This window comes from Lelliottia sp. WB101, assembly GCF_003051885.1.
Lineage (GTDB): Bacteria > Pseudomonadota > Gammaproteobacteria > Enterobacterales > Enterobacteriaceae > Enterobacter > Enterobacter nimipressuralis.
This window is the reverse complement of sequence record NZ_CP028520.1, coordinates 3554323-3665774: the sequence shown is the minus strand read 5'-3', so window position 1 is coordinate 3665774 and position 111452 is coordinate 3554323. Positions and strand designations below refer to the sequence as shown.

Sequence of the window (111452 nt, the reverse complement as noted above, 5' to 3'; positions counted from 1 at the left end):
GCGCATCGAGCGCGCCATCCATACCTGGCAAGGGACGGTGCCGAAAAGCGAACAGGGATACGTCTTTGTTCTGGAAGAGACGGATACAGGAACCGTGGCCGGGATCTGCGCCATTGAAGTGGCGGTCGGCCTGAATGAACCCTGGTACAACTACCGGGTGGGGACGCTGGTTCACGCGTCGAAAGAGTTGAACATTTATAACGCGCTGCCGACGCTTTCACTGAGCAACGATCACACCGGCAGCAGCGAACTCTGTACCCTGTTTCTCGACCCGGCCTGGCGCAAAGAGGGCAATGGTTATCTGCTCTCTAAATCACGCTTTATGTTTATGGCTGCCTTCCGCGACCGCTTTAATGAAAAAGTGGTGGCGGAGATGCGCGGCGTGATCGACGAAACCGGCTACTCCCCGTTCTGGGAAAGCCTCGGCGAGCGCTTCTTCTCGATGGAGTTCAGCCGCGCGGACTATCTGTGCGGCACCGGGCAGAAAGCGTTTATCGCCGAGCTGATGCCGAAACATCCGATCTACACCCATTTCCTCACCCCCGAAGCGCAGGCCGTGATTGGCGAAGTCCATCCGCAGACGGCACCCGCGCGCGCGGTGCTGGAGAAAGAGGGTTTCCGCTATCGGAACTATGTCGATATTTTTGACGGTGGCCCGACGCTGGAGTGCGATATCGATCGCGTTCGCGCCATCCGTAAAAGCCGTCTGGTGACGGTCGCCGAAGGGCAGCCTGCGCCAGGTGAATTACCAGCCTGCCTGGTGGCGAATGAACAGTACGACCATTTTCGCGCCATGCTGGTGCACGCGAATCCAAAATGTGAACGACTGGTGCTGACCGCAGCCCAGCTGGATGCCCTGAAATGTAGCGCAGGCGACACAGTGCGCCTGGTGCGACTCTGCCCCGAGGAGAAAACAGCATGAGTTTATGGATTAATGGCGACTGGGTGACGGGTGAAGGCGAACGCCGCGTGAAAACCAACCCGGTGGGTAAAGAGGCGCTGTGGACGGGTGCAGATGCCAGCGCCGCGCAGGTGGAACAGGCCTGCAAAGCCGCACGCGCTGCGTTCCCAGCGTGGGCCAAACAGCCGTTTAGCCTGCGTCAGGCGGTCGTTGAGAAATTCGCGTCACTGCTGGAGACCAATAAAGTCGAACTGACCAGCATTATCGCCCGTGAAACCGGCAAACCGCGCTGGGAAGCGGCGACGGAAATCACGGCGATGATCAACAAAATCGCGATCTCGGTGAAGGCGTATCACACTCGTACTGGTGAGCAGCATACGGAGATGGCCGACGGTGCGGCCACTCTGCGCCATCGCCCGCACGGCGTGCTGGCAGTCTTCGGCCCCTATAATTTCCCCGGCCATCTGCCGAATGGCCACATTGTGCCTGCGCTGCTGGCGGGAAACGCCGTGATCTTCAAACCGAGTGAGCTGACGCCCTGGAGTGGCGAAGCGGTGGTGAAACTGTGGGAACAGGCGGGTCTGCCGCCGGGCGTGCTGAACCTGGTGCAGGGCGGGCGTGAAACCGGTCAGGCGCTGAGCGCGCTGAGTGATATCGACGGGCTGCTGTTTACCGGCAGCGCGGGGACCGGCTATCAGCTGCATCGCCAACTGGCGGGCCAGCCGGAAAAAATTCTGGCACTGGAAATGGGCGGCAATAATCCGCTGATCGTTGAAGATCCTGATGATATCGATGCCGCCGTGCATCTGGCTATCCAGTCGGCGTTTGTCACCGCCGGGCAGCGCTGTACCTGCGCGCGCCGTCTGCTGGTTAAACGCGGCGCGCAGGGCGATGCGTTTCTGGCGCGCTTAGTGGAAGTGAGCGCGCGGATAAAACCTGATGCGTGGGACGCCGAGCCGCAGCCGTTTATCGGCGGCCTGATCTCCGAACAGGCGGCGCAGAACGTGGTCAACGCCTGGCGCGATCACGTGGCGCGCGGCGGGAAAAGCCTGCTCGAGCCAAAGCTTATCCAGCCAGGCACGTCGCTACTGACGCCGGGGATTGTGGAAATGAGCGCGGCGAGCGATGTGCCGGATGAAGAGACCTTTGGGCCGCTGCTGTGCGTCTGGCGCTATGACGATTTCGACAGCGCGATTTCGCTTGCGAACAATACGCGCTATGGCCTGTCGAGCGGCCTGATTTCACCGGATCGCGAGAAATTCGACACGCTGCTGATTGAAGCGCGCGCCGGAATTGTGAACTGGAATAAACCCCTGACCGGTGCGGCGAGCACTGCGCCGTTTGGCGGCGTGGGCGCCTCCGGCAACCATCGCGCCAGCGCCTGGTATGCGGCAGATTACTGCGCGTGGCCGATGGCGAGCCTCGAAACTCCCGCGCTGACTCTGCCAGAAACCCTCAATCCGGGGCTTGATTTTAGCAAAGGGGATGGCCATGAAAGCGCGTGAGGTCAACTTTGATGGGCTGGTGGGGCTGACCCACCACTATGCCGGGCTGTCATTTGGTAACGAAGCCTCGACGAAACACCGCTTCCAGGTGTCGAACCCAAAGCTTGCGGCGAAGCAGGGGCTGCAAAAGATGAAAGCCCTGGCCGATGCCGGTTTCCCGCAGGCGGTGATCCCGCCGCAGGAGCGCCCGAACGTCGAGGTCCTGCGCCAGCTTGGGTTTAGCGGCAGCGATGAACAGGTGGTGGAAAAAGCCGGTACTCAGGTGCCGCATCTGCTGTCGGCGGCCAGCTCAGCGTCGTCGATGTGGGTCGCTAACGCGGCCACCGTCGCGCCCTCGGCGGATACCCTGGACGGCAAAGTGCATCTCACCGTCGCCAACCTCAATAACAAATTCCATCGCGCGACGGAGGCGGTGACCACTGAGCGCGTGCTGCGCGCCATTTTCAGCGATGCGGAACGTTTTAGCGTCCACGAGGCACTGCCGCAGGTCGCCATGTTTGGCGATGAAGGGGCGGCCAACCATAACCGTCTGGGCGGGGATTATGGCGATCCGGCAACGCAGCTGTTTATCTATGGCCGCGACGAAAGCAGTCACCATGCCCCCGTGCGCTACCCGGCGCGGCAGACGCTGGCGGCAAGCCAGGCGGTGGCGCGTCTCAATCAGGTGAATCCGGGACAGGTGGTGTATGCCCAGCAGAATCCTCAGGTGATCGATCAGGGTGTGTTCCACAATGACGTGATCGCCGTCTCGAACCGTCAGGTGCTGTTCTGTCATGAACAGGCGTTTGCTCAGCAGGATAAATTGCTGGCAAATCTTGCGGAGCGCGTTCCGGGCTTTACGCCGATTCAGGTTCCGACGCACGCTGTGAGCGTGCAGGATGCGGTGGAAACCTATCTCTTTAACAGCCAGCTGTTGAGCCGTGACGATGGCAGCATGATGCTGGTGCTGCCCCAAGAGTCGCACAACCATCAGGGTGTATGGCGCTATCTGAGCGAGCTGGTGAAGGCCGATAATCCCATCAGCGAGCTGAAGGTTTTCGATCTGCGTGAAAGTATGGCTAACGGCGGAGGACCAGCCTGTTTACGTCTGCGCGTCGTCCTGACACAGGCAGAAATGCAGGCAGTAAACCCCGCAGTAATAATGAATGACACACTGTTTAACACGCTGAACAACTGGGTGGACCGCTATTACCGCGACCAGCTGACGCAGGCGGATCTGGTCGATCCGCAGCTGTTGCGCGAAGGGCGCGAGGCGCTGGACGCCCTGACCACGATCCTGCAGCTCGGTTCGGTTTATCCGTTCCAGCGCTAAGGAGAGAGCATGGAGAATTTACTGGCGCTGACGCTGGCCGATGAAACGCCCGCTGAAAAAGAGGGTGACGGGGCGTCGTTTCACTGGAAATGGCATGGGCGCGGGCTGCTGGAACTGACCCCGTTTGACGAGAGCGGCCGCGCGCTGGTGCTCTCGGCAGGTGTTCACGGCAATGAAACCGCGCCGGTGGAGATTGTCGATCTGCTGATCCGCGCGCTGTATCACGGGGATATTTCCCTGCGCTGCCGTGTGCTGGTGGTGCTCGGGAACCCTGCGGCGCTGGCGCACAACAAACGCTATCTGGAGAGTGATATTAACCGGATGTTTGGCGGTCGCGCGGCGCAGTTTGCACCCTGTGAGGAGACGGCACGCGTGCCGGTGCTGGAAAACGCCGTCAGCGAGTTCTACGCGGCAGCCGGGCCGGACCGTTGGCATCTGGATCTACACACCGCCATTCGGGCGTCGTATCACGTTCGCTTTGGCGTGTTGCCCCAGCGCGAGCAGCCCTGGGATGAACGGTTCCTGGACTGGCTGGGCGATGCAGGACTCGAAGCGCTGGTGTTCCATCAGTCGCCGGGCGGAACCTTTACCCATTTCACCTGTGAGCATTTCGGCGCGCTGGCCTGCACGCTGGAGCTGGGCAAAGCGCTGCCGTTTGGCCATAACGATCTGACGCGATTTGCCCCAACGCATCTGGCGCTGCGGGCGCTGCTCGCGGGCGTTGAGCCTGAGCCGCATGCCGAAGTAGTTGAGCGCTATCGGGTGGTGCAGCAAATCACCCGTCGCAGCGACGCGTTCCGGCTGCACATGGCGGCGCATACCCTAAACTTCACGCCGTTCCGCCAGGGGATTTTACTGGCAGAAGATGGCGATGAGCGCTACGAGGTGCAGAAAACGACGGAGTACGTGCTGTTTCCCAATCCGGCTGTGGCCTTTGGTTTGCGGGCGGGACTGATGCTGGAAAAAATAGGCTGAGGCATAATTTCCCGCGTCTGACAGAGAGGCGGGAAATTATCTATTATGGCGATCGCGTAAAGTTTACAGATTATTCCTGGATACCTGCTTTATTATTAATCTCCAGTTCGCTATACTCTCTCACAATCTCTTTAAAATCAGCTAATTGAATATTTTTGTTTCAACTCTCCACGCTTTATCCTTAATTCCTCCACATTTGGTTATAAATTGTTTTTTACACTTTCATTGTTTTACCGTTGCTCTGACTAATTGACGATAAACCCCGTAAAGTTAATCTCGTCAACACGGCATAGCGCCGAAGAATAACTGAAAGTAAGGAAAACAATTATGCGTAAATTAACTGCACTGTTTGTTGCTTCTACCCTGGCTCTGGGCGCTACCAGCATGGCGTTCGCTGCGGATACCGCGACCACGACCGCAGCACCTGCTGAAGGCAAGATGATGCATCACAAAGGCAAGCCGGGTATGCATCACGACATGATGTTTAAAGACCTGAACCTGACGGATGCACAGAAACAACAGGTGCGTGACATCATGAAAAGCCAGCGCGACCAGATGAAACGTCCACCGCTGGAAGAACGCCGCGCAATGCATGACATCATTGCCAGCGACAGTTTCGATAAAGCGAAAGCCGAAGCGCAGATCGACAAAATGGCCGAGCAGCACAAAGCCGGTATGCTGGCCCGCATGAAAACTCAGAATAAGATCTACAACATTCTGACCCCGGAACAGAAAAAGCAATTTAATGCCAATTTTGAGAAGCGTCTGACAGAACGTCCGGCGCCAGAAGGTAAAATGGCTCCGCCTGCTGAATAACAGCACAACATATTAAGACCGCCGGAAACCTGTTCACAAAAGCGCATTCGCTGTGGACAGGTCCGGCGGTTTTTTCTTTCACACCCTCTTGTCTCGCGCTGCCATCACGGTATGCTCCTGTAGTCGGTTCAGAGAATGCTTAACAGAGTCAGGGCGTTAGAGTTTTTTTCACCATGAGCCTAAGGCCCCTTTGCATTGCTGCCGATAATACGTCTGTGATTACCTAACGATAACAATCAAGACAGCGACGCTTTTGATATTGTCGCTCTGGCGCGATTGCGCCTTTCAGGAGTGGTGATGGAGTTTTTTGATATCCGCAAAATGCCGGTGAATCTCTGGCGTAATGGCGCGGGTGAAACCCGTGAGATTTGTTGCTTTCCCAGTGCGACCCGTGATTTTCACTGGCGCGCCAGTATTGCTTCTATCGCCAGCAACGGCGAATTCTCTCTCTTTCCCGGCGTCGATCGGGTGATTACTCTGATTGAGGGCGGCGAAGTGACCCTCGATGCGGGCCAGACCTTTTGCCATACCCTGAAGCGTCACCAGCCATTCAGTTTTGCGGGCGACCATCCGGTGAAGGCGAAGCTCACGGAAGGGCAGATGTCGATGGATTTCAATATCATGACGAAGCGCGATCGCTGCAAGGCCAACGTGCGGGTGGCGGATCGCACCTTTACCACCTTCGCCTCGCGCGGCGGGGTGGTGTTCGTTCTGAGCGGTGCCTGGCAGTTGGGTGACAAATTCCTTACCGCCGATCAGGGCGCCAGCTGGCAGGATGGCATACACACCCTGCGCTTACTGGAATCAGAAGGAACGCTGCTGTTCAGTGAGATTACGTGGCTGCCGGGTCACTCAGTTCAATGATTTCATACTGCCCGGAGAGCAGCGGCTTACAGAGAATTTTGTAGCCGTCCTGATCAAACCCGGCAGGCGTGCGCAGCAGGGCCGCGGCGTCGTTTAACGTGTCGACGGCCCCCAGCCACAGCCAGTTGTGAATAATGTGGTAGTGGGTGATGGCGTTGCTGGTCTCTTTCAGCGCAATGGCGCCTTGCCACGGCCAGCAGGTCACGCTGATCGCCGCCAGCCCGGCCTTTAACCTCATCTGATGATCTTCCACACTCTCTTTGCCGCAGCACGCCCCGGCGCAGCGCTTCAGCGCGGAACGAAAACAGGCGCGCCCGCGCGTAAGCGACTCCAGACCTAATAACCCGTAGCAAAGTTTCTCTGCATCAGCGAGAGATTGCAGCGCCTGCAACGCCGCGCGGCGGTTGGCAAACAGGCCGTATAAATTCGGCGCGTGGGAGAAATCAATCTCACGGGCGTAAACCACCTGCGGTTTGCCGTCGGTGATTTGCAGCGAGCACAGCTGGCGGTTGCGGCGCAGACGTTTATTGAACAGCGGCTGCTGTTCTTTGATCAACCGGGCTTCGAGCAGCAGCGCGCCCAGCTCCCCGGCGGTTTGCGTCCAGGTGATGCGCCGCGACTGGCGCAGCATCGCGGCCTCGTCGGGCGTGCGTAAATGCGATAACACCCGGCTGCGGATATTGACGCTTTTACCGATATAGAGCGGCATCGCTTCGCTTTCGCCATGAAAGAAATAGACGCCAGGCTGTTTCGGCAGTGCCTCCAGCCAGGGGCGAAGATGTTCGGGATATTCGTAGATAGCCCCCGCTTCAAATTCAAGACGCGGGGCAGATTGACGCCTGCTCACAAAAGACTCCTGATACTGTTCAGGCATACAGTGTAGCAAAGAGTGAGTGGTTAAAAAAGAGGCGGCTTCGTCTGGCGGGCAGTGTACGTAGGGCTTACGGTCATCGCAGGGATAAAAATAGGCCGGGTAAGCGTAGCGCCACCCGGCAATGCGCTATGGGAATCAGCGTTTCCAGAAGTCGTCGAAGATGGTAATCGGCGTGCGTCGCTTGTGCTCGGTTTTCAGATACCAGCCTTCAATAGTGCGGGCGATACTCTCATCGAGCGTTTTGCCTTCCAGATAATCGTCGATATTGTCGTACGTCACTCCCAGCGCCGCTTCATCCGGCAGGGAAGGGCGATCGTCTTCCAGATCGGCGGTCGGCGCTTTCTTATAGAGGTGCTCCGGGCAGCCCAGCGCGGCAAGAAGTTGCTTACCCTGGCGTTTATTGAGGCGGAAAATCGGGTTGATATCGGTACCGCCATCGCCGTATTTTGTGAAGAAACCGGTGACCGCTTCCGCCGCATGATCGGTGCCGACCACAACGCCTTTGGTCATTCCGGCGATGCTGTACTGGGCTTTCATGCGCTCGCGGGCTTTTTCGTTGCCGCGAATGAAATCGCTCAGCTCAATGCCGGCCTCGCGCAGCGCCTTTTCACTGGCTAATACCGCGCCTTTGATGTTCACGGTGAGCACGCGATCGGGCTGGATAAAGGAGATTGCATCCTGGCAATCCTGCTCGTCGGCCTGGACGCCATAAGGCAGGCGCACGGCGATAAACTGCAGCGCGTCGTCACCCGTTTCCTGACGTAATTCTGAGATCGCCTGCTGGCACAGTTTACCGGTCAGGGTAGAGTCCTGACCGCCGCTGATGCCAAGTACCAGTGACTTCAGGAACGGATACGTTTTCAGATAGGATTTCAAAAAATCGACGCTGCGGCGGATTTCTTGATGAGCATCTATCGCAGGCGTTACGCCAAGCGCATGAATAATCTCTTGTTGCAGAGCCATTACGCCCTCCATTAGCAAAAACGAAGCAGAATGAGTATCCGTTAAAACTAACCCTTTGGGCGTAAAACGACAAGGATCACAGTTTCGAGTGCGGCAAATTGCGACGATTTAGCAGGTTATCGTTGTTTTATTAGAATTTTCCGAAAAACATCCCGCTTCGCAGACAAAGTTGAAGAATCGAATTTTTTATCCCATGCTTAGATAACACGCTGATAAACAAGAGGACGGAAAATGAACAAGAATGTAGCGGGAATTTTAAGTGCAGCGGCGGTATTGACTATGCTGGCGGGCTGTACAGCTTACGATCGCACAACCGATCAGTTCACACAGCCGGTAGTTAAAGATGTGAAGAAAGGGATGAGCCGTGCGCAGGTAGCGCAGGTGGCTGGCAAACCTTCTTCCGAAGTCACTATGATCCACGCACGTGGGACCTGCCAGACTTATATTCTGGGTCAACGTGATGGTAAAGCAGAGACCTACTTTGTGGCTCTGGACGATACAGGACACGTGATCAACTCAGGTTATCAGACCTGTGCTGAGTACGACACCGACCCACAGGCACCTAAGGCGCAATAACCTGCTTGCTTGAGCAATGTAACAAACCGGCCAATGTGCCGGTTTTTTTATGCCTGCAATAATCTTATTTCTTTGCGCGAATTATTTGCCTAAACTGTGAGGGCAGTCAAAACGACAGGTCAAGGAGAGACAATTGTGACTCGTGCTGAATTATCCGCTCCCTATGCCTTGCCGTATACTCCATTCAATGACAAACAAAAGTAACACTCATCAGCGGGCTGAAGGGCGATGGTGAGGGTCATACAAGAGGGAAGTTGCTATGGAAAAGAAACATATCTACCTGTTCTGCTCTGCGGGCATGTCAACGTCGCTACTGGTTTCCAAGATGCGTGCGCAGGCCGAAAAGTATGAAGTTCCTGTCGTTATCGAAGCGTTTCCCGAAACGCTGGCAGGCGAAAAAGGTCAGGCCGCGGACGTGATTTTACTGGGTCCACAGATTGCGTATATGTTGCCAGAAATCCAGCGTTTATTACCGAACAAACCTGTAGAAGTGATCGATTCTGTGCTGTACGGCAAAATTGATGGTTTAGGTGTACTTAAAGCTGCAGTCGCCTCAATTAAAAAAGCTGCCGCTAATTAAAATTTAAATTTTTCCCGTCAAAGAGTTATTTCACACACTTACGCCGCAATATTTGTTGCGGCATTTAAGGGTAATTTCTATGAGTCAAGTTATTAGCTCTCTTGAAAAGGTACTCCTTCCTTTTGCTGTTAAAATAGGAAAGCAGCCCCACATTAATGCGATTAAAAATGGCTTTATTAAATTAATGCCGTTGACCCTGGCCGGTGCCATGTTCGTATTAATTAATAACGTCTTTTTAAGTTTTGGCGAAGGCTCGTTTTTCTATTCTATGGGCATTCGGTTAGACGCTTCCACCATTGAAACCCTGAATGGCTTTAAAGCCATCGGCGGCAACGTGTACAACGGTACGTTGGGCATTATGTCGCTGATGGCGCCTTTTTTCATTGGTTCTGCGTTAGCGGAAGAGCGTAAAGTCGACCCAATGGCAGCCGGTCTGTTGGCTGTGGCGGCCTTTATGACTGTGACACCTTACAGCGTTGGTGAAGCCTATGCCGTCGGTGCAAACTGGCTGGGCGGTCAGAATATTATTTCCGGGATGGTGATTGGCCTGATCGTGGCGGAAATGTTCACCTTTGTGATTCGTCGCAACTGGGTCATTACCCTGCCAGATAGCGTGCCGTCTTCCGTGTCGCGCTCTTTCTCGGCGTTAATCCCAGGCTTCCTGATCCTGTCCATTTTCGGTGTGCTCTCCTGGCTGCTGGCCAACCACGGCAGCAACTTCCACCAGATCATTATGGATTCTATCTCCACGCCGCTGGCATCAATGGGCAGCGTAGTGGGCTGGGCTTACGTTATCTTTAACTCCCTGCTGTGGTTCTTCGGCGTGCACGGCTCACTGGCGCTCACCGCGCTGGATAACGGCATCATGACCCCATGGGCGCTGGAAAACATCGCACTGTATAACCAGTACGGTTCCGTAGAAGCGGCGATTGCCGCCGGTAAAGAGTTCCACTTCTGGGCGAAACCGATGCTGGATTCCTACATCCTGCTGGGTGGTTCAGGGGCGACGCTCGGTCTGATTATCGCTATCTTCATCGGCTCACGCCGCGCGGATCATCGTCAGGTAGCGAAACTGGCACTGCCATCAGGTATCTTCCAGATTAACGAACCGATTCTGTTTGGTTTGCCAATCATCATGAACCCGGTCATGTTTATCCCGTTCGTGCTGATTCAGCCGATTCTGGCCGCCATTACGCTGGCTGCTTACTCGATGGGTATTATCCCGCCGGTAACGAACCTGGCACCATGGACGATGCCAACCGGTCTTGGTGCCTTCTTCAACAGTAACGGCAGTATCGCCGCACTCTGCGTGGCACTGTTCAACCTGGGTGTATCGACGCTGGTTTACCTGCCATTCGTGGCAGTGTCGAACAAGGCTCAGGCGGTCATTGATGAGCAGGAAAGCGAAGAAGACATCGCTAACGCACTGAAATTCTAAGAGGTCCGGCGCGGGGAAACCCGCGCCTGTAAAAGGAGAGAAATGATGTTTGATTTGGATACTATCGTGGCAGACGAGGCCGTTGAGAACGATCTTGAAGAAGTAGTGATGGGGCTTATCATTAACTCCGGACAGGCACGCAGCCTGGCGTACGGCGCACTCAAACAAGCCAAGCAGGGCGATTTCGCCGCAGCGAAACGCATGATGGATCAGTCGCGCACGGCGCTGAACGAAGCACACCTGGTACAAACTAAGCTGATTGAAGGCGACCAGGGAGAAGGTAAAATGAAGGTGAGTCTGGTGCTGGTTCACGCCCAGGATCATTTGATGACCTCAATGCTGGCTCGCGAGCTGGTTGCTGAGCTCATTGAGCTTCACGAGAAGATGCAATAAGTCAGGCCGCCGGAGGTAAACACGATGGAAATTAAAACCGCACTTGAGCAGCAACTGTTTAACGGCAAGAATTTTCACGTGGTTATCTACAACAAAACGGAAAGCGTAAGCGGTCTGCATCAGCATGACTACTACGAGTTCACGATTGTTCTGACCGGGCGCTACTACCAGGAGATCAACGGCAAGCGCGTGCTGCTGGAGCGCGGCGACTTTGTCTTTCTGCCGATGGGGTCGTATCACCAGAGCTTTTATGAATTCGGGGCGACGCGCATTCTGAACGTCGGTGTGAGCAGACGTTTCTTCGAGAAACACTACTTACCCCTGGTGCCATTCTGCTTCGTGGCATCGCAGGTGTATCGCATTAAAAACGAGTTTATGACCTGGATCGAAACGGTTATCGCCTCGCTGAACTTCCGTGACAGCGAATTCGATGAGTTTATTGAAACGGTCACGTTTTATGTGATGAACCGCCTGCGCCACCATCGCGATGAGCAGCAGGTGATCGATGATATCCCGCAGTGGCTGCGGACTACCGTAGAGTTAATGCACGACAAACATCAGTTTGGCGATAATGCGCTGGAGAACATGATTGCCCTGTCGGGTAAATCGCAGGAATATCTCACCCGCGCCACTCAGCGTTATTACCAAAAAACACCGGTGCAAATCATTAACGGTATTCGTATTAATTTCGCCAAAAAGCAGCTGGAAATAACTAACTATTCGGTCACTGATATTGCTTATGAATCGGGTTACAGTAGCCCGAGCCTGTTTATTAAAACCTTTAAGAAATTCACTTCATTCACGCCTAACAGCTACCGTAAAAATTTAACGGTAATGAATAATTAATTGACTCACGGCGAAGTAACTCGCCAGGAATATTGACTTAAACGCTTGCCCAAAATAGCGGGAATGCCACGCTATACTTTGCAGGCGGTTAACCTGATACGCTAAGGGAGATATTATGCAAAAGAAATTGAAAGTCGTAACCATCGGCGGCGGCAGCAGTTATACCCCGGAATTGCTCGAAGGTTTTCTGAAACGTTATCATGAACTGCCGGTCAGCGAATTATGGCTGGTGGATGTGGAAGAAGGGCAGGAAAAACTCGATATTATTTTCGAGCTGTGCCAGCGCATGGTGCAGAAAGCCGGTGTCCCGTTAACCGTACACAAAACGTTAGATCGTCGTCAGGCACTGAAAGATGCCGACTTCGTGACCACCCAGCTGCGCGTTGGCCAGCTGAAAGCCCGTGAACTGGATGAGCGTATTCCGCTGAGCCACGGCTATCTGGGGCAGGAAACCAACGGTGCGGGCGGTCTGTTTAAAGGCCTGCGCACCATTCCGGTAATTTTTGACATCATTAAAGACGTGGAAGAGATCTGCCCGCAGGCGTGGGTGATCAACTTTACCAATCCGGCCGGGATGGTCACGGAAGCGGTCTATCGCCACACCGGATTCAAACGTTTCATCGGCGTGTGCAACATTCCGATTGGCATGAAAATGTTTATCCGCGATGTGCTGAAATTGACCGACAGCGACGATCTCTCTATCGATCTTTTCGGCCTGAACCACATGGTCTTTATCAAAGATGTGATCGTCAACGGAGAGTCACGCTTTGCCGAACTGCTTGACGGCGTGGCCTCGGGCCGACTGACCGCCGGCTCGGTGAAAAACATCTTCGATCTGCCGTTCAGCGAAGGGCTGATTCGCTCCCTGAATTTGCTGCCGTGCTCGTATCTGCTCTACTACTTCAAGCAGAAAGAGATGCTGGCCATCGAAATGGGCGAGTATTATAAAGGCGGGGCTCGCGCGCAGGTCGTGCAGAAAGTCGAAAAACAGCTCTTTGATTTGTATAAAGATCCTAATCTTAACGTCAAACCGAAAGAACTTGAGCAGCGCGGCGGGGCGTATTACTCCGATGCGGCCTGTGAAGTCATTAACGCCATCTACAATGACAAACAGGCTGAGCATTATGTGAATGTGCCGCACCACGGGCATATCGACAACATCCCGGCAGACTGGGCGGTTGAAATGACCTGTATTCTTGGTCGGGACGGGGCGAAACCGCACTCTCGCATCACCCATTTCGACGACAAAGTGATGGGCCTGATTCACACCATCAAAGGTTTTGAAATCGCAGCCAGCCATGCGGCGCTGAGCGGGGAATTTAACGACGTGTTGCTGGCCCTGAACCTGAGTCCGCTGGTCCACTCCGACCGCGACGCAGAATCCCTGGCCCGCGAAATGATTCTCGCCCATGAAAAATGGCTGCCAAACTTTGCGGCCACGGCTGAGAAGCTTAAACAACGCTGAGAGGAACAGAGATGGAAAATCTGTTGATCGTGAATGCCGATGATTTTGGACTCTCCAAAGGGCAAAACTACGGCATCATCGAAGCCTGTCGCCACGGGATGGTCACATCGACCACCGCGCTGGTCAACGGCGAGGCGATTGAACATGCCGCAGCGTTAAGCCGCGATCTGCCGAAGCTGGGCGTAGGGATGCATTTCGTGCTGACGCTCGGGATGCCGCTCTCACCCATGCCGGGGCTAACGCGCGACGGGGTGCTGGGGAAATGGATTTGGGAGATGGCGGAGCAGGGGGCGCTGCCGCTCGACGAAATCGCCCGCGAACTAGATTGTCAGTTCAATCGCTTCGTCGATCTCTTTGGCCGCGAACCGACGCACCTCGACAGCCATCATCATGTGCATATGATCCCGGCGATTTTCCCGCTGGTGGCCGAATTTGCGGCGCGTAAAGGTGTGGCGATGCGTGTGGACCGTCAGGTGCTGGCCCTGCACGATTTGCCGCTCGGCCGTGCGCCGACTACCGAGGGTTTCAGCAGCGAGTTCTATGGCGATGCGATCAGCGAAGCGCTGCTGTTGCAGGTACTGGATGGCTCGGCTTCGCGCGGTGAACGTTCGCTGGAGATCATGGCGCACCCGGCGTTTGTCGATAATACGGTGCGCAAAAGCGCCTATTGCTGGCCGCGTCTGGCTGAACTGGATGTGCTGACGTCGCCCTCGCTGAAGTATGCGATTGCGGAACGTGGGTATCGTTTAGGGACGTTTAGCGATTTGTAAGAATAGCCGGGTAGGCATCAGCCTACCCGGTGGTTTGTTATGCCGGAATCGCTGAAATTTTAGCGCTTCGTGACCACACCCGATGCGCCGCCATCAGATCGAACAGCTGATCCATAAACGGTGCGCCGACTTTATCTCCTTCGACAATCCCTTCTTCACCTTTTTCTGCCACTTTCAGCAGCGATTTAAACTGACGCGCATCGCCTGCCAGCGCGACAGGTTTCAGGTGTTTATAGGCCTCCAGCAGATAGTAAGCCGCATCGCCATTGGTGAGCAGGCTCTTAATATCGCCGCCCGGCACAATCACGGCATCCACGGTGAGGGACGGTGATCCGGCGAACGTCGCGGCGACGGGCAGGACAGAGCCATCGTCAGCCTTCACTTCGCCCATGCGGGAGTAGAGCAGTTTCGCGTGCACGCCTTTCGACTTCAGCGCTTTCAGGGTCGCCAGCACATCTTTGGCGATGGGTTTGTCGTTAAGCAGTACCGCCACCACGCGGCCCTTAATTGTTCCGCCCGGCACGGCATAAAGACTCAGGGAGGCATCTTTTTTCAGGCCGTTAACCTCTTTCGGCGGCGCCGTATTGCGCTGCTCATCGGTGAGGGTTAACCCTAAATTATCCGCCACGCCCTGGGCGAGCTTAATGTCGATATGCGCCAGGTGATCGACCACCCGTTCACGAATGTATTCACGCACCACTTTGCTTAACTCAAAGCTAAAGCTGCCGATGATATGTTCCTGCTCAACGGGCGTCTGACTGTTCCAGAACAGGCGAGGATGGGCGTAATACTCGGCAAACGACGGACTGCGCTCGCGGATTTTGGTCCCTTCCACCCGCTCCTGATAGGACTCGAAGCCACCGCGTTTTGGCCCTGGCGGGGTTTCGCGCGGCCAGTTGTCGTTGATCGAGTTCGGTTCATAGTTCGCCGGGTTGGTGTCGATATCCTGGCGGTGCATCCCGTCGCGCTGGAAGTTATGGTAAGGACAGGTCGGGCGGTTAATCGGAATTTCGTGGAAGTTAGGCCCACCGAGACGGCTGATTTGCGTGTCGGTATAGGAGAACAAACGCCCCTGCAGCAGAGGATCGTTGGTGAAATCCAGCCCTGGGACAATATGCCCTGGATGGAACGCCACCTGTTCGTTTTCCGCAAAGAAGTTATCCGGATTGCGGTTAAGCACCATTTTGCCCACCAGTTGCACGGGCACCAATTCTTCGGGGATCAGTTTGGTAGGGTCGAGCAGATCAAAATCAAACTTGAACTCATCTTCTTCCGGAATCAGCTGTAGCCCCAGTTCGTATTCCGGGAAATCGCCCGCTTCGATGGCTTCCCACAGTTCACGACGATGGAAATCGGGATCGCGCCCGGTCAGCTTTTGCGCTTCGTCCCACACCAGAGAGGCTTTACCCGCCACCGGCTTCCAGTGGAAACGCACGAACGTTGCTTTGCCTTCGGCGTTAATCAGACGGAAGGTGTGAATACCGAAGCCTTCCATGGTGCGGTAGCTGCGCGGAATACCGCGATCGGACATCGCCCAGATCACGTTGTGCAGCGTTTCCGGCTGGAGCGAAACATAGTCCCAGAAGGTGTCGTGGGCACTTTGCCCTTGCGGGACAGCCCAGTGCGGCTCAGGTTTGACCGCGTGGACGAAGTCCGGGAACTTATGGGCGTCCTGAATGAAGAACACCGGGGTATTGTTGCCGACAAGGTCAAAAATACCTTCTTCCGTATAGAATTTGGTGGCGAAACCACGGATATCGCGCACGGTGTCGGCTGAACCGGCGCCGCCCTGTACCGTGGAGAATCGCACGAAGACCGGGGTCACTTTATCCGGGTCGGAGAGGAAATCCGCTTTGGTAATATCGCTCAGATTTTTGTAGGGCTGGAAATAGCCATGGGCGGCAGAACCGCGGGCGTGAACGATACGTTCCGGGATTCGCTCGTGGTCAAAGTGGGTGATTTTCTCCCGCAGGATAAAATCTTCCAGTAGGGTCGGGCCGCGGCTTCCTGCACGCAAGGAGTTCTGGTCATCGGCGATGCGCACGCCCTGATTGGTGGTGAGCGGGAAACTCTCGCCGCCTTTGCGATGCGGCTCCAGTGAATGCAGTTTTTCGTTGCCCGTATCCGGGGATTTGAGGCTACCCGGCGCGGTAGGTTGCTCTCCTGGGGCTGACGGCGAAGGCGAAGGGCGATGGGAGCCATCTTCCGGGGCCAGCGAGTCCATACCGGGTTTTGATTCTTCGTCGCCGTGGATCGGTGACTGATGATGTTTATCGGTCTTGTCTTTTTGATGCGACATTGCACTCGTCTCCTGGGTTTCATTGCTGAAATACGGTCGTTGTGGCGAAAAGCCCCATTAACTATAGAACAATGTGACAAACAACCTGCCAGACTGAGACTTTTCGGGTAACTGGCATCGCGAGAGCAGTCATACCGCATCCAAAGCGCGACGCGTCAGGGGGGAATCGGCTATGATAGGAATTTCCTGCTTCCAGAATTTGCTTTAGTGAACCAGTCGCTTATGAAACCATTTCGTCAACAAAACCGTCGTGTCATCAGCTACGTACCCCGCGTCGAACCTGCGCCGCCAGACCATGCCCTGAAAGTGGATGGTTTTCGCGACGTCTGGCAGCTGCGGGGAAAATACGTGGCCTTTGTCCTGATGGGGGAGCATTTTCGCCGTTCCCCGACGTTTACGGTTCCGGAATCGGCCCAGCGCTGGGCCATGCAAATCCGCCAGGATGGGGATATTGAGTAAACGCAGAGATAAAAAAAAACCGCCAGAGGCGGTTTTTTTATTGGGTGCGGTAAACGATTAACGGTGCGCCAGTTCGGCGTTCTCATCGCTATCGAGGACAGCTTTGTCGGTCTGCTTCAGCCACTGGCTGGTGAGCGTCCCGGCAGTCATAGAACCATTGACGTTGAGCGCGGTACGGCCCATGTCGATCAGCGGTTCGACGGAGATCAGCAGCGCGACCAGCGTCACCGGCAGGCCCATCGCAGGCAGCACGATCAGCGCGGCGAAGGTAGCCCCACCGCCGACACCGGCCACACCGGCGGAGCTTACGGTGACGATACCGACCAGCGTTGCAATCCACATTGGGTCGAGCGGGTTAATCCCGACGGTAGGAGCAACCATGACGGCCAGCATTGCCGGGTACAGACCCGCACAGCCGTTCTGACCAATGGTTGCGCCAAATGAGGCGGAGAAGCTCGCGATTGATTCTGGTACACCCAGACGACGGGTCTGCGCTTCAACGTTCAGCGGAATAGACGCGGCGCTGGAGCGGCTGGTGAAGGCAAACGTCAGCACTGGCCACACTTTACGGAAGAATTTCAGCGGGCTAACACCGTTCACACCCAGCAGAATGCCGTGGACGACAAACATGATCATCAGGCCGAGGTAAGAGGCGACCACGAAGCTGCCCAGCTTGATGATGTCCTGCAGGTTAGAACCGGCAACCACTTTGGTCATCAGAGCCAGCACACCGTACGGCGTCAGCTGCATAACCAGACGCACCAGCTTCATCACCCAGCTCTGCAGGGTGTCGATGGCGGTCAGTACGCGCTGGCCTTTTGGCGCATCGTCTTTCAGGAGTTTCAGCGCGGCCACACCCAGGAAGGCAGCAAAAATCACGACGCTAATAATGGATGTCGGGTTTGCGCCTGTCAGGTCGGCAAACGGGTTTTTCGGCACGAAGGAGAGCAGCAGCTGAGGCACGCTCAGATCGGCCACTTTACCAGCGTAGTTGGTCTGAATAGCGGCCAGGCGCGCGGTTTCCGCGGTGCCCTGTACCAGACCTTCTGCGGTCAGGCCAAACAGATTGGTGACCAGCACACCGACCAGCGCGGAAATAAGCGTGGTGAACAGCAGGGTGCCGATAGTCAGGAAGCTGATTTTACCCAGCTGAGAGGCGTTATGCAGACGGGCAACCGCGCTCAGAATAGAGGCGAAGACCAGCGGCATGACGATCATTTGCAGCAGCTGTACATAGCCGTTACCGACTACGTTAAACCACTGAATAGAATCTTTCAGAACCGGGTTATCAGAGCCGTAGATCGCCTGCAGTGCCAGACCAAATACCACACCCATTCCCAGACCGACGAGTACTTTTTTTGCCAGGCTCCACTGCTTGTGACGCGTCTGCGCCAGCAGCAATAGCAAGACAACGAACACCACAATGTTCGCGATAAGTGGAAAATTCATCCCCGTTCTCCTGATTTATAATCCGACCGGTATATTCCGATCATGTTGGCGCAAGATTATCAGAAGTGTGATGTGGCGCTTATATCCAAATGGAATGGATTATGACAAATGCAACTATTTTGTCTGTTTATTGTTCAATCTGGTGATGAATAAAGCGATTGAACTGAAATTGCAGGGAATTGATCATGTGTGACGACCAGCGAACTGCACCATTTTCGGGCAGGGTCTGAGGCATCCAGACGGAATAGGCGAAGAGTGCCATGCACAAGACGCGCTCCAGCTGGTTACCTTTTTGCGGGGCCAGAATCGGAAAACGGAAACGCCAGCGGCATGGCCAGAGCAGCGGAACGCCGGCGGGGGTTAACATATCGGCCAGGATATGGCTTAGGTAGCCGAGCACCATCCCCTGAATCGCGTCGGCGGGAACAATCCAGCTTTCAGGGATCTTAAGATAGAAAAAGGTCAGCAGAATAAAGACTGCCAGCAGGCTGTGGGTGAACCCACGGTGACCGAAGGCTCTGGCGATGGGTTTGGCGATCCATTTCAGGCGCTGGCCGAGAAACGACTTAGGATGATCAATATCCGGCAGTAAACAGGTGAGGACCGCAGAAGGAACAATATGCCACCAGTCGCCCTGTGCCAGAACAGGGGTAAGCTCAGCGTTTTTGGCAAACACTGCGCAGGCAATAGAAAAAAGAAGGTGGCCTTCCGCCGTCATGATAAAACCCACGAAACTGTCAATTCATACAGTATAGGGTTTTTGTACAGTAGGCGGAAGAGGTTACGGTGTAACTCTTTGTCACAAACTGGCGCTAGCGCGCCAGCCAGCCCCCATCGACGGCGAGCGTAAAGCCATTGATATAGTCTGAGGCGTTTGAGGCAAGGAAAACCACCGGGCCTTGCAGGTCTTCAGGATTTCCCCAGCGCGCAGCAGGGATACGATCCAGAATCTCTTTACTGCGCTGGTCGTCGTCACGCAACGCTTGGGTATTGTTGGTCGCCATGTACCCCGGCGCAATCGCATTGACATTGATCCCGTGCGCAGCCCACTCGTTTGCCAGCAGGCGCGTAATCCCTAATATACCGCTTTTCGAAGCGGTATAAGACGGGACGCGGATCCCGCCCTGGAAGGAGAGCATCGAGGCGATATTCACAATTTTGCCGCCTTCGCCCTGAGCAATAAACTGACGCGCAACCGCCTGAGAGAGGAAAAACACTGATTTCAGGTTCAGGTTCATCACGTCATCCCAGTTTTTTTCGCTGAATGACAGGGCATCTTCCCGGCGGATGGTTCCGGCATTGTTGACCAGAATATCGACACGGCCCATTTCGGCGACTGCTTTTGTCACTATCGTTTCAATTGCGTCCTGCTGGCTAAGATCGGCCTGAATCGCCATAAAGCGGCGGCCCAGGGCTTTAACTTTTTCTGCGGTCTCTTCGGGGATTTTGCGGTTCACCCCCACGATGTCACATCCCGCCTGCGCCAGTCCCAGCGTCATTCCCTGGCCTAAACCGGTATCGCAGCCGGTGACGATGGCTACTTTTCCCGCCAGATTAAAGGCATCCAGTATCATATCAACCTCAGAGTGTAGGGTTATTGTCGTTCTGAAGATTAAGAATAGGAGCCGCTGGCAGGAATTACAAATAAAAATGAAATGATGTTTCAAAAATATTATGGTGGTCATGTTTTCGGGCAACAGGGCGTTGCCCGAACCTAAGGGATTACCCGCGCAAATGCTCTGCGGTCAAATCGGCAAGGCTGGCCAGTTTGGCGTCCGCCAGCGCAAAGCGCGGATCGTGCTGGCCTTCTTCCGCTGGGACCACGATGGAGCGCATACGGGCTGCTTTTGAGGCAATCATGCCGTTAACGGAATCTTCCAGCGCCACGCACGCGAGTGTGTCGACGCCCAGTTTTGCAGCGCAGTCCATATAAACCTGCGGATGGGGCTTGCTGTAGGGCAGTTTTTCCGCCGAGGCCAGCGCGTCGAAGCTGTCGCGCAGGTCGAACATCTCCAGCACTTTTTCCAGCATGTGCAGCGGTGATGCGGACGCCAGGCCCACTTTCAGCCCCTGTGCTTTACACAATGCGACAGCTTCGCGCGCGCCCGGCAGCAGGGGGCGGCACTCTTCAACGAGGGCGATGGCGCGGGTGATAATGCGGTCGGTGACGTCCTGACGGCTTGGGCCATTCCACGGCTGGTGGGCAAACCATAGCTCAACAACCATATCAATGCGCAGCCCCAGCGTATCCGGCAGCTCGTTACGGCGGCTAATATCCACGCCAATGCTGGCCATAACATCCAGTTCGGCACGATCCCAAAGCGGTTCGGAATCGATTAACAATCCATCCATATCGAAAATGGCAGCAACAATCTGGCGCGGGGTCGTCATAACGCTATCTCCATTCATACGTTTTCAGCATAAAGTCACTCTAAAGTTAAGCAGCAATTTAGCATAATTGGCCTTAAAGAACGGGCGAAATTCGTAAGCAGAGGGTAAACTTAGGCTCTAAGTGAGCGTCTTACTGAAGGGGAACTGATGACGTATCAACAAGCTGGACGCATCGCGGTGCTAAAACGTATTGCCGGATGGGTAATTTTTATTCCGGCGGTGATTTCCACGCTAATCTCCGTGCTGAAATTCATGTATGAGCATAGCGAAAAGCAGGCCGGTATCAATGCGGTTATGCTTGATTTTGCTCATGTTATGATTGAGATGATGCGCTTTAACACGCCATTTCTTAACTTCTTCTGGTACAACTCGCCGACGCCCAATTTTCACCAAAGCCTGAACATCGCGTTCTGGATAATCTTTGCGCTGATCTTTATTGCTCTCGCCCTGCAGGCATCTGGCGCACGAATGAGCCGTCAGACGCGTTTTCTGCGCGAAGGGGTTGAAGATCAGCTGATTCTGGAACAAGCGAAGGGCACTGAAGGGCTGACCCGCGAGCAGATTGAATCGCGAATTGTGGTTCCGCATCACACCATTTTGCTGCAGATTTTCCCGCTCTACGTACTGCCGGTGATTATCATCGTCTGCGGTTACTTCTTCTTCTCGTTACTCGGTTTTCTGTAACGCGCTGCGGGTGGCCCTGGCCACCCGTATACGCTGTTACGCCGCTAAAACACGCTCCAGCGCACGTTGCGCATTCACCAGATGTTCACCGCCAAACAATATCGCACGGTTCAACAGGGTATAGAGCTGGTAAAGAGGCTGTCTTTCGAGGAAGCCTGACGGCAGAGGCGAAACGGACTGATAGCCGTCGTAGATTTGCGGAGGCTGTTCCGGATGCAGCGGCAGCATAGCCAGATCGCATTCGCGGTCGCCCCAGTAGCAGGCAGGATCAAAGATATAAGGCCCGTTCGGCCCCAGCGCACAGTTTTCTGACCACAGATCGCCATGCAACAGCGACGGTTGCGGCTGGTGAGAAGCCAGGCGCTGCTGGACATGCTCCACAATCGCATCAATATTGCCAAACTCTAGCCCTTTCTCCGCCGCAAGCTCCAGCTGCCAGCCGATGCGCTGCTCGGCAAAGAAGGTGGACCAGCGACGCTGCCAGGCGTTGGGCTGAGGGGTCGTCGACAGGTCGTTGTCAAAATCGAGACCAAACTGTGGCTGATCGCTCCACTGATGCAGGCGGGCAATCTGTTGACCTAATAAAAAGGCGTTGTGCGCGTCCAGCGGACGGGCAGGGAGATAATCCATCACCAGAAAGCTGTAATCGCGATCGCTGCCCAGCGCCCAGACCTGCGGCACGGAGACGGTTTTGCTGCGCGACAGTAATTCCAGCTGATCGGCTTCGGCGGTGAAGATGGGAAGCAATTCCCGTTCATCACATTTCACGAAGAAATCGCGTCCCGCGAAGCGCAGATGCCATGCAGCGTGGATCTCACCGCCTGGCAGCTCGTTACGCTGCTCGATCTCCCCGTCGCCCAGTTGCTCGTTTAAAAGATGACTGATAGCCTGCCACATGATGATTCTCCCATGTTGTCCGCCAGATCATAAAGTTAGCGCATAAACGCTGTTCAATAATACGAGCTAACGCACACCTGAGCCGTCAGGATCACTTTAGGGCATTTATTGTTCTCTTTTTTGCCACTCTTCCCAGGTTTTCACGTCAATATCTGCTTGTTTACCGATCGCACTCTCAATCAGACCACTTGCCAGCGCTTTCACTTCATCAACGCTGAGGGGACTGATCAGCCCGAATGTATTCGTGCCCAGATCGTGGACGTTGCCTTCGTCATCCGTCAGCGTCAGCAGGAAGCCACCGCGCGTAAGGTGGTTATTGATCTCGTTGAGTTCGGTCAGCGAGTCTTCATGAAATTTGATGGTTACGACGTAGCGGGTGATGTCACCACTGCTCATATTTCACCTCTTTGTTATCTTGAAAGTTTTCTTAGCATAGCCGATCGCGCCAGTTTGGCGACTTAATGCGCTTCCCTCCGTTATGGAGGGAAGCCATTTTTAGCTCTGGGAAAGGTAATTCACGATTTTTTGCGTGTCTTCGAGGGAGCACAGGCGCGTGCCGTGATTAATGGTGGCCGCGCTACCCGCCGCGACGCCGTAGCGCGTCATCTCCAGCAGCGATGCGCCTTGCGCCAGTTTTAACGTCATCGCACCGACCATACTGTCACCGGCACCGACGGTGCTCTGGCTTTTCATCGGCGGTGGAACGACCTGCACTGAACCGGTTTCATCGACGGCGAGGGCACCCTGCGGCCCCAATGAGACCACCACGCGACGCGCTTTCCCGCTGCGCACCAGTTCCTGAGCGGCGGAGCGAACATCATCGGGCTGCGTTAACGGGCGCTTGACCAGCGCGCTCAACTCTTTTTGGTTCGGTTTGATCAGTTCCAGACCGCCGGATTCCAGAGCGGCTGTCAGCGCATCGCCCGAACTGTCGACGATGCAGCGCAGGCCTTTCTCTTTCGCCGCACGAATCAGCTGGGTCAGTTTTTTACATTGCACGCCAGGGGGCAGGCTGCCGCTGATCACCAGCAGGGCACCGCTTTCAATGGCGAGCACTTTCTGTTCCAGCTGGCGGAATTCATCGTCATCGAGCATGGCGCCGGGCATGACGAAACGGTACTGCTCGCCGCTGGATTCGACGTGGACATGAAGGTTCTGACGCGTCCAGTCTTTTGCGTCGACGGTATCGACGGCCACCTGTTCATCCGCCAGCAGCGCCACCAGATGTTCACCGGTGGCACCGCCCGCCGGGAAGATCGCTGTGGCCTGACCACCAAGATGGGTAATGGCGCGCGCCACATTAATACCCCCGCCGCCAGGCTCGAAGACGGGGGTGCTACAGCGGAGTTTACCTTCAGGATAAATCTGCGGCGTGAGGGTGGCGCTGTCGAGGGAAGGGGAGAGCGTCAGTGTATAAATCTTGACCATTGTGACCTCCTTTTAGCATTGGCTCAGGTAAGCATGGCACAAAAGGCGAGAAGGGAAAGTAAATAACAGTATGATTTTAAATATAAATGTTTAGACGTTCTGTACATTTTTAATATGAATTAATTAACGATTTGAGATCGTTCTTATTCAAAAAATGAAATAAGAAATCATTGCTATGTTATATGAGCCTTTTTATAATTTGTTACCTTTCTATGGATGCCTTGTCATTGATCCTCAAGAAAGTTTCCGAGACCGTGATGGTCTCTTTTTTTGTTGTACGGACTCCTTTATAAATGAAGCTCTTGAAGACAGTACCTGCCGCATTGATGCTGGCGGGTGGCGTGTTTGCCTCGATGTACGCAGCCGCTGACGATACCGTTTTTACTGTCATGGATGACCCATCCACTGCGCAGAAACCGTTTGAAGGTAACCTTAACGCGGGCTATCTGGCGCAATCAGGTAACACCAAAAGCTCCTCCCTGACCGCAGACACCACGATGACCTGGTACGGCAATACCACCGCCTGGTCCCTGTGGGGTAACGCCAGTAACACCTCATCTAATGACGAGCGCTCCTCTGAGAAATATGCAGTGGGTGGCCGTAGCCGTTACAACATGACGGATTATGACTATCTTTTCGGCCAGGCAAGCTGGTTAACTGACCGCTACAATGGCTATCGCCAGCGTGACGTCTTCACTGCGGGTTATGGTCGTCAGTTCCTGAATGGCCCGGTCCACAGCTTCCGTTTTGAATTCGGTCCGGGTGTACGTTACGACGAGTACACTGACGGCGATACCAAAACGCAGCCGCTGGGTTATGCATCCGGCACCTACGCCTGGCAGTTCACCGATAACGCTAAATTTACCCAGGGCGTCTCCGTGTTTGGTGCTGATGATACGACACTGAACTCTGAAACCGCGCTGAACGTGGCGATCAACGAACACTTTGGTTTAAAAGTGGCGTACAACGTGACCTGGAACTCGGAGCCACCGGCTTCCGCACCAGAACATACCGATCGCAGAACGACCGTTTCTTTAGGCTATAAAATGTAATATTCGCGGGCCGATATATTATCGGCCCGTATTTTTATTTTAACAAAGCGTGCTATTAAATATTGAACAGCGTTTTAAATTAATACCTCAGCGTTATTCTCCATAATTTCTTCATAATTCCCTTCGGCGATATACATTCAATTTATTTGACACGATTTGATAAATAAATTGACTAGGCAAAAGTGTGATCCAGATCTACACTGTGAATACAGGCATTAATTGCCTCACGTTGTACTGCATTAATTCAGATATAGAGAAGAATCATTATGAATAAAATCAAAAATGCTGCAGCAGCAATGGTGCTCTCCGCACTGTCATTTGGTGTATTTGCTGCTGATTCAGTAACCCAACCTGCCAGTGACACCACCAACCAAATCGGTATCACCCGCGCTTCTGATGTTGAAGCGGGTTCTAACATCGCGCCGGGCTCTCAGTCTACCGGTCAGTCAATGAATGACGCCTTTGATGTGCACAAACTGGTTGCGGGTGAGTGGTCTTAATATTATTGGCTCACACCAGCAGTGAAAAAACCGGATGATGATGTACCGGTTTTTCGCATTATGCGGACCTGAAAATGATTTTATGCCAGAAACAGCGCTTACAGGCGAATGGACAATATTGCTGTCATATTAATAAATGCCGCACCACTGCATGTTACTCACTACACGTCACTAATGTGAATTAATACCCCAGCACGCTATACGCCCCAGATCATTGCTGCCCAGCGTAATAAAAGCATCGCACCGCAGATGGCGATTAATACCACCACCATTTTCCAGTGTTTTTGTGCAAAGCGTTTTGTTGGCATAACCCGTTCCCTCGTCAGTTGATAACGTGAGTCTATCAAAAGCTGTTATGCAGTGTCAGCCTTGGGGTCAAAACCAGTGAAACTTATCAGCCAGGATCATGACCAGCGCCGCTGCTGAAACAATATTCAGTACCACTACAGTTCTACTGGAAACATTCATGTAACGCCCCTTACGTTGTCAGGACCAGTTCAAGATTAGCTCAGCAAAATGGGATTGCGAGCGCTACCCCCTAAAACTCATACAAATGTATGAGAGACATCAATCTGGTCGCAGAGGGTGCATTCACCCTTTTTTTAGTGTTACCATCAGGGTGCAGAACGTAAATCAGCCTTTGTCTGATTCGTCACTGTTCCAGACTGCGAGCCAATTTGACGATTGTTGGTCAGATGGTTTCGCAATCTATTGATAAAATACGATTATTTTCTTTGTATATGCTCTTATGTGTGGGGCATCACTGCAAATAAGGATATAAAATGCCTGTAATTACTCTTCCTGATGGCAGCCAACGCCATTACGACCACGCCGTTAGCCCGATGGATGTTGCCCTGGACATTGGTCCTGGACTCGCAAAAGCGACCATCGCTGGCCGTGTTAATGGTGAACTGGTTGATGCCTCCGATCTGATTGAAAACGACGCTCAGCTCTCCATCATTACCGCGAAGAACGATGAAGGTCTTGAGATCATTCGTCACTCTTGTGCGCACCTGTTAGGCCATGCCATCAAACAGCTCTGGCCAAACACCAAAATGGCGATCGGCCCGGTGATCGACAACGGCTTTTATTATGACGTTGACCTTGACCACACCCTGACCCAGGAAGATATCGACGCGCTCGAAAAACGTATGCACGAGCTCGCCGAGACCAACTACGATGTCATCAAGAAAAAAGTCAGCTGGCACGAAGCGCGTGAAACCTTCGTGAAGCGTGGCGAGAACTATAAAGTTTCTATTCTTGATGAGAACATCGCGCATGATGACAAGCCTGGCTTGTATCATCACGAAGAATACGTCGACATGTGCCGTGGACCGCACGTGCCGAACATGCGTTTCTGTCATCACTTCAAACTGATGAAAACCGCTGGCGCTTACTGGCGCGGCGACAGCAACAACAAGATGTTGCAGCGTATTTATGGTACCGCGTGGGCAGATAAGAAAGCCCTGAGCGCCTACCTGCAGCGTCTGGAAGAGGCCGCAAAACGCGACCACCGTAAAATCGGTAAGCAGCTCGACCTGTATCATATGCAGGAAGAGGCGCCGGGTATGGTGTTCTGGCATAACGACGGCTGGACTATCTTCCGTGAACTGGAAACTTTCGTGCGCTCCAAGCTGAAAGAGTACCAGTATCAGGAAGTGAAAGGCCCGTTCATGATGGACCGTGTACTGTGGGAAAAAACAGGCCACTGGGACAACTACAAAGATGCGATGTTCACCACCTCTTCTGAGAACCGTGAATACTGCATCAAGCCAATGAACTGCCCGGGCCACGTTCAGATCTTCAACCAGGGTCTGAAATCCTACCGCGATCTGCCGCTGCGTATGGCGGAGTTCGGTAGCTGCCATCGTAATGAGCCATCAGGCGCACTGCATGGTCTGATGCGTGTTCGTGGCTTTACTCAGGATGATGCGCACATTTTCTGTACCGAAGATCAGGTGCGTGATGAAGTCAACGCCTGTATTCGTATGGTCTACGATATGTATAGCACCTTTGGCTTCGAGAAAATCGTCGTCAAGCTCTCAACTCGTCCGGAAAAGCGTATCGGTAGCGACGAGACTTGGGATCGTGCAGAGGCGGATCTGGCAGTTGCGCTGGAAGAGAACAATATCCCGTTTGAGTATCAGGTGGGTGAAGGCGCATTCTACGGTCCGAAAATTGAATTTACACTGTATGACTGCCTCGATCGCGCATGGCAGTGCGGAACAGTCCAGCTGGACTTCTCCTTGCCGCAGCGTTTAAGCGCCTCCTATGTGGGCGAAGACAACGAGCGTCAGGTGCCGGTAATGATTCACCGTGCAATTCTTGGGTCTATCGAACGCTTTATCGGCATTCTGACTGAAGAGTTTGCAGGCTTCTTCCCAACCTGGCTCGCGCCGGTGCAGGTCGTGGTCATGAATATCACCGATTCTCAGGCCGATTACGTTAAAGAATTGACGCAGAAACTACAAAATGCGGGCATTCGCGTAAAAGCGGACTTGAGAAATGAGAAGATTGGCTTTAAAATCCGCGAGCACACTTTACGTCGGGTACCTTACATGTTGGTCTGTGGTGATAAAGAGGTGGAAGCAGGCAAAGTTGCCGTTCGCACCCGCCGTGGTAAAGACCTGGGTAGCCTGGACGTAAGTGAAGTGATTGAGAAGCTGCGACAAGAGATTCGCAGCCGCAGTCTTCAACAACTGGAGGAATAAGGTATTAAAGGCGGAAAACGAGTTCAAACGGCGCGCCCGAATCGTATCAACAGCGAAATTCGCGCGCAAGAAGTTCGCTTAACAGGTCTGGAAGGCGAGCAGCTTGGTATTGTGAGTCTGAGAGAAGCTCTGGAAAAAGCTGAAGAATCCGGAGTAGACTTGGTCGAAATCAGCCCTAACGCCGAGCCGCCAGTTTGTCGTATCATGGATTACGGCAAATTCCTCTATGAAAAGAGCAAGTCTTCTAAGGAACAGAAGAAAAAGCAAAAAGTTATTCAGGTTAAGGAAATTAAATTCCGACCTGGCACCGACGATGGCGATTACCAGGTAAAACTCCGCAGCCTGGTACGCTTTCTGGAAGAGGGTGATAAAGCTAAGATCACGCTGCGTTTCCGCGGTCGTGAGATGGCTCACCAGCAGATCGGTATGGAAGTGCTTAATCGCGTCCGTGACGATCTGAGTGAACTGGCAGTGGTCGAATCCTTCCCATCGAAGATCGAAGGCCGCCAGATGATCATGGTGCTCGCTCCTAAGAAGAAACAGTAAGGCCTTCAAGTAGCAATTCCTGTGGAGCCTACGGGCTTCGCAGGTTTTGTTCGCCTATGTTTCGTTTATTAACAATGCGAAGTGGAAGTTATTAAAATGCCAAAAATTAAGACCGTACGCGGTGCTGCTAAGCGCTTCAAAAAAACCGGTAAAGGTGGTTTTAAGCACAAGCACGCTAACCTGCGTCACATTCTGACTAAAAAAGCTACCAAGCGTAAACGTCACCTGCGTCCTAAAGCCATGGTTTCCAAAGGCGATCTGGGCCTGGTAATCGCGTGCCTGCCGTACGCATAAGTCGTAAACGTTTATTAACCTTTTTTAACTTAGAATAGATACAGGAGAGCACATATGGCTCGCGTAAAACGTGGTGTAGTTGCCCGTGCACGTCACAAGAAAATTTTGAAACAAGCTAAAGGCTACTACGGTGCGCGTTCTCGCGTATACCGCGTTGCCTTCCAGGCTGTTATCAAAGCTGGTCAGTATGCTTACCGTGACCGTCGTCAACGTAAGCGTCAGTTCCGTCAACTGTGGATTGCGCGTATCAACGCAGCAGCACGTCAGAACGGTATTTCTTACAGCAAATTCATCAACGGCCTGAAAAAAGCCTCTGTTGAAATCGACCGTAAGATCCTGGCTGACATCGCAGTATTCGACAAATTAGCGTTCACCGCTCTGGTCGAAAAAGCGAAAGCAGCACTGGCATAAGCCAGTTGAGAGAGGGGGCTTTGCTCCCTCTTTCATTTCCACCCCCTTCGGGATGAATGAACACATAAGGTAACGCAAGCATGAATGCTGCTATTTTCCGCTTCTTCTTTTACTTTAGCACCTGAATTCAGGGGGCTTGCGCGTGAAAGATGAAACGAAAAACAGCGCCAGAAAGCCTCCTGATGGAGGCTTTTTTTGTTTCTACCGCTTATGAATATCGCCACATAACGAGGAAAACCATGTCACATCTCGCAGAGCTGGTTGCCAGTGCAACGGCAGCCATTAATCAGGCCTCAGATGTTGCCGCATTAGACAATGTCCGCGTCGAATATCTGGGCAAGAAAGGGCATCTGACCCTGCAAATGACCACCCTGCGTGAATTGCCGCCAGAAGAGCGCCCGGCAGCGGGTGCGGTGATTAACGAAGCCAAAGAGCAGGTTCAGCAGGCACTGAATGCGCGCAAATACGATTTAGAAAGCGCCGCGCTGAATGCTCGTCTGGCCGAAGAGACCATTGACGTCTCCCTGCCGGGTCGTCGCATTGAGAATGGTGGTCTGCACCCGGTCACGCGCACCATCGACCGCATTGAAAGTTTCTTCGGTGAGCTCGGCTTTACCGTGGCGACTGGCCCGGAAATCGAAGATGACTACCATAACTTCGATGCCCTGAACATTCCTGGCCATCATCCGGCACGCGCTGACCACGACACTTTCTGGTTTGATGCCACCCGTCTGCTGCGCACCCAGACCTCTGGCGTGCAGATCCGCACGATGAAAGAGCAAGAGCCGCCGATCCGCATCATCGCGCCGGGCCGCGTCTATCGTAACGATTACGACCAGACGCACACCCCGATGTTCCATCAGATGGAAGGCTTGATCGTTGATAAGAACATCAGCTTTACCAACCTGAAAGGCACGCTGCACGACTTCCTGCGTAACTTCTTTGAAGAAGATCTGCAGATTCGTTTCCGTCCGTCCTACTTCCCGTTCACCGAACCTTCTGCGGAAGTGGACGTGATGGGTAAAAACGGCAAATGGCTCGAAGTGCTTGGCTGCGGCATGGTGCATCCAAACGTCCTGCGTAATGTCGGTATCGATCCGGAAGTCTATTCCGGCTTCGCCTTCGGTATGGGCATGGAGCGTCTGACCATGCTGCGTTACGGCGTGACCGATTTGCGCGCATTCTTCGAAAACGATCTGCGTTTCCTCAAACAGTTTAAATAAGGGCAGGACAGAACAATGAAATTCAGTGAACTGTGGTTACGCGAATGGGTGAACACCACGCTCGACAGCGAAGCGCTCTCTAACCAAATCACCATGGCTGGCCTTGAAGTGGACGGCGTTGAGCCAGTTTCCGGCGCATTCAACGGCGTGGTTGTCGGTGAAGTGGTCGAGTGCGGCCAGCACCCGAACGCCGACAAACTGCGCGTGACAAAAGTGAACGTTGGCGGCGAGCGTCTGCTGGATATCGTCTGCGGCGCACCTAACTGCCGACAAGGTCTGAAAGTGGCTGTCGCCACTGTCGGCGCGGTTCTGCCGGGCGATTTCAAAATTAAAGCCGCCAAACTGCGCGGCGAGCCGTCAGAAGGCATGCTGTGCTCGTTCTCCGAGCTGGGTATTTCCGACGATCACAACGGCATTATCGAACTGCCTGTTGATGCGCCGATTGGCACTGACATCCGCGAATACCTGAAGCTGGATGACAACACCATCGAAATCAGCGTGACGCCAAACCGTGCCGATTGCTTAGGGATTATCGGCGTGGCGCGCGACGTTGCGGTGCTTAACCAGACCGAACTGAGCGTGCCGGAGATCGCACCCGTTGCGGCAACCATCACCGACACGCTGCCGATTCAGGTCGAAGCCGCTGACGCCTGCCCGCGCTACCTTGGTCGTGTGGTTAAAGGCATCAACGTCAAAGCGCCAACGCCACTGTGGATGAAAGAAAAACTGCGTCGCTGCGGGATTCGTTCTATCGATGCGGTGGTTGACGTGACCAACTACGTTCTGCTTGAACTCGGCCAGCCGATGCATGCATTCGATAAAGATCGTATCGAAGGCGGGATCGTCGTGCGTATGGCGAAAGAGGGCGAAACGCTGGTTCTGCTGGACGGCAGCGAAGCCAAACTGAATGCCGATACGCTGGTCATTGCCGACCACACCAAAGCGCTGGCCATGGGCGGCATCTTCGGTGGCGAGCACTCTGGCGTTAACGACGATACGCAAAATGTTCTCCTGGAGTGTGCATTCTTCAGCCCGCTGTCCATTACCGGCCGCGCGCGTCGCCACGGTCTGCATACGGACGCCTCTCACCGCTACGAGCGCGGTGTTGATCCGGCACTGCAGTACAAAGCGATGGAACGTGCCACTCGCCTGCTGATCGATATCTGCGGCGGTGAAGCGGGTCCAGTGATTGATGTGACCAATGAGTCTGCGCTGCCTCAGCGTGCGACTATCACGCTGCGTCGTAGCAAGCTGGATCGTCTGATTGGCCATCACATTGCGGATGCGCAGGTGAGCGATATCCTGCGCCGTCTGGGCTGTGAGGTTACCGAAGGCCAGGACCAGTGGCAGGCCGTTGCACCAAGCTGGCGTTTCGATATGGAAATCGAAGAAGACCTGGTGGAAGAAGTGGCTCGTATTTACGGCTACAACAACATCCCTGACGAGCCTGTACAGGCCGGCCTGATGATGGGCACCCATCGCGAAGCCAACCTGTCTCTTAAGCGTGTGAAAACCATGCTGAACGACAAAGGCTATCAGGAAGTGATCACCTACAGCTTCGTGGATCCGAAACTGCAGCAGCTGATCCACCCAGGTCAGGAAGCCCTGATCCTGCCAAGCCCAATCTCCAGCGAAATGTCCGCAATGCGCCTCTCCCTGTGGACAGGTCTGCTTGGCACCATCGTGTATAACCAGAATCGTCAACAGAGCCGCGTGCGCATCTTCGAAACCGGTCTGCGCTTTGTGCCTGATACCCAGGCAAATCTTGGTATCCGTCAGGATCTGATGCTGGCTGGCGCTATCTGCGGCAACCGCTATGAAGAGCACTGGGATCTGACCAAAAACAGCGTTGATTACTACGATGTGAAAGGCGATCTGGAGTCAGTTCTCGAACTGACCGGTAAACTTTCTGAAATTGAGTTCCGCGCAGAAGCCATTCCAGCCCTCCATCCGGGCCAGAGCGCTGCCATTTATTTACACGGTGAACGCGTTGGTTTCGTTGGTGTTGTTCATCCTGAGCTGGAACGCAAACTGGACTTGAATGGCCGCACCATGGTGTTTGAGCTGGAGTGGAACAAGGTCGCAGACCGCGTGGTTCCTCAGGCTCAGGACGTTTCGCGCTTCCCGGCGAACCGCCGCGATATCGCCGTTGTGGTCGCTGAAAATGTGCCCGCAGCAGATATTTTGGCCGAATGTAAGAAAGTTGGCGTAAATCAGGTAGTTGGCGTAAACTTATTTGACGTGTACCGCGGCAAGGGCGTAGCAGAAGGTTCTAAGAGCCTCGCTATTAGCCTTATCCTTCAGGATACCAGCCGTACACTCGAAGAAGAGGAGATTGCCGCTACCGTTGCCAGATGTGTAGAGGCATTAAAAGAGCGATTCCAGGCATCATTGAGGGATTGAACCTATGGCGCTTACAAAAGCTGAAATGTCAGAATATCTGTTTGATAAGCTTGGGCTTAGCAAACGGGATGCCAAAGAGCTGGTAGAGCTATTTTTCGAAGAGATCCGTCGTGCTCTGGAAAATGGTGAGCAGGTTAAACTCTCCGGTTTTGGCAATTTTGATTTGCGAGACAAAAACCAACGTCCGGGTCGCAACCCGAAGACGGGGGAAGATATTCCCATTACAGCCCGCCGCGTGGTGACCTTCAGACCCGGCCAGAAGTTAAAAAGCCGTGTCGAAAACGCAACGCCCAAAGCAGAGTAATATGAACTAACCCAAAAAGGCCGCAATCGCGGCCTTTTTTCTTTGCGCGAAGGCATACCCACCGTAAAATCAACATCATCACTCACACGAAAACCGAACCCATGCTCGATTTTGCCCGTCAACAACACCGTTCCGATTTGCGCTGGCTGCTGGCACTGATGACAATTCTGCTCGCCATTTTTGCCGTGAGTCTGTGCGCCGGAGAACAGTGGATCGGGCCAGAACACTGGTTGAGCGATCAGGGCAAACTGTTTGTCTGGCAAATTCGCCTGCCGCGCACATTAGCCGTCGTGCTGGTCGGTGCGGCGCTGGCGCTGTGTGGCACCATCATGCAGGCCTTATTTGAAAACCCACTGGCGGAACCGGGGCTGCTCGGCGTCTCCAATGGCGCAGGCGTCGGCCTTATCGCCGCAACGATGCTGGGCAGTGGAAGTCTTTCTGGCTGGGGCGTGAGCCTTAGCGCCATCGCCGGTGCGCTGCTTATCACCGTGATTTTACTGCGTTTCGCCAGACGGCATTTATCCACCAGCCGTCTGCTGCTGGCCGGCGTCGCGCTGGGGATTATCTGCAGTGCTTTGATGACCTGGGCGGTCTATTTCTCCACCTCATTCGACCTGCGCCAGCTGATGTACTGGATGATGGGCGGTTTTGGCGGCGTGGACTGGCGGCAGGGCTGGCTGATGGCGCTACTGATGCCGGCGATCCTGTGGGCCGCTTTCCAGGCGAAATCGCTAAACATGCTGGCGCTGGGTGAGATCTCTGCCCGCCAGCTGGGCCTGTCGATCGGCCTGTGGCGCAATGTGCTGGTGATCGCTATCGGCTGGATGGTTGGCGTCAGCGTCGCGCTGGCCGGGGCCATTGGTTTCATCGGCCTGGTCATTCCCCATATGCTGCGCCTCGGTGGGATTACCGATCATCGTACTTTACTGCCTGCCGCCGCTATTGCAGGCGCGGCAACGCTGCTGATTGCCGATATTATTGCCCGTCTGGCCATGAGTGCCGCCGAGCTGCCGATCGGGGTCGTAACCGCAACACTGGGCGCGCCCGTATTTATCTGGCTACTATTAAAGGCGAGTCGCTGAACTCTTTGTAATAATTGAATATTATTCAATTTGGCATAACGCCGGGGGCACAGTGGGGGCAATCCGCTAAATTTTCCCGTTTAACATCTCTATCTGATCATCGTTCATACGCACGATCCATTTTGAATATACGGTGTAAACCATACGCGCATTTTTATGCCCCATCTGGCTGGCAATGAACGATGGATTTGCACCAGCTGATAGTAACCAGCAGGCATATGTATGCCGGGTGTGGTAGGGACTACGATACCTTACGCCTGATTTTCTCATGGCGCCCGGCCATGTCAGGTTTATCGTGCTCTGTGAATAATGTCTGCTCATTTCCCCTTCATCATGGTTGGGCACGAAGCAGAATCTCAGGCTTTGCTTTTCAATTTTCCCACGTTCGCGGTGGTAAAAGTCGATCTCTGCGGGCACCTTATTGCCAGTAAGTTCGAATTGCCTCGTTAACGCTTCCAGCGCCGGTTTTAACAGCTTTACGGTCCTCACCCCGGCGTTTGTCTTCGGTGGACCAAACTTCTTTGTGAGCGTCATTGTACGCTTAACATGGACCTCGCCATTTTTTAGATCGACATCCTCCCAAGCCAGACCGGTCAATTCACCATGACGTAGGCCGGTATAGACGGCAAACGACCAAAGGTTTAAATGCTGACCCTGCCAGTGCTTAGATAGCTCCTGAAATTCTTCTTTCAGCAATGGGTCTGGATCAAGTTCAGATGTCTTCAGACTCTTTATGTTCTCAAACGGCTTGTGCTGGATGTAATTACTCTGGTGAGCGAAGCTGAGCATTCTGCATAATTGCCCCATGAAGGCGTTAACAGTTCTGACGGTGCGTTGCCCATCGGATCTGGCCTTAAATTCCCCTTCAAGTAATTTCTTCCTGTACAACAACATATCGTTTAGCTGAATTTCTTCAAGAGAAGTGCTTTCTCCGATAATTTTCGTGAAGAGAGTACTGACCGAGCGAGTAATCATCATCGTTGCCGGGCTGATCTCCACCTCTTTCACTGCGTGATATGCATCGCACAGCTCTCCAAAGGTTAAGACGCTCTTTACGGGCGTCGAAAACTTCTTCAGTGCTTTGCTTTCCGGAAAGCGCTCTTCGTATTTGAATGTACCCAGCTGAATTTCAGCGCATATCAGCGCTCTAAGATTGCCGGCTTTCTTGATGTTGGAATTGTTCACCGCCCAACCCTGCAAAACTTCCCTGCAGCGAATATTCTTATACTTGAATGATATCCTCAGTTTACCGTTGTGGATTTCAACACCGGTAGGAAAGCCTGCCATTACGCGTCCTTAATGAAATGGTTTATTTTGGGGTAGTTGTACCAGGCAAGTCCTTTCTCGGACTCTGTTCTGCCATCGGCGGTAACGTATTTAAAATGGATGCCGTTGACCCATGATTTAAGACGGTAGCTCTTGATTTGCCCACTTGAGAGCCCAGTTCTTTCGGTGAGTTTTGCCTCAACAATCCACTCTTCGTTAAAAATTACCTGTGACATAGTTCACCTCAGGTAACCGGCATCAGTATAAAGATGCCGGTTAAAAATAATTGATATTCCGATATCAGGAGGCCTGACCGGGTAAGGAACGGAGCCGACGCATGCCCGTCATTGCTGTAGCCACATAGCTCGCCTTACGATTCACTACTTCAACCCAAACTTTCACACCCTCAACTCTTACGGTGTAGGTCTCTTTCATCTTGCTTCGCCCGTAGTCGCCGTAACGTTGCTGATGGGCGGTGAGCGCGATGTCACATGCCTGCCGAGCCAAAGGGGATTGCTTACTGCCTCGATTGATCAGTCGCATATAGTCTCCTTAAGGGGAGAGTTGTCCCTCCCAGTCTCGTTAAGCCACGTATTCCGGTTTCATATCCGCTAGGGTGATGCTGAACTGATCGTGCAGCTCATCTCCCAGGTGCCGCTTTGACGTTGCCAGCACGCGTTCGGCTTCCACGAACCGCTCGGCGGCATCCGGCTCATCGGGTTGGGGCAGGGAGTTGATCGCCGCCTCCACCTTGTTGCGAGCATCTACAAGGTAGTAACGCTTCACCGCTTTGTTTTTCAGTTCAGTGAACAGAGCTGAGCCTAGCGCCGCTTTAGCAGTTTCGATGTCTGCGCGTAGCGCTTTGGCGCTATCTACATCCTGAGCGGACTCAATGCGGTCGCGGAAATCGTCGGCCAGAGTGTCGATATTTGCGGATGACTCCTGGGCGTTCTGCGTGGTTGTAACATTGTCACCTTTGATATCAGACAGGCTCAGTTTCTGGGCAGGTGCCGGGTTGATTTCCCGTTCGGTATGTTGCTCGAGCTCATCTGGCGTATAAACACCGAGGATCACATGTGGGCAATACAACCGTGCCCAATATTTAACGCCGAGGTAGGCTATTTGTTGGTCTGGTTTTGAAACCCACAATGGCGAATTTCGGGTAACCACCTGAGACAGGTAAAGAGGTTTGTCCCACGTGATTTCACCTTCGCCACGAAGAATGGCTCCAACCTCAACGTACAGCCCTTCTTCGTCTTCATCAGACCAGTCGCGAACACGTTCGGTAACGGTGTACTTTCCATTCTTACCAGTTTTCTCACGCGACACTTCTTTGGTTCTGGTGCAACGTGTCCAGTCACCGCCGTAGCGATAATGGAAACGGCCATGAATGGCACTGGAACTGGTGATTACGGCATTAACAAGCTGCGCTTCGTAACCCAACTGGCCGTTAACCAGGTGAGTTTTTTGTGCCACCGCGTAAGGGTTCATACCCCACTGCATAGCTTGCATTACGATAGCCATACAATCAGCAGGCTTTCCTGCAAGGTGCGCCGGCACGGTGACGACAGATTGAGCCATCAAACCGGCGAAAGCCTGCAGCTGGCCCAAGGCCTGGACATTGAAAATTGAGTTACTGGCAGAGATAGTGTTCGGAGCCTGCTGCTCAGCAGTTACGATATTCATGTTTTCCATCATCATTCCCCTTATGCCTGAGAACGCAGCGCTTCAAGGCGACGCATGTCAAAGTCGTTCAGTTCGTCGGTGTAATCATTGGTAATCGGTGCTGGCCACTCGCCAGTATCGAAGCCAGTGGCGATGGCACGCATTGATTTACGGTACTCAAGCATGCCCAGCTCCAGCAGTTCTTCTGATGCCTCAATGATGGCGATCCAGTGGTAGTTCTCGTCTTTGTTGACGAATATCCAGAAGAATTGATCCAATGCCGCCGTTTCGCAGTACATGGCCGCGCTGAGGTGGTAATCACGTTCAATGATTTCTCGATGAAGTCGGGCGCGCAGGCTTTCCTGCTTAACATTCCACATGCTGATAGTTTTCAGGTCTGCGCCGATACGCACGCCGTCCAGGTCGATCTCGAGGTCAGGGCGCACACGTACTTCCAGACCGGTCTCCTCGTCAAAGCCGAAGTAGCTCACCTCAACGGCGCGGCTTGGGTGTTGGAGCAACATGCCAGCTGTTGGATGTGCCAGTAGTGCGGACTGAATGGCTTGGGCGGTTGCCAGCTGCTGGCGCGTCACCAGAATTTTGTCGCCAGGGTTGTCGCGCCACGCATCAAGCATTTCGTCAGCGAATACCGCATCCGGTTTCACAGATTTCACCGCCTGGATCATCTCCGCTTTGGTACCGGAAACTTTTAGTGGTGCCAGTTTCTGCGCTTCCTGTGCCACCAGGTCAGGGTTGATGATAGCCAGCTGCTCCAGCAGCGCGTCACGGCTGCCACTGGTTTTAACCGGCGCGGGCAGGGTGGCGTTGTACTCTTTGATGCATGCCTTCATTGCCGTAGCCGTCTGCTTCTGGTCTGCCTCGATACGTTGGAAGTCAGCTGGCAGCGCCATGTAGTTCTGTGCCGTTTCCTCCAGGCTTGCGCCCAGCGGCAGTTGTGCGGGTAGTGTGGCGTTATACTCTTCCAGTAGCGCTTTGATATCGTCTGTACCCAGCAGCGCTGGCAGACTGGCATTGTGTACGTCGATGAACTCGCGCAGTGTAGCGGTGGTGGTAAAAGCACCTTCAGGGATTTCCGGCTCCACACTGAACTCTTCAACGAGGTTTTCCGGTTGCAGGACCAGTGCATGGACCAGGTTACCCATATCCAGTACTTTGGACGGCGCGCGCTGGATAGTCTTGGCGACGTGGCGCGCATTGAAATACATCAGGCTCACACGGGCATCTTTAACCTGTGTGCTGCTGATCCCGTTCGCTGCGTGATAAACGTTGTTTGGTAAACCTTCATAACGACCCGGTTCGAAGTAGGCAGGGTATTCGACAGCTGGTTCGTCCCGCTGCACTTCCGGCTCATTTTGTGTCGCTTCTGGCACACTCTGGTGTGCAGAATCGATATTCTTGCTGGCAGAATCCGTTTTTTGGTTGCCATCCCCCGGTTCTTGGTTAGCGAGGCTAGGTGCGGCAGCGGCTAGTATCTCTGCCGGCGCTACGGTAACTGCTTGCGTATCATCTGCATCAACGCCTTCGCCTGGTTGTACCGGATCATTATTTTCGACTTTCTCTGGCTGAGCCGCTTCCATCTGCACATCGCTGGTGGTCTCCGTTGCGTTTTCCGTTTTTACGACTTCATTTGAGGAGGTATTGATGGCCGGGTCGTTATTTCCACCCATCAAGCCTTCGATGGAGAACATGCCGCTGCCGAGCTTCTCAACCTGTGGCTGTTGTGCTGCCGCTTCAGGTTCGGCTACTGGCGCAGGCAGCGTGAGTAACTCAACTGCGGAATTAAATTCAGTGGTCATCGTCTGGCAAACAAACTCGAGGTGCGCAGCTGGTGTCAGGTGGATATTTTCCGGCGCGATGCGCACCAGGTTGAAGATTGCAGTGCGGTTAACTCCCAGGACGCCCGGCTGATTACGCAGGATGTTGCTCCATGATTTCCACGGTTCTTCTTTCTTCGTAACGATCTCTTTGGCGCGGCGCAGGATGCTGCCCGGGATCTCAAAGTGGTTGAAGTCCATCGGCAGCAGGGCGCAGGCAATCTCAAGATCGAGGGTATCGAGTGTATGGTGTGCGCCTTCGCCGCGGTCGGTAACACAGCCGCCGTCAGCATTAGTTCCGGAATCAGTACGCTGCACGCTGCTGATACGATTACCGGCAGCCCATTCACGCGCCAGGATGCCGCGATCGATATACTCAGTTTTTATCCATATTTTCGTGAACTCAATAATCTGGTTAAGTTCATGACACTTGTCTTGTGGAAATACCATCTTGATCGCGGCAGTTAATTTCCAGAGGGTTGGCATGTCGAATGCCTTAATTTCTGGGCTATTCTCGGCAGCTAGCAGCATGTTCTGCACGTAGCTATTGTCCATGTCCAGTTCGAGAACCGAGAGCTCTTTGCGATGTGGGATACTGATGTGGTAGACGTGGCGATCTTCGGCACAAAACTGCGCGAGCAACTGAATACGAAAGGGCATTGTCGCCAATTGAAAATGCACGCTGTTGTCGTCTGCGTATTCGATCTTACGAGCACTATCTTCTTCGGACAAAAGTGCTGTTGTTAAATCACAATCAGAGTTGCTTTTAACAGTGTAATTCTGGTGAATGTTATCCTTCGACTCTGCTACGGGTTTTCGTTGCCACGTGCGCAGATCATCAGCCAATTCGTAGCGTTTGCACCAGGTGTAATCCACTGTGCTTTCTTCAGGCAGGTCGTTATAGACCGAAAAATAGGTGCGAACAGGTTTGGCGTAATCTCTACCGCGGCCGGTTTCAATACCGGCATCTTCCAGCTCAACATCGAGCTGCAGGTTAGCACGGGCTTCTGATTTAGCAGTGAACCAAATCACTGCATCTTCTTTGCCGGATTTCTGCGTAGCCTTAACTACATAGAAAAATTCCATGTGAGATCCTCTTTTTTGGATGTAAGATCCCGGGCCAGAGATAGCGCCCATTGGGTGAACTTTGGTTTTGTGTAGTTTTCCGGTGTAACTTTGGTCGGTGTCACCGGACGTGAATCCCGCCTTGCGCGGGTTTTCGTTATGCTTCGTGGGCCATCTGGTCGAACGAAGCGCAACGTTCAGAACAGTATTCTTTTTCCTTGCGCGCCAGCTGTGTGCCGTTGCGATAGAGAAGGGTACTTTTGACTACTTCCTCCGGTTCAACCGGCTTGCTGCAGTAGCCGCATTTCATTGAGTTACACATCTGGATTCCCCTTTTGCGCCAGCAGGTAGCAGATGCGGCGAAGAATCACCTCGATAATATTCAGTTTCACGGCTTGCTGCCGTCCCGGTTTGCGTGCGAAATCAATCATATTTCACTCCTTATGTATGCCTGTCTTTTCACCACTTCAGGCTCAGTGGTAAGCTGGTAGTTCTCACACAGCCAGCAAAGGAAAAATCATGGCTTTCAACGTTTTTCAGGATAAAAGAAATCAAGAATCTGTCGCTTACGATTTGGCTCTCGCACTTGCAGCGAAAGATCCTGCAATAACTTCACCTGAAGCTCTGATCAAACGTGTCTCAGAATTGCTTCCGGATTGCCGTAGTGCAGCAGAGGCTCAATACAATTCTGAACGACCTGAACCTTTTGATATCCCTATAAAATGGTAATTGACGCAAGGGCGGCTTCAAGAGCTGCCTTTTTCATTTTTTCCGCAAGCCAATAATCTTTCTCAATAACGTCATCAAACGACTTGTTTAAAGCTGTTAGTGCTGCGTCTGCAGCTTGTATCACTTTGCTATTACTAGTTAGCAATGGCGCTTCAACACTATTTAAATTCTTTTCAGCGGTCATCTCACCCTCGTTTGCCTTATCGCCGGCCAGCGGAACGTTTACACCTGATGCGCGTTGTTTTCCGCGATGAAAGGATAATAGCAATACGTATTATCCATATCAATACTCATTGATATCTATCAATTGCAATTAGTATTAGTAGATTGATAACTAAAGGAATTTATTTTTAGGTATGTGCGTATTGCGCTCAAAAAAACGACAAATGGCGTATTGCTATGGGGTCACGTATGGATCTGGAGCGGGAATATCACGCAGCGTTTATCGCTGGCGAGATAGGCGGAGCGGTTGCCGGCCTGAAAGCTGGCGGGGTAGTGTTAAGCCGTGAAGCTATTGCCAACCGACTGAAAGCAAAGCGAAAAACTTGGCAATATAATTAACAAGGAATTGCTGCGGGATGCGGAGGAATTATTGAGAAAGGGACAGTAAAAAACCGGCTCGGTGGCCGGTTGATACAGAGTGGAAGATAAATAATACTGGTAATTTAGTGAATTATGCTATTAATTTCATTGGTATTTTATTTTTGTAAAACTGCAACATAAATATTCTGATGACATTTTGTCTATGATTGATTAGCTATTTGTTTGAATTCACTGCATTTGTTTATTGTATTGTTATTTTTTTTTAGTTGTTGATCCATACAGCCTATCATCATATAGTAAACATACGTTTCCCTCCTCCATAAGGGAATCATTCCGCCTCCATACGGGATTTATTACATAGCCCTGAAAGAATATTTATCCTTCAGGGCTTTTGTTTATACTACTTTCTTTATATCGCCGTTAATTATCAAATCATACGCCAAGAATAATTTTCTATAGTCTGTTTTAAGATTGTCATTTTCGCAGTTTTTGAATTGTATAAAAGCCTCGCTTTTAACATATTTATCTATTTCTTCTCGGTTAAAGTTTTTAATGTTTTTAACTATAACTAGCAATTCTTTTTGTTTGCTAAAAGCTGAGGTTTTGACTTCTTTTATGCTGGTGAAATTTTTTGCGGTATTTACTTTGTCCAGTATCACTGAATTAATTATGTTGTCTAGCTTGCCATGTCTTTCAATTCTTTGGTTTAGTCTTGCTAAAAGTTTTTGCTTTAGATTTAGGTCTTTAAAATTGCAGGAAGCTATGATTTTGGAAAACGGAATTCTCAATGTATTTGTTGAATCGATAATGAATTCTACTGCAAGCCTGTTTGATATTTCATTTTTTTCGAACAAATAATCCTCTAAGTAATTAAGCTCTTTTATCTGAGTGAAAACATATTTTTTATCACCAAGAGCAACTACAAGGTTTTTACCTTGTTTAACACTTTCCTCTAACTTATCTAAGTCAGACGGGGTTACGAGCAAAGTATCGAGGTTTCCCTTTTCACCTTCATTAACTATCAGGGTCTTGATTGCTCTCTGATAGCGTAAAACGTCATAAGGGGACAGGCCTTCATTAACAGAACTTATTTCATCATAAATTTCTTTATAATTGTCCGTTTCTACAGATGTATAGGTAACCTGAAGTTGCTGATCAGTGACTTGTTTTGTTATAGCATTTTTTTCATTTTGCTTGTGTTGAAGTAGTATTATACGTTCAGCAGATTTTCTCCCATCTTCTTTTGGTAGTTGTGATGAGAAGTCCGATAATAGCTTCTTAACATTCCTGTCTGTTAATGAATACCCAATAAATAATATCGGGTTTTTTATCATGTTGGAAAGTATTTTTGCACTAATTAAAATAGCCTTGCTATCATACTTTTCGTAGTCTTCGGTACTAATTATTATTGATGACGGGTCTTTGATGTCACCATGGATTTTATAAAGCTCGCTCCAGCCAATAGTATCTTCGAAGAAACCATTATTCCCAATGTATAGTTTTGGTGATATACCTTGTTCTAACAATAATTGTTCTATAAAAGCATCATAATTAGTGGTGATAATCATTTTTGCTTTTTTTAGTAGAAGCTTAAATGAGTTTAATTCATCGATGTCAACATCATGCTTTAATGTTGGGTTTGAAAATCTTTGGCAAATTGAAAACTTAAATGGAGATATGTTTTCATTAAATACTCGTTTTGCATCTAAACCTTCAAGCTTGATGACATTTGAAGTGAATAGTCTATTAAAGTCAGCTTCTATTCTGCTTGCAGCTTCTGTGTATATCTTATGGTCTAGATCAGAAGCGTCATTAATGGATGCTTTATGTATTTCTTTTATGGACAATAAATAATTGTAAAAATCTATCTCTGGGTTAGTCTTTTGCCAGTACTCACAAAGTAATTCCTCCCACGTAGGATAGCTTTGCAAATATCTTTTTGATATACCGGAGCCTATGAACACTATAGGATAATTTTTGAACTCAAAGTTTCGATTTGGCATATCAAAATCCTTCTGTAATTTTATGCTGTGTGTGCTTTAATTTTAAATATTAGCTACAAACAATCGGCAACATTAATCGTTCCTATTATAATTTATCCATGCTTTCTGTACGTCTGCGGCATGCTGCCGATCACCTTTCCAAAGATGAAGATTTTGTTCATCTCTTCCTTCTCAATCGGCTCCCATGGTCGATAGGTAGGATTATCCGATATAACCAAGAGTTTATCTTTCATCTTCTGCAGGCGCTTAACATGCGACGTATCGTCGTAGATGAAGGCGTAAATGCCGTCCCCATCAAACTGCTGAATGCTGATATCGATGAAAAGCAGATCGCCAGGCTCAATCGTGCCGGACATACTGTCGCCGCGAATGTTGATGATGCGGACCTGTTCCTGCTTGCGACCGTTAAACATCTGGCGAGCATCTTCAACGGAGTATTCCACAGAGCGCAGTACCTTCACGAACTCACTATTAATGATTCCTGGACCAGCGCTGACTGTTAGGTCGAGTACGTCAACCCTGAAGATATTTGGATCTGTTTTAACAGGAGCAATAAAACTCGGTTGTTGGCCGTCAGCTCTCATAGGACCTATGCCCGTAGACAACCACTCTGTTCGAACCCCAAGTGCATTCGCTATTTCTACAATCTTGGTCGACCCTCGCGCATTGCCGCTAGTTAGTCTCCAGATAGTTGGCTGGGCGACACCCGACGCCTTCGCAAGAGCGCCTTGAGACATTCCCGAATGTTCCATTGCCTGATTCAGGCGTTCAGCAAGAGTTTCTTTTTTCATAGTTTTTAATTTATACGCTTGCGTATTGATGGTCAAAACACGTTTTGCTATTGCCTTGGGCAATACGCATTGCTATTATCGCCTTGCTCAATACTTTTAGGAATCGAAAATGACCAATAAAATCATCCAACACGCCATCGACATCGCTGGCAGCCAAAAGAAACTCGCAAATCTCTGTGGAGTTGCTCAGCCAACGGTCTGGCGATGGCTGCATGGCGGCGGCATTGATGCGCGATACGTTATGAAAATCGTGTCAGCAACCAACGGGAAGGTTAAACCCGCGGATATTCGTCCAGACCTTGCCATGTTGCTTAGTTCAAACAGCAGCCAATTCTAATCACGAATGGGAAAGCAGCATGCAATCACTTACGTTCCACCAGAATACAACCTTTGACGCTAAGCCACTGATAAAGCGCTATCAGCCAGCGCAAGGCGTATCGCCTGAAAAGGTTCGTGAGGCAGTGCGCGCTTGGGCAGCTGCAGCGGGCCAAGATGTCGTGTCAGCCTATATAGTTGAGGAGTGGAGACGGCAAGGGGGAGATAGTATCGAATTTCCAGAAGATCTTAGTCGCGCCCGTCAGAAGTTGTTCAGATTCTTAGACAACCGCTTCGACTCCGAACAGTACCGCGAAAATGTAATCCAGCTGACGCCAGCAATCATAGCCGTGCTGCCGATGGAATATCGAACGCATCTAATTGGTGCCGGTTGCAAGTTGTCTCGATTGGCAAAAGCCGAGAAAGAAATCGCTGAAGCAAAACAGGCAATTATCCTGGACGCTCCGGAGCATCAGAAGCTGAAAGAGGTTAGCGAAGGTATCGCGTCGCTATTCCGTCTTATGCCTGAGCAAATAGGGCCATTGATGGCAATGGTTACTTCAATGCTGGGGTTATGTGACGGCTTCTAAAATGGCGAAAGCCGGTCTGCGCGAACAGAACCGACTTTCAGGTGCAAAAACTAAGCGTGATTGCGGAGTCGAGTATGTCAAACACAGCTGAAATTATCAATTTCCCCCACAGAACCGAACAACCGGGAGGTCGTATGGCCGACCTGTCGAACGGGTATACCAAGATCGCCAATGAGATCCAGAAGCTTAAGCCTCGTCTGAGAATGTCAGGACGGGAGTGGCAGTGTTTTGAGGCGGTGATCTGGCTTACCTACGGCTGGAACAAGAAACAAGACCGCGTGACAAACACGGTGATAGCTGAGCTCACTGATCTGAGTGATTCGCACGTTTCAGATGCTCTGAAATCACTTGCGGCGCGCAAAATTATCTTCAGCCAAAAGCAGGGCGTGATGAAAATTGTCGGTATAAATACTGACCTTTCTGCCTGGATTTTGGACAAACCGAAAACGGGAAAAGTCTTCCCGAAAACGGGAAAAATGTTACCGGAATCGGGAAAAACCTTCCCTGAAACGGTAGACACCCAAGACTATAACAAGAACAGTATTAAAAGATCTTCGTCTCGGAATTCTGAAGAATCCCGAAACCAGAAAACTCAAGAGTTTCTCTCTCGCCACCCTGAAGCTGCCCATGGGATATACACGCCGGCAGGTAAATCATGGGGTTCTGGTGACGACCTCAAGGCTGCAAGATGGATTTACGATAGGCTGCTCACCGTCAATGCGTCGCTATCTGAGCCAAACTGGGCTGAATGGGCAAACACCATCAGGCTGATGCGTGTCCAGGATAATCGTACTCACTACGAAATCTGTGACCTGTTCCAGTGGGCAAACAGGGATGAATTCTGGAAGGACAACATCTTGAGTCCTTCGAGTCTGCGTAAGCAGTGGGATCAACTCACCACCAAACGGCTGCGCGCAATCGGAACGTCAAGCCCATCCAAGTGCGCTGTTGACCTGCATAACACCGACTGGATTTACGGGGTGCTGGAATGAAAAACCTTGCCGAGGGTATTCGCAATTTTGACCGGGAACAGGCCCGCCGCGTAGCGCATAACCTGCCTGAGCAATACACCGAACGCGATCAAACGCAGCAGGTGGCGCAGATTATCAACGGGCTTTTCGTACAGCTGACGGCCGCGTTCCCGGCAAGCCTGGTTAATCGCAGCCAGGAAGACGTGAACGAAATTCGCAGGCAGTGGGTGCTGGCTTTCAAAGAAAACGGGATCACGACAATGGAACAGGTTGAAGCCGGCATGCGTGTAGCTCGCAGCCAGGAGCGGCCATTTCTGCCGTCGCCAGGCCAGTTCATCAAGTGGTGCAGGGAAGGGCGTTGCGTACTGGGGATCACCAGCGCTGATGTGATGACTGAATACTGGAAGTGGCGCAAGTTGGTGTTCCGGTACCCGAGCAGCGAGCAGTATCCGTGGCCAAAGCCCGTTTTTTACCATATTTGCCTTGAGCTGCGTCGCCGGGGCACCGATGGCCAGTTGAGTCATAAAGAACTCGAGCGTGAGGCTGGAGATATTCTGGATAAGTGGGAAAATCGGGTACTGGCTGGGAAACCGATTCCGCCTGTACGCCGTGCACTAGCAGCACCAGTGGCTCCAAAGGGACCAACACCTGCACAGATATTGTTCGCATCGTACAAAAGAAATGAAGACGGTGGATTAAAGTGAGATGAAATACAAAATAATTTGGTCATTTAACATACAGATGTTTGATGGGAAAATGCTTATGCTAGTTCGTCTACTGAAGAGTTGAGTCTTGCTTTGGTCGGAAAGTATACATAAGTCATTATATCAACTGTAGCGCTTATATTGATAGATTCAAAAATGAATCCTTATAAAATATTTATAAATCAATTGGTTATTGTGTTTTCTGTGCGTCAGAATCAGACGGTATTTCAATATGAACAGGGTTACTGCTTTCAGCAAGTTGTTCTGGATAGGCATTTACCCCATAGCTTATGGAAAACGAGGTTAGCAACGTTTTATGAGGTTGATTATACCCTTACATAAGCTCAGGTGAATTCCAGGTGTGCGATAAAAATGCTTTTTTGCAGTGCTTTTGGGGCTTTCAGGGCCTTTCATCTGAATTCAAAATTGCACTGATTAGTGAAACCAATTCTGTTTTATTTGGTGTATTTTTTTTACGGTGTTATGATGTGGTTATAGAACTTAACGAGTGAGGTTATTATGTTACAAAAATTTGAAGTTTCAGGATTTAGAGGATTTGAAAATAATTTTGTACTTGATTTGATACAAAAAAGAAATTACGAGTTTAATGGGGAGGCCATTGATAATGGAGTTGTTAAAACAAGTATTATCTATGGTAAAAATGGAGCAGGGAAAAGCAATCTTACGCATGCTATATTTGATCTAATTTCACATTTAAGTGAAGAGTCAAAACTGCCTTCCTTTTTTGCAAGGAATTATATTAATGCGAAAAATAAAAAAGGTTATGCATCCTTTAAGTATCACTTTAAATTTGGTGATAATCAAGTAACTTATTTTTATGATAAAAGAACAGCTAGAAGCATCCTCAGGGAAGGACTTGATATAAACGGTGTAAATTATATTTTGTTAGATAGAGAGGCTGATAAGTTAGCAAAAATAAAACTTCCTGGCACTGAGAGTTTGAATAATGACTTTTCAACCGTGGACGATAACGTATCTGTTATTTCGTATGTAAATAACAACTCAATTCTTTTGGAAGATAGAGTCACAGATGCATTCAAGGATTTTATTTTTTACGTAAAAGGAATGTTATTCTTTAGATCTCTTTTGGAAGGAAATTCTTTCATCGGTCTTGAATCGGGAGGGAAAAGTATTTGCCAAGATATTCTTGAGCACAATAACATTCAAGAGTTTGAGAATTTTCTAAATGCTAATGGTGTTGAGTGTAAGTTAAAAGAGATAGATACAACAAACGGTAAAAACATTGGTTTTGATTTTGGTGACGTAACTATTCCGTTTGCAGAAATAGCTTCTACAGGAACTAAATCTCTCGGGCTTTTCTTTTTCTGGATGCAACGAATGGAACAAGTATCACTGATCTGCATAGATGAATTTGATGCGTTCTATCATCATGAATTATCCCAGAATTTAGTAACCATCTTAAGGGATATGAGTGCACAGGTTATTTTAACAACACATAATACAAACATTATGAGTAACGATATATTAAGGCCTGACTGCTACTTTGTTATGGACAACAAAAGTGTTTCTCCACTAAACGACTTAACAGATAAAGAAATTCGAGTAGCACATAATTTAGAAAAAATTTATAAAGCCGGCGGCTTCAATAAAAAAAATGGTGATTGATGATGCCAGAAAATATTCTTTTTGTTTTTGAAGGTGAGAAAACGGAGCATATAATCACCCGTGACTTCGCAACTCATTTTATTAACAATGAAAGTAAAACTGTTGTTAAAGTTTCCTTTTGTGGTGAAATTTATCAGTTATATAAGAAAATGGCAGAGGATGATTTTGGTATAGAATTTGTTGACGTTTTCCCGTTATTGCAAGAACGTGATGAGGATTTAAGAAGATATAGGAGAGATGACTTTTCGCAAATCTATTTGTTCTTTGATTACGATCCGCACGCTACAAATGCTAGTAATGAAAAAATAGGTGAACTGCTTGAAGTATTTTCTCAGGAAACAGATAAAGGAAAGTTGTTCGTTAGTTATCCAATGGTGGAGTCAATTCGATGTTTCAATGGGGTTGAAGAGGACTTTATGAAACTGTTTATAGACCTTAATGATGTTCCAAATTTTAAACGGATTGTTAATGATTATGCACATAAGAAATATAACAATGTACCCCAGTGGGGGATTGAAATTTGGAATGAAGTTATAAATCTTCATTGCAAAAGAGCCAATTTAATAGTGAATCAAAGCAATGTTTTTCCTGATTGTGAAATACCGCAAGATCTGATTTTAAACAAACAAGTTGAGTATGAAGCTTCTGCGAAAAATGTCATAGTCATTAGCGCGTTCCCATTAATGCTGTTATCTCACTACGGTCAAAACACTGCGGAAATTCTGGCGCAGGCGTAGCAATATGTGTTATTTTTAATTGTAATATTTATTTTTAAAACAATGACATGCCATATAAAAAGTTATTGATCTGTGCTGATTAGACACGTTTCAAAACCTCGGGCGGGCTTACCGCAGTAAAAAGCACTTAGAGACAAACAGGTGGTCCGCTACGGCAAAACGGGACCACCATTTTTGCTAAATCAGGGGCACAAGAGAATGATCCGTAGATGTGTTAAGAAAAATGATGCTACAAAGCAATACTTTGCTCAATAGTTCTCTTTTTTTTAAGCCCTATTCCCCCATATATGATGCTGACGGCGCTAACGCCCGCGAGGGTAAATCCCCTCCAAGTGCTAAAAGCGAAGTATGAACGGATGAACGCTAGCGGGAAAGCTTGAGACATGTCACCCAAAAAACGCATCGGGAACGTAATCAGATCATCGTCCGTATTATCTAACTGGTGAGTGAGCCGAGGCGCATTCCAACGAGTGAGGTCATTGGCATATTCGGCATGCTTCGCGGCCCTGGTGAGAAATGCATTCGGACTGTGATACAGCGCGGTCAGTTTATCTGCCAGGGACGTTACGACGTATTTCTCGATTAGCGCGCAATTATAGACTTCGACATGGAACGTTCCACATACCGGAGAGTATTAGAATGAGTGAAGCATGAAAACTTATCAAGATAAAGGTGGTGGCTCTCGGAATATTTACAGCAATGCTGAGGTTAATGTCTTTTATGATGTGGCAAAATCCTGTGTGATACATCAAACTGATATTTGCGTTATGAAACTAATTGCCATAGGGGTATATGCCTGTGCTCTTTATTTTATTCTTGGAGCAGCCCAATGACAATCGGTAAACAGGCGTTGTGTGGACGCGCACGCGAATAGATGCCGGGACGTTAATCCAACTGAATGTAGCAGTGCTGCAGATGAGTAGGGGATTGCCATTGTCAGCAAACCCAAACAGCGGCGTAGGCGCTGCTGCTCTTCACACTCCGAAAACTATTTACCGAATGGGGGATTTTCTTGGTGGCTTTTTAAGTCAAAATACAATTCTATGTATTTGTAAAGTTGATGTGGCCAGGCGGCGGCTATATCCATTGACTCCTTTGCAGGCATGTCAGTTGACAACGCAAGAAAGATCCTCACAACAATGAAACCAATGACATAAAGTATTGCAAGCGCTTTTAACATACATTCATCAAGTAATCTGGCTCCGATGTTGGGAAGAGGGTAATCACCAGGAGGGTATTAAGGATGCATAGAGCTAAAACTGATGCATTCGCAGTAAAATCCCCCGCTTGTGGTTCGTCCTGATGCATCCCGCTACTTCTTCTGCGATTTTTCTGGGTCGTTGTCAGGTATTGAAGCTGTATAACTTTCAAATGCAACATAATCACTATTTTTATCGTATATATTTCTTCTAAGCATTTTTATCTCATTTTCTAAATTGGAAATCACATTTTCATTGTCTTTTAATTTCTTTTCAAGAATATGAGAATCATTTTTGTATTTTTCTACATCTTGTTTAAGATAAGAGTTTTGGTCCTCAACTTCAGAAGAAAGCTGAAGCAGTCTTTTATAATCTGATTCAGATTTACTAGATTTTTCCTTTAGGACTGTATTGATTTCTTGAATTTCATGATTTTTACGCTGTAACTCTATTGATTCGGCAGAAGATCTGTCAGCATTTTCTTTGGTATTATTTAGTAATCGATGAACATCAGTCAATTCGGATTTAAGTGTTTCTCTTTCAGCATCAATTTCACCCATGCGTTTTTTCGAAGCGAGGTTTTCCTCCCGCATGGATTGAATTTCCTTCTCTGCACCAGCGACATGTCTATCGTAAGTTACGTCTCGTTTGGCACGATATTTTTCAACACTGATATCTGCCACAAGAGCCCGTTTCCTGCGCATTGCAAGAAGTACGGCTGTCCTTGAAATTGGTTTGGATTGCAAGAATGTGATTTTTTCATTAATGATAGGCAAAAGATAAGCCAAACCTGCTGAAACGAGTAGCGGCCATAGAAACTCAAACGGGTAGATAGCATTGATGAATCCAATACGATTTTCCATCTTCAGTTCGCTGAATATCAACACAGCTACTGGTTGCCAATTGAACGCAAGCCAGGAAAGCACAAATACGCCATAGAACGGGCTTTTGATTCTGTCTGAAGATGTTTTAATGACCGAAAAATAGACGTCTTTTATTGTGTCCCACATACCTAGCATCCATTGGAAAAATCTTAAAATGAATCATACTAAATTGTTGAGAGTTTCCAAAGAAAACCTGCTGAACATGAGCAGATCGTCTGTTTTTCACTAATTAATTCATGAGGGTATGTATGAAGGCACTATACAAGGTCATTTACACAACCAATCACAAGAAGCATGAATTTGAGACAGTTATTGAAAGGGGAGATCAAATTCCTGATGCTGAGTTAGTCAAAGCCCTGTACCCGAAGTTCGTCGAGTTTATCGAGTCACTGGGTGATGATGGTTCTTTTGGTACAAGAGGTGGCATATGCAGTCTTGATTTTGAGTATTTAGGTCCTCCCTGATTTGTCTCGAGTACAAGCCGTCATTTTTCCCCTGTTAGTGGGTTGCACCACAGAAGTAAGATGATAAAACAACTTATGGTCGTGCAATTCATTAGCAAGGACGAAAGAGAAAACCTGAAAGCAGAAAAATGGTTGGACGATCTATTTTTGTTGGGTTTGGTTTCATGCTGATCTTTGCCGGAAGACGAGGGCGTATTCAATCTCTCACCCGGAACTCAGTTCCTTCGCCACCTTGTCTACCGCATAACGCAACCCTCTGATATCATAATTTCAGCGGACTGAACACCCGCTAACCTGATGCGCCTCGGAGAATCACATGGCGCTCGAAATACAACTTATTAAGCACCACACAGGTATTCTGATCCCGGCCACACCCGAGACCAGCAATATTCTGCAATCAAAAATCCGTCTCGGCGATGTTCTTGTTGCTGAGTTCAAACGGGTCCGTAACCCGGCATTCCACCGGCGCTTCTTTGCGCTTCTCAATCTCGGTTTTGAATACTGGGAACCAACCGGCGGCGCCATATCAAGTAACGAGCGAAGGCTCATTACTGGTTATGCCAAATTCCTCGCATCCTATGCCGGGAATGAAAGCGTGCTGATCGATGCTGCTGAGCTGTACCTTGAGCAGGTCGCCAATCGCCGCGTTTTAAATGGCATCAGCCTCTGCAAATCGTTCGACGCTTATCGTTCTTGGGTGATCGTCGAGGCAGGGCACTTCGACGCTATACAGCTTCCGGACGGCACGCTCCGAAAACACCCCCGCAGTATCTCTTTCGCCAACATGGACGAACTCGAATTCCAGCAGCTTTACAAGGCTGCGCTGGACGTTCTCTGGCGCTGGATTCTGTCTCGTTCATTCCGCAACCGGGACGAGGCCGAGAATGTCGCCGCGCAGCTGCTTGGCTTCGCGGGGTGATGGGGATGAAACATACCTGGTTCCACCATACCGACTGCAGCACCGAACAGGCCGACGAATTGCTGCGGCGATATAAAGCGCGGGGCGTGCGTGTTGAGCGCAGCCTTAACCCGGATTTTGTCACCTGGACCGTCAGTGCGTACCTGCCAACATCAAACACCCCAGCGCGCCCTGATAGCCGCTGGCGCAACCGGATGTGGGGGTAAGAGTGAATACATACCGAATCACATTACCCTGGCCGCCGAGCAACAACCGCTATTACCGGCATAACCGCGGGCGCACTCATATCAGCGCTGACGGCGTAGCCTATCGGAACTCCGTGGCCATACTCATTCGCAAAAGTCAGCTGAATATCCGCACGGCCGCGCAGCTCAAACTCCGCATCGAATGCCATATGCCCGATCGCCGGCGCCGCGATTTGGATAACCTGCAGAAGGCGGCATTTGACGCGCTCACCAGAGCTGGCTTCTGGCTTGATGATTGCCAGGTTGTCGATTATCACGTTGTGAAAATGCCGATCGTCAAAGGCGGAAAGCTCGAACTGACTATTACAGAACTGGAGGCCCCATGAGTCCAGAGCTGGTCGAAATATTCCGCATACGTTGGCAGCGTCTCCGCGTTTATCAGCGCCCCGGTTCGGTGCTGGTGGACTACCGCATCCTTCGTAACTTTATTCGCATATACCAGATGGCAGGAGCTGCAGTATGAATCTCGAAAACACTGTGAAGTATCACTTCGCAAAATCTACGCTGATTGACGACTCTCCGCGCGCAACTGCCTCAGATTCTTTGACCGGCACGGATATCATGGCTGCCATGGGTATGACCCAAGAACGGGCCGCATTGGGCTACAGTGCCTTCCTGGGGAAGATGGGCATCAGCAACAACGATCGGGCGAGGGCGATCGAGCTGCTGGCCCAGTATGCACTGACCAAATGCGATAGCGTAGCGGCCCTGCGCAAACTGGACGCCGGAGTTAAACCGCGGGTGATGCGCCAGCTGGCCACCTTCGCTTTTGAGGACTATTCTCGCAGCGCCGCCAGCGTGAAGCAGTGCGAATGCTGCGCTGGGCAGGGGTTCATTGAGGCTGACGTGTTTACGATGAAATCGCACTACACCATGAAACTCCCTCAGTGGGCAAAAGACCTCAAGCAGTCTCCGAGTGATTTTGAAGTTAAACGCCAGGTGAAAGAGGTTGCGCGTTTTATCTGTTCAGCCTGCAATGGGAAAAAGGTGATCAGCTGCGCTTGCGGCGATTGCCGGGGCCGCGGTAAAGCGGTTAACAAGGTTCTCACTGATAAACAGGGCGTGCCGGTTCTGGCCGATTGCAAACGCTGCAGTGGGCGCGGCTATGAGCGAATCCCTTCGACTGAGGCGTATGCAGCTGTTTGCCAGATAACTGATGCCATCACGCTAGATACCTGGAAGAAGTCCGTTAAGCCATTCTACGATCAGCTAATCAACAAGTTCGATGTCGAAGAGACATGGGCAGAGGAGCAACTTAAGCAGATAACAAAATAGGGCGTTATTTTATCGTGAGCTATTTACTTTTCCCGAATCTGTGGTAATTTTGCTCTAAAGATGGGTTATTGCCTTCGTTTAAAGCCCTGCGGTTAACACCGTGGGGCTTTTTTATGTTTTTCCAGAGCACACTTCTGTATCTGTGTGATTCTTCCGTAATTATCTTTTAACCAAAATCGCTTTACCATCTACATGTGATTCGATTTTATATTGTCTTAATTTTTTAATGGCCGATATGGACCCTGCTCCAGTCGCAATCGCAATTGCTGCCGTGGTTGCTGGTAATCCAATGCTGGCTACTGCAGCCGGTGCAGCAATCATTGATAATGCGGAGCTAGTTCCTCCCGTCGCGGGTGTCATAGCAAATGCTGCATACGCGATGCTAATCGCGCCAATAGCAATAGCCCATGTAACTGCGCCGCTGGCGACGATTTTTACAGTACCCTTCGTTATATCACCAGTGACTTCTATTTTGTTTGAACCACAGGCTATTGCGTTTGCAAGGTCTTTGTAAGTAGAGACTGTCTGCATAAAAATTTCCCAGAGTAAATGTTCATATCATTATCGGTAGAACAATCCCTCAGCTTTAGCCATATCGACTAATCATCTTAAAACTTTCAACACCCGCTAACTACGCGAGGTGAGAGCATGTATCGCATGGACAAACTAACAACGGGTATTGCTTATGGGGCATCAGCCGGGAATGCCGGATTCTGGTTGTTCCAAGTGCTCGATAAGGTCAGTCCATCTCAATGGGCTGCTATAGGTGTGCTAGGGAGTCTCCTCTTCGGCCTACTTACGTATCTGACGAATCTGTATTTCAAAATCAAAGAAGATCGGCGTAAAGCCGCCAGGGGTGATTAATGGGAAACAGAGCAAAGCTAAGCGCTGCCGTTCTGGGACTAATTCTCGCTGGCGCACCGGCATCTGTCATCCTCGATCAGTTCTTGAATGAGAAAGAAGGTAACAGCACGACGGCCTATCAAGATGGTTCCGGGATTTGGACAATTTGCCGCGGCGCCACGCTGGTGGATGGCAAGCGTGTTGAGAAGGGCATGAAGCTGACGCAGATGAAATGCGATCAGGTGAATGCTATTGAACGCGATAAAGCTCTTGCCTGGGTTGAACGCAATATCAATGTACCGCTGACTGAACCAGAGAAAGCAGGGATCGCATCGTTTTGCCCTTACAACATTGGCCCCGGCAAGTGCTTTCCCTCGACGTTCTACAAGCGTCTCAACGCAGGCGACCAGAGAGGTGCATGCGAGGCTATTCGCTGGTGGACTAGAGACGGTGGTCGCGACTGCCGCCTGACTAAAGGCCAGAAGAATGGTTGCTATGGTCAGGTTGAACGGCGTGACCAGGAAAGCGCGCTGACGTGCTGGGGACTGGACCAATGAAAATTAATCCACTGTTCATCTCTGTTGTAATCATTGCCGGGCTGGCTATCTCACTCGTAAAAAGTTGCGCTCAAGTAAGTAATATCCAGAGCGATAACGCTGTACTGCGCAGTGACAACCATTTGCAGACTCATGTGATTGCCACCCAGGCTTTCAACTTCAATCGGTTTAATCAGGTTGCGGCACATGCCAACAGGCTTAACTCCCTGATCGATATCAGCAACGAAGAAACAATAATCGAATATCGGGAGATTCTCCGCCGTGAAAAAACCTGTGATCTGCCTGTTCCTGCTGACATTGCTGGTGGGTTGCTCGAATACGCGCACCGTTTACGTGCTAGCGCCCTGCACACCGATACCAACAGACCTGACGCAGCCGATGGTAGTGCCGTTACCGCCAGCTCAATGACGTACTGCCAGGCTGTGCTGTGGATCAAGCCACTGTTGGCCACCATTGAGAAGGCAAACAATCAACTGGCAGGGATAAGGAAAATTGAAACGGAAAGAAGGTAACCCACTGGCAAGCAGAGTACTGGTATATTTTATTTTAACCCTTTAATATATCGGAAATTTTTAGGGGGTGGGTATGATGATTCCAGCGTGGGTGGATATTGTTCTTTTTTTTGCGTTTCTTATTTTTACCATTACTTTTTCATTCTCAGTTATTACAGAAGCAAGGAGAGCATGGCGGAGAAAACAAGTCCGTAGAATGCTTTTCCAGGGACTATTGCACGATGATTTAAGCTATGAGGACTTAAAACATATGCAAATTACTATTGGGCTAAGTGATCATCAAATGCATTTGGTTTTATCCAAAATGAAGGTTGCTATAGATTACGGCTCTTTAGACAACCGTAACGTTTTGAAGGGAAAAGTTGATGATTTATTAGCTGGTTTCAAAACGCATGCTCCATTTAGTGAGTTACCTGAAATGCTGGTGGAGTCATTAAAAAAAGTCCGTGATGATTCGGCAACCCCAGCCTTGGTTGATGGATTGGGCGAAAAGATATCTGTTTATATTAGAAAGAAAAAAATTGGTGAGACTGTCATGAAAGTCATCACATATCTAGGGTTCATTGTTGGTCTAATTGGTACAGGCTATGGATTTTACAAATAAACACTACAAGCTTTTACCAACCGCCTCCGGGCGGTTTTTTGTTGCCATTACCTTGGGCAGACCCATCGTAATGGCGTAGGCATAGCGTAATCAACTTACCATCCAAGAGACTTGAGCTTTTCAGTCACATACAGGATTGATTTTCCAAGCCTTGGGTTGAGAGATGGAGCTATTGCTATGTCCAAGTTTTCCCTACTATCCCTATATGCAAATAAATCATGAAATGAATGGTCTGCAGTTATCATTACAGGGGGGTTGACAAATCCACGATCATTAAATTGATCTGCGGTTAAATCAACCACATTTCCGGATAATTCAAGCCAAGCGTGGCTATTCCCATCACGAAGCCTAGAGTCTGGGGTGATATGCTCCCAATAAACTCCAGAGCGTAGTAAAGCAAGCTCGCCAAACTGTTTATTAATCAGAAAGGCTAGTAGGTTTGTAGTTTCACCACAACAGCCAGCAGGGAAATTGGACATACCGAGACTCGTCATCTCATCGTGAATACCTTCTACATCAGCTGTTTCTAATGCATGTCTTATATCAGTACAGAATCTTGTTAATTCTTCAATTTTCATATGGACCACTTATGGCACTCACCGACAAACAAGAAATGTTCTGTCGTGAGCGCATCTTTTTCCCACAAAGTCGCAACGTACATCTGGAAAGGCATTCCAGTGAAACGCTATGCACTAACCCATTAAGAAACAGTAGTTGTTAAGGTGCCTTTACCCTGCGACTAAGCATAATGACATGGTCTGGGCATTCATTGTACGTCCTGGTTATTTGATAAAACTTCAATGTTTCACCCGGATAACGATTGTGGTTATGCGAGTATCTTGCTGCGCTGTTTCTAACCTGCTGGGACAAGGTGGTTAATTTATCCTCAATAATGTAATCCTTACAGTAACTACACTTTATGAATGAGCTTGTGGTTGTAGGGTTGCAGATTAAAGTGGCATCTCTACTGCATAGGTAGCATTTAGTCATATCGAAATCTCCTTTTTTATAATAACGGCACATTTCACATATTCTTTATACATAGGAAAATTTCATGGCAAAACCGGACTGGGGCGAGCTTCAGCAACGGTTCCTGTCCGATCATGCCGAAACCGGCGTATTACCAAAGGAATGGTGTGAAGCGCAGGGACTGAATTATGCGACTGCACGCCGATACATCAAAAAGCCAGCTGCGCAAAAAGCGCAAAAACCTGCGCAGAAAAAGCTGCGCACTGCGCAAACCGAAAAATACGCAGAGGAGTTGGTGAGCAGCAACCTGAGCCCGAAGATAACGCGCTTCATTGCTGAGTATCTCAAGGACCAAAATGCCACGGCAGCCGCAGAGCGAGCTGGGTACAGTGACCCAAACTATGGCCGCCAGCTCATAGCGAATCCTAACGTTGCGCAGGCCATTGCTCAGCAGCAGAAAGCCTCCATTGCGCGCACGCTTGCTAATGCCGATGAAGTCCTCACGCAGATGTGGCAACTCGCCACTTTCGATGCCAATCAGCTTTCACAATACCGCCGCGGCGCGTGCCGTTACTGCTGGGGCTTTGGTCACCACTATCAGTGGCGCGACGCTGTTGAGTTTGATGAAGAGACGGCAAAGGTTGAAGGAAGAGAAGGAGCGCGACAGCCCGAAGACACAGGCGGTTATGGCTACGACCACAACAAAGAGCCCAACCCTGAATGCCCACGCTGCAATGGCGACGGCATTGGCCAGCCTTATTTCCCCGATACGCGCAAACTCCCTGCGGTATCCCGGCTCGCTTATTCTGGTGTGAAAGTCGGCAAAAATGGCGTCGAAATCACAGCCATCAGCCGGGAAAGAATGTTCGAAGCGGTAATGAAGCGGCTTGGCCTGGCTGATAGTGAGTTTGCGCAGCGACTGCAGCAGATCGAAATCGAGCGCCGGCAGTTGGAGGTTGAGAAACTCCGCAAGGAGCTGGCGAGTGATGGTGACGACGACGAACCAACTCCAGTGCAGATCAATATTAACGTAGTGGATGCGAGGGCAGATGATGGGGATCAGCCCGACACTTAACATTCCTCAGGCGCGCTTCCTCGCGATGCAGCACAAATTCAAAGCCTATGTTGCCGGGTTCGGTTCCGGTAAGACGTGGGTGGGTTGTGGGGGCATCTGCAAAGGGATGTGGGAGTTCCCGAAGATTAACCAGGGCTACTTCGCGCCGACGTACCCTCAGATCCGCGACATCTTTTATCCCACCGTTGAGGAAGTGGCCCATGACTGGGGCCTGACCGTAAAAATCAATGAGGGAAACAAGGAGGTCCATTTCTACGAGGGGCGGCGTTATCGTGGAACAACGATCTGCCGCTCGATGGAGAAACCCGGCTCAATAGTCGGCTTCAAAATCGGAAACGCGATGGTGGATGAGCTGGACGTTATGCCGGCGGCAAAAGCGCAGCAGGCATGGCGAAAAATCATCGCGCGTATGCGTTACAACGTTCCGGGTCTGCGAAACGGTATTGATGTCACCACAACACCGGAAGGCTTCAAGTTCGTCTATCAGCAATTCGTGAAGGCGGTGCGGGATAAGCCTGAACTGGCTGCCCTGTACGGATTGATTCAGGCCAGTACGTTCGACAATGCAAAGAACCTCCCAGAAGATTATATTCCGTCATTGCTTAGCTCATACCCGGACGAGCTGATCCAGGCCTATCTGCGGGGCAAGTTCACGAACCTCAACAGCGGGACCATTTACCACACCTTCAACCGTAAACTGAATAACTGCACTGACGAGATTCAGGACAACGATCCACTGTTTATCGGTATGGACTTCAACGTGGGGAAAATGGCCGCGATTGTTCACGTGAAACGCAACAGTCTGCCGCGCGCCGTTCGTGAGCTGGTGAAGGTCTACGACACCCCGGCGATGATCAAACGTATCCAGGAAGAGTTCTGGCGCTACGAGGACGGTCGCTACGTTAAAAGCCGGGAGATTTACATCTATCCGGATGCCTCCGGCGACTCCCGCAAATCGCAGAACGCCAGCAAGACCGATATTGCTCAGCTTAACGACGCCGGATTCAGCGTTATCGTCGATGATGCCAACCCGCCGGTTAAAGACCGCATCAACTCGATGAACGCCATGTTCTGCAACGCTAACGGTGAACGCCGGTATCTGGTGAACGTCCAGAACTGCCCGGTCTATACCGAAAGCCTCGAGCAGCAGATATGGGCGGCAAACGGCGAACCGGATAAATCAGCAGATAACGATCACCCCAACGACGCTGGCGGGTACTTCATCGTGAAGGATTACCCGATCGTGAAGCCAGCCTACTCAATCACCATGGACACCACTTTCTGATATGGCAAACGACGACATCACCTGGGTTCGACCAGAACACCGGGCGGCTTCTGCTGCCTGGCGGAAATACCGCGACTTCTGCAAGGGGGCTGAGGCGGTTAAGGATGCTGGCAATAAATATCTGCCGTTCCTCGATCCGACTGATAAATCCTCGCGCAACCGTAAGCGCAACGAGGACTATCTGAGCCGCGCGGTTTTCTACGCCATTACGGGCAATACGAAAATAGGCTTGCTTGGGTTGGCGTACCGGAAAGATCCGACGTTCAGTGGTCCCGAAAAGCTCATGTATCTGCTGAATAATGCAGATGGGGCGGGGACGAGCATTTATCAGCAGTCCCAGTTGGTGACTGAAAACGTGCTGGAGGTTGCGCGCGACGGTATTTACGTCGATTACGCTGAGGCCACCAATGAGGCGATTATCCTTCGCTATCCGGCTGAAAACATCATCAACTGGCGAACGAAGCGCATCAACGGGCGCGATCAACTGGTGCTGGTGGTGCTGCGTGAATGTGTTGAACAACCGGATGGTTACGCCTACAAAGATGAAATCCAGTATCGCGAGCTGGCGCTGGAAGAGGGGAAGTTTATCTGCCGGGTATGGCGGCGAAGCGGCGGAACCGCCAGCGGGACTTATACCATCGACAGCGAGTACCACCCTAAGCCCAAAGGGCTGGATTACTGGGATGAAATTCCCTTCACCTTTGTCGGCGCGCAGAATAACGATCCGACAATCGATGATTCCCCGCTGGCCGCGCTGGTGGAGATTAACCACGGTCATTACCGCAACAGTGCGGACTATGAAGACAGCGTGTGGTTCTGCGGGCAGGTTCAGCCGTATATGACCGGGCTTGATACTAACTGGCGCGATCACCTCGAGAAGAAGGGCGTGAAAATTGGTTCCCGATCACCGCTTTTGCTTCCCAAAGAAGGCTCGTTTGGTTATGCCCAGGCGCAGCCGAACATGCTGGCTAAAGAGGCTATGGACAGTAAGCGCGATTACATGGTGCAACTGGGCGCCCGACTGATTGAGCAGAACGCCACTGCGAAGACGGCTACGCAGGCGAGCGGTGAGCAAACATCCTCAACATCCGTGCTTGGTATCTGCGTATCGAACGTTTCTGAGGCTTATACGCTGGCGCTGGGCTGGTGCGCTAAATACCTAGGACTCAAAGATGAATCTCCTGCTTACACCATCAACCAGGAATTCATCGCGAAGGTGGCTGAGTCCGGTATGGTCACTGCGATTGTAAACGCCTGGCAGTCTGGCGCGTTGCGCAATACCGATATGATTCGGGCATTGCAGAAGCTCGATCTGATTGACCCGGCAGATAATCCTGATGATGTGATCGATGCGCTTCGCAACCAGGCACCCACAATGACAGGAGGCTAGCATGCCAACCGTCAACGAAAGCCTGCGTGACGAAGCGATTGGGCATTCCGTATGGCTCAGCCGCTACGCCACGGGCGTGGCAAATCGGATGGTGAAGTTGTTGAATGAGACGGACGCAGACCTCTCGGCGCGCCTGCTCGATGCCTTGGACAGATTGCCGCAGGAGAGCTTCACCGTTAACCGGCTGGAAAGCTTGCTGGGCAGTGTGCGGCAACTGAATCATCAGGCCGTCTCTGCAATGCAGGCCGGGCTGGAAAGTGAGCTGGTGGCGCTTGCGAAGAACGAAGCCAGCTATCAGTTGAACCTGTTCGATTCCCTCCTGCCTGCGCAGGTACTCTCCCGATATCCGCTGCAGGGCATTACGGCTGACATGGTCTACGCCGCGGCGATGGCGCAACCCTTTCAGGGGCGGCTCCTGAGTGAGTGGGCGAGCAATCTGGAGTCGGACAGGCTAACGCGCATCGTGAACACCGTGCGCCGCGGCTACATGGCGGGCGAAACGGTTGAAACCATCGCGCGAAACGTTCGTGGTCATGCCAACAAGGACTACCGCGATGGCGCGCTACAAATGAGCAGGGCGAATGCTGCCAGCATAGCTAAAACTGCAGTAAATCATCTGGCCGCGACCGCGCGTAACAGCTTCACCAGCGCCAACAGCGATATCGTGAAAGGAAAACAGTGGTTGTCCACGCTGGATAACAAAACCAGCCACGACTGCATTGTTCGCGATCTGCTTCGTTACACCCTGGACAACAAGCCGATGGGGCATAAGGTGCCTTACCTGCAGGGACCGGGGAAAATTCACTTTTGCTGTCGCTCAACCGAAACGCTGATACTTAAGTCCTGGCGAGAACTCGGCATCGATATTGATGAAATGGACGAAGGCACCCGCGCGAGCATGGACGGGCAGGTTCCGGGTAAAACCACATATCTGGAGTGGCTCAAGCGTCAGTCGGCACAGCGGCAGGATCAGGTGCTTGGTGCGGAGCGCGGGCGTCTGCTACGTGCCGGCGAAATCGAGCTGAGCGACATGTTCACCGATAAAGGCGAGTGGATAACACTGGAGCGGCTCAAACAGCTATCAGCGACTGATAACTGACAGACATTATTTACATCATGCCCTGGCACCCGCCGGGGCTTTTTTATGGGCGAGGCCCGGCAAAATCCCGAGGGGACATTATGTTAATCCGAAATATGCTTCTGAAATTTTACGCTCCAGAAAATGGCGGTGAAGGAGGTGGCGGTGGTGGCGGTGTCGAAATCACGCCGGAAATCCAGAAGCTGATCGACGAACGTGTGACGACCGAAGTCACCGGTCTTAAAACCAAAAACTCTGAGCTGCTGGGGACCATCAAGCAGCAGAAAGAAAACCTGTCCCGCTTTGATGGTATCGATCCAGACGCCGTGCGCGGCATCCTGCAACGCTTCTCCGACGATGAAGAGGCAAAGCTGATTGCCGCCGGAAAAATTGATGAGGTGCTGGATAAGCGCACCGAGCGTCTGCGTGCTGATGTCGATAAGCAAATCAAGATGGCTAATGAACGCGCGGATAAAGCCGAAGCGTTTTCCAACAAATTCCGGGATCGCGTTCTAGGCGATGCTATCCGCTCAGCTGCCGCTAAAACCGGCGCGCTACCGGAAGCATCTGACGACCTGATCCTGCGTGCCAAAGGCACTTTCAAGCTCAACGACGAAGGCGAGGCCGTAGCGGTTGATGCGAATGGCGATGTTCTGTTCGGAAAAGACGGGAAAACCCCGCTTAGCCCGCTTGAGTGGGCGGAGTCTCTCAAGGAGACGGCTCCACATCTGTTTCCTCGCGCCGAAGGCACTGGCGCGGGCGGGCATAAACCGAACGGTGGCGGCAGCCTGAAACGCTCCGAAATGAGCGCCAGCAACAAGGCGGACTACATCCGCAAGCATGGCCAGCAGGCCTTCCTCAAACTTCCGAAATAAGGGATTTACCCGATGACGACTGTTAATACCGATCTGATTATTTATGACGACCTGGCGCAAACCGCGTTCCTGGAACGTCGCCAGGACAATCTGGAGATTTTTAACGCCTCTTCCAACGGGGCGATCCTGCTGGATAACGAACTGATTGAAGGTGATTTCCGGAAGCGTGCCTTCTACAAAGTTGGCGGCTCTATCGAATCGCGCGACGTGAACTCTACCGACAAAGTAACGGGCAAAAAAATCGGCGCCGGTGAAGCGATTTCCGTAAAAGCTCCGTGGAAATACGGCCCCTACGAAACCACCGAAGAAGCATTCAAACGCCGTGGCCGCTCCGTTGACGAGTTCTCTGAGGTGATTGGCACCGATGTGGCTGACGCAACGCTGGAAGGTTATGTGAAGTATGGCCTGAAGGCGCTGACAGCTGCAATCGGTGCCAACGCTGAAATGGTGGTGACCGCTGACATCGAAACGGATGGCAAAAAGACCCTGACGCGCGGTCTGCGTAAATACGGCGATAAGTTTAACCGTGTGGTTCTGTTCGTCATGCACTCCGCCACTTACTTCGACATCGTGGATGAGGCGATCGCCAATAAAATCTACGAAGAAGCGGGCGTGGTTGTGTACGGCGGCCAGCCGGGCACCCTCGGTAAACCTGTTCTGGTCACCGATACCATGGACGTTGACGCAATCCTGGGGCTGGTGACCGGGGCGGTGACCGTGACCGAATCTCAGGCGCCGGGTTTCCGCTCCTATGACATCAACGATCAGGAAAACCTCGCGATTGGCTACCGCGCCGAAGGCGTTGTGAACGTCGATCTGCTTGGTTACAGCTGGGACACGGCGAAAGGCGATAACCCTGACCTGACCAAAATCGGCACTGCCGGCAACTGGAAGAAGCACTTCACCAGCAACAAATCGACAGCTGGTGTGCTGATCAAGCTGGAATCCGCAGCGGGGGAGTAACGCTGTCAGCGGATAAATCATCCGCTACCGCTGACAGTACCGATGCGGTCACTTTTTCCCTGAAATACACCCACAACGGTTCCGGCGTCTCGGGCAAGACTGTTGCCTGGTCATCGACGGGGGGCACGCTCAGCACCGAGAGCTCGCAGACCGGCTCTGCTGGTGGCGCTACGGTGAAACTTACCGCTGACGCGGCAGGGACCTTTACGGTCACTGGTACGGTTGATGGTATGGCGAAAACCAGCAATGAAATCACTTTCACCGCACCTGCCGGCGAGTAACGCATGGGGCGAAAGCCCCACCTTCGGGATATTTCCATGATCAATACCGATATCACCAGTGGTGGCGTAAACAGCTACGCCAGCGAGGAAGACCTGGCGTCGTTCGCCGAATTGCGTGGCATTGAACTGCCCGAGAAGCTCTCTCCATTGCTGATTAAGGCGATGGATTACCTTGAAGGGCTTGATTGGGCTGGCGCCAAAGCTGAACCACGACAACCTCTGGCCTGGCCGCGTGTGAATGTCATTCTGGATGGACACGATCTGCCATCGGATGAAATCCCACGCCCGGTTATCACCGCACAATGCATGCTTGCGGTTGAGGCGATGGATGGCGACCTGCTCGCAAGCGCACGCGAGGCCGCGGTTAAGACTGAACGCGTGGAAGGCGCTGTCACCATGACCTATGCGGTCGCAGACGGTGAGGTGTTTACGCCGTCCTACCCGGCGGTAATGGCTATTCTCGGTGAATTAGCCGGCGGGCGCGGCTACGCCATCAATTCCTTTGCGGAGCGTGCCTAATGCCCATCAACTATCAGCGCATGCGCGCGACGGCAACGCGCATGATCAAGCAGAACGGCGTGGCCTACAGCGTCACGCGCAAGGGTAAGGTGACCGTTATCGCCGGGGTTGAGTATCGGTCCGAAGATATCCATTTCACGGCGACTGGCGTCAAAACGGAATATCAGCCGGGAGAAATCGACGGTACGGCGATCGAAAGCGGTGACGTCAGGATGGTATTCACCGCTGAGGAAGAAATCTTAACCGGCGATCTGATCGATATTGACGGCAAACAGCACCGCGTAGTTAAGCCTAACCCTGCTAAGCCCGGGTCGTTAGTGCTTTGCTACAAGTCGCAACTGAGGGCATAGCATGAGTGAGAATGCCGGATTTATTGCTGATATCAATGCATTCGTTGACAGAGCGAAAGCCAACCAAGATGCGGTGGTACGTGCGGTTGGAATAAGAATCCTCAATCAACTGGTAATGATGTCTCCCGTCGGCAACCCTGAGCTTTGGGAAATAAATCAGACGGCCACTGCCTATAACCGCGCTGTGTATGACCACAACGAAGCGCAAAGAGCAGACCCTTCCAATCTCACAAAAACCGGACGACTGAAGAAAAAGGCCCGGGTTGTGGACGGGATGGATATCAAAGCGCCGCCAGGCTACACCGGTGGGCGGTTTCGCGGCAACTGGCAGGTGTCGTTTGATGCGCCCACTACTGAGGAAACCGGTCGGATTGATAAGACCGGCGATCTCACCAAAGCCGCAGGGAATTACACACTTTCTCTATTCAAAGTAGGAATGAGTTCAATCTACTTCTGCAACAACGTTCCTTACGCCTACCCGCTTGAAATGGGGCATTCCACTCAGTCGCCGGGCGGTATGGTGCGAATAACGGCAGCAGAGTTCCAGCGGTTCTTTGATGAAGCGATCAGGGAGGTGGCGAAGTGATCCCAGATATTGCTGCGGCGCTGGCCGCAAGGCTTGGTGTTTGGGCCGATGCGGAGGGCATCGCGGTCGCCTGGGAAAATGTGCCGTTCACACCGCCTGCCGATGCGATTTACCTCGCGGTACACGACATGCCCGCCACGCCTCGCACGCTCGATCTCGGTCTGCGCTGTCGGGTTTATTCTGGTGTGTACCAGATCAACGTTGTGGCTCCCGTTGGCACTGGCCGCTCAGTTGCTGTGGCGCTGGCGTGCCGGGTGGCTGAGCTTTTCCCTGAAGGGCTGGAAGTTGAAGGTAATGGCTTCATCAGTTCGATCAGCGGCGCGCCGGGTATCTTCCGGGGCATTTCGACGGACGTCTCTTACACCGTTCCTGTCAGCCTGAACTACCGGGCAGATATCGTCAGCTAATTCTGCTTCTCACCTTTTCAAACCAAACCGGCCGCGCGCCGGTTTTCTTTTCTTCGAAGGAGTAACCACTATGGGCTTTGCACTGCCTAACGGCGCTCACGTCTATCTGGCGTCGGGCTATGGCCCGGCAATTGCTTTCACCGGCGCGACGAACGCCGAAAACGTGGTGATCACCGTCAGCTCTGCGGAGGAGCTTGATGTGGGTGATATCGTCCATGTGAACTGCAGCTGGTCCGGAATTGATAACGTCATTGCCAAAATCGACGCAATTGCTGAAAGCGCGGTCACGCTGCGAAATATCAATACCGTTAACAAAAACAAATATGCCGCTGGTGGCGGCACTGGTTCTATCCGCAAGGTTCTTGAGTGGACCGAGCTGCCACAGATTACAGAGGTTTCGAAATCCGGCGGCGATCAGAACACCACACAAATCCAGTTCCTGAGCGACGATCGCCAGCGCAACCTCAATACCTACAAATCTGCTGTTTCGCAAACCTACTCGATCGCCCACGACTCCACGCTTCCGGTTTACCCGCTGCTGCGCCAGCTGGATGAGGACGAAGATACGGTCGCGGCTTACATGTACGTTCCAAAGGCTAAAGAAAACCGTTACTGGGCGGCCACGGCATCCTTTGACGACACGCCAACCACAGCGGTCAATGAGGTGGAGACGGTGAGTGTGGTTCTCAACCTGCAGTCTCCGGCCATGACGTTCTACAAAGTGACCAATGCCACGGCGTAAGCCGGGATCAGGAACCAACCACATGCCTCCCACCCGGAGGCTTTTTTACGTTAAGAGGCATCGATGGCAACGAAGTTTACTCTCCAACCTAAACCTACTTTCAAAGCAAACGTCACGATCCCGCGCGCCGGTGATGAAGACGGTGTACTGACTTTCACCTTCAACCACAAGCCGCTTAAAGAACTGGCCGATCTGGAAAAGCTGGAAGGCAAAACAGCCACGGATTTCCTGATGGAAATCATTGCAGGCTGGGCGCTACCCGATGCGTTCAATGCCGACAACCTCAGTGTACTTCTGGAGAATTACCCGGCGGCCATGAAGACCATTCCGGAAACCTACTACCGCGAACTGATGGGCCAGCGCGAAAAAAACTGATAGCGGTTGCCTCGGCGTTCTATACGCCTGAACCCACGGCAGCCGACCTTGCTCCCTACGGGCTGAGTCCTGACGATTACGATGATGAGATCGTGGATGTATGGCCCGACGTTTGGCCTTCGTTTGTCGTGTTCCAGGCCGTTAGTACTCAATGGCGTACGGGAATGGGCGGCGCGTCCGGGCTGGATTACAACGTTCTGCCCTGGCTGATGCGTTTGCATAACGTGAGCGACGAGGTAACCGCGCTTTCAGATATCCGGATAATGGAGCGCGCAGCGCTGAAAATCATGCATAAAGAGAGGGTGGAATGAGTAACGATATCGCCACCATTTCGCTGCGCGTCAACACCAGCGAACTGGAGCGCGGCAATCGGGAGCTGGAGCGCTTTCAGGATACTGCGACCACCGCCGCCGATAAAGCGGATGACCTGAACAGTACATTCCGCACCGGTGTCGATAATCAGAAGAAAAACAGCGAAAGCCTGAAGCAGCAGCGCCAGGAGTTACAGAACCTGCTGAATAAAATCAGCCCGGTTAACAAAGCACTGGACGAGCTGGACTCTATTCAGGAAACCCTGGCGAAGTATCGCGGTAAAGGGCTGGTGGATGATGAAGATTTCACTCGCTATAACAGCGTACTGGAGACGACCCGGACGAAACTGGCCCAGGTCATGGAGGCTGAGACGGCAGAGGGGCGGGCTCGCATCGAGCAGGCTCAGGCGGCCCAGCGGGCAGCGGCATCAGGGAAAACCTTCATTGCCTCACTGGAGGAGCAAACTGCTACGATCGGCAAAACGCGCGCTGAAATCCTTGAGCTAAAAGCCGCGCAGTTGGGAGTAACACAACAGGCCGCTCCGATGATCGCCAAACTGAAGGAACAAGAGAACGTCTGGAGGAATGGCGCGATCAGCGCGGGGCAGTACCGTAATGCCATGCGTTACCTTCCGATGCAAATGACCGATATTGCTACCTCACTGGCATCTGGTATGCCGATATACATGGTTGCCATCCAGCAGGGTGGTCAGCTGCGCGATACGTTTGGGGGAGTGGGTAATGCGCTGAAAGCCATTCTCTCGCTAGTAACTCCGGCAAAGCTGGCTTTAGGGGGAATGATTGGTGTTGCTGGCCTGCTGGTCGCTGCCTGGTATAAAGGTTCACAAGAAGCATCCGAATATAACAAACAGCTGATACTGACCGGCAATTATGCGGGGAAAACTGCCACACAGCTGTCTGCACTGGCAAAGTCTCTATCCGGTGGCGGGATTAACCAATACGCCGCTTCTTCTGTTCTGGCTCAGGTAGTGGGTTCTGGAAAGTTTGATGCAAACAAGCTTGAGACAGTGAGCCGCGCGGCAGTTGCAATGGAGCAGGCAACTGGTCAGGCGGTAGATAAGACCATCGCTAATTTCCAGAAGCTTTATGCCGAGCCAACCCAGGCATCGCAAGAGCTCAACAATCAGCTGCATTACCTGACGGCGGCTCAGTTTGAATACATTGCTTCTTTGGAACGTCGGGGCGATAAAGAGGCTGCAGGGCAAGCAGCCGCTGATGCTTACAGCCAGGCAGAACAACGCAGAAGCCAGCAGATCCTCGCTAATCTCGGTCTGGTTGAGAAAGCCGCACTTGCAGCCCGCAATGCTTTCAAAGGGATGTGGGACGAGCTGCTTAATATTGGGCGCCCGGAAGCACCGCAAGACATGCTTGCGAGAATGCAGGCTGATCTGGCGGATCGCGAGAGTAAGCTATTGCCTGAACGCCAGAAGATGGGCTACGGCTATAGCTACGACACCAGCTCACAGGACCGAGATTACGATAATCGCCGTAGAGCGCAGCTTGCGGCCATAGCATCGTTGAAAGCCCAAATTAACCCTATGTTGGGTGCCATAACACTTCAGAACGATTTGAACGGTGCTGTATCAGCAGGTAAAGAAATTAACGAAGATGCGATAAGTGCCCAGCAGATCATGAATCGCTATCTTGATGCCGGGACTGAAGCCGCAGAAAAGCGCCGTCAGGCTCAGGACGAACTGAATAAAGCCATTGCTGAAAATGCCAACGCTGCCAGAAACGGGACCGCGACACTCTGGACGGCTGAGGACATTGCCAAAGCGCGAGCCGGGATCGAGAAGCTTTATAGAGACCCCAAAACGCCAACATCGAAAGGGGAAAACGTCTCGTCCGGTCTGCGAGCTGAGGATTCTGCTCAATCTGAGTTGCTGGCGCTTCAAGCGCAGCTGTATGCCCTGCAGAAGCATAAAGACCTGAACGACACGATCAGTCAGCAGCGTAAAAACTTATGGACCACTGAAGCCAAGTTCCAGGTGCTGGAAGAGGCTTCCCGGACTCGCTCGCTGACCAAACAGGAGCAGTCGCTGCTGGCGAGCAAAGACCAGGTGCTTCAGTTGGCGCGTCAGAAAGCACTACTTGGCGACCAGATCACTGCTCAGGAGCAACTGAACAAGCGGATGGATACTGCGCAGAAATACACCACGCAGATGTCCGAGAAGCAGGCAGCGTTGACAGGCGGCGCCGGGATGAGCGACCGGCAGGCGCAGCGGAAACTGACGAAAAGTCAGCTTGCCGCCGGCTGGCAGAATTCAGGTGGTTCTCTGGCGGATGATGGCTACCAGAAACAGCTTAAGGCTGCGGCCGACTATTACTATGCAGAAGACCAGTTGCGCGGAGACTGGCTGACCGGTGCGAAAAAGGGCTGGAGCGAGTTTGAAGACAGCGCAACCAATGTTTATGGGCAAATGCAGAATATTTCTCAATCTGCATTTACCGGTATGGCTTCAACGCTCACGGACTTTTTCACTACCGGCAAAGCCAGTTTTACCGACTTCCTGACAACGTTCCTTAAGGGCATTGCCCAGATGCTCGTGCAACTAGCAATGGTTAACAGCATGAAGTCAGCGTTTGGCGGAACGGCTGTTGGAGCATTTTTCGGATTCTCCCAAGGGGGCCTGGTCCCGGCATTCGACAGCGGTGGCTATACAGGTGACGGCGGGAAGTACCAGCCGAAAGGAGTGGTTCACGGGGGCGAGTTTGTCTTCACCAAAGAGGCGACAAGCGCGATTGGCATCGGCAATCTCTACGCGATGATGCACGGCGCTCAGGGTTACGCTGATGGTGGTTATGTCGGTACCGCACCGATGTTTGGACTGCAATCTGCTGGCTCGGGTGGCGTTACGGTACAAACCTCAGTCGTGGTTCAGAACCAGAGTTCGCAGCAGCAAACTTCGGGTAATGACGATGCGATATCCCGGGCTTACAAGCAGACCATTGAACAGTCTGTTCGGACAGGTATTGCGAAGGAGTTGCAACCTGGCAAGCTCATTTGGAATGCCATGAAATCACGCTAACCCGCTTCGGCGGGTTTTTTTATGCCCGGAGGAAACGTGGCGATCCAAACATTCACCTGGCGAACTCAGATACAGGCAGGTATGGAGGGCGAATTTAGTCACTCCACTCGCGCCGCATCATTCGGTGATGGTTATGAGCAGATTGCAGGCGAGGGCATCAATCCCGAAAAGCAGTCCTGGCCAATAACCCTCACGGGTAAAAAAGCAGAGATGCTTACCGCTCTGAATTTCTGCCGTTCGCACATCACAAAATCGTTTATCTGGACATCACCAATTGGCGAGGCGGGACTTTACCGCGTTGAGGCAGACTCAGTGAAAGCGCAGCCCCTCTCCAGCAGAGTAATGACCATAACCGCTACTTTCAAACAGACATACTCACCATGATCACACAAGATTACCAACGACTCGAACCGGGCAATAAAATTCGCCTCATTGAGGTTGATGGCTCCACTTTTGGTGTCGATGACGTACTGCGTTTTCATGCCTACAACTTGCCCCATGCAGCTGATGAAATTGCCGCTGCTGGTGGGGATGAAACGAAACTTGCAGCAAAGAGTATCTGGTGGCAGGGGAAAGAATATGCCGCCTGGCCATATCAGCTCGAAGGGCTTGAGGCATCAACCGACGGCAGCAGTGCACAACCGACTCTGACGGTGGCAAACATCGACAGCTCGATCACTGCGCTCTGTCTGGCCTACGACGACATGCTCCAGGCGAAGGTTACTATTCACGATACGTTTGCCCATTATCTGGATGCCAGAAACTTTCCTGAAGGAAATGCTACTGCTGATCCGCTGCAGGTCAGAAAACGGGTGTTCTACATCGATGGTAAGAACAACGAACTGGCGGGGGAAAGCGTCGAGTTTATTCTCACTAGCCCTATGGATCTTCAGGGGTTAATGATACCGACGCGTCAACTCCACTCGCTATGCACATGGTGTATCCGAAACCAGTATCGCTCGGGTGACGGGTGCGATTACGCCGGCACCAGTTACTTCGACCTGAACAATAATCCGGTAGACGATCCGTCGCTTGATGTCTGCAATGGCACGCTTACCGCATGCAGGTTGCGGTTTGGTGAGAATGAAGAATTGCCCTTCGGTGGTTTTCCGGGCACTTCCCTTATCAGGAGCTAATCATGCGTCAGAAAACGATAAACGCCATCATGGCTCATGCTGCTGCAGAGTACCCACGTGAAAGCTGCGGAGTGGTCGCGCAGAAAAGCAGAGTGGAGCGCTATTTCCCGTGCCGTAACTTCTCGGCTGAGCCGATGGAGCAATTCCATCTTTCACCTGAGGATTACGCTGAAGCTGAAGATTGGGGAACGGTGATTGCCATAGTTCATAGCCATCCTGACGCTACGACTCAACCAAGCGAGTTGGATAAAGCTCAGTGTGACGTGACGCTTTTGCCCTGGCATATCGTGAGTTGGCCTGAAGGGGATCTGTGTACCATTCAACCGCGTGGTGAGCTGCCGCTAGTGGGGCGTCCGTTTGTTCTGGGCGTGTACGACTGTTGGGGGCTTGTGATGAGCTATTTTCGCCAAACCCATGGCATTGAGTTGACCGACTATCGTGTGGATTATCCGTGGTGGGAGGACAGTTATTCGGACAATTTCTATCAGGAATGCTGGTATGAATGTGGTTTCCGCGAGTTTGACGGTCCCCCGCAGGCTGGCGATATGGTGATCATGCAGGTACAGGCCAATAAGTGGAATCATGCCGGCATCTTGCTTGAAGGGAATATGCTACTTCATCATCTGTACGGCCACCTCAGCCAGCGTGTGCCTTATGGCGGGTATTGGCGGGAGCGAACAATGAAGATAGTTCGTTTTAAGTCTGATGGGGACAGATACTCCAACTAACGCGACTCAATGTGTTAGTTATTGATTTTCAAGATACTTATTTACATGTTAGGATTAATCCGAACAATACTAATGGGAATAAGATTTTGAAAAAACTACTAATTATTTTAGCTGTTCTTACATTGGCAGGATGTGCACGTCCTTATGGGCAGGCAGAAAAGATACTAAATCAAGAAATCGTAACACCCAAAACTGATACACAGCAGACAAAGGTTACTGTTACACGAAATAAACAATTCATTGGTGGCGGAAGTGGAGGAATGTGTAAGTTCCTGGTTGCTATCGATGATAAAGATGTCGCCCTTCTAAGACAGAATCAATTCGTTACAGCTTATTTAACTGATGGTCCTCATAAATTACGAGTCAGTAACGAATGTAATGTTCTAAGCATGGGTATGCGAAAAACTCTTGAACTCGTTGCCGACGGCACGCCACAAGAATATGTGGCAGAAGTTGGTTTCTGGGGGCAATATAGAATGTGGAAAGTTAAGTAAATTCATAAATAAATTTAAGGTCGCTCAGGCGGCCTTTTTTTATGGAGTTAATATGACTGCGTTACTCAATAAAGAGCCTGCCCGAACAATTCGGCTTTATGGCATCCTCGGCGCTACCTTTGGCCGTGAATATAAGCTCTCAGTCGCATCACCAAAAGAGGCCATCCGTGCGCTCTGTGTGATTGTTCCGGGTTTCGAACGTTTCCTGAATACCAGTAAACAACGCGGTCTTACCTACGCCGTTTTTAGCGGCAAGCGCAACCTGATCTCTGATGAACTCGATATGGATAAAAGTTGTGAAGATATCCGTGTCGCGCCAGTAATCATTGGTAGCAAAAAAGCAGGCGCATTCCAGACGATACTCGGGGCGGTATTGGTCGTCGTCGGCGTTGCGATTGGTTACTTTTCTGCTGGCACGCTATCAGCGGCAGGTTATGGGGTAGCGAAGTTCGGTGCTGCGATGATGATCGGCGGCGTAGTTCAAATGATGTCGCCGCAGACGGCCGGCCTTGCCAGTAAGCAGTCTGCTGATAATCAGGCCAGTTACGCTTTTGGCGGTGTAACGAACACCACAGCTCAGGGAAATCCAGTCCCACTTCTTTACGGAAAGCGAAGGATTGGCGGTGCCATTATCTCCGCCGGCATCTACGTGGAAGATCAGCAGTAGCAACGTCGGCACAGCAAGTGTATCTTCTTGAAAGGTATGCTTAAGTAATTGGTGGGTGTTATGGATGGCTATGTCGTAGATTTTCATGATTTGCTTGGCATTCGAAAATTAAACAAGCCGGGACTGAACCGTAAAGTGTTTACTGATTGGCTGAAGAACAGATTTCATCTGGGAGCAGTTCTTCAAGCTTGTTAATACTGGCATCGTTAGGGTTAGATAAAGAAATATCCAAAGATGAGGTGTTTCAGTATTTCGATGCATATATCGACGAAGTAGGTTATCAACTACCAGATGATCACGAGGCGTTTGTTCTGTCTTTACGCCTAACATTTAAAAAGCTTGCTTACCCACTGAGCGAGCATGATCTCTGGAGTGAATTAAGTAAAACCTTTGTCCAATGGTATGACTTGCCTGCGGGCCTGTTAAACCGAGTTGTTTCTTACTGGAGCGCTTTACACGACGACTTTGTAAATAACTATGAAGAAGGTCTTGGTTATTATTATTTAAATCACCAGATACATGGGAATGTTAGGCCACATCAGCAAGCTGATTATATCAAAACTTGTGCTTTGAGATTTCTACGACTCTACGACGAAGCGTATTTTTACAAGTTGTTGCTTAAATCGTGACCTTCCATGTTCAAATCACTGCCAGCCACCCACGGGTGGCTTTTTTTATGGGCGAAACATGGCTACAGCAACTGCTATTAAGGGCCGTAAAGGTGGCGACTCCAGTTCAAGAACGCCTACGGAGCAGCCAGACGATCTCCAGTCCGTCGCAAAGGCGAAAATCCTGCTCGCGTTAGGAGAGGGGGAATTTGCTGGCCAACTGACCGGTAAGGCTATTTACCTGGATGGCACTGCACTTGAGAACGCAGATGGTACGCAGAATTTCAGCGGTGTAACGTGGGAGTTCCGTACGGGGACTCAGGCGCAGAAATACATACAGGGTATTCCCGGTACCGAAAACGAAATTAGCGGGGGGGCTGAGGTTTCGAGTGCGACCGCCTGGACGCGTACATTCACTAATACCCAGCTGTCGGCTGTGCGCCTGCGTCTGAAATGGCCCTCTCTTTTTAAGCAAGAGGACGACGGCGATCTCGTTGGCTATTCCATCAATTATGCTATCGATCTGCAGACCGACGGTGGCACTTGGCAGACCGTATTAAATACCAGTGTTACGGGAAAAACGACCTCCGGTTACGAACGCAGCCACCGAATCGATTTACCGCAGGCGGGCAGCACCTGGACGCTTCGTCTGCGCAAGATAACCGCTGACGCAAATAGCGCGAAAATCGGCGATGTAATGACGCTGCAAAGCTTTACTGAGGTGATTGACGCCAAACTGCGTTACCCGAATACTGCGGTGCTCTATATCGAGTTTGACTCAAGCCAGTTCAACGGCTCCATCCCTCAGATTTCCTGCGAACCTCGCGGACGCGTAATCCGTGTTCCCGATACCTACGATCCCGAGACTCGAACATACAGCGGGACCTGGACAGGCACGTTTAAGTGGGCGTGGACGGATAATCCTGCCTGGATTTTTTACGATCTGGTGGTCACTGACCGCTTCGGCTTAGGCAACCGTCTCACTGCGGCCAATATCGACAAGTGGACGCTTTACCTGGTTTCGCAGTACTGCGATCAACAGGTACCAGACGGCAAAGGCGGGAATGGTACCGAGCCGCGATATACCTGCAACGTCTACATTCAGGACAGAAACGACGCCTACACCGTGCTGCGAGACTTCGCGGCTATCTTCAGGGGCATGACCTATTGGGGCGATGACCAGATTGTCTGCCTCGCGGATATGCCGCGTGATGTCGATTTCAGTTACACCCACGCCAATGTTGTTGACGGTAAATTCACCTACTCCAGCAGCACGACCAAGAGCAGGTACACAAACGCGCTGGTCTCATGGTCCGATCCGGATAATGCCTACGCTGATGCTATGGAGCCGGTTTTTGAACAGGCATTGGTGGCGCGCTATGGCTTCAACCAGCTCGAACTTACGGCCATAGGTTGCACCAGACAATCGGAGGCGAACCGAAAAGGGCGCTGGGGCATTCTCACCAATAACAAAGACCGTGTAGTGACCTTTAATGTCGGGTTGGACGGCAATATTCCACAACCTGGATATGTCATCGCTGTGGCGGACAGGAACCTTTCCGGACGTGATCTGGGCGGAAGAGTCGACAGTGCAAATGGCCGGGTTATCAATCTTGATCGAGCTCCTGGCGCCGCGGCAGGAGACAGGCTAATCGTTAACATGCCTTCCGGTGTTGCTCAGTCACGCACTATCCAGGCGATTTCAGATAAAGCGGTCACTGTCACCACGCCGTATAGCGAAACACCAAATGCTGAAGCAGTCTGGTTGTTAGAGAGTAATGAACTTTACTCGCAGCAATACCGTGTAGTTAGCGTGACGGACAACGATGATGGGACATTCACCATCGCCGGAGCTAATCACGATCCGGATAAATATGCCCGTATCGATACAGGCGCAATCATCGACCAGCGCCCGATAAGTGTTATTCCTCCGGGCAATCAGGCGCCACCAGCAAACATCGTGATCAACTCCTTCTCGATGGTTCAGCAGAATATCAGCGTTGAAACAATGCGCGTCAGTTGGGACCAGGCGCAGAATGCTATCGCCTATGAAGCGCAGTGGCGCCGCAACGACGGGAACTGGGTGAACGTACCGCGCAGCCCCACCACGTCTTTTGACGTACCGGGTATTTACGCCGGGCGCTACCTGGTGCGCGTGCGCGCCATCAATGCTGCGGAAATTTCATCAGGCTGGGGATATTCACAAGAGAAAACGCTGACGGGCAAGGTCGGTAATCCGCCGAAGCCAGTGGGCTTTATCGCTTCTGAAAACGTGGTGTTTGGTGTTGAGCTGAACTGGGGATTCCCTGCAAATACCGATGACACACTGAAGACGGAGATCCAGTTCAGCCTGACCGGGACCGAAGATGATGCGATGCTGCTGGCCGATGTGCCTTACCCGCAGCGCAAATATCAGCAGATGGGCCTCAAGGCGGGACAGATTTTCTGGTACCGGGCGCAGCTGGTGGACCGAACCGGCAACGAATCGGGGTTCACAGACTGGGTTCGGGGCCAGGCCAGCATCGATGTTTCCGACATCACTGATGCCATCCTGGAGGATATCAAAGAATCGGACACGTTTAAGGACCTGATCGAGAACGCCGTCGACAGCAACGAAAAAATTGCTGGCATGGCCGAGGACATCAAACAGAATGCCGACGACATTGAGCAGCAGGCGCTGGCCATTCAGGAAAACGCTGATGGTCTGGCTCAGGCAGCTGTGAAAATCGACGAGATATCCGTATCGATGGATGGAATGACGGGAGGGGTAAAGAACTCTGCAATCGCCATTATCCAGAACGGGCTTGCTCAGGTTACTTCGCGTCGATCTCAAACCGTGACGAATGCCGGAAACAGCGCAAGCATCGACCGCATCGACACAACGATTGCTGATAGCAGCTCGGCAGTTGCCCGTGCTCTTGTTACGCTCGATGCATCTGCCGGTAGCAATATTTCCAACGCAACTGATCTCACCGAAACCCTGGCTGACTTCACTCAGGCATCTGCAACAAAAATCAATTCTTTGACCGTAACGGTGAATGGACAGACTGCTGCTATCACGCAAACCGCTAATGCGGTGGCTGACATCAACGGCAACATCAGCGCGATGTATAACATCAAAGTTGGCGTGGCCGCTAACGGGCAGTATTACGCCGCAGGGATGGGGATCGGAGTAGGGAACACTCCTTCTGGTATGCAGTCGCAGGTTATCTTCCTGGCAGACCGTTTCGCTGTAACCACGCAGGCTGGCAGCACTGTGTCATTGCCCTTTGTGATCCAGAACGGCCAGACTTTTATCCGAGATACATTCATCCAGGACGGGACAATATCTAACGCCAAGATCGGTAATTACATCCAGTCCAATAATTATGTTGCAGGGTCTGTAGGCTGGAAGTTGGATAAGACTGGTACCTTTGAAAACTATGGTTCGACGGCAGGAGAGGGGGCCATGAAGCAGACCAACCAGACAATCAGCGTCAAAGACGGCAGTAATGTACTGAGGGTGCAGGTTGGCAGGTTAACAGGAGTGTTCTGATATGGCCTACGGGATACAAGCCTGGGACGCAGCAGGGAAACCTAATAACTATGGTATCAAGCCAGTTTCAGTTGTTGGGCGTATACAACTGGCTGCCGGGCAAACATCCGGCAGTTGGTCCTTTACGATTCCCTCCGGAATGAAAGTCGGCTTTGTTCTTTCACTCGATGAAGGAGGAAGCAGCGTAGGTCGGCGCATTGTAGCGTCAGGGAACACTATTACCGTAACAGCTGCCTCTGCTATAGGTATGGGGAATTATCCGGCATCAAAGTGTGAGGTGGTCATTTTCATGGAGAGATCATAATGGCCGAATTTGGCGCAATGATATTAATGGATAACGGGAATCCCTTTGTAACGCCACAATCAACGCCTTTTTGTCTTTACGGAAAGTACACCTTTAATTCATCCGCTAACGGCAGCTCTCAGCAGGTCGCACAGAATATTGCATTGAACGCAAGTTATCCTGCGATGGTATTTATTAAAACCACCAATACAGCACAGCCCACGCCAGTTATGTCTTACAGGAATGGCGGCAATATCTATGTTGGCGGGGTTAACCCCTATAACCAGAGTTTCACCCTGACAGTATATGTATTTGCCGTATTCCCGCAGACATTACCGAAATGGGGTCTGGCTATCTGGGACGCAGCCGGAAAGCTTGTGCTGACAAATGAGTCTCGCGTTTTATCAGACCTGCAGACAGTTGGCACGCCGGGCGCAAACGGGGGGAGCAATATTGACCAGACGCTGAGCGGTTCGTGGGCCGTCGCGCCTGCACAGCTGGGTCAGACCATAATCGTAAATAACTCCACTCAACCTCCTACCATTTACACAATCAATGCGTATTCGTCATGCAGATTCGATGGAACAACTACGAGGGTAAACGCAGGCGGGACTTCAACGGGGACAGGGGCGCCGGGAGGCGGTACAAATACCGGGATTTCATTAACAGCGATAAATACAGCGGCCTATGACTGATTGATCGTTTTGAGCGATCAATAACAGATAATTGATCTATCTAATCAATTATACCCACCTCTTTCATGTTGGTATTGTCTAACTTCATGAATACCTTGGGATACCATTACATGAATAAGCTACTCATCTGCCTGGCTGGAGCTGTCATGCTGTCTGGCTGCGCTGGCGTACTTGAGAAACAGGAACCAGTTTGCAGTGGCACAGCCATCGTTGGCGGTCAGGAAAATACGGTTCAAATTTACGGCGTTCGCAAACAAAACAACCAGTCACAGTACCGAGCCGGATACCCTTTCAACTGGCGCTGGGTAAGTGCGAACACATTCACTGACACCACCTGCAAATAACCAACCATTTTGAATAACAACCTCGCTCTGGCGGGGTTTTTTATTGCCTGGAGAAAATATGCTTTATAACACTGGCACCATCGCTATTAACGGAAATACCGCCACCGGCACAGGCACGAACTGGACGGCTCCCGCCAGCCAGGTCCGCGCTGGCCAGACGATTATCGTCATGTCTAACCCGGTCCAAATGTTCCAGATTTCAGCAGTAAACAGCGCCACGTCAATGAAGGTTACGCCAGCTGCTTCACCGGCGCTGAGCGGCCAGAAGTACGGCATTCTGATATCAGACAATATCTCGGTCGATGGCCTGGCGCAGGCGATGTCTCAGCTCATCAAAGACTACGACGAGAATATCGGTGCGTGGGAGACTTTTGCCACAACCACGGCAAACCAGAGCATCACTGTCACCATCAACGGCAAGGCAGTAAGCATTCCAGCGATCGGCAAGTTACTGCAGAAAGGAAGCAATGGTGCACTTGCTGTCGCAGATGGCGGTACCGGCGCAACGACCAAAGAAGACGCTCGCACAAACCTCGGTTTGGGTACAGCGGCTACAAAGGACATTGGCACATCCTCCGGTCAGGTTTTATTGTCCGGTTCAAATGGATTATGCGGAGCTGGGTCAGCTATTTATACCACTGGGAATGTTGCTACATTCAACACTCTTAAAGCGCTCGGCTGTGGATTTTTTCGAAATAACAATGATGCAGGAGTGATTGCACGTTATGGAGCTGGCTTTTATTCGTATGTCGGCGACACACATACAATTATTACTGTAAGTGCAGCTAATGCAGTTCCTGTAGTTTCAGCCGCAAGTGATACTTCTCTCGGAAATAATCTAACCTACTCTAATACCTTATACGGTACAGCCAACACTACTCAGGCCAGTGATGGAACGCTTAAAGCCGCATCGCCGGTGGTCAAGATATTTTCGGATGGCTCATGTCAGACTAACAACGAATCAGAGGGATGTACTGTAACCCATCTGACCATAGGGGAATATTTAGTTGAAGGATGCGAAGGGCTTAACTCAGATGCTACATGGGGGGGAATTGATGGCGGATTTGATATCCCTACCGACCGCAACAAGCAACCGCTTATCTGGTTAGATTATGAGGTAAATGCTAACGGTTCTGTGTTGGTAAAAACCTATCATCGCACGCATCCGAACGCACCAAAATTTGCCAGTAACGAGTTAGAGTGCCTGTTCGATGGCGATCCGGTAGATATCCCGCTTCATCAGTTTGTGTCAGTTCGCGTCGAAATGCCGGCCGATTCTTTATACAACAAAAGAACGAGTGCAAATGCGTTGGCCAAAGTTATCTAAGAAGATGAATAAAGCTTCAATGCAAAATGACACCTTAGCAGAGGTAATTCATTGTTAAATAGAGTTTTCTAGTTTCAGATGATTAAAAAAATGGCTGACTTCAAGCTAAGCTACATGTATAATCGAAGTTTTTAACTCACTATAATTTCTTTATGACCATTAAATATAGAGCGGATATAGATGGGCTGAGAGCTTTTGCAGTTATCTCAGTTGTTATATTTCATTACTTCCCTGCTATCCTTCCCGGCGGTTTTGTTGGTGTCGATGTTTTTTTTGTTATTTCAGGGTATCTGATAGGGACTATAATTTATAAAGACATACGAAGTAATAGTTTTAGCTACAAAGAGTTTTATATCCGTCGAGCACTAAGAATATTTCCGGCCTTAATAGTTGTTTTAGCCTTTTGTTATTATGTTGGTTGGAATGCTCTATTTGAGGATGAGTTTTCAGCGCTAGGAAAACACATCGCATCTGGAGCTGGCTTTATATCTAACATCATATCATGGTCTGAAGCTGGATATTTTGATAAAAACGCATCATTAAAACCATTGTTACACCTATGGTCCTTAGGTGTTGAAGAACAGTTTTATATTATAATTCCTGTTTTTTTAATAATGTCCTATGTCGTGTTTAGAAATGTTTTTATAGCTTCTATTATTATTGCAATAGCAAGTTTTATATATTGTGTTGCGACAATGACATCTGATCCAACCGCGAATTATTATTCTCCGATAACACGATTTTGGGAATTAATGGCGGGTGTTTTAATTGCAATCGCAACAGTTGATGGGTACAAGTTAAAATCTATTAAAGTTAAAAATGCATTATCTATATTGTCTATATTGATGCTTACGCTTTCAATATTTGCAATTAATGAAGGGATTCCTTTCCCAGGCTATATAGCGGCATTGCCGGTAATAGGTTCAGTGTTATTTATTGCAAGTGGTTCTGACGCGATTCTAAATCGAACTCTATTTTCATTTAAACCAATCGTAATTATTGGGTTAGTCAGCTACCCTCTTTATTTATGGCATTGGCCTTTAATATCCTTTGCTAGAATTATACATGGTTCAACTCCTGATACATACACCACTATTATTATTTTTGCTGCAGCCGTCGTTTTATCTTTGGCAACTTATTATTTAATCGAAAAGCCCCTGCGTAACATTCTAAAACAAAAGAGAGGGGTTAAAGCAATTGCTTTGACTGGTACTATGTCATTTCTATTGTGCGTAGGTTTACTGACCTTTTACCAAAATGGTATTCCTGACAGAGATTTTGTTAAACTAAGTCCAGATCGTAAATCTGGATATGGGGGGGGATGCCAAAGAATATTGCCTTAGGTTGTGGCGCAACAACAGAACATCAAAAAAAATATATTCCCAACTGTTTCCATGATTCACGCGGGAATAGTATCTATGGATTAATAGGTGACAGTAAATCGATGGCTTTATTTCCTGGTTTGATGAGAACTGCAAAAAAAGATGCCTATTGGACATACGCAGGAGGAACATCAAAAATTAATGGGAAAAATAATATAACCATGCCGGTGCTAACAGATGATAATGATTATTTAATATATCAAGAAGCCTCAAAGTCCTCTATTGAGGTCTTAGCAGAAGATAAGAATATAAAATATGTCGTTTACGTTATTGCCGCAAGGGCTATATTTCAACTTAAAACAGACTATCATATTCATGATCTTCCTAATTCAAAAAAATATCAAGTAGCTTATGATGGTTTAATGGCGGGCGTGAAGCAATTCATTGACTCTGGAAAGAAAGTAGTATTTGTAATTGATAACCCGACATTGCCTTATCCTGAAGACTGTCTAGTGAGAAATGTACAATTCCCATTAATTGGGAGTAAACTGGCTAACATTAATAAAGGATGTGAGATAACTCTTTCAGAGCATTATGCGTTATCAAAGCAATACAATAAATTATTAGAGGAAATTAAGTCGAGCAATCCTGAAAGGATATATTTATTTGATACGGTAAATATTCTATGTGATGAAGAAAAATGCAAGCAAACAAAAGATGGGAATTACCTGTATGGGGTTACGGATCATATATCAGATTACGCATCAGGAGTGGTTGGAAATAAATTAAATGAATATTTAAAAACGCTGAAGTAAAGTCCTTAGACTTCAGTTACCTATTGGGGGTCAGTCAAGAAAATGCGCTGACCCCATTAATTATATAATTTCATTTTCTTTTGTTTTTTTAAGGGAATTAATTAATATTAAATATTGCATCACAATATTTTGAATTATATTGATTATCGGGGGCGATAAAAAGTGCAGTGCCCAAGTTGGAATTCTTTTATTACCTTCAATATTTATTTCATCAGGTACATACATCGTAAATTCGGCCTGAATTACTGTTTTTAATAGTAGTTTCAACCGACACTTCCAGCCCGATGGGGCGATTCATCTTCCATATCATGTCCGCTCTTGCCGAGATGGAAAGGGAACTGATCGTCGAGAGAACGCGCGCTGGCCTTGCCGCTGCGAGAGAAAAGGGAAGGGTTGGCGGTCGTCGCCCAAAATTGACTGCGGAACAATGGGCACAAGCTGGACGACTCGTTGCGAACGGCATCGACCGTAAGCAAGTCGCTTTAATTTACGACGTAGCGGTCTGCACACTGTACAAAAAATTCCCGGCAGGAAAGCCGGATGGCGCCGAACTGTAGGCGGGCGGAAAAATTTACAAAAATATATTTGTCGATGCATGAGAAGGTTACGGGCAAACCGCTTAAGCCTTAATCAGCCAGCTTCATAGCGCACCTTGATCAGAATTTTCCATTCAACTACTGTATATAAAAACAGTGTTGAGGCGTGCATTATGAAGTTGTACAGACCAGCAGAGTTACGTGAAGTCATTGCTATCCCGCTTTTCAGCGACTTAGTGCAATGTGGATTTCCCAGCCCGGCCGCGGATTACGTCGAGCAACGTATCGATCTCAATGAATTGATGATCCAACACCCGAGTTCAACCTACTTCCTGAAGGCTGCCGGGGACTCGATGATCGATGCGGGAATTGGTGATGGTGATCTGCTGGTGGTGGACAGCTCCATCACAGCAGATCATGGAGATATTGTGATCGCCGCAGTGGAAGGGGAGTTCACTGTAAAACGCCTGCAGCTTCGACCGACTGTCCAACTCAACCCAATGAACAGCGCTTACAGCCCGATCATTGTGGGCAGTGAAGATACCCTGGACGTTTTTGGCGTCGTGACTTTCATCGTTAAATCGGCGAGCTGAAGTATGTTCGCGCTCTGTGATGTGAATTCCTTCTATGCATCATGCGAGACGGTTTTCAGACCGGATCTGCGGGGGCGGCCAGTAGTTGTTCTTTCTAATAACGATGGTTGTGTGATCGCGAGATCAGCAGAGGCCAAGGCGGCTGGAATTACCATGGGTGAGCCGTTCTTTAAGCAGAAAGATCTGTTCCGGCGCGCTGGCGTTGTCTGCTTCAGCAGCAACTATGAGCTGTATGCTGATATGTCGAACCGGGTAATGACGACGCTCGAGGAGATGAGCCCTCGCGTCGAAATTTACAGTATCGACGAAGCTTTTTGCGACCTGACTGGTGTTCGCAACTGCCGGGACCTGACGGAGTTCGGCAAAGAGATCCGAACTACGGTTCTGAAGCGTACGCACCTGACTGTCGGGGTTGGAATCGCGCAGACGAAAACCCTCGCTAAGCTGGCAAATCACGCTGCGAAGAAATGGCAGCGCCAGACAGGCGGGGTGGTTGATTTATCTAATATCGATCGCCAGCGCCGATTGCTCGCTATCGTGCCGGTAGAGGACATATGGGGCGTCGGAAGGCGCATCAGTAAGAAGCTGAACGCCATGGGCATCAAAACGGCCCTGGACCTTTCTGAGCAGAGTACGTGGATTATCAGGAAACACTTTAACGTGGTGCTCGAGCGAACCGTTCGGGAACTGCGCGGCGAACCCTGTCTCGATCTGGAAGAGTTTGCACCTGCGAAGCAGGAAATCGTCTGCAGTAGGTCGTTCGGTGAACGCGTTACTGAGTATGAGCAGATGCGCCAGGCTATCTGCAGCTATGCCGCCCGTGGTGCTGAAAAACTTCGGGGTGAACATCAGTACTGCCGCTTTATCTCTGCGTTCGTGAAAACCTCTCCCTTTGCGCTTAACGAGCCGTATTACGGTAACAGCGCGTCCATGAAGCTTCTCACCCCCACTCAGGATTCCCGCGATATTATCAACGCCGCGGTAAAGTGCCTGGACAAAATCTGGAAGGATGGCCACCGATATCAGAAAGCGGGGATCATGCTCGGAGACTTTTTCAGTCAAGGCGTGGCCCAGCTCAATTTATTTGACGAGAACGCACCGCGGGCTGGTGGCGACAAGTTAATGGAGGTGCTGGATCAGTTGAACGCTAAAGGCGGGAAGGGCACGCTTTACTTTGCTGGGCAGGGCATACAGCAGCAGTGGCAGATGAAGCGTGAAATGCTCTCGCCGAGGTATACGACGAGATACGCTGATCTTCTCAGGGTTCGATGAGAATCAAAGCATAAATTGGTCCGCTTAGTGCCAAAAGCGGAAGTTGAGCATTAGTGAGTGCTAATGGATATTTGTCATGGATGAGGAACGTCGGATCGTTACCAATAGACAAACCTCCACCCCAGGAATTATTTTATAAGAAAGAAATATTAATCCAAAAGGACCTGGTCAATAAATGCGCCGTAAAAATGTGAACGATTATCAAGCTTTTATCGCCGTGGCCCGAGAAAAAAGCTTCACTAAAGCGGCCGCTCAGTTAGGTGTCTCACAGTCGGCGCTGAGCTACACGGTGAGGACTCTAGAAGCTGACCTTGGTCTTCGTCTTCTTACCCGTACCACGCGTAGCGTTTCTGTGACTGAAGCTGGCGAGCGGCTACTTTCCCGTATAGGACCCCATTTTGACGAAATTGAAAGTGAGATAGCTGCGCTGAGCGGACTACGAGAAAAACCAGCCGGTACTGTGCGCATTACTGCCGTTGAACACGCCGCCGATACAATTCTCTGGCCTAAACTTGCCCCGGTGATGCTTGAGTATCCCGATATCAACATTGAAATTATCAGCGAGTACGGACTCAAAGATATTGTCGCTGAGCGTTTTGATGCCGGAGTTCGTTTGGGCGAACAGGTTGATATGGATATGATTTCCCTGCCCCTTGCCAGGGACTTCCGTTTTGCGGTGGTCGGAGCGCCCTCTTATTTCATGGGGAAGACCTACCCGGGAACGCCTCGTGATTTAAACGACCATAACTGTATCAGATTACGCCTGCCCACTCATGGCGGATTTTATACCTGGGAGTTTCGCAAGGATGAGACTGAAATTAAGGTCCGTATCGATGGACGAGCGACTTTCAGCACAATAAATATGATGAGGCAGGCCGCCCTTGATGGACTGGGACTTGCTTATCTGCCGCTGGATACCGTGGAGAATTATCTTGAAAACGGGATGTTAGTCCAGGTGCTGACAGACTGGTGCCCACCGCGTCCCCCCTATCATCTTTACTACCCCAGCCGTCTACAGCATTCTCCGGCATTTGCACTTGTGCTCGAAGCACTCCGCGCCCCATAACCTTTAAGCGCTGTTTGTCCTGGTCCATATGGAACTCAGTTTCTTATAACCCTATTAATAAAACCTCCTTCTAAGCCCATGCGAAATTAAGCATCTAATTTCTCAATACTAAAGAGATTAAGATGACGGCTGAAACTATCTGTGTTCTTTCAGCGGCCAGGGCCGTCATCGTGTAAATGAAGGAGTCTTGCAATGAGTAAAAAAGCTGGCGGGTTAAGCCGCCGAAATTTTATCCTGACGAGTTCAGTGGCTTCAGCAGGATTATTGATGGCGGGTCATGCTTCAGCCCTGCTCTCACCAACACCTCGTACATCTGGCACCACGACACACGTAGATGGCGTCACAGTCAGCAGTGTCCTGTTCCGGAACAATGAAATAATGATGTCCGGAAACGTATATGTACCCCCGGACTTCAGCGAAAACCGTCAATACGCTGCTATTGTCGTTGTCCACCCTGGTGGTGGCGTTAAGGAACAGACTGCGGGACTTTATGCCCTCAAACTGGCTAAAGACGGATTTGTCACCCTGGCGTTTGATGCCTCTCATCAGGGGGCAAGTGGCGGATTACCACGCTTTATTGATGATCCCATGAAGCGAGTCGTCGATTTCTATAGCGCAGTCGATTACCTGACCACTCTTCCTTATGTCGATAATAATCGTATCGGCGCATTAGGCGTTTGTGCAGGCAGTGGTATCACGGTTAAAGCGTCGATGACGGAACGTCGAATCAAAGCGCTGGCAACAGTCAGTGCTGTGGATGTCGGAGCCGCAACCCGTAAGGGTTGGGAGGGAACAACATCAGAATCTGAACTCATTCCAACTCTGGATGCGGTTGCAAAACAGCGCACAGTCGAAGCAGCAGGCGGCGCACCGGTTTATGTCAACTATGTGCCTAAATTGGGTGATGCCAGTGCTCCAAAAGATCTTCAGGAAGCTGCGGACTACTATCTGACCGAACGCGGAAAACATCCGACTTCTACCAATCAAATGCTGATGACAAGTATCAGTACGCTGGCGTCTTTCACCGGATTTGAAGGGGCTGATGTCTATTTAACACAACCACTACTGATTGTAGCCGGTAGTAAAGCAGGATCGCTCTGGCACAGCCAGGAATTACACAACACTGCGGCCTCTGTCCAAAAAACGCTGCATATCATTCCGGGTGCAACACATATGGACCTCTATGATGGTCAGGGTGCAACGGTTGCAGCGAGTAAGCTGGCTCCTTTCTTCAAGAAAAATCTCGCATAGGTATGACTTTCCATGAAACAAACTCCACTACTTGAAAGATTTCCACTTGGAAAAGGTGTGACGCTGCGCAACCGTATTGTGATGGCCCCGATGACGACCTGGTCGGGTAATGATGACGGCACGGTATCTTATGAGGAAGAAGCATATTATCGTCGACGCGTTCAGGACATCGGGCTGGTCATTACTGGCTGTACACATGTTCAGGAAAACGGCATTGGGTTTACGGGAGAGTTTGCTGCGTATGACGACAAATTTATTCCCGGTTTAAAGCGCCTTGCTATTGCTGCTAAAAGCGGTGGAGCACCGGCAATCTTACAAATATTCCATGCAGGTGTGAAAACCAGCCCTGAACTGGTTTCGGATATTGTAGCTGCAAGCGCTATTCCCGGTGACGCCGGTCCTTTCGCACCGTCCGTTACCCCTCGTGAACTGACATGCACTGAAGTCGAAACTGTTATTCAGGATTTCGGGGAAGCAACTCGTCGTGCAATAGAAGCAGGATTTGATGGTGTTGAGTTACATGGTGCTCATGGTTTTTTACTTCAGAACTTTTTCTCACCTCATTCCAACCGTAGAGAAGATCAATGGGGCGGCTCCCTTAAAAACCGTATGCGTTTCCCGCTCAGCGTCATTGAGAGTGTGCGTAAAACGATTGCTGAGCATGCAACCGATCCCTTCCTGATGGGATACCGCATTTCACTGGATGAGCATTACGAAGATGGGTTGCGCATTGATGAGTCGCTTCAGCTGGTTGACCGCCTGGTCGATGAGGGTATTGATTATCTTCATGTATCACTCGGTAATGCACTTGAAGCCAGACCAGTTGATGCACCGAATGGCTCCAAAGTCATCGAAATCGTGCGCGATCACCTTGCTGGACGTATACCTCTGATTGTTGCCGGGCAGTTGCGAACGCCAGAGCAGGCCGAGGATGCTGTAAAAGCAGGGGTATCTTTGACGGCAGTAGGTCAGGGTATGGTGATGAACCCAGACTGGGTTAAATTCGTTGATGGCAAAGCTGAAGGAAAAATTGCTCTCAGTATTGCTGCATCAGACGTAGAGCAACTTGCTATACCCCAGAAACTCTGGCGTGTAATTGAGGAAACGACTGGCTGGTTTAACATCCGTTAAATACGGCCTGGCCGTAATATGACAATTAGAATCAACTTGCCTTCATAACCTGGAAAGTTCTTACATGGCCGGATTTCGGGATTAACTGGGTGACGGCCATGTAAATTTTATCTTATTCCTTTAAATCCTCTTCACACTAAAGGAACATTATTTCAGGCATAACATCCGCTTTTCGCTCACAGCTGACCTTCTGAACGACACGTCCGCTCCGTGCCTGAGCGGACGTTGTTGCCTCAATGTACTTTAGCTACTCTTATGCTAATAATTTGACGGAAAAGAAGGGGCATTCATGCGGGAAATCGTTGTGGCGCCATACGATGAAAAATGGCCTGCTATGTTTAACGCTGAAAATTTTCTGCTACAAGCATTGCTTGGTGACGTGGTTAGGAAGATTCATCATATTGGCAGTACGTCAGTGCCTGGCCTTTCAGCAAAGCCAGTGATTGATATACTTCTGGAAGTTGCCGATATCAACCAACTGGATAAATGCAACTCTGCAATGGTCGACGCCGGATATGTTTCTCGCGGTGAAAACGGCATTGCAGGACGCCGGTACTTCATTAAGGGAGGGGATCAGCGTAGCCATCAAGTGCATGCGTTTTCAGTAGGGGACATTCAGATACAAAAACATCTTTCTTTCCGCGATTATCTGAGGAAAAACAGTGATATTGCAAGTGACTACGCTGAGATAAAGCGTACAGCAGCATTGCTATGTAAGAATGATGCACATCGTTATAGCGCATTAAAAACGAACTTTATAGAGCATCATCTGCAACGTGCTCTGATTGATCTGGAACGATAGATATTGAGTTTGCCACTGTGATGTTTTGTTTAACATAATGCAACTGCCCTATTTTAGGGAGTAACTTGCCCGCCAACTCTGCCTATATGCGCTATGAAACGTCCGCTTTTCGCTCAAAGCAGACATGATCGCGTAGTTTTTGTGCATCAGATCTCAGCCTCGATTAACTCCGGCCCCTGATTTCTCGGATTTCCTACGGCTCGAGTGACCGCATGCCAGATAAATTTCTCAGCCGCCACCGCACCGTCGGCAGCTAAATCTTCCGCTTCTTTCCCGCCCACATCTTGCCTCATCCATTCCCTGGCGGCTTCCGGTGACAGCACCAGTGGCCGCCGGTCGTGAATATCGACCAGCCCCTTATCGGCTGCCGAAGTCACAATCAGGAAACCTTCTGTATCGTCTCCGCGTTCGAATGGGGGGCTGCCGATCACTGCCATAAAAATCGGTTTACCGTCGGCCCGATGAATGAAGTAGGGTTGTTTTTTGTCACCTTCTTTTTTCCACTCAAACCAACCGTCTGCGAAACAAATCGCCCGGCCATGCTGCCAAAGAGGTTTGAACATTCTGCTGGTGGCTGCCGTCTCTACGCGCGCGTTTATCAGTGGCGGTTTGTCCCACCACCCGGGCGCGTAACCCCAGAACACTGGATCGAGATGCAGCAGCTCGTCACGTTCGCTCAGCAGCAAAACTTTTGTGCCTGGCGCCACGTTATACCTCCCAATCGGTTCTGGGTCGTAAGCGATATCGCGTTCGGCTTCGTCTGCCAGGTACGCTAGATATTCTTCGCGAGTTTGAGCTTGTGCAAAGCGCCCACACATAGAAACCTCCAGCCAGATGTCAGACTGAAAGTATAGGGCAGGGACAAAGACTGCTAAGCTAATGCAGAGAATTTCGGGGGCAAATTTGGGGGCAAAATGTGATGCGGGGGCATGAAAAGGGGCAAGATGCTTTCCGTTATTCTCTGATATTGTCCGTTGCAGAAGAAGCTAATCTATTGGATTGTATGTAAAATTATGATTCACAAAAGATTAGTTGAGCTGGGCTCTTATCTGGCTACTATTAAAGGCCGGACGTTAGATCCGCCCAACCGTAAGACAATCTAAGGGGACGCTATGCAGTACGATATTTTGAATACCGAAGTCACAACCATTGATGGCGAGAACACCACGCTTGAAAGTTACAAAGGTAAGGTTCTGCTGGTGGTCAACGTCGCCTCGAAATGTGGTCTGACGCCGCAGTACGAACAGCTGGAGAACATCCAGAAAGCCTGGGAAAAAGACGGATTTGTGGTCCTCGGATTCCCCTGCAACCAGTTCCTGGGCCAGGAGCCGGGCAGCGAAGACGAGATCAAAACCTTTTGCAGCACCACTTATGGCGTGACATTCCCAATGTTCAGCAAAATCGACGTCAACGGCGAAAACCGCCATCCGCTGTATGAAAAACTGATCGCCGCAGCGCCTGCTGCCGTCGCGCCGGAAGGCAGCGGTTTCTACGAGCGGATGGCGAGCAAAGGGCGCGCTCCGCTCTATCCAGACGATATTTTGTGGAACTTCGAAAAATTCCTGATTGGCCGCGATGGTCAGGTGGTGCAGCGCTTCGCACCGGATATGACGCCGGAAGATCCGATCGTCATGGAGTCCATTAAACTGGCGCTGGCGAAGTAATGACTCAGCTGATGCAGCTCGCGGGCGTCGCGGAGAAGGGAAGGCTGGAACCGGTCAGCGCGGAAATCCGTGCGGGTGAGATCGTGCACCTCGTGGGGCCAAACGGTGCCGGGAAAAGCACATTGCTCGCGCGGATGGCCGGGTTGACGTCAGGCGAGGGCGATATTATTTTACACGGGCATTCTCTTCATGAATGGTCGCCTGTGTCGCTGGCGCACCGGCGCAGTTATCTGGTGCAACAGCAGACGCCGCCTTTCGCCATGCCTGTCTGGCACTATCTGGCGCTGCATCAGCATGATAAATCCTCGTCATCACTTCTGGATGACCTCACCGGGGCGCTTGGGCTGACTGATAAGCTTACGCGCAACGTCAACCAGCTTTCCGGCGGGGAGTGGCAGCGCGTGCGGCTTGCGGCGGTGATTCTGCAAATCCATCCGGCGGGAAACCCGCACGGTAGTCTGCTGCTGCTGGATGAGCCGATGAGCAGTCTGGACGTCGCCCAGCAGGCGGCGCTGGATAAGCAGCTCAGCCTGCTGTCTGGCAAGGGCATTGCCGTGGTGATGAGCAGCCATGACCTGAACCATACGCTGCGTCACGCCCATCGCGTTTGGCTTTTGGCGCGCGGAAAACTGCTCGCCAGCGGCCCGCGTGACACCGTGCTTACACCGCCCAATCTGGCGACAGCATACGGGATGCCTTTCCGGCGGCTGGACATCGAAGGGCACAGAATGCTGATTTCTACCGTCCAGGAATAAGCGTTTCTTGCAAGGTTGTGTAATCACAGGCTAAATTACGGAAAGGAAAAAAAAAGCAGAGGATTCGTCTGGAAATGCGATTCTGGTTTCTGATCGTGGGCATGTTATTACTTGCAGGATGCAGTAGCCATCGTGCGCCACCCCCTAATCCGCGGTTATCGGATTCAATAACCGTGATAGCCAACCTGAACGATCAGTTGCAAAACTGGCGCGGGACACCCTACCGCTATGGCGGCATGAGCCGGGGCGGGGTGGATTGCTCTGGCTTTGTGCTGATGACATTCCGCGATAAATTCGATCTGCAACTCCCGCGCGATACCCGCACACAGGCCAAAATTGGCACTGAAATAGACAAAGACGATCTGCTTCCCGGTGACCTGGTATTCTTTAAAACGGGGTCGGGAGAAAGTGGCTTACATGTTGGCATTTATGATACCGACAACCAGTTTATTCATGCCTCGACCAGTCGCGGTGTGATGAGGTCTTCCTTAGATAATGTTTACTGGCGGAAAAACTTCTGGCAGGCGCGCCGTATATAGCCGCACTCTCTTTTTTCTTAAGCGCGATTTTGGTTAAGTCGCGCTGTTTTCTGACTCATTGCACTTTTGATACATTACGTAACATTAATTAATTCTGTAAGTCCCTGAATTCGTGAATACTGGATATTAATTGATATCCAGGATAAGATTATTTTTAGATTGAGGGAAAAATCTTAAAATATAAAAGGAAAGAATGAAATTAACTCTATTAAAATCAATAAAGTTGAATTGTTTTAGCCGTTGCTCCAGGATGCAAGATATCGTCGTTAACGCGGGGCAGGCTCTATGATTGTCACCCTGAATAATCCTTATCAATCTGAACTGTTATTACTCCCGGCGCGCAATATCGCAGGGGAGCTACAGGGTTTAGAGATCCTGGCTAACTTTGTTAGCGTGGGGGCTGACGTCCGCATCCCCACTGAGCTGGTGAAGCCCCATCTCACTGCAGAAGACGAGTTAACGCTGTTTAAAGAGAAACTCGACCTGCTGGATTCCTGCAAACTTTTTTTTGTGCAGCATCAGCTTATTGCATGGATAAATATTACGCCGGTCATTAGTGAGTATCTTTTAACAGACAGAAATGCCGGGGCAATATTAGATCGTTATCCTTTTCTTGAGTTCACGGTTAATGAGAATTATCCCGGTTTAAATAACGGCAAAGATGATCTCATGCTGGCGAGAATGGCGATCCATTTCCCGATGGTGCTGGCCGACTACGGTGCCGGTGCCGCGTCGAATAAAGCCATTTTTGACGGGCTGTTTACCCGTGTTGCGCTGGATAAAGGGTTTATCCAGCAGCGTGTCGCGGAGTTTTCCTTCGAGCCATTTATGCGCGCGATCCTTGCACAAATCTCGCCATACTGCCTGTCGGTGATGATCGCGGGAGTGGATGATGAAGAGGTTCTGCGACGGGTGATGCCTTTCCGTTTTAGTGCCATGCAGGGGAATTTGTGGTCCGCAGTCCCCGCGAGTCAGGTCACCACGCTCGTTCAACGATAACCCTGCCATTCGCCCGTGTTTAAGCACGGGTAAACCCTCTACACTAGAGGCAGGAGGACTTATGACCCTGTCTTTTACTGCTCACTGGCACGATGAACTGCCAGATTTCTACACCGCACTTAATCCAACGCCGCTGACCAACGCCCGGCTCATCTGGCATAACGACAGCCTTGCCAGCGAGTTAGGCATTCCGCCATCGCTATTCCAGCCCGCGACCGGCGCTGGCGTCTGGGGCGGCGAAGCGCTGCTTCCGGGCATGCAGCCTTTGGCACAGGTCTACAGCGGTCATCAGTTTGGCGTCTGGGCCGGTCAGCTCGGCGACGGTCGCGGTATTCTGCTGGGTGAACAGCAGCTTGCGAACGGCCAGACCGTCGACTGGCACCTGAAAGGGGCCGGGCTGACGCCGTATTCCCGCATGGGCGACGGACGCGCGGTGCTGCGCTCGACGATCCGCGAAAGTCTCGCTTCAGAAGCGATGCACGCGCTTGGTATCCCCACCACGCGCGCCTTATCCATCGTGACCAGCGATACTCAGATTGCCCGCGAAACCTACGAGCCGGGTGCGATGCTAATGCGTATCGCACAAAGCCACGTCCGTTTCGGCCATTTCGAACACTTCTACTATCGCCGCGAGCCGGAAAAAGTCCGCCAGATGGCAGATTTTGTCATTCGTCATCACTGGCCGCACTGGCAGGATGACGCGGACAAATACATCCTCTGGTTCCGTGATGTCGTGGCGCGCACCGCGTCGCTGATGGCCTGCTGGCAAACCGTCGGCTTTGCCCACGGCGTGATGAACACCGATAACATGTCGATCCTGGGCCTGACCATGGATTACGGCCCGTACGGTTTCCTTGATGACTATCAGCCAGATTTTATCTGCAATCACTCGGACCATCAGGGGCGCTACAGCTTTGAAAACCAGCCTGCGGTAGGCCTGTGGAATTTGCAGCGCCTCGCCCAGTCTCTGTCGCCGTTTATTGATGTGGAAGCCCTGAACGATGCGCTGGATCTCTATCAGGAGGTTCTGATGCAGGAATACGGCAAGCTGATGCGCCGCAAATTGGGGCTGACGACGCAGGAGAAGGGCGATAACGATATTCTGAATGCGCTGTTTGCGCTGATGGCCCGAGAGGGTAGCGACTACACCCGTACTTTCCGCATGCTGAGCCAGACGGAACAGCAGAGTGCAGCCTCGCCGCTGCGCGATGAGTTTATCGACAGAGCGGCTTTTGACGGTTGGTTTAGCACCTACCGTGAGCGCTTGCAGCGCGAGGAAATTCAGGACGACGCCCGTCAGGCGCAGATGAAAGCCATTAATCCGGCGATGGTTCTGCGCAACTGGCTGGCGCAGCGGGCGATTGAGCAGGCAGAGCAGGGGGATTACGCAGAGCTGCATCGTCTGCACGACGCCCTACGCACGCCGTATGCGGATCGCAGCGATGATTATGTCAGCCGCCCACCGGACTGGGGCAAGCGGCTGGAAGTGAGCTGTTCAAGCTAAGGCGCGAGAAACACCTGTGGGGCCGCATTCACTGGATGCTGGCCCACGTGCACCTGCGCCCCGTACCAGCGCGCCAGATCCCCGGCGCGCAACACGCTTTCCGGCGACCCCTGCGACACAATCTCTCCTTCGTGCAATAACACAATCCGGTCGGCCCACAGGGCGGCCAGATTGAGATCGTGCAGCACCACGCAGACGTGCAGATCGCCCTGCGCGGTTAAGGATTTCATCAGGCGCAGCAAATGCTGCTGGTGATATAGGTCCAGCGCCGAAGTCGGTTCATCGAGAAACAGCCAGCCGCGCGGCGCGCCGTCGCACCATAACTGCGCCAGGGCGCGGGCAAGTTGCACCCGCTGCTGCTCACCGCCCGACAGGGAGGCGTAGCGCCTTCCCGCCAGCGGCAGACAGCCGGTTATCTGCATCACCTGATGGATCACTGCGCCTTCCGGCTGCGGCGTCCAGGGCGCACGTCCCATGCCGATGACCGCTTCAACCGGCCAGTCGAAGCCCAGCTGGGTCTGCTGGCGCATCACCGCGCGATGGCGGGACAGCATCTGCGTACTCCAGGCCTCCAGAGATCTCCCGTTCAGCACGCACTCTCCCGACGCGGGTTTCAGAAAGCCGGTCAGCAGACGCAGCAGTGTCGATTTCCCTGCGCCATTAGGGCCGATCAGCGCCACCAGTTCGCCCGGCTCCAGCGAGAGCGACACCTCACGAATCACAGTCTTGTCTGCTGTGCGGTAAGTCAGTGCCCGCGCGCTAAATTGTTCAGCCATGCTGTCCTCCGCGACGGAAAATGAGCCACAGGAACCAGGGAGCGCCAAGGAGACTGGTCAGCAGGCCGACCGGCATCTCCGCAGGGGCGACGGCCGTCCGGGCGAGAGTGTCGGCGATCAGCAGTAAAAATGCGCCCGCCAGCACCGAACCGGGGATCACCGCGCGATGATCCGATCCCAGCCACATGCGCATCAGATGCGGAACCACCAGACCGATAAAGCCGATTACGCCGCTGACGGCGACCGCAGAGGCGACCAGCAACGCGCTACACAGCAGCAAAATACGCTGTACCACGCGTACGTCCACCCCCAGGTAGTGCGCCTCTTCGTCGCCCAGCTGCAGCAAATTCAGCGCACCCGCTAACCGCCAGATAATCAGCACCGTCGGGATCATCAGCGAGGTGACGGCCAGCAGCGTCGACCACTGTGCCGATCCCAGACTGCCCATCCCCCACAGGGACAACTGGCGGAGCTGCGCATCATTGCTGACCCACGACAACACGCCAACCGCAGCACCGCACAGGGCGTTGATGGCAATGCCTACCAGCAGCAGGCGCGACAGGGAGCTGTCACGCTGCTGGCTGAGCAGAAAAATGACCAGTGTCGCCGCCAGCGCGCCAAGAAACGCCGCCAGCATCGGAGCGTACAGCATCAGCAGCGCTGGCAGCGTGACGGGTAATACCACCCACAGCGCCACGGCGCAGGCCGCACCGCTGCTGATACCCAGCAGACCGGGATCGGCGAGCGGGTTACGAAACAGCCCCTGCATCACACAGCCCGCCAGCGCAAGCGATCCGCCAATCACCAGCGCCAGCAGCACGCGGGGGAGGCGAATGGTGAACCAGATCTGGCGCAGCGCGTCGTCGGAGCCGTTCCACAGCAGGGTGACCGGCAGGCGCAACGCGCCAAAACCGGTCGCCAGCAGCGTCATCAGCGCCAGCGTCAATGCCAGCCCCCACAGGGAGAGGGTGATCCGGCGAGGCATCAGGGGAGTTGCTCCGCTTTGTCGCGCAGCTGCTGAATCGCCTGCGGCGTACGCACGCTAAACCCGAGCAGCGCCATATCGTCAATCTGCAACACCTGCTTATTTTTACCCGCTGGGGTTTGTGCCAGACCTGGCAGCTTCCACAGATTATCTTCGCCACCCATCGCGCTCACGCCGTCCTGCGAAATCACCACCAGATCCGGCTGGCTGGCAATTACACCCTCCTGCGAAAGCGGTTGATAGCGCGCAAAACCCTGCATCGCATTCTTTAACCCGGCGGCGCGGATCGCCGCATCCGCGCCGGTCTGCTGGCCCGCCGCCATGGCGGTCATCCCGCCGTGGTTGAGAATGAACAGCACCCGTTTATTGAGCGGTGACGACGGCAGCGCCGCCAGTGCCTGACGCAGGTTTTTACGCAGGGCATCTCCCTGCTCAACACGATGGGTCGCTTCAGCAATCACCCGCACCTTTTCGTCGATGACGCTGAGATCGTTACTGCCCGGCACGGTGACGACCCGGACATTGCTCTGCTCGACCTGTTTGAGCGCCAGCGACGGCTGAGCCTGCGCACTTGCCAGCACCAGCGTCGGGCGCATCGCCAGAATCCCTTCGGCGTTCAACTGACGCAGATAGCCCACGTCCGGCAGCGCAGTGGCCGGTTGCGGCCACTGGCTGGTGCTGTCGCGGGCGACGAGCGATGACTCTGCGCCCAGGGCGTAGACAATCTCCGTCACGTCACCGCCCAGCGAGACAATTTTCTCCTGCGCAGCGGCAAAAGCCGTTAGCGGCAGCGCGACAATCAGGGCAAGCAGTTTTCTCATGCGGCCAGCCCTTTTGGCGCCAGCGCGTCGATCTGCGCGCGCCACTGGGTTTGTTCCGGCTGGCCTTCGGTACGCTGGCCGTAAAGCTGGGCGATTTGCGTACCGTCTGCGGCAAACAGCTCCAGACTGGTGACGTGCCCGTCGGCGGTCGGTTTACGCGTGACCCAGGTCTCGGCGATGGTCTCCTCCAGCAGATGCAGGGTGAAGGTCGGGTTAAAGATGTTCAGCCAGCCTTTCATCGGGACCAGTTTTTGCACGACGCCGGTGAAGATCTGCACGCAGCCACGGTTACCGACAAAAATCATGATCTCGTTGCCATCCTGACGCGCAGTTTCCAGCAGTTGCCCCAGCGCGCTGTTGTCCACTTTGCAGGCCAGATCGTCACCGACCAGGCGGAACGCCTGCTGACGGCTCAGGTTATGGCGCTTCAGCAGGCTGAAGAACTGATGTACGTCGGTCATCGCCCGCCATTCGCTGTCCACCGTATTTCCGTCCACTTCAGCGGCGTGAGCCACTGCATCGGCGGCTTTCAGCGCCAGCGGCGGGTTATCGGCAAAGATAAAACGGGTCAAAACATCACCCCACGCAGAGACATCGGTGTTGTCGGTGGTGTAGACCTTCAGCAGCGCATCGCCCTGATGGTCAAAGAACTGAATGCTCTGGCGCTCGCCGCGCGCGGTGGCTTCGCTGATGTGGAACACGTAGGCCCACTGATTCAGGAACAGGCGCAGATCGAGCGCACCCGGGTTCAGCACCAGCCCGGCGTGGCCGCTGAGATGCTGATTGGTAAAGCTTCCGACCTGCTCATGTACCGCGTATTCGTTGCGGCAAATGCACTTGGTTTCGCCTACCGCTTCGAGCGCGCTGAGGATCTCACGCACTTCACCATGCAGGCGCCAGGCGTCGTGGCCCACGCGCGCGGAAGTCAGTTCGGCTTCGCTGATGCCCATCATGGCGGCGATGTCGCGTGCGTATTTGCCAGGGTTTTGTTCTTTTAGCTCAATCCAGCGTATGTAGTGATTCATTGTCTCTTCCTTCCAGATAAGCGCCCCGGCGAGCCGGGGCAAGGTGATTACCACTGATAACTGACGAAAATCTTGCCGTTGCGTCCATCCTGCGGGATGCCCTGCGGGGACCAGTACTCTTTGTCAAAGGCGTTGCCGAGCACCAGCGTGGTGGTGACGCCTTTCAACTGCTCCTGACCCTGATAGCTGACGTAGAAGTCATTCACCGCGTAGCCTGGCTGCTTGCTGTATGAGCTGCTGATGTGCGTGGAGCGATCGACGAAGGTGCCGATCCAGCCCACGGAGAAGCCGCTTTGCGCCACCGGTACGTTCAGTTTGCTGGTGACGGTATCCGGGTTAATGCTGGAGATGTATTCGCCCGTATCGGTGTCTTTCCCGCGCGTGCGGTTGTAGGCCATGTCCAGGCTGAACAGATCAGCCGAGTATTTCGCCATCACGTCCCAGCCCCAGATTTTGGCGTTGGGTACGTTATAGGACATGGTGGTGGCGGCCGCAAAGTCGACGGTGGTGGAGATGTAATCTTTTGCCTTGGTGTCGAAGTAGCTGGCTTTGAACTCCAGTTCATCGTTGGCAAGCATCAGGTCGTCAAAGCGCAGGCCAAAACCGTACTCCTGCGTTTCGTTGGTTTCCGGGCGCAGATTCGGGTTCGGCACCCAGTAGTTGGTGTAGAAGCTGCCGATGGAGAAGTGTTTGGAATCGTTATACATCTCGCCCATCGTCGGTGCGCGGAACGCCTGCGCGTAGGAGCCGAACAGCATCAGCCAGTCGGCTGGCGTCACGGTTAAGCCCGCGCGAGATGACCATTTATCGGCATCCACATCTTCGTAACCGTCGCTGCTGCCACGGTAGTTGTCATAGCGCGTACCGCCGAGGAGGGTCACCGGCAGGTCGCGCAGGGTGATTTCGTCCTGCAGCCAGCCGGAGCTGAAGTCGATTTTCGCGTCCGGGAAGCCGGTGGTAGATCCGCCTGGATTTTGCTCCTGACGGTAATACTCCCCGCCATAGGTCAGCAGATGCGAGGCGAAGGAGTCGGTGAACAGGCGCGTGCGGTTCTCGACTTTCCCGCCTTTGGTCGTCTGCTTGCGGAATTCAGCGGTGCGGTCGACGTTCTGAGCGTTAATGCGTGCCTCGGACCAGTACACTTTTGCGTTGGCATTCAGCCAGTCGTTCCCCTCCGGCGCGAGAGCGTAAGAGAGCTGAGCGTCGCGCTGGATGGTGGAACGGTCGGTCATCGGGTTGCTGCTGTCATCCGCATCGAGGGTCTGCGGGTTTTTAGGTTCCTGCGCGGCGTTATTGTAGTAGCGCAGGGCACCGCCCAGGGTCTGGGCGCTGTCGATTTTCCAGCTGCCTTTCGCCAGCATGTTATTGATAGATTCGTCGTTAGGCGCGGTGGACCCGTCGCTCTGACGTAAATCCCCGCGATCTCGGCTGGACCAGGCCACCAGGCCATCCAGCGTATCGGTACGACCAAACGCGCTGGCACCCATGCCAATGCTGTGATCGCCCGTGGCACCAGTGCCGAAGACGCGGAAACCGCTGTTTTTACCGTTTTCGAGCAGATCTTTGGCATCAACGGTGTCATAGGAGATCACGCCGCCCATCGCGCCGCTGCCGTAGAGCAGGGCAGACGGGCCGCGTACCACTTCAATACGTTTGATCAGCGCAGGATCGAGGAAGGTGCTGTTCAGGTGGCCGGTGTCAGTCCCCTGACGCACGCCATCGACCAGCACCAGTACGCCACGGCGATCGTACCCGCGCAGGTTCACGTCCTGACCGTTGGTGCGCCCTGTGCCGTCGAGCGTAATGCCTGGTACATTGCGCAGCAGGTCGGCGGCGGAGCTGGCAGTCTGTTTATCAGGGGTGGTCGCGTCGATCACGCTGACCATCATTGGCGCTTCAAAGGTGCTACGGGCGTTACCCGTGGCGGTGACGGTCATCTCTTCTGAGGCGGCAAACGCAGCGCCCGGCAGGGTACTGACAACGGCCAGCGCCAGCAGCGAGGGGCGCAAAGACGCGGAATGCAGGTATGGCATAGCAACTCTCCATTTGGAAATCGAAAGCGCTGGCTGCCTGGGGATCACCTGGGTGGCTGGCGAATAGTTTGGGTATTGTTTATTTAGTGAGAATCAGTTTTCCGGCATGTGTCTGGCGCAGCAGGTAGTGCTGGCCGTCATGCTCAATAATGACCCGTCCCTCGTCGCCCAGCAGAGTCTTGCTGTCGATACGACGTTCCAGGGGAGCAGGTTTTGGCTGTGTGTCTTCTTGTACGCGCGTTGCCGTGCTGTTAGTAATGCGTGACATAGTGTTTATAAATAACAATCAATGTAACAATGATAATCATTATCAACAAAGTGAAATTTCACGGCAAGCGTTTTTGTGAAAATTTTGTGACGAGATCAATTCTTGCGGATTGAGGACGTTATGCAGAAACGAGAAGAGGCCGGGTAAGCAGAGCGCCACCCGGCACAATGGGGCAGGGAGATCAGAACCGGGTATCGACCGCTGCCGCCAGTTTTTCCAGCAGCAACGCGCTATCTTCCCAGCTCAGACACGGATCGGTAATCGACTGGCCGTAAACGATCGGCTGACCGGCCACTACCTTCTGCGTACCTTCTTTCAGGAAGCTCTCGGCCATAATCCCGGCCACTGCGGTGGACCCGCTGCGGATCTGCTGGCAAATCTCATCGCACACGTCCAGCTGGCGACGATGCTGTTTCTGACAGTTGCCGTGGCTGAAATCCACCACCAGATGCTCAGGCAGATCAAACTCGTGCAGCGTATCGCACGCCGCCGCGATATCTTCCGCATGGTAGTTCGGTTTTTTACCGCCGCGCATGATGATATGGCCGTACGGGTTGCCGCTGGTCTGGTAGATGGTCATCTGGCCGTTTTTATCCGGCGAGAGGAACATATGGCTGGCGCGCGAGGCGCGAATCGCGTCTACCGCGATGTGCGTATTGCCATCGGTGCCATTCTTAAAGCCCACCGGGCAGGAGAGCGCCGAGGCCATCTCGCGGTGGATCTGGCTCTCCGTGGTACGAGCTCCGATGGCTCCCCAACTGATGAGATCGGCGATAAACTGCCCGGTCACCATATCCAGAAACTCGGTCGCGGTCGGCACGCCCAGCTCGTTGACCTGCAAAAGCAGTTTACGCGCCAGCTCGATACCGTGGTTCACACGGTAGCTGCCGTTCAGATCAGGATCGGAGATCAGACCTTTCCAGCCCACCACGGTGCGCGGCTTTTCAAAATAGGTGCGCATCACGATTTCAAGGCGATCCTGGTGCTTATCGCGCAGCACTTTCAGGCGTTGAGCGTACTCCATCGCCGCTTCGAGATCGTGAATGGAGCAGGGACCAATAATCACCAGTAAACGGCGGTCTTCCCCGTTGAGGATTTTTTCAATGCGTCGACGTGACGCTGTCACGTGTTCCGCTACGCTTGCGGAGACAGGATGGCGCTGCGCCAGTTCGGCGGGCGTTACCAGACTTTCGATACGCGCTGTGCGAAGTTCGTCAGTTTTGTTCATGGAAGTTCTCAGAATTTTTTGCTTCATCGGCAGACTACCGGGAAGTGATGGGCATCACCTTAAACCAATCCCTGCTGAATTCAAGTTCGGGGCCACTCTGCCCCGAAGCGTGAACGCGATGATAACTGAAAATAAACCATCGTACTAGCGTATTAGTACATGCGACGGTTTAACCCCATGATGTCGAGAATTTTCGTGGCGATCTCTTCCACCGAATAGTTGGTGCTGTTCAGCCATGGGATCTGGTTTTTGCGGTACAACGCTTCCACTTCGGAGACCTCCATGCGGCACTGACGCATCGAGGCGTAACGGCTGTTTTCACGACGCTCCTCGCGAATGGCGGCCAGACGCTCGGGGTTTATCGTCAAACCGAACAGCTTATGTTGCAGCGGTTTCAGGGCGGCGGGCAGCACGAGGTTATCCATATCATCGGCGATAAACGGGTAGTTCGCGGCGCGAATACCAAACTGGAGCGCCAGATAGAGGCTGGTCGGGGTTTTGCCGCAGCGCGACACGCCGAGCAAAATTACCTGCGCCTGGTCAAGATTGCGCATCGAAATCCCGTCGTCGTGGGCGAGGGTGTAATCGATGGCGGCGATACGCGCGTCATACTTCACCAGGTTTCCGGGATTCAGGCCGTGGGTGCGATGGGCAACGGGTGTCGGATCGAGTTTTAGCTCGCTTTGTAGCGGAGCGACCAGCGCCTGCACGATGTCCTGACAGAAACCTTCACTTTGCAAAATAATGGTGCGAATTTCGGGGATAACAATGGAATAGAAAACTAACGGACGAATACCGGTCTGCTGATAAATCGCATCGATCTGCTCTTTCACCGCTTTTGCGCGGCTCTCGTTTTCGACAAACGGCAGCGTGATGCTGTTAATCGCAACGGGGAATTGCGACATCACCGCATGCCCCAGCACTTCGGCGGTGATCGCCGTACCATCAGAAATATAAAAAACGTGGCGATCCACAGCATTATCCATTTTATCCACCCTGAATATCGTACGTAATTGTCTGAAAGCATAAATTAAAAAAGTAAAATACACAGCAAAGAACTTGTCTGATTTATAAATGAAACGGTGTTTTTGATTTTACTGAAAAGTGGATTTCATTTTTAAATTAGTCACTTTGTTTTAAGGGTTTTAGCACGAATCTATAGGAATCATCGGGTTAGCGAATGATGGGAAAGTGTCCGAAAAACAGAAAAATAAAAGTGCTTACACGATTCACCGTTTTTTTGCCGGGAATAAATATGCCAGTATAAATACGAAGTCAGGCGTTACTTACTCCGTTTAAATATCACAAAAGGATTGTTTCGATGTCCAACAATGGCTCGTCACCGCTGGTGCTTTGGTATAACCAACTCGGCATGAATGATGTAGACAGAGTTGGAGGCAAAAATGCCTCCCTGGGTGAAATGATTACAAATCTGTCGGGTATGGGTGTTTCCGTACCGAACGGGTTTGCCACAACTGCCGACGCGTTTAACTATTTTTTAGACCAGAGCGGTGTTAACCAGCGCATTTACGACCTGCTGGACCAAACGGATATTGATGACGTGACCGCGCTTGCCAAAGCCGGTGCGCAGATCCGCCAGTGGATTATCGACACACCTTTCCAGCCGGAGCTGGAAAAAGCGATTCACGATGCTTATAACCAACTCTCTGCTGACGACGCGCAGGCGTCATTCGCCGTGCGTTCCTCTGCCACCGCAGAAGATATGCCGGACGCCTCTTTTGCCGGTCAGCAGGAAACCTTCCTGAACGTTCAGGGCTACGACGCGGTGCTGGTGGCGGTGAAGCATGTCTTTGCTTCCCTGTTCAACGACCGCGCGATCTCCTATCGCGTGCATCAGGGCTATGACCATCGCGGCGTCGCGCTCTCTGCGGGCGTGCAGCGCATGGTGCGCTCTGACATCGGCTCCTCCGGCGTGATGTTCTCCATCGATACGGAATCTGGCTTCGATCAGGTGGTGTTTATCACCTCCGCCTGGGGTCTGGGTGAGATGGTGGTGCAGGGCGCGGTTAACCCTGACGAATTCTACGTCCACAAACCGACGCTGGCGGCCAACCGTCCGTCGATTGTGCGCCGCACCATGGGTTCTAAAAAAATCCGCATGATTTACGCCCCGAGCCAGGAACACGGCAAACAGGTGGAAATCGAAGACGTGCCGCAGGAGCAACGCGACCGCTTCTCCCTGACCGATGCGGAAGTCCAGGAGCTGGCGAAACAGGCCGTTCAGATTGAAAAACACTACGCACGTCCGATGGATATCGAATGGGCGAAAGACGGCCACACCGGCAAACTGTTTATCGTCCAGGCGCGTCCGGAAACTGTGCGTTCTCGCGGCCAGGTGATGGAGCGTTACACGCTGCATGCTCAGGGCAAAATTGTCGCCGAAGGGCGTGCGATTGGTCACCGCATCGGTGCCGGCCCGGTTAAAGTGATCCACGATATCAGTGAGATGAATCGTATTCAGCCGGGTGACGTGCTGGTAACAGATATGACCGACCCGGACTGGGAACCGATCATGAAGAAAGCGGCGGCGATTGTGACCAACCGTGGTGGCCGTACCTGCCACGCGGCGATCATCGCCCGCGAGCTGGGCATTCCGGCGGTGGTCGGCTGCGGTGATGCCACCGAACGCATGAAAGACGATGAGAAAGTCACCGTCTCCTGTGCTGAAGGCGACACCGGCTACGTTTATGCCGATATTCTCGACTTCAGCGTGAAAAGCTCCAGCGTCGATACCATGCCGGATTTGCCGCTGAAAATCATGATGAACGTCGGCAACCCGGATCGTGCGTTTGATTTCGCCTGTCTGCCGAACGAAGGCGTCGGCCTGGCGCGTCTGGAATTTATCATTAACCGCATGATCGGCGTGCACCCGCGTGCGCTGCTGGAGTTTGACGACCAGACGCCTCAGCTGCAGAACGAAATCCGCGAGATGATGAAGGGCTACGACTCACCGAAAGAGTTCTACGTCGGACGTCTGACGGAAGGGATTGCCACCCTGGGTGCGGCATTCTATCCGAAGCGGGTGATCGTGCGTCTGTCGGACTTCAAGTCCAACGAATACGCCAACCTGGTGGGCGGCGAGCGCTACGAACCGGAAGAAGAGAACCCAATGCTCGGCTTCCGTGGCGCGGGTCGCTACGTGGCGGACAGCTTCCGCGACTGCTTCGCCCTTGAATGTGACGCGGTGAAACGCGTGCGCAACGAAATGGGGCTGACTAACGTCGAAATCATGATCCCGTTCGTTCGTACCGTGGATCAGGCGAAAGCGGTAGTCGAAGAGCTGGCGCGTCAGGGGCTGAAGCGCGGCGAGAACGGGCTGAAGATCATTATGATGTGCGAAATCCCGTCTAACGCCCTTTTGGCAGAGCAGTTCCTGGAATACTTCGACGGCTTCTCTATCGGCTCTAACGATATGACGCAGCTGACGTTGGGTCTGGACCGTGACTCCGGCGTGGTGTCTGAGCTGTTCGATGAACGTAACGAAGCGGTGAAAGCACTGCTGTCGATGTCCATCCGCGCCGCAAAGAAACAGGGCAAATACGTCGGGATTTGTGGCCAGGGTCCATCGGATCACGAAGACTTTGCCGCATGGCTGATGGAAGAGGGGATCGATAGCCTGTCCCTGAACCCGGACACCGTGGTGCAAACCTGGCTGAGCCTGGCTGAACTGAATAAGTAGTATTGATCGCGCCGTCCCTTTTATTCTTAAAGGGACGGCGACATTATTTCCCCCACTATGCTCCCCGTCACACTTAGCGCAATTAACCAAATATCGTAATCAGTCTGTTAATTTCTACAATTGTTAGCCAGCGAAGCGCTGCTAATAATTGAGCCTTACTGCGCATTACCCTACATCTTGCGCAACTGGTTGAAATACGTTTTAACCGATAAAAGGCAATTAACAATGACAATCTCCTCTGTATTACGTACCAAAGATAAAATAGGTTACGGCCTGGGTGATATGGCCAGTGCGCTGGTCTGGCAAACGGCCACCTTATTTCTGGCATATTTCTATACGGATGTATTTGGCCTCCCCGCCGCGATCATGGGTACCATGTTTCTGGTGGTGCGCGTGGTGGATGCCTTTGTCGACCCGTGCATTGGCGCGCTGGTGGATCGCACCCAGACCCGGCACGGGCGTTTCCGTCCGTGGCTGCTGTGGTTCGCCATTCCGTTTGGCGTAAGCTGTCTGATTACTTTTTATGTACCCGATGTCGGGCCAACGGCGAAAATTGCCTATGCCTGCGTGACTTACACCTTACTGAGCCTGATCTATTCCGCGATTAATGTGCCGTACTGCGCGATGCCGGGTGCCCTGACGATGGACCCGCGTGAGCGCCATTCCCTGCAATCCTGGCGTTTCGGGCTGTCCTTTATTGGCGGCCTGATCGTCACGGTCATCGCCCTGCCGCTGGTCTCCCATTTAGGCCAGGGAAATGTGCAGAAAGGCTATTTCTATGCCATGAGTCTGATGGGCCTGTTAGGCATTATCTTATTCTTCATCTGCTTCTTTATGACCCGCGAGCGTTATTCTCCGCGTAATGATACCTCCGGCTCGATGCTCACGGATTTAAAATTACTGGCCGCCAACAGCCAATGGCGCATTGTTTTTGTGTTTAATATTTTACTGTTGACGGCAGTCGTCACACGCGGCTCCGCCACGATGTATTACGTCAATTATGTGCTGCTGCGCCCGGATTTAGTCTTTGCCTTTATCGTTTCCGGAATGGTGGCCTCTTTAAGCGGAGCCTTATTATCTGAACGGTTATTGGGTAAATTTGACCGGGTGCGTGCCTATCAGTGGACGATTATTTCCTTCGTGATATTTGGCGCGATGATTTTCTTCCTGCCGCCGACGCAAATCTGGCTGATTTTCGGCCTGAACATCATCTTTAGCTTTATCCAGAACCTCACCACGCCGCTGCAGTGGACCATGTTCTCGGATGTGGTGGATTACGAAGAGCACCGAAGCGGCCGCCGTCTGGACGGGCTGGTCTTTTCCACTGCGCTGTTCGCCATCAAATTCGGCCTTGCCCTCGGCGGCGCGGTGGTTGGCTGGGTACTGGGAATCGTGAGTTATGTTCCGGGGCAGGCGATTCAAAGCCCGCAGGTACTGACCACGATCAACGCGCTGTTCACCCTGATCCCCTGCGTGCTGTTTATCGCCATGGTGGTGCTGCTCGCCATTTACAAACTGAACAGCCGCCTGGTGGATTCCATCGCACAAGAGCTTGCCCGCAAGCGCGAAGCTCGCACTGATGCGGGGCAGACCAGCCCGGCATTTCATTCTGCTACACAGGAGTAAAACATGACTGCCATCTACAAGGATGCGGGATATCCCGTGCAAGAGCGTGTCGCCGATCTGCTGGCACGTATGACACCGGAAGAGAAATTCGCGCAGATGCATGCCTACTGGCTGGTTCTGGATGAGGGCGGCAATCACCGTGAGCGCAGCGATCTTAGCGACGAATTTGCAGGCGTGAGCGAACAGGCGGCGTTGAGCGAGCGGCTCAAACTGGGCGTCGGGCAAATTACCCGTCCGCTGGGGACGCACATTGTGGATGCGCACACTGGCGTGCGTGCGGCAAACCGCCTGCAGCTGATGATGATGGAAGAGACCAGGCTGGGGATCCCCGCGCTGTTCCATGAGGAGTGCCTGGTCGGCCTGCTGTGCAAAGACGCGACGCTGTTTCCGTCCTCCCTCAACTACGGTTCGACCTGGGACCCGGAGCTGGTTAAGCGTGCGGCACAGCAGATCGGCGCTGAGGCCCGCTCGGTGGGCTGTCAGCAGGGGCTGGCCCCGGTGCTGGATGTCTCTCGCGACGTGCGCTGGGGGCGTACCGAAGAGACCTTCGGTGAAGATCCGTGGCTGGTCGGGGTCATGGCGACCGCGTATGTCGACGGATTGCAGGGCGAAAAACGCGATCTGCTGGCGACCCTCAAACACTATGTCGGCCACTCTTTCAGCGAGGGGGCGCGTAACCATGCTCCGGTGCATCTCGGTTTTTGCGAGCTGAATGATACGTTCCTGTTGCCGTTTGAAATGGCGGTAAAACTGGCCAACGCCGGTTCCGTGATGCCGGCCTATCATGATATCGACAATCAGCCCGGCCACAGCGACGCCTTCTTGCTCACCACGGTGCTGCGCGAGCAGTGGGGGTTCGACGGGATTGTGGTGGCCGACTACGGCGGTGTCAGCCTGTTGCATCAGCATCATGGCATTTCCCACGATGCGGCGGAGTCTGCGGCGCTGGCGTTCAACGCCGGGCTGGACGTGGAGCTGCCGAAAGACGACTGCGCCCGTCATCTGGCGGAAGCAGTTGAGCGTGGGCTGATTTCGATGGATAAGATCGATGAAATTGTTGCGCGTGTGCTGAGCGAAAAATTCCGCCTCGGTCTGTTTGAGCAGCCGTATGCGCGCGAAGAGAATATCGATCTGCAAAATGCGCAAACCCGACAGGTGGCGCGCGACGTGGCAACCCGCTCGCTGACGCTGCTGGAGAACAACGGCGTACTGCCGCTTGCGGGTAAACCGCGCGTGGCAGTGGTAGGGCCAACCGCAGACGATCCGCTGGCGCTGCTGAGCGGCTACAGCTTCCCGGTGCATCTGATCATCAGCGATATGGTGGAAGAGACGTCGCAGGTAACCACACCGCTTGCCGCGCTGAAACACTATCTGGGCGATGCCCAGGTGCGTTATGCCAAAGGCTGCCACATCATTGAGCACCGCATGGCGGGCGCGCCGGTATTCCCCGGTGACAGCGGCGGCAAACCGATGCAGCAATCGCCGGTGTCATTCGATACCCGTCTGATTCCACAGGCGGTGCGGGCGGCGCAGGACAGCGATATCGTCATCGCCTGCGTGGGCGATCTGGCGGGATTATTCCAGAGCGGTACTGTGGGTGAAGGCTCCGACACTGACAGCCTGAACCTGCCCGGCGTGCAGCAACAACTGCTGGAAGCGCTGGTGGAAACCGGTAAGCCGGTCGTGGTGGTGGTGACGGGCGGGCGTCCGTACAACCTGCAGGGGCTAGAAGATAAGGTCGCGGCGCTGCTGCTGGCCTGGGCACCAGGACAGGAGGGCGGCTGGGCGATTGCCGATGTGCTGACCGGGCGCGCGGAACCGCAGGGACGGCTGGTGGTGAGTGTGCCGAAAAGTGCGGGTGCGATGCCATACTATTACAATCACAAGCTGAAAAGCGGCGGTACGCCGTTCGCCTTTCACTTTGGCTCACGCTATCCCTTCGGTTTTGGTCTCGGCTGGACGACATTTTCCTGCGATGCACTGCGTTTAGCGAAAACGTCAGTCCCGGTCGAGGGCGAGGTGACGCTGAGCGTGACGGTGCAAAACAGCGGCGAGCGTAGCGGTAGCGAAGTGGTGCAGGTCTATGTGCGCGACCGTGTGGCCTCGATGGTGCGACCGTTGCAGGAGCTTAAAGCCTTCCAGCGCGTCACGCTCTCACCGGGCGAAAAGGCGACGCTCACCTTCAGCCTGCCGCTGGATATGTTTAATTTCACCCGCCGCGACGGTAAAAGAGTGGTTGAGCCAGGCGAATTTGAGCTGCAGGTCGGGCTGTCTTCAGCGGATATTCTCGCTGCGGTGACGGTGAATGTCACTGGCGAGACGCGGGTACTGCCGGAGAAGTGGCGGATGCTGAGTTCGTGTGAAATCGAACGAGCGTAAAAACGAGCGTAAGCAGGACAAAAAAAAGCCCATCGTGGGAGATGGGCAAAGACTACACACAGCAATTCGTTGTTTCACTCAGGGGATTTCCATGCTTATAAATCAATGCGTTGATTCATAACCGTGACTTAATAGTAGGACATGCGACGTTTTAGCGTCGATCAGATTCGTCTCAATAGTTTAAGAACTATGAAGATTTAGCGCGGGGCGAGACCAGACGAAGCGGGCTGAACCTGAGAAAAGTCTTAATAAAGATTAGGCATGCTTAAGTGTCAGGCGAGTGGCCTCGCCTGACAATACATTACGGGTTGTTCTTGCCGTCAAGTTCTTCGAGATTATGCAGCGCCACTTCCGGGTCGGTACCTGGCGGTGGAATTTCATGCACCCACGCGGAGAACAGACGCCAGGTCACAGCCAGCAGCACAGGGCCAATAAACAGCCCAATCATTCCAAAGGCAATCAATCCGCCGATGACGCCAGAGAGGATCAGAATCAACGGCAAATCCGCGCCCATACGAATGAGCATCGGACGGATAACGTTATCCATGGTGCCCACCACGCAGCTCCACACCAGCAGCACCGTACCCCAGGTAGTATCACCGCTCCAGTAGAGCCAGATAATGCATGGGACCAGCACCAGCAACGGGCCAAGCTGGACCAGACAGGTGAGGATCATGATGACGGTTAAAATGGTCGCGTACGGCACGCCGCTTATCGCCAGACCAATCCCGCCGAGAAGCGCCTGCACCAGCGCCGTGACAACCACACCCAGCGCCACTGCGCGAACGGCCTGGGCTGCCAGGAGCACCGCCGCGTCACCGCGTGTCCCTGCGAGACGGGTCGCAAAATGACGTACGCCCTGTGCCACCTGTTCACCGCGCCAGTAGAGCAGGGCGCTGAAAAGCAGCATCAGGGTACAGTGCATCATAAAGTGGCCGATATTGGCCGCCTGGGCGATAAACCAGGTGGTCGTGGTGCCGACATATGGCCGAACTTTCGCCATGATCGCGCTGCCGCCCATCTCCAGCAGACTGTGCCAGCCGCTGTAGAGCTTCGCGCCGACCAGCGGAATGCTGTTAAGCCACGCTAGATCCGGCACGGTCATCTCACCGCTGGTGATCCCGCGAATCACCGGCCCGCTGGTATCGACAAGGCTGTTAATCAGGAGCGCAATCGGAATGATAAAGACCAGAAACAGCAGCAGCGTCATCACCAGAACGGCGGGAGTACGACGACCAAAAAACAGTTTCTGCAGACGTAATAACAGTGGCCAGGTGGCAACGACCACCGTACCTGCCCACGCAAAACCGAGGACGAAGGGGCGAACTATCCATAGACACGCAACAATTATGATGGCTAAAAACAGCACCGACAGCAGTATTTGCGCAACGTCCCTGGGCTGACGAGAAGTGACCATAAATGAAATTTACCTTACATGAAGACCAGACCGGCTGGCCGAAACAGAAAATCGCATCCCTTAATCATTAGTGATTTCAGCGATTTTTGACAGGCGAA

General features: G+C 51.9%; 119 protein-coding genes, 1 other RNA gene, 5 pseudogenes and 1 other annotated feature (1 of these 126 running past the window's edge). Of the genes and pseudogenes, 89 read left to right on the top strand and 36 right to left on the bottom strand.

Going from position 1 to position 111452, the window contains the following annotated elements; all coding sequences use genetic code 11:
• The 6 genes from astA to ves all read left to right on the top strand — a co-directional run.
• Nucleotides 1-922: the 3' portion of an arginine N-succinyltransferase gene (gene astA / locus DAI21_RS17750; RefSeq protein WP_100780505.1), read on the top strand. It extends 113 nt beyond the left edge of the window; the window shows 922 of its 1035 coding nt (coding positions 114-1035); its start codon lies off the left edge, out of view; it ends in the stop codon at nt 920-922.
• Complete coding sequence (gene astD, locus DAI21_RS17745; RefSeq protein WP_107703803.1) at nt 919-2406, top strand: succinylglutamate-semialdehyde dehydrogenase; 1488 nt, start codon at nt 919-921, stop codon at nt 2404-2406. Before astA ends, astD begins: the two co-directional genes overlap by 4 nt.
• Nucleotides 2393-3718, top strand: coding sequence for an N-succinylarginine dihydrolase (astB, locus tag DAI21_RS17740; protein ID WP_107703802.1), 1326 nt, complete (start codon nt 2393-2395; stop codon nt 3716-3718). Before astD ends, astB begins: the two co-directional genes overlap by 14 nt.
• 9 nt (nt 3719-3727) lie before the next feature.
• Entirely contained in the window at nt 3728-4693 is a 966-nt protein-coding gene (astE, locus tag DAI21_RS17735) for a succinylglutamate desuccinylase (RefSeq protein ID WP_107703801.1), read from the top strand.
• 327 nt (nt 4694-5020) lie between these two features.
• Nucleotides 5021-5509: an ATP-independent periplasmic protein-refolding chaperone Spy gene (spy, locus tag DAI21_RS17730; RefSeq protein ID WP_107703800.1), complete on the top strand. Its 489-nt coding sequence runs from the start codon at nt 5021-5023 to the stop codon at nt 5507-5509.
• A gap of 297 nt (nt 5510-5806) precedes the next feature.
• Complete coding sequence (gene ves / locus DAI21_RS17725) at nt 5807-6373, top strand: environmental stress-induced protein Ves (protein WP_107703799.1); 567 nt, start codon at nt 5807-5809, stop codon at nt 6371-6373.
• Here the strand turns inward: ves and cho are convergent.
• Nucleotides 6342-7247: an excinuclease Cho gene (cho, locus tag DAI21_RS17720; protein WP_100780895.1), complete on the bottom strand. Its 906-nt coding sequence runs from the start codon at nt 7245-7247 to the stop codon at nt 6342-6344. The genes ves and cho overlap by 32 nt on opposite strands.
• A gap of 135 nt (nt 7248-7382) precedes the next feature.
• Complete coding sequence (nadE, locus tag DAI21_RS17715) at nt 7383-8210, bottom strand: ammonia-dependent NAD(+) synthetase (RefSeq protein ID WP_107703798.1); 828 nt, start codon at nt 8208-8210, stop codon at nt 7383-7385.
• Nucleotides 8211-8441: 231 nt separating this feature from the next.
• Between nadE and osmE the strand changes: the two genes are divergently transcribed.
• From osmE to chbG, 7 genes and pseudogenes are all read left to right on the top strand, one after another.
• Nucleotides 8442-8786 (top strand): osmotically-inducible lipoprotein OsmE, encoded by a 345-nt coding sequence (osmE, locus tag DAI21_RS17710; RefSeq protein ID WP_100780498.1) that lies wholly within the window; start codon nt 8442-8444, stop codon nt 8784-8786.
• 259 nt (nt 8787-9045) lie between these two features.
• Nucleotides 9046-9366, top strand: a complete 321-nt coding sequence (gene chbB, locus DAI21_RS17705) for a PTS N,N'-diacetylchitobiose transporter subunit IIB (protein ID WP_100780497.1) — start codon at nt 9046-9048, stop codon at nt 9364-9366.
• Nucleotides 9367-9445: 79 nt separating this feature from the next.
• Entirely contained in the window at nt 9446-10804 is a 1359-nt protein-coding gene (chbC, locus tag DAI21_RS17700) for a PTS N,N'-diacetylchitobiose transporter subunit IIC (RefSeq protein ID WP_100780496.1), read from the top strand.
• Nucleotides 10805-10849: 45 nt separating this feature from the next.
• Nucleotides 10850-11197, top strand: coding sequence for a PTS N,N'-diacetylchitobiose transporter subunit IIA (gene chbA, locus DAI21_RS17695; RefSeq protein ID WP_100780495.1), 348 nt, complete (start codon nt 10850-10852; stop codon nt 11195-11197).
• A gap of 12 nt (nt 11198-11209) precedes the next feature.
• Nucleotides 11210-12043 (top strand): annotated as a pseudogene (gene chbR / locus DAI21_RS17690) (transcriptional regulator ChbR); the annotation flags it as partial.
• 115 nt (nt 12044-12158) lie between these two features.
• Nucleotides 12159-13508 carry a 6-phospho-beta-glucosidase gene (locus DAI21_RS17685; RefSeq protein WP_107703797.1) on the top strand — a complete coding sequence of 450 codons (1350 nt, stop codon included), beginning with the start codon at nt 12159-12161 and terminating at the stop codon, nt 13506-13508.
• 11 nt (nt 13509-13519) lie between these two features.
• Nucleotides 13520-14278: a chitin disaccharide deacetylase gene (chbG, locus tag DAI21_RS17680; RefSeq protein ID WP_107703796.1), complete on the top strand. Its 759-nt coding sequence runs from the start codon at nt 13520-13522 to the stop codon at nt 14276-14278.
• 37 nt (nt 14279-14315) lie between these two features.
• On the opposite strand, the gene katE is transcribed toward chbG, so the two are convergent.
• Nucleotides 14316-16577 carry a catalase HPII gene (gene katE, locus DAI21_RS17675; protein WP_107703795.1) on the bottom strand — a complete coding sequence of 754 codons (2262 nt, stop codon included), beginning with the start codon at nt 16575-16577 and terminating at the stop codon, nt 14316-14318.
• A 222-nt stretch (nt 16578-16799) separates the two neighbouring features.
• On the opposite strand from katE, the gene cedA reads away from it, so the two are divergent.
• Nucleotides 16800-17036, top strand: a complete 237-nt coding sequence (gene cedA / locus DAI21_RS17670; RefSeq protein WP_123429053.1) for a cell division activator CedA — start codon at nt 16800-16802, stop codon at nt 17034-17036.
• A 57-nt stretch (nt 17037-17093) separates the two neighbouring features.
• Here the strand turns inward: cedA and DAI21_RS17665 are convergent, their stop codons facing one another.
• The 4 genes from DAI21_RS17665 to hxpB form a co-directional block, all read right to left on the bottom strand.
• Entirely contained in the window at nt 17094-18485 is a 1392-nt protein-coding gene (locus DAI21_RS17665) for an L-cystine transporter (protein ID WP_100780489.1), read from the bottom strand.
• A gap of 127 nt (nt 18486-18612) precedes the next feature.
• Nucleotides 18613-19203 carry a metal-dependent hydrolase gene (locus tag DAI21_RS17660; RefSeq protein ID WP_100780488.1) on the bottom strand — a complete coding sequence of 197 codons (591 nt, stop codon included), beginning with the start codon at nt 19201-19203 and terminating at the stop codon, nt 18613-18615.
• Between the two features lie 94 nt (nt 19204-19297).
• Entirely contained in the window at nt 19298-20059 is a 762-nt protein-coding gene (kduD, locus tag DAI21_RS17655) for a 2-dehydro-3-deoxy-D-gluconate 5-dehydrogenase KduD (protein ID WP_107703793.1), read from the bottom strand.
• Between the two features lie 148 nt (nt 20060-20207).
• The gene (hxpB, locus tag DAI21_RS17650; protein ID WP_107703792.1) at nt 20208-20876 is read right to left on the bottom strand and encodes a hexitol phosphatase HxpB; all 669 of its coding nucleotides are present in this window, start codon (nt 20874-20876) and stop codon (nt 20208-20210) included.
• Nucleotides 20877-21023: 147 nt separating this feature from the next.
• Between hxpB and DAI21_RS17645 the strand changes: the two genes are divergently transcribed.
• Nucleotides 21024-21560, top strand: coding sequence for a YniB family protein (locus tag DAI21_RS17645; protein WP_100780485.1), 537 nt, complete (start codon nt 21024-21026; stop codon nt 21558-21560).
• Nucleotides 21561-21596: 36 nt separating this feature from the next.
• Here DAI21_RS17645 and DAI21_RS17640 read toward each other — a convergent pair whose 3' ends face one another.
• From DAI21_RS17640 to pfkB, 3 genes are all read right to left on the bottom strand, one after another.
• Nucleotides 21597-22457 carry a fructosamine kinase family protein gene (locus tag DAI21_RS17640; protein ID WP_107703791.1) on the bottom strand — a complete coding sequence of 287 codons (861 nt, stop codon included), beginning with the start codon at nt 22455-22457 and terminating at the stop codon, nt 21597-21599.
• A 105-nt stretch (nt 22458-22562) separates the two neighbouring features.
• A complete protein-coding gene (gene ghoS, locus DAI21_RS17635) occupies nt 22563-22853 on the bottom strand; it encodes a type V toxin-antitoxin system endoribonuclease antitoxin GhoS (RefSeq protein ID WP_100780483.1) in 291 nt (96 codons plus the stop codon).
• A 99-nt stretch (nt 22854-22952) separates the two neighbouring features.
• On the bottom strand, nt 22953-23885 hold the full coding sequence (gene pfkB / locus DAI21_RS17630) for a 6-phosphofructokinase II (RefSeq protein WP_107703790.1): 933 nt from the start codon (nt 23883-23885) through the stop codon (nt 22953-22955).
• 293 nt (nt 23886-24178) lie between these two features.
• On the opposite strand from pfkB, the gene DAI21_RS17625 reads away from it, so the two are divergent.
• Nucleotides 24179-24937, top strand: coding sequence for a YdiY family protein (locus tag DAI21_RS17625; RefSeq protein WP_100780481.1), 759 nt, complete (start codon nt 24179-24181; stop codon nt 24935-24937).
• 266 nt (nt 24938-25203) lie between these two features.
• Nucleotides 25204-25437 (top strand): hypothetical protein, encoded by a 234-nt coding sequence (locus DAI21_RS17620; RefSeq protein WP_100780480.1) that lies wholly within the window; start codon nt 25204-25206, stop codon nt 25435-25437.
• A gap of 197 nt (nt 25438-25634) precedes the next feature.
• Here DAI21_RS17620 and yniD read toward each other — a convergent pair whose 3' ends face one another.
• Both yniD and yncL read right to left on the bottom strand, forming a co-directional pair.
• The gene (gene yniD / locus DAI21_RS17615; RefSeq protein WP_100780479.1) at nt 25635-25745 is read right to left on the bottom strand and encodes a small membrane protein YniD; all 111 of its coding nucleotides are present in this window, start codon (nt 25743-25745) and stop codon (nt 25635-25637) included.
• Nucleotides 25746-25812: 67 nt separating this feature from the next.
• Entirely contained in the window at nt 25813-25905 is a 93-nt protein-coding gene (gene yncL / locus DAI21_RS17610) for a stress response membrane protein YncL (RefSeq protein WP_102103511.1), read from the bottom strand.
• Between the two features lie 314 nt (nt 25906-26219).
• Between yncL and thrS the strand changes: the two genes are divergently transcribed.
• The 9 genes from thrS to btuC all read left to right on the top strand — a co-directional run bounded on the left by thrS (nt 26220) and on the right by btuC (nt 34411).
• Nucleotides 26220-28148, top strand: coding sequence for a threonine--tRNA ligase (gene thrS, locus DAI21_RS17605; protein ID WP_100780477.1), 1929 nt, complete (start codon nt 26220-26222; stop codon nt 28146-28148).
• A gap of 3 nt (nt 28149-28151) precedes the next feature.
• Complete coding sequence (gene infC, locus DAI21_RS17600; protein WP_071818735.1) at nt 28152-28694, top strand: translation initiation factor IF-3; 543 nt, start codon at nt 28152-28154, stop codon at nt 28692-28694.
• Nucleotides 28695-28790: 96 nt separating this feature from the next.
• The gene (gene rpmI / locus DAI21_RS17595) at nt 28791-28988 is read left to right on the top strand and encodes a 50S ribosomal protein L35 (protein WP_001124225.1); all 198 of its coding nucleotides are present in this window, start codon (nt 28791-28793) and stop codon (nt 28986-28988) included.
• A gap of 54 nt (nt 28989-29042) precedes the next feature.
• Nucleotides 29043-29399, top strand: a complete 357-nt coding sequence (gene rplT, locus DAI21_RS17590; protein WP_012017122.1) for a 50S ribosomal protein L20 — start codon at nt 29043-29045, stop codon at nt 29397-29399.
• 75 nt (nt 29400-29474) lie between these two features.
• Nucleotides 29475-29598: a sequence feature (Phe leader region), on the top strand.
• Complete coding sequence (gene pheM / locus DAI21_RS17585) at nt 29480-29524, top strand: pheST operon leader peptide PheM (RefSeq protein WP_001386830.1); 45 nt, start codon at nt 29480-29482, stop codon at nt 29522-29524. Its footprint overlaps the feature before it by 45 nt.
• A 40-nt stretch (nt 29599-29638) precedes the next feature.
• Entirely contained in the window at nt 29639-30622 is a 984-nt protein-coding gene (gene pheS / locus DAI21_RS17580; RefSeq protein WP_100780476.1) for a phenylalanine--tRNA ligase subunit alpha, read from the top strand.
• Nucleotides 30623-30637: 15 nt separating this feature from the next.
• Nucleotides 30638-33025 carry a phenylalanine--tRNA ligase subunit beta gene (pheT, locus tag DAI21_RS17575; RefSeq protein ID WP_107703789.1) on the top strand — a complete coding sequence of 796 codons (2388 nt, stop codon included), beginning with the start codon at nt 30638-30640 and terminating at the stop codon, nt 33023-33025.
• A 4-nt stretch (nt 33026-33029) separates the two neighbouring features.
• The gene (gene ihfA, locus DAI21_RS17570) at nt 33030-33329 is read left to right on the top strand and encodes an integration host factor subunit alpha (protein ID WP_003857805.1); all 300 of its coding nucleotides are present in this window, start codon (nt 33030-33032) and stop codon (nt 33327-33329) included.
• Between the two features lie 101 nt (nt 33330-33430).
• Nucleotides 33431-34411, top strand: coding sequence for a vitamin B12 ABC transporter permease BtuC (gene btuC / locus DAI21_RS17565; protein WP_107703788.1), 981 nt, complete (start codon nt 33431-33433; stop codon nt 34409-34411).
• Nucleotides 34412-34477: 66 nt separating this feature from the next.
• Here the strand turns inward: btuC and DAI21_RS17560 are convergent, their stop codons facing one another.
• The 7 genes and pseudogenes from DAI21_RS17560 to DAI21_RS23315 all read right to left on the bottom strand — a co-directional run.
• Nucleotides 34478-35698 (bottom strand): site-specific integrase, encoded by a 1221-nt coding sequence (locus tag DAI21_RS17560; protein WP_107703787.1) that lies wholly within the window; start codon nt 35696-35698, stop codon nt 34478-34480.
• Complete coding sequence (xisR, locus tag DAI21_RS17555) at nt 35698-35913, bottom strand: excisionase family protein (protein WP_103947548.1); 216 nt, start codon at nt 35911-35913, stop codon at nt 35698-35700. The genes DAI21_RS17560 and xisR overlap by 1 nt, the downstream gene beginning before the upstream one ends.
• A gap of 64 nt (nt 35914-35977) precedes the next feature.
• Nucleotides 35978-36220, bottom strand: coding sequence for a DUF4060 family protein (locus DAI21_RS17550; RefSeq protein ID WP_107703786.1), 243 nt, complete (start codon nt 36218-36220; stop codon nt 35978-35980).
• Between the two features lie 39 nt (nt 36221-36259).
• Nucleotides 36260-37424: pseudogene (locus DAI21_RS17545) on the bottom strand (RecT family recombinase).
• A complete protein-coding gene (locus tag DAI21_RS17540; protein ID WP_107703785.1) occupies nt 37384-40263 on the bottom strand; it encodes a RecE family exodeoxyribonuclease in 2880 nt (959 codons plus the stop codon). The pseudogene DAI21_RS17545 and the gene DAI21_RS17540 overlap by 41 nt, the downstream one beginning before the upstream one ends.
• Nucleotides 40264-40399: 136 nt before the next feature.
• Nucleotides 40400-40564 (bottom strand): YdaE family protein, encoded by a 165-nt coding sequence (locus DAI21_RS23320; RefSeq protein ID WP_165790664.1) that lies wholly within the window; start codon nt 40562-40564, stop codon nt 40400-40402.
• A pseudogene (locus DAI21_RS23315) lies at nt 40557-40673 on the bottom strand (hypothetical protein); the annotation flags it as partial. The pseudogene DAI21_RS23315 and the gene DAI21_RS23320, both read right to left, overlap by 8 nt.
• 88 nt (nt 40674-40761) lie before the next feature.
• Between DAI21_RS23315 and DAI21_RS17535 the strand changes: the two are divergent.
• Nucleotides 40762-40971: a hypothetical protein gene (locus DAI21_RS17535; protein ID WP_107703784.1), complete on the top strand. Its 210-nt coding sequence runs from the start codon at nt 40762-40764 to the stop codon at nt 40969-40971.
• Here the strand turns inward: DAI21_RS17535 and DAI21_RS17530 are convergent.
• Nucleotides 40958-41155, bottom strand: coding sequence for a hypothetical protein (locus tag DAI21_RS17530; protein ID WP_107703783.1), 198 nt, complete (start codon nt 41153-41155; stop codon nt 40958-40960). The genes DAI21_RS17535 and DAI21_RS17530 overlap by 14 nt on opposite strands.
• Nucleotides 41156-41370: 215 nt before the next feature.
• Here DAI21_RS17530 and DAI21_RS17525 point away from each other — a divergent pair.
• Nucleotides 41371-41581, top strand: a pseudogene (locus DAI21_RS17525) (hypothetical protein).
• A gap of 328 nt (nt 41582-41909) precedes the next feature.
• Here the strand turns inward: DAI21_RS17525 and DAI21_RS17520 are convergent.
• Nucleotides 41910-43517 (bottom strand): SIR2 family protein, encoded by a 1608-nt coding sequence (locus tag DAI21_RS17520; RefSeq protein ID WP_107703782.1) that lies wholly within the window; start codon nt 43515-43517, stop codon nt 41910-41912.
• A 92-nt stretch (nt 43518-43609) separates the two neighbouring features.
• Nucleotides 43610-44308 (bottom strand): helix-turn-helix transcriptional regulator, encoded by a 699-nt coding sequence (locus tag DAI21_RS17515; RefSeq protein ID WP_107704284.1) that lies wholly within the window; start codon nt 44306-44308, stop codon nt 43610-43612.
• 109 nt (nt 44309-44417) lie between these two features.
• On the opposite strand from DAI21_RS17515, the gene DAI21_RS17510 reads away from it, so the two are divergent.
• From DAI21_RS17510 to DAI21_RS22990, 8 genes are all read left to right on the top strand, one after another.
• On the top strand, nt 44418-44645 hold the full coding sequence (locus DAI21_RS17510) for a helix-turn-helix domain-containing protein (protein WP_107703781.1): 228 nt from the start codon (nt 44418-44420) through the stop codon (nt 44643-44645).
• Nucleotides 44646-44664: 19 nt separating this feature from the next.
• On the top strand, nt 44665-45213 hold the full coding sequence (locus DAI21_RS17505) for a toxin YdaT family protein (RefSeq protein WP_107703780.1): 549 nt from the start codon (nt 44665-44667) through the stop codon (nt 45211-45213).
• A gap of 74 nt (nt 45214-45287) precedes the next feature.
• Complete coding sequence (locus DAI21_RS17500) at nt 45288-46205, top strand: replication protein (protein WP_199908230.1); 918 nt, start codon at nt 45288-45290, stop codon at nt 46203-46205.
• On the top strand, nt 46202-46888 hold the full coding sequence (locus DAI21_RS17495) for a replication protein P (protein WP_107703778.1): 687 nt from the start codon (nt 46202-46204) through the stop codon (nt 46886-46888). The genes DAI21_RS17500 and DAI21_RS17495 overlap by 4 nt, the downstream gene beginning before the upstream one ends.
• 519 nt (nt 46889-47407) lie before the next feature.
• On the top strand, nt 47408-48535 hold the full coding sequence (locus tag DAI21_RS17490; RefSeq protein ID WP_107703777.1) for an ATP/GTP-binding protein: 1128 nt from the start codon (nt 47408-47410) through the stop codon (nt 48533-48535).
• Nucleotides 48535-49272, top strand: coding sequence for a hypothetical protein (locus tag DAI21_RS17485; protein ID WP_159075431.1), 738 nt, complete (start codon nt 48535-48537; stop codon nt 49270-49272). Before DAI21_RS17490 ends, DAI21_RS17485 begins: the two co-directional genes overlap by 1 nt.
• Nucleotides 49273-49714: 442 nt before the next feature.
• Nucleotides 49715-49858, top strand: coding sequence for a DUF977 family protein (locus DAI21_RS23520; RefSeq protein ID WP_159075430.1), 144 nt, complete (start codon nt 49715-49717; stop codon nt 49856-49858).
• A 64-nt stretch (nt 49859-49922) separates the two neighbouring features.
• Nucleotides 49923-50105: a hypothetical protein gene (locus DAI21_RS22990; protein WP_159075429.1), complete on the top strand. Its 183-nt coding sequence runs from the start codon at nt 49923-49925 to the stop codon at nt 50103-50105.
• Between the two features lie 479 nt (nt 50106-50584).
• Here DAI21_RS22990 and DAI21_RS17470 read toward each other — a convergent pair whose 3' ends face one another.
• Complete coding sequence (locus DAI21_RS17470) at nt 50585-51334, bottom strand: hypothetical protein (protein WP_159075428.1); 750 nt, start codon at nt 51332-51334, stop codon at nt 50585-50587.
• Nucleotides 51335-51603: 269 nt separating this feature from the next.
• Here DAI21_RS17470 and DAI21_RS17465 point away from each other — a divergent pair, with 269 nt between their 5' ends.
• The 6 genes from DAI21_RS17465 (at nt 51604) to DAI21_RS17440 (ending at nt 54258) form a co-directional block, all read left to right on the top strand.
• The gene (locus DAI21_RS17465; protein ID WP_107703772.1) at nt 51604-51819 is read left to right on the top strand and encodes a hypothetical protein; all 216 of its coding nucleotides are present in this window, start codon (nt 51604-51606) and stop codon (nt 51817-51819) included.
• Nucleotides 51820-52135: 316 nt separating this feature from the next.
• Nucleotides 52136-52738, top strand: coding sequence for a DUF1367 family protein (locus tag DAI21_RS17460; protein WP_107703771.1), 603 nt, complete (start codon nt 52136-52138; stop codon nt 52736-52738).
• Nucleotides 52738-52944, top strand: a complete 207-nt coding sequence (locus DAI21_RS17455) for a hypothetical protein (RefSeq protein ID WP_107703770.1) — start codon at nt 52738-52740, stop codon at nt 52942-52944. The genes DAI21_RS17460 and DAI21_RS17455 overlap by 1 nt, the downstream gene beginning before the upstream one ends.
• Nucleotides 52945-52946: 2 nt before the next feature.
• Complete coding sequence (gene rusA, locus DAI21_RS17450; protein WP_107703769.1) at nt 52947-53309, top strand: crossover junction endodeoxyribonuclease RusA; 363 nt, start codon at nt 52947-52949, stop codon at nt 53307-53309.
• Complete coding sequence (locus tag DAI21_RS17445; protein ID WP_107703768.1) at nt 53306-53446, top strand: YlcG family protein; 141 nt, start codon at nt 53306-53308, stop codon at nt 53444-53446. The genes rusA and DAI21_RS17445 overlap by 4 nt, the downstream gene beginning before the upstream one ends.
• On the top strand, nt 53443-54258 hold the full coding sequence (locus tag DAI21_RS17440) for an antitermination protein (protein ID WP_107703767.1): 816 nt from the start codon (nt 53443-53445) through the stop codon (nt 54256-54258). Before DAI21_RS17445 ends, DAI21_RS17440 begins: the two co-directional genes overlap by 4 nt.
• Nucleotides 54259-54417: 159 nt before the next feature.
• Here the strand turns inward: DAI21_RS17440 and DAI21_RS17435 are convergent, their stop codons facing one another.
• Nucleotides 54418-54789 (bottom strand): hypothetical protein, encoded by a 372-nt coding sequence (locus DAI21_RS17435; RefSeq protein WP_103948523.1) that lies wholly within the window; start codon nt 54787-54789, stop codon nt 54418-54420.
• Between the two features lie 117 nt (nt 54790-54906).
• On the opposite strand from DAI21_RS17435, the gene DAI21_RS17430 reads away from it, so the two are divergent.
• The 4 genes from DAI21_RS17430 (at nt 54907) to DAI21_RS17415 (ending at nt 56774) form a co-directional block, all read left to right on the top strand.
• A complete protein-coding gene (locus tag DAI21_RS17430) occupies nt 54907-55122 on the top strand; it encodes a class II holin family protein (RefSeq protein ID WP_107703766.1) in 216 nt (71 codons plus the stop codon).
• Complete coding sequence (locus DAI21_RS17425; RefSeq protein WP_107703765.1) at nt 55122-55658, top strand: lysozyme; 537 nt, start codon at nt 55122-55124, stop codon at nt 55656-55658. The genes DAI21_RS17430 and DAI21_RS17425 overlap by 1 nt, the downstream gene beginning before the upstream one ends.
• Nucleotides 55655-56170, top strand: coding sequence for a hypothetical protein (locus tag DAI21_RS17420; protein ID WP_107703764.1), 516 nt, complete (start codon nt 55655-55657; stop codon nt 56168-56170). The genes DAI21_RS17425 and DAI21_RS17420 overlap by 4 nt, the downstream gene beginning before the upstream one ends.
• Before the next feature lie 73 nt (nt 56171-56243).
• Nucleotides 56244-56774 (top strand): hypothetical protein, encoded by a 531-nt coding sequence (locus DAI21_RS17415; RefSeq protein ID WP_159075427.1) that lies wholly within the window; start codon nt 56244-56246, stop codon nt 56772-56774.
• A gap of 95 nt (nt 56775-56869) precedes the next feature.
• On the opposite strand, the gene DAI21_RS22985 is transcribed toward DAI21_RS17415, so the two are convergent.
• A complete protein-coding gene (locus DAI21_RS22985) occupies nt 56870-57352 on the bottom strand; it encodes a hypothetical protein (protein WP_159075426.1) in 483 nt (160 codons plus the stop codon).
• Nucleotides 57353-57828: 476 nt separating this feature from the next.
• Between DAI21_RS22985 and DAI21_RS17410 the strand changes: the two genes are divergently transcribed.
• The 35 genes and pseudogenes from DAI21_RS17410 to DAI21_RS17245 all read left to right on the top strand — a co-directional run bounded on the left by DAI21_RS17410 (nt 57829) and on the right by DAI21_RS17245 (nt 89635).
• Nucleotides 57829-58818 carry a terminase small subunit gene (locus DAI21_RS17410; protein WP_107703762.1) on the top strand — a complete coding sequence of 330 codons (990 nt, stop codon included), beginning with the start codon at nt 57829-57831 and terminating at the stop codon, nt 58816-58818.
• Complete coding sequence (locus tag DAI21_RS17405) at nt 58796-60103, top strand: terminase large subunit domain-containing protein (protein WP_107704283.1); 1308 nt, start codon at nt 58796-58798, stop codon at nt 60101-60103. The genes DAI21_RS17410 and DAI21_RS17405 overlap by 23 nt, the downstream gene beginning before the upstream one ends.
• Nucleotide 60104: 1 nt before the next feature.
• Nucleotides 60105-61493, top strand: a complete 1389-nt coding sequence (locus DAI21_RS17400) for a DUF4055 domain-containing protein (RefSeq protein WP_107703761.1) — start codon at nt 60105-60107, stop codon at nt 61491-61493.
• 1 nt (nt 61494) lies between these two features.
• Nucleotides 61495-62592: a phage minor head protein gene (locus DAI21_RS17395; RefSeq protein WP_107703760.1), complete on the top strand. Its 1098-nt coding sequence runs from the start codon at nt 61495-61497 to the stop codon at nt 62590-62592.
• 80 nt (nt 62593-62672) lie between these two features.
• Nucleotides 62673-63446 (top strand): hypothetical protein, encoded by a 774-nt coding sequence (locus DAI21_RS17390; RefSeq protein WP_107703759.1) that lies wholly within the window; start codon nt 62673-62675, stop codon nt 63444-63446.
• 12 nt (nt 63447-63458) lie between these two features.
• Nucleotides 63459-64409: a major capsid protein gene (locus tag DAI21_RS17385; protein ID WP_107703758.1), complete on the top strand. Its 951-nt coding sequence runs from the start codon at nt 63459-63461 to the stop codon at nt 64407-64409.
• Nucleotides 64334-64690 carry an Ig-like domain-containing protein gene (locus DAI21_RS23515; protein ID WP_181827934.1) on the top strand — a complete coding sequence of 119 codons (357 nt, stop codon included), beginning with the start codon at nt 64334-64336 and terminating at the stop codon, nt 64688-64690. The genes DAI21_RS17385 and DAI21_RS23515 overlap by 76 nt, the downstream gene beginning before the upstream one ends.
• A 36-nt stretch (nt 64691-64726) precedes the next feature.
• Nucleotides 64727-65209 (top strand): DnaT-like ssDNA-binding protein, encoded by a 483-nt coding sequence (locus DAI21_RS17380; RefSeq protein ID WP_107703757.1) that lies wholly within the window; start codon nt 64727-64729, stop codon nt 65207-65209.
• A complete protein-coding gene (locus tag DAI21_RS17375) occupies nt 65209-65559 on the top strand; it encodes a hypothetical protein (RefSeq protein ID WP_107703756.1) in 351 nt (116 codons plus the stop codon). The genes DAI21_RS17380 and DAI21_RS17375 overlap by 1 nt, the downstream gene beginning before the upstream one ends.
• A 1-nt stretch (nt 65560) precedes the next feature.
• Nucleotides 65561-66145 (top strand): hypothetical protein, encoded by a 585-nt coding sequence (locus tag DAI21_RS17370; RefSeq protein ID WP_107703755.1) that lies wholly within the window; start codon nt 65561-65563, stop codon nt 66143-66145.
• Nucleotides 66142-66552 (top strand): DUF4128 domain-containing protein, encoded by a 411-nt coding sequence (locus DAI21_RS17365; protein WP_107703754.1) that lies wholly within the window; start codon nt 66142-66144, stop codon nt 66550-66552. Before DAI21_RS17370 ends, DAI21_RS17365 begins: the two co-directional genes overlap by 4 nt.
• Before the next feature lie 70 nt (nt 66553-66622).
• Nucleotides 66623-67294, top strand: a complete 672-nt coding sequence (locus DAI21_RS17360; protein WP_107703753.1) for a phage tail protein — start codon at nt 66623-66625, stop codon at nt 67292-67294.
• Nucleotides 67295-67357: 63 nt separating this feature from the next.
• Complete coding sequence (locus DAI21_RS17355; RefSeq protein WP_103948808.1) at nt 67358-67669, top strand: phage tail assembly chaperone; 312 nt, start codon at nt 67358-67360, stop codon at nt 67667-67669.
• Entirely contained in the window at nt 67666-67980 is a 315-nt protein-coding gene (locus DAI21_RS17350) for a DUF1799 domain-containing protein (RefSeq protein WP_103948509.1), read from the top strand. Before DAI21_RS17355 ends, DAI21_RS17350 begins: the two co-directional genes overlap by 4 nt.
• Nucleotides 67977-71030, top strand: a complete 3054-nt coding sequence (locus DAI21_RS17345) for a phage tail tape measure protein (RefSeq protein WP_107703752.1) — start codon at nt 67977-67979, stop codon at nt 71028-71030. The genes DAI21_RS17350 and DAI21_RS17345 overlap by 4 nt, the downstream gene beginning before the upstream one ends.
• Nucleotides 71031-71066: 36 nt before the next feature.
• Nucleotides 71067-71414: a phage tail protein gene (locus DAI21_RS17340; protein WP_107703751.1), complete on the top strand. Its 348-nt coding sequence runs from the start codon at nt 71067-71069 to the stop codon at nt 71412-71414.
• On the top strand, nt 71411-72166 hold the full coding sequence (locus DAI21_RS17335; protein ID WP_103948505.1) for a phage minor tail protein L: 756 nt from the start codon (nt 71411-71413) through the stop codon (nt 72164-72166). The genes DAI21_RS17340 and DAI21_RS17335 overlap by 4 nt, the downstream gene beginning before the upstream one ends.
• A 2-nt stretch (nt 72167-72168) precedes the next feature.
• A complete protein-coding gene (locus DAI21_RS17330; RefSeq protein ID WP_103948504.1) occupies nt 72169-72894 on the top strand; it encodes a C40 family peptidase in 726 nt (241 codons plus the stop codon).
• A gap of 11 nt (nt 72895-72905) precedes the next feature.
• Nucleotides 72906-73388 (top strand): hypothetical protein, encoded by a 483-nt coding sequence (locus DAI21_RS17325; RefSeq protein WP_234419494.1) that lies wholly within the window; start codon nt 72906-72908, stop codon nt 73386-73388.
• A gap of 52 nt (nt 73389-73440) precedes the next feature.
• Nucleotides 73441-74055 (top strand): tail assembly protein, encoded by a 615-nt coding sequence (locus DAI21_RS17320; RefSeq protein WP_107703750.1) that lies wholly within the window; start codon nt 73441-73443, stop codon nt 74053-74055.
• A gap of 146 nt (nt 74056-74201) precedes the next feature.
• Nucleotides 74202-74684 (top strand): hypothetical protein, encoded by a 483-nt coding sequence (locus DAI21_RS17315; RefSeq protein ID WP_159075425.1) that lies wholly within the window; start codon nt 74202-74204, stop codon nt 74682-74684.
• Nucleotides 74685-74742: 58 nt separating this feature from the next.
• A complete protein-coding gene (locus tag DAI21_RS17310; protein ID WP_107703748.1) occupies nt 74743-78198 on the top strand; it encodes a host specificity protein J in 3456 nt (1151 codons plus the stop codon).
• 1 nt (nt 78199) lies between these two features.
• Entirely contained in the window at nt 78200-78502 is a 303-nt protein-coding gene (locus DAI21_RS17305; RefSeq protein ID WP_107703747.1) for a hypothetical protein, read from the top strand.
• Nucleotides 78502-79176, top strand: coding sequence for a hypothetical protein (locus tag DAI21_RS17300; RefSeq protein ID WP_107703746.1), 675 nt, complete (start codon nt 78502-78504; stop codon nt 79174-79176). The genes DAI21_RS17305 and DAI21_RS17300 overlap by 1 nt, the downstream gene beginning before the upstream one ends.
• A 110-nt stretch (nt 79177-79286) precedes the next feature.
• The gene (locus DAI21_RS23305; RefSeq protein WP_107703745.1) at nt 79287-79520 is read left to right on the top strand and encodes a cor protein; all 234 of its coding nucleotides are present in this window, start codon (nt 79287-79289) and stop codon (nt 79518-79520) included.
• A 58-nt stretch (nt 79521-79578) separates the two neighbouring features.
• Nucleotides 79579-80847: a phage tail protein gene (locus DAI21_RS17290; protein ID WP_107703744.1), complete on the top strand. Its 1269-nt coding sequence runs from the start codon at nt 79579-79581 to the stop codon at nt 80845-80847.
• 152 nt (nt 80848-80999) lie between these two features.
• Complete coding sequence (locus DAI21_RS17285; RefSeq protein ID WP_107703743.1) at nt 81000-82190, top strand: acyltransferase; 1191 nt, start codon at nt 81000-81002, stop codon at nt 82188-82190.
• Nucleotides 82169-82984 (top strand): SGNH hydrolase domain-containing protein, encoded by an 816-nt coding sequence (locus DAI21_RS17280; protein ID WP_159075424.1) that lies wholly within the window; start codon nt 82169-82171, stop codon nt 82982-82984. The genes DAI21_RS17285 and DAI21_RS17280 overlap by 22 nt, the downstream gene beginning before the upstream one ends.
• A 263-nt stretch (nt 82985-83247) precedes the next feature.
• Nucleotides 83248-83541, top strand: a pseudogene (locus DAI21_RS17275) (helix-turn-helix domain-containing protein); the annotation flags it as partial.
• Between the two features lie 152 nt (nt 83542-83693).
• A complete protein-coding gene (locus DAI21_RS17270) occupies nt 83694-84113 on the top strand; it encodes a translesion error-prone DNA polymerase V autoproteolytic subunit (protein ID WP_107703741.1) in 420 nt (139 codons plus the stop codon).
• 3 nt (nt 84114-84116) lie between these two features.
• On the top strand, nt 84117-85385 hold the full coding sequence (locus DAI21_RS17265) for a Y-family DNA polymerase (RefSeq protein ID WP_107703740.1): 1269 nt from the start codon (nt 84117-84119) through the stop codon (nt 85383-85385).
• A 175-nt stretch (nt 85386-85560) separates the two neighbouring features.
• A complete protein-coding gene (locus tag DAI21_RS17260) occupies nt 85561-86451 on the top strand; it encodes a LysR family transcriptional regulator (RefSeq protein ID WP_044375043.1) in 891 nt (296 codons plus the stop codon).
• A 192-nt stretch (nt 86452-86643) separates the two neighbouring features.
• On the top strand, nt 86644-87702 hold the full coding sequence (locus DAI21_RS17255) for an alpha/beta hydrolase (RefSeq protein WP_234419493.1): 1059 nt from the start codon (nt 86644-86646) through the stop codon (nt 87700-87702).
• Between the two features lie 12 nt (nt 87703-87714).
• Nucleotides 87715-88833 (top strand): NADH-dependent flavin oxidoreductase, encoded by a 1119-nt coding sequence (locus tag DAI21_RS17250; RefSeq protein ID WP_063863504.1) that lies wholly within the window; start codon nt 87715-87717, stop codon nt 88831-88833.
• Between the two features lie 289 nt (nt 88834-89122).
• Complete coding sequence (locus DAI21_RS17245) at nt 89123-89635, top strand: GrpB family protein (RefSeq protein ID WP_107703739.1); 513 nt, start codon at nt 89123-89125, stop codon at nt 89633-89635.
• A gap of 146 nt (nt 89636-89781) precedes the next feature.
• Here DAI21_RS17245 and DAI21_RS17240 read toward each other — a convergent pair whose 3' ends face one another.
• On the bottom strand, nt 89782-90453 hold the full coding sequence (locus DAI21_RS17240) for an SOS response-associated peptidase (RefSeq protein ID WP_107703738.1): 672 nt from the start codon (nt 90451-90453) through the stop codon (nt 89782-89784).
• A 294-nt stretch (nt 90454-90747) separates the two neighbouring features.
• On the opposite strand from DAI21_RS17240, the gene DAI21_RS17235 reads away from it, so the two are divergent.
• The 5 genes from DAI21_RS17235 to selO all read left to right on the top strand — a co-directional run bounded on the left by DAI21_RS17235 (nt 90748) and on the right by selO (nt 95096).
• Entirely contained in the window at nt 90748-91299 is a 552-nt protein-coding gene (locus DAI21_RS17235) for a glutathione peroxidase (RefSeq protein WP_107703737.1), read from the top strand.
• Nucleotides 91299-92054 carry a vitamin B12 ABC transporter ATP-binding protein BtuD gene (gene btuD, locus DAI21_RS17230; RefSeq protein ID WP_107703736.1) on the top strand — a complete coding sequence of 252 codons (756 nt, stop codon included), beginning with the start codon at nt 91299-91301 and terminating at the stop codon, nt 92052-92054. The genes DAI21_RS17235 and btuD overlap by 1 nt, the downstream gene beginning before the upstream one ends.
• 74 nt (nt 92055-92128) lie before the next feature.
• Nucleotides 92129-92593, top strand: a complete 465-nt coding sequence (locus tag DAI21_RS17225; RefSeq protein ID WP_100780471.1) for a C40 family peptidase — start codon at nt 92129-92131, stop codon at nt 92591-92593.
• 285 nt (nt 92594-92878) lie between these two features.
• Complete coding sequence (locus DAI21_RS17220; RefSeq protein ID WP_107703735.1) at nt 92879-93592, top strand: EAL domain-containing protein; 714 nt, start codon at nt 92879-92881, stop codon at nt 93590-93592.
• Nucleotides 93593-93653: 61 nt separating this feature from the next.
• The gene (gene selO / locus DAI21_RS17215) at nt 93654-95096 is read left to right on the top strand and encodes a protein adenylyltransferase SelO (RefSeq protein WP_107703734.1); all 1443 of its coding nucleotides are present in this window, start codon (nt 93654-93656) and stop codon (nt 95094-95096) included.
• Here selO and DAI21_RS17210 read toward each other — a convergent pair.
• From DAI21_RS17210 to DAI21_RS17175, 8 genes are all read right to left on the bottom strand, one after another.
• The gene (locus tag DAI21_RS17210) at nt 95093-95872 is read right to left on the bottom strand and encodes a heme ABC transporter ATP-binding protein (protein WP_107703733.1); all 780 of its coding nucleotides are present in this window, start codon (nt 95870-95872) and stop codon (nt 95093-95095) included. The two genes, selO and DAI21_RS17210, sit on opposite strands and share 4 nt — an antisense overlap.
• A complete protein-coding gene (locus DAI21_RS17205) occupies nt 95865-96857 on the bottom strand; it encodes an iron ABC transporter permease (protein ID WP_107703732.1) in 993 nt (330 codons plus the stop codon). Before DAI21_RS17205 ends, DAI21_RS17210 begins: the two co-directional genes overlap by 8 nt.
• Nucleotides 96857-97678, bottom strand: coding sequence for a hemin ABC transporter substrate-binding protein (locus DAI21_RS17200; RefSeq protein WP_107703731.1), 822 nt, complete (start codon nt 97676-97678; stop codon nt 96857-96859). Before DAI21_RS17200 ends, DAI21_RS17205 begins: the two co-directional genes overlap by 1 nt.
• Nucleotides 97675-98703: a hemin-degrading factor gene (locus DAI21_RS17195; protein ID WP_107703730.1), complete on the bottom strand. Its 1029-nt coding sequence runs from the start codon at nt 98701-98703 to the stop codon at nt 97675-97677. The genes DAI21_RS17200 and DAI21_RS17195 overlap by 4 nt, the downstream gene beginning before the upstream one ends.
• Nucleotides 98704-98750: 47 nt before the next feature.
• A complete protein-coding gene (locus DAI21_RS17190; RefSeq protein ID WP_107703729.1) occupies nt 98751-100736 on the bottom strand; it encodes a TonB-dependent hemoglobin/transferrin/lactoferrin family receptor in 1986 nt (661 codons plus the stop codon).
• Nucleotides 100737-100815: 79 nt separating this feature from the next.
• Nucleotides 100816-101004 carry a hemin uptake protein HemP gene (gene hemP / locus DAI21_RS17185; protein WP_100780463.1) on the bottom strand — a complete coding sequence of 63 codons (189 nt, stop codon included), beginning with the start codon at nt 101002-101004 and terminating at the stop codon, nt 100816-100818.
• A gap of 181 nt (nt 101005-101185) precedes the next feature.
• Nucleotides 101186-102232: a 3-deoxy-7-phosphoheptulonate synthase AroH gene (gene aroH / locus DAI21_RS17180; RefSeq protein WP_107704280.1), complete on the bottom strand. Its 1047-nt coding sequence runs from the start codon at nt 102230-102232 to the stop codon at nt 101186-101188.
• A 152-nt stretch (nt 102233-102384) separates the two neighbouring features.
• Complete coding sequence (locus DAI21_RS17175; protein ID WP_100780461.1) at nt 102385-103218, bottom strand: pyruvate, water dikinase regulatory protein; 834 nt, start codon at nt 103216-103218, stop codon at nt 102385-102387.
• 335 nt (nt 103219-103553) lie between these two features.
• Between DAI21_RS17175 and ppsA the strand changes: the two genes are divergently transcribed.
• From ppsA to DAI21_RS17160, 3 genes are all read left to right on the top strand, one after another.
• Nucleotides 103554-105932: a phosphoenolpyruvate synthase gene (gene ppsA / locus DAI21_RS17170; RefSeq protein ID WP_107703728.1), complete on the top strand. Its 2379-nt coding sequence runs from the start codon at nt 103554-103556 to the stop codon at nt 105930-105932.
• 225 nt (nt 105933-106157) lie between these two features.
• Nucleotides 106158-107558, top strand: coding sequence for an MFS transporter (locus DAI21_RS17165; protein WP_102103523.1), 1401 nt, complete (start codon nt 106158-106160; stop codon nt 107556-107558).
• Between the two features lie 3 nt (nt 107559-107561).
• Entirely contained in the window at nt 107562-109937 is a 2376-nt protein-coding gene (locus tag DAI21_RS17160) for a glycoside hydrolase family 3 N-terminal domain-containing protein (protein WP_107703727.1), read from the top strand.
• Nucleotides 109938-109954: 17 nt separating this feature from the next.
• Here DAI21_RS17160 and rprA read toward each other — a convergent pair.
• An RNA gene (rprA, locus tag DAI21_RS17155) (antisense sRNA RprA) lies at nt 109955-110062 on the bottom strand.
• A 176-nt stretch (nt 110063-110238) separates the two neighbouring features.
• Nucleotides 110239-111354 (bottom strand): AI-2E family transporter YdiK, encoded by a 1116-nt coding sequence (gene ydiK, locus DAI21_RS17150; protein ID WP_100780457.1) that lies wholly within the window; start codon nt 111352-111354, stop codon nt 110239-110241.
• Nucleotides 111355-111452 lie beyond the last annotated feature (98 nt).

What these genes read in the sequence shown, in the direction of transcription:
- astD (WP_107703803.1), top strand. Translation starts at nt 919, where the DNA reads ATGAGTTTATGGATTAATGGCGACTGGGTGACGGGTGAAGGCGAACGC.
- astB (WP_107703802.1), top strand. Translation starts at nt 2,393, where the DNA reads ATGAAAGCGCGTGAGGTCAACTTTGATGGGCTGGTGGGGCTGACCCAC.
- astE (WP_107703801.1), top strand. Translation starts at nt 3,728, where the DNA reads ATGGAGAATTTACTGGCGCTGACGCTGGCCGATGAAACGCCCGCTGAA.
- spy (WP_107703800.1), top strand. Translation starts at nt 5,021, where the DNA reads ATGCGTAAATTAACTGCACTGTTTGTTGCTTCTACCCTGGCTCTGGGC.
- ves (WP_107703799.1), top strand. Translation starts at nt 5,807, where the DNA reads ATGGAGTTTTTTGATATCCGCAAAATGCCGGTGAATCTCTGGCGTAAT.
- cho (WP_100780895.1), bottom strand. Translation starts at nt 7,247, where the DNA reads ATGCCTGAACAGTATCAGGAGTCTTTTGTGAGCAGGCGTCAATCTGCC.
- nadE (WP_107703798.1), bottom strand. Translation starts at nt 8,210, where the DNA reads ATGGCTCTGCAACAAGAGATTATTCATGCGCTTGGCGTAACGCCTGCG.
- osmE (WP_100780498.1), top strand. Translation starts at nt 8,442, where the DNA reads ATGAACAAGAATGTAGCGGGAATTTTAAGTGCAGCGGCGGTATTGACT.
- chbB (WP_100780497.1), top strand. Translation starts at nt 9,046, where the DNA reads ATGGAAAAGAAACATATCTACCTGTTCTGCTCTGCGGGCATGTCAACG.
- chbC (WP_100780496.1), top strand. Translation starts at nt 9,446, where the DNA reads ATGAGTCAAGTTATTAGCTCTCTTGAAAAGGTACTCCTTCCTTTTGCT.
- chbA (WP_100780495.1), top strand. Translation starts at nt 10,850, where the DNA reads ATGTTTGATTTGGATACTATCGTGGCAGACGAGGCCGTTGAGAACGAT.
- DAI21_RS17685 (WP_107703797.1), top strand. Translation starts at nt 12,159, where the DNA reads ATGCAAAAGAAATTGAAAGTCGTAACCATCGGCGGCGGCAGCAGTTAT.
- chbG (WP_107703796.1), top strand. Translation starts at nt 13,520, where the DNA reads ATGGAAAATCTGTTGATCGTGAATGCCGATGATTTTGGACTCTCCAAA.
- katE (WP_107703795.1), bottom strand. Translation starts at nt 16,577, where the DNA reads ATGTCGCATCAAAAAGACAAGACCGATAAACATCATCAGTCACCGATC.
- cedA (WP_123429053.1), top strand. Translation starts at nt 16,800, where the DNA reads ATGAAACCATTTCGTCAACAAAACCGTCGTGTCATCAGCTACGTACCC.
- DAI21_RS17665 (WP_100780489.1), bottom strand. Translation starts at nt 18,485, where the DNA reads ATGAATTTTCCACTTATCGCGAACATTGTGGTGTTCGTTGTCTTGCTA.
- DAI21_RS17660 (WP_100780488.1), bottom strand. Translation starts at nt 19,203, where the DNA reads ATGACGGCGGAAGGCCACCTTCTTTTTTCTATTGCCTGCGCAGTGTTT.
- kduD (WP_107703793.1), bottom strand. Translation starts at nt 20,059, where the DNA reads ATGATACTGGATGCCTTTAATCTGGCGGGAAAAGTAGCCATCGTCACC.
- hxpB (WP_107703792.1), bottom strand. Translation starts at nt 20,876, where the DNA reads ATGACGACCCCGCGCCAGATTGTTGCTGCCATTTTCGATATGGATGGA.
- DAI21_RS17645 (WP_100780485.1), top strand. Translation starts at nt 21,024, where the DNA reads ATGACGTATCAACAAGCTGGACGCATCGCGGTGCTAAAACGTATTGCC.
- DAI21_RS17640 (WP_107703791.1), bottom strand. Translation starts at nt 22,457, where the DNA reads ATGTGGCAGGCTATCAGTCATCTTTTAAACGAGCAACTGGGCGACGGG.
- ghoS (WP_100780483.1), bottom strand. Translation starts at nt 22,853, where the DNA reads ATGAGCAGTGGTGACATCACCCGCTACGTCGTAACCATCAAATTTCAT.
- pfkB (WP_107703790.1), bottom strand. Translation starts at nt 23,885, where the DNA reads ATGGTCAAGATTTATACACTGACGCTCTCCCCTTCCCTCGACAGCGCC.
- DAI21_RS17625 (WP_100780481.1), top strand. Translation starts at nt 24,179, where the DNA reads ATGAAGCTCTTGAAGACAGTACCTGCCGCATTGATGCTGGCGGGTGGC.
- DAI21_RS17620 (WP_100780480.1), top strand. Translation starts at nt 25,204, where the DNA reads ATGAATAAAATCAAAAATGCTGCAGCAGCAATGGTGCTCTCCGCACTG.
- yniD (WP_100780479.1), bottom strand. Translation starts at nt 25,745, where the DNA reads ATGCCAACAAAACGCTTTGCACAAAAACACTGGAAAATGGTGGTGGTA.
- yncL (WP_102103511.1), bottom strand. Translation starts at nt 25,905, where the DNA reads ATGAATGTTTCCAGTAGAACTGTAGTGGTACTGAATATTGTTTCAGCA.
- thrS (WP_100780477.1), top strand. Translation starts at nt 26,220, where the DNA reads ATGCCTGTAATTACTCTTCCTGATGGCAGCCAACGCCATTACGACCAC.
- rpmI (WP_001124225.1), top strand. Translation starts at nt 28,791, where the DNA reads ATGCCAAAAATTAAGACCGTACGCGGTGCTGCTAAGCGCTTCAAAAAA.
- rplT (WP_012017122.1), top strand. Translation starts at nt 29,043, where the DNA reads ATGGCTCGCGTAAAACGTGGTGTAGTTGCCCGTGCACGTCACAAGAAA.
- pheS (WP_100780476.1), top strand. Translation starts at nt 29,639, where the DNA reads ATGTCACATCTCGCAGAGCTGGTTGCCAGTGCAACGGCAGCCATTAAT.
- pheT (WP_107703789.1), top strand. Translation starts at nt 30,638, where the DNA reads ATGAAATTCAGTGAACTGTGGTTACGCGAATGGGTGAACACCACGCTC.
- ihfA (WP_003857805.1), top strand. Translation starts at nt 33,030, where the DNA reads ATGGCGCTTACAAAAGCTGAAATGTCAGAATATCTGTTTGATAAGCTT.
- btuC (WP_107703788.1), top strand. Translation starts at nt 33,431, where the DNA reads ATGCTCGATTTTGCCCGTCAACAACACCGTTCCGATTTGCGCTGGCTG.
- DAI21_RS17560 (WP_107703787.1), bottom strand. Translation starts at nt 35,698, where the DNA reads ATGGCAGGCTTTCCTACCGGTGTTGAAATCCACAACGGTAAACTGAGG.
- xisR (WP_103947548.1), bottom strand. Translation starts at nt 35,913, where the DNA reads ATGTCACAGGTAATTTTTAACGAAGAGTGGATTGTTGAGGCAAAACTC.
- DAI21_RS17550 (WP_107703786.1), bottom strand. Translation starts at nt 36,220, where the DNA reads ATGCGACTGATCAATCGAGGCAGTAAGCAATCCCCTTTGGCTCGGCAG.
- DAI21_RS17540 (WP_107703785.1), bottom strand. Translation starts at nt 40,263, where the DNA reads ATGGAATTTTTCTATGTAGTTAAGGCTACGCAGAAATCCGGCAAAGAA.
- DAI21_RS23320 (WP_165790664.1), bottom strand. Translation starts at nt 40,564, where the DNA reads ATGTGTAACTCAATGAAATGCGGCTACTGCAGCAAGCCGGTTGAACCG.
- DAI21_RS17535 (WP_107703784.1), top strand. Translation starts at nt 40,762, where the DNA reads ATGGCTTTCAACGTTTTTCAGGATAAAAGAAATCAAGAATCTGTCGCT.
- DAI21_RS17530 (WP_107703783.1), bottom strand. Translation starts at nt 41,155, where the DNA reads ATGACCGCTGAAAAGAATTTAAATAGTGTTGAAGCGCCATTGCTAACT.
- DAI21_RS17520 (WP_107703782.1), bottom strand. Translation starts at nt 43,517, where the DNA reads ATGCCAAATCGAAACTTTGAGTTCAAAAATTATCCTATAGTGTTCATA.
- DAI21_RS17515 (WP_107704284.1), bottom strand. Translation starts at nt 44,308, where the DNA reads ATGAAAAAAGAAACTCTTGCTGAACGCCTGAATCAGGCAATGGAACAT.
- DAI21_RS17510 (WP_107703781.1), top strand. Translation starts at nt 44,418, where the DNA reads ATGACCAATAAAATCATCCAACACGCCATCGACATCGCTGGCAGCCAA.
- DAI21_RS17505 (WP_107703780.1), top strand. Translation starts at nt 44,665, where the DNA reads ATGCAATCACTTACGTTCCACCAGAATACAACCTTTGACGCTAAGCCA.
- DAI21_RS17500 (WP_199908230.1), top strand. Translation starts at nt 45,288, where the DNA reads ATGTCAAACACAGCTGAAATTATCAATTTCCCCCACAGAACCGAACAA.
- DAI21_RS17495 (WP_107703778.1), top strand. Translation starts at nt 46,202, where the DNA reads ATGAAAAACCTTGCCGAGGGTATTCGCAATTTTGACCGGGAACAGGCC.
- DAI21_RS17490 (WP_107703777.1), top strand. Translation starts at nt 47,408, where the DNA reads ATGTTACAAAAATTTGAAGTTTCAGGATTTAGAGGATTTGAAAATAAT.
- DAI21_RS17485 (WP_159075431.1), top strand. Translation starts at nt 48,535, where the DNA reads ATGATGCCAGAAAATATTCTTTTTGTTTTTGAAGGTGAGAAAACGGAG.
- DAI21_RS22990 (WP_159075429.1), top strand. Translation starts at nt 49,923, where the DNA reads ATGAAAACTTATCAAGATAAAGGTGGTGGCTCTCGGAATATTTACAGC.
- DAI21_RS17470 (WP_159075428.1), bottom strand. Translation starts at nt 51,334, where the DNA reads ATGGAAAATCGTATTGGATTCATCAATGCTATCTACCCGTTTGAGTTT.
- DAI21_RS17465 (WP_107703772.1), top strand. Translation starts at nt 51,604, where the DNA reads ATGAAGGCACTATACAAGGTCATTTACACAACCAATCACAAGAAGCAT.
- DAI21_RS17460 (WP_107703771.1), top strand. Translation starts at nt 52,136, where the DNA reads ATGGCGCTCGAAATACAACTTATTAAGCACCACACAGGTATTCTGATC.
- DAI21_RS17455 (WP_107703770.1), top strand. Translation starts at nt 52,738, where the DNA reads ATGGGGATGAAACATACCTGGTTCCACCATACCGACTGCAGCACCGAA.
- DAI21_RS17445 (WP_107703768.1), top strand. Translation starts at nt 53,306, where the DNA reads ATGAGTCCAGAGCTGGTCGAAATATTCCGCATACGTTGGCAGCGTCTC.
- DAI21_RS17440 (WP_107703767.1), top strand. Translation starts at nt 53,443, where the DNA reads ATGAATCTCGAAAACACTGTGAAGTATCACTTCGCAAAATCTACGCTG.
- DAI21_RS17435 (WP_103948523.1), bottom strand. Translation starts at nt 54,789, where the DNA reads ATGCAGACAGTCTCTACTTACAAAGACCTTGCAAACGCAATAGCCTGT.
- DAI21_RS17430 (WP_107703766.1), top strand. Translation starts at nt 54,907, where the DNA reads ATGTATCGCATGGACAAACTAACAACGGGTATTGCTTATGGGGCATCA.
- DAI21_RS17425 (WP_107703765.1), top strand. Translation starts at nt 55,122, where the DNA reads ATGGGAAACAGAGCAAAGCTAAGCGCTGCCGTTCTGGGACTAATTCTC.
- DAI21_RS17420 (WP_107703764.1), top strand. Translation starts at nt 55,655, where the DNA reads ATGAAAATTAATCCACTGTTCATCTCTGTTGTAATCATTGCCGGGCTG.
- DAI21_RS17415 (WP_159075427.1), top strand. Translation starts at nt 56,244, where the DNA reads ATGATGATTCCAGCGTGGGTGGATATTGTTCTTTTTTTTGCGTTTCTT.
- DAI21_RS22985 (WP_159075426.1), bottom strand. Translation starts at nt 57,352, where the DNA reads ATGAAAATTGAAGAATTAACAAGATTCTGTACTGATATAAGACATGCA.
- DAI21_RS17410 (WP_107703762.1), top strand. Translation starts at nt 57,829, where the DNA reads ATGGCAAAACCGGACTGGGGCGAGCTTCAGCAACGGTTCCTGTCCGAT.
- DAI21_RS17405 (WP_107704283.1), top strand. Translation starts at nt 58,796, where the DNA reads ATGGGGATCAGCCCGACACTTAACATTCCTCAGGCGCGCTTCCTCGCG.
- DAI21_RS17400 (WP_107703761.1), top strand. Translation starts at nt 60,105, where the DNA reads ATGGCAAACGACGACATCACCTGGGTTCGACCAGAACACCGGGCGGCT.
- DAI21_RS17395 (WP_107703760.1), top strand. Translation starts at nt 61,495, where the DNA reads ATGCCAACCGTCAACGAAAGCCTGCGTGACGAAGCGATTGGGCATTCC.
- DAI21_RS17390 (WP_107703759.1), top strand. Translation starts at nt 62,673, where the DNA reads ATGTTAATCCGAAATATGCTTCTGAAATTTTACGCTCCAGAAAATGGC.
- DAI21_RS17385 (WP_107703758.1), top strand. Translation starts at nt 63,459, where the DNA reads ATGACGACTGTTAATACCGATCTGATTATTTATGACGACCTGGCGCAA.
- DAI21_RS17380 (WP_107703757.1), top strand. Translation starts at nt 64,727, where the DNA reads ATGATCAATACCGATATCACCAGTGGTGGCGTAAACAGCTACGCCAGC.
- DAI21_RS17375 (WP_107703756.1), top strand. Translation starts at nt 65,209, where the DNA reads ATGCCCATCAACTATCAGCGCATGCGCGCGACGGCAACGCGCATGATC.
- DAI21_RS17370 (WP_107703755.1), top strand. Translation starts at nt 65,561, where the DNA reads ATGAGTGAGAATGCCGGATTTATTGCTGATATCAATGCATTCGTTGAC.
- DAI21_RS17360 (WP_107703753.1), top strand. Translation starts at nt 66,623, where the DNA reads ATGGGCTTTGCACTGCCTAACGGCGCTCACGTCTATCTGGCGTCGGGC.
- DAI21_RS17355 (WP_103948808.1), top strand. Translation starts at nt 67,358, where the DNA reads ATGGCAACGAAGTTTACTCTCCAACCTAAACCTACTTTCAAAGCAAAC.
- DAI21_RS17345 (WP_107703752.1), top strand. Translation starts at nt 67,977, where the DNA reads ATGAGTAACGATATCGCCACCATTTCGCTGCGCGTCAACACCAGCGAA.
- DAI21_RS17335 (WP_103948505.1), top strand. Translation starts at nt 71,411, where the DNA reads ATGATCACACAAGATTACCAACGACTCGAACCGGGCAATAAAATTCGC.
- DAI21_RS17330 (WP_103948504.1), top strand. Translation starts at nt 72,169, where the DNA reads ATGCGTCAGAAAACGATAAACGCCATCATGGCTCATGCTGCTGCAGAG.
- DAI21_RS17320 (WP_107703750.1), top strand. Translation starts at nt 73,441, where the DNA reads ATGACTGCGTTACTCAATAAAGAGCCTGCCCGAACAATTCGGCTTTAT.
- DAI21_RS17310 (WP_107703748.1), top strand. Translation starts at nt 74,743, where the DNA reads ATGGCTACAGCAACTGCTATTAAGGGCCGTAAAGGTGGCGACTCCAGT.
- DAI21_RS17305 (WP_107703747.1), top strand. Translation starts at nt 78,200, where the DNA reads ATGGCCTACGGGATACAAGCCTGGGACGCAGCAGGGAAACCTAATAAC.
- DAI21_RS17300 (WP_107703746.1), top strand. Translation starts at nt 78,502, where the DNA reads ATGGCCGAATTTGGCGCAATGATATTAATGGATAACGGGAATCCCTTT.
- DAI21_RS23305 (WP_107703745.1), top strand. Translation starts at nt 79,287, where the DNA reads ATGAATAAGCTACTCATCTGCCTGGCTGGAGCTGTCATGCTGTCTGGC.
- DAI21_RS17290 (WP_107703744.1), top strand. Translation starts at nt 79,579, where the DNA reads ATGCTTTATAACACTGGCACCATCGCTATTAACGGAAATACCGCCACC.
- DAI21_RS17285 (WP_107703743.1), top strand. Translation starts at nt 81,000, where the DNA reads ATGACCATTAAATATAGAGCGGATATAGATGGGCTGAGAGCTTTTGCA.
- DAI21_RS17280 (WP_159075424.1), top strand. Translation starts at nt 82,169, where the DNA reads ATGCCAAAGAATATTGCCTTAGGTTGTGGCGCAACAACAGAACATCAA.
- DAI21_RS17270 (WP_107703741.1), top strand. Translation starts at nt 83,694, where the DNA reads ATGAAGTTGTACAGACCAGCAGAGTTACGTGAAGTCATTGCTATCCCG.
- DAI21_RS17265 (WP_107703740.1), top strand. Translation starts at nt 84,117, where the DNA reads ATGTTCGCGCTCTGTGATGTGAATTCCTTCTATGCATCATGCGAGACG.
- DAI21_RS17260 (WP_044375043.1), top strand. Translation starts at nt 85,561, where the DNA reads ATGCGCCGTAAAAATGTGAACGATTATCAAGCTTTTATCGCCGTGGCC.
- DAI21_RS17255 (WP_234419493.1), top strand. Translation starts at nt 86,644, where the DNA reads ATGAGTAAAAAAGCTGGCGGGTTAAGCCGCCGAAATTTTATCCTGACG.
- DAI21_RS17250 (WP_063863504.1), top strand. Translation starts at nt 87,715, where the DNA reads ATGAAACAAACTCCACTACTTGAAAGATTTCCACTTGGAAAAGGTGTG.
- DAI21_RS17245 (WP_107703739.1), top strand. Translation starts at nt 89,123, where the DNA reads ATGCGGGAAATCGTTGTGGCGCCATACGATGAAAAATGGCCTGCTATG.
- DAI21_RS17240 (WP_107703738.1), bottom strand. Translation starts at nt 90,453, where the DNA reads ATGTGTGGGCGCTTTGCACAAGCTCAAACTCGCGAAGAATATCTAGCG.
- DAI21_RS17235 (WP_107703737.1), top strand. Translation starts at nt 90,748, where the DNA reads ATGCAGTACGATATTTTGAATACCGAAGTCACAACCATTGATGGCGAG.
- btuD (WP_107703736.1), top strand. Translation starts at nt 91,299, where the DNA reads ATGACTCAGCTGATGCAGCTCGCGGGCGTCGCGGAGAAGGGAAGGCTG.
- DAI21_RS17225 (WP_100780471.1), top strand. Translation starts at nt 92,129, where the DNA reads ATGCGATTCTGGTTTCTGATCGTGGGCATGTTATTACTTGCAGGATGC.
- DAI21_RS17220 (WP_107703735.1), top strand. Translation starts at nt 92,879, where the DNA reads ATGATTGTCACCCTGAATAATCCTTATCAATCTGAACTGTTATTACTC.
- selO (WP_107703734.1), top strand. Translation starts at nt 93,654, where the DNA reads ATGACCCTGTCTTTTACTGCTCACTGGCACGATGAACTGCCAGATTTC.
- DAI21_RS17210 (WP_107703733.1), bottom strand. Translation starts at nt 95,872, where the DNA reads ATGGCTGAACAATTTAGCGCGCGGGCACTGACTTACCGCACAGCAGAC.
- DAI21_RS17205 (WP_107703732.1), bottom strand. Translation starts at nt 96,857, where the DNA reads ATGCCTCGCCGGATCACCCTCTCCCTGTGGGGGCTGGCATTGACGCTG.
- DAI21_RS17200 (WP_107703731.1), bottom strand. Translation starts at nt 97,678, where the DNA reads ATGAGAAAACTGCTTGCCCTGATTGTCGCGCTGCCGCTAACGGCTTTT.
- DAI21_RS17195 (WP_107703730.1), bottom strand. Translation starts at nt 98,703, where the DNA reads ATGAATCACTACATACGCTGGATTGAGCTAAAAGAACAAAACCCTGGC.
- DAI21_RS17190 (WP_107703729.1), bottom strand. Translation starts at nt 100,736, where the DNA reads ATGCCATACCTGCATTCCGCGTCTTTGCGCCCCTCGCTGCTGGCGCTG.
- hemP (WP_100780463.1), bottom strand. Translation starts at nt 101,004, where the DNA reads ATGTCACGCATTACTAACAGCACGGCAACGCGCGTACAAGAAGACACA.
- aroH (WP_107704280.1), bottom strand. Translation starts at nt 102,232, where the DNA reads ATGAACAAAACTGACGAACTTCGCACAGCGCGTATCGAAAGTCTGGTA.
- DAI21_RS17175 (WP_100780461.1), bottom strand. Translation starts at nt 103,218, where the DNA reads ATGGATAATGCTGTGGATCGCCACGTTTTTTATATTTCTGATGGTACG.
- ppsA (WP_107703728.1), top strand. Translation starts at nt 103,554, where the DNA reads ATGTCCAACAATGGCTCGTCACCGCTGGTGCTTTGGTATAACCAACTC.
- DAI21_RS17165 (WP_102103523.1), top strand. Translation starts at nt 106,158, where the DNA reads ATGACAATCTCCTCTGTATTACGTACCAAAGATAAAATAGGTTACGGC.
- DAI21_RS17160 (WP_107703727.1), top strand. Translation starts at nt 107,562, where the DNA reads ATGACTGCCATCTACAAGGATGCGGGATATCCCGTGCAAGAGCGTGTC.
- ydiK (WP_100780457.1), bottom strand. Translation starts at nt 111,354, where the DNA reads ATGGTCACTTCTCGTCAGCCCAGGGACGTTGCGCAAATACTGCTGTCG.